A 115,343-nucleotide genomic window follows, 5' to 3' on the forward strand; every position below is an offset into this window, starting at 1 on the left:
CGTAGTTGGCCTGGAACGCCGCAAGATTGAGCCGTGCATCGCCGAAGTCCATCTTGGCGCCGACCTCGTAGCTTTCGACAGATTCCTCGTCGAACGGGACTGGCACGAAGCCCGGCGGCGGGGCGTTATAACGCGTGTTGAACCCGCCAGATTTGAAGCTCGTCGAATACGATGCGTAAGCGTTCAGCCAGTTGGTGAACTCGTAGCGCACGCTGGCCGAGCCCGTCAGGTGTGAGAAGGTGTTCTCAAACGGGCGGTTGTAGATGAACAGAGGTCCGCCCTCGGGAATGGCCAGCGTCGGCAGCGGGTCAGGATCCGGCCGTGTGGCTGGAAACAGGTTCATGACGGTACCCTGGTAGGTCTTTCGATCCTCGGTGTAACGGAGGCCTCCGGTCAGCTCGAGGCCGTCAGTCGGTTCGATTGAGATCTCGCCGAACGCCGCCAGCGAGCGGGTTTCCAAGTCGGACAACTGCAAGTCGCGCGAGCCCGGTCCGCCGGCGAGCAGCGAGGAGATAACCGGCGGCGAGGGCGGAAACGCGAGCGGGACGGTGGCGCGTTCGAAAGTGTCCTCGTCGTAATAGTATGCACCCAGGATGCCGCTGACGATGCCACGGTGATACTGCAACTGCAGTTCCTGGCTGAATTGCTTAGACTTCCCGCCCACATCGGTGGTGATCATCACGAACGGAGTGTTGTCGGCGTCGCGGATGCCGCGCGATTGGGTGGAGCGATAAGCCGTGATGCTCTTGAAGGTCAGGCTATCATCCACGTCATACCGTGCCGTACCCGAGACGCCCCAAATCTCCGACTGGCTGGTCACCGGGGCGGTGCCGCCGTTGACGAAATCTCCCCGTGCCTGGAAGTCATTGGCGCAGCGCGGATCGTCGATCAACGGTACCGAGGGGGCGCCGAAACGCGGATCGCCGGGCGCGATCGGAGCGAAGGGAATTTTGGCTCCGGGGCAGCCAGCTGCGACGCTGACGATTGCGGCAACCGGCGCGTTTTCATTGATCCCTGCGAAGGTGAAAGGAGCGCCGTTCTCGTCGCGGTCGGTGTAATCAGCCCTCAGTGAGAGTTCGAAATTCGACGTCGGCTCCCAGCGGAATGCACCGTTCAGGGTCACCAGGTCTTCGTTGCCGAGGTCGAGACCGTCGAAGGCGCGGATGACGTACCCGTCACGCTTGCGGAAGCCACCGGAAATGCGGGCGGCTGTGGTGTCGGTGATCGGAAGGTTGAACGCAGCAAATCCTTCTAGCAGACCATCGTCGCCACCCCTGACGCGTCCCCGACCGGAGAACTCGCCGAACTTGGGCTCGCGGGTGCGGACCAGAATGGCGCCGCCGATCGTATTGCGCCCGAACAGCGTGCCCTGAGGTCCGCGCAGCACCTCGACGCTGGCAATGTCGCCGAACTCGATCGTGCTGCCCACTGCGCGGCCGACGTAGACCTCGTCGATATAGACGCCGACCCCGGGATCGACGGCAGCCGTGGGATCAAGCTGGCCGATGCCACGGATGAAGGCCACCGACGCGGAGCTGTTGCCCGAGAGTTGCCCGGCCGGCTTGAATTGCAGGCTAGGCGTGATGCGCTCGAGGTCCTGGGTCTGGTGGATTTGCCGTTCCTGGAGGGTTTCGGCGCTGAACGCCGAGATGGCGATCGGCGTTTCCTGGAGCGACTCCTCCCGCCTTCGGGCGGTGACCATGATGGTGTTGCCCTGATCGGTCGATGCCTCGGACGCGGCAGCCGGTTGCTCTTCAGCTCCCTCTTGCGCGACCGCGGGCGAACCGACCCCCACCCAAAGCGCGCTCGCCAGTATCGTGCCGCTCACCAGCAACCTGCGATGACGCGCGCCGTGAGTCCTGTCGAACCTCATCACCAATCTCCCCCGAGTTCAGCTTTAATGTTTATTGGCGGCATCTGTTATCGACGATAACCATCATAGGCAATAACAGTTTGACTTGTGCGTTTGATCGGCAACGGGCATGTTCAACTTGAATGAGCGGCCTCACTGACCTCCCTGACAGCCTGACAGGTGTGCGCCATCGCGCCCCGACACTCCTCGGTTCCGAGGTTGATTATGGATTGCTGCCCGAGCTGACTGGCTTTTCGGTCAAGCTGGTTTGGATCCTCGGCCATAGCCTTCTGGCCCGCGAATTCGGTGAGACCGGCATCACGCCGCACCGCTATTCCATCCTTGAGGTAATCGGTCGCAATCCCGGCTTGCAGCAGACTCAGTTGGCTGCCGCGCTGGCGCTTACCCGTCCGGCGACGACTCTGGCGGTTGACTTCTGGGAAGAGCGGGGTTGCGTTGAACGGCGCAAGATTGTCGGCGATCGCCGCTCTTTCGGCGTCTACCCGACTGCGCATGGGGAGCAGGAACTGGATCGCCTCAGGGGGCTGGTTCGCAAGGCGGACGCTGCGCTTACCGCTGGTTTGAACGATGCCGAGACCCGGGAACTGGATCGGTTACTGAAGAAGATTCATCGCTAGCAACTGCCGCGCGGCGGTCGGGTCGACAACCGCTTTAGAACGATAAGGGGGAGCGGAATGGGAGGAACACTGGCGACGCGCCGCATTCGGACTGGGCTGCTTGGCTTGATGGCGGTCGCTCTCGCGAGCGGAACCAATGCACAACAGCCGCAGCAGACGGACGGCGAAGCGTTCAGAAGGACGCAGGAGGAATTCAACAAGGTTCCGAACACACCCGGCGACGGGCCCTATCCTGCGATCATCGAAACCGACCCCGCCTTTCCGCGCCACGTAATCTATCGACCTGCAGACCTGTCCCCTTTCGAGGGAGGCAAGCTACCGATCTTGGTCTGGGGCAATGGCGCTTGCGTGGACGACGGAACGGCACACCGGATGCACCTCGCGGAGATCGCCTCATACGGGTATCTGGTGATTGCTGCCGGAGGATGGCGCAGCGGACCCGGAGCCACCGAGCCGCGCGCTCCGCAGCCGGCTGCGAGGACGAGCGGTTTGCCTCCGGCGGCGACGAGTGCCGAAGACGTACGGGTTGGTATCGACTGGGCCATCGCTGAAAATACCCGGGACGGCAGCAAGCTGCGCGGCAAGGTGGCAACAGGTGCCGTCGCCGCAGCGGGGCATTCCTGCGGCGGCTTGCAGGCGATCGAGATCGCCTCTGACCCGCGGATCAGAACCGTGCTTGTGCACAACAGCGGGGTCTTCAATGACGGGGCCAGCCCGATCCCAGGGATCAAGGCGAGCAAGGACATGCTCGACCGGATCCACTCACCGGTGATCTACATTCTCGGAGGCCCAACCGACATCGCCTATCCCAACGGGACCGACGACTTTGCTCGTCTCAAGTCCGTTCCGGCGGTCCTGGCCAATCTCCCGGTCGGTCATGGGGGTACCTTTTCTGAACCGATGGGCGGGGCCGTGGCACACGTCGCGGTCGATTGGCTCGAGTGGCAACTCAAGGGCGACAAGAGCGCCGCACGTACCTTCGTGGGCGAGAACTGCCGGCTGTGCACGGGCACGGACTGGTCGATCGAGCGGAAGGGCCTGTAAGTGGAGAAGGGGGAAGTAGACGTGCGGACGTCCAATTCAATCGGCAGGATCTTGCGAGGTACCATCGCGATCGCGGCGGCGACCGTACTTGCGTTCGGACTGCCCGCGGGGGGACAGGCGCCAGTCGCATCCCAAGCCGAAGGACCACCGCGGTTTCCCATGCGGATGGACCCTGATCCGCGCGTGCAGCAGCGGACGTACCATTTCGCCGATACCAACGAAGATCTCCCCTATACCGTATTCGTCTCTTCGAAGGTCAAACCCGGCGTACCCGCGCCGCTTATCGTTGCCCTGCACGGCTACGGCGGTGATTCCAATTTCATCGTGCGCGGCCGGCTGGTCGATCTGGCCGAGGAGAACGGATACATCGTCGTCGGACCGATGGGCTACAACACGATGGGCTGGTACGGTTCGCCGGTTATTGTCATCGGCAAGGGACCGGTCGAGCCGCCGAACCTCACCGAGCTATCGGAGAAGGACGTCATGAACGTCCTCGACTTGGCTCGCCGTGAATTCAACGTCGATGCGAACCGGACATACCTGATGGGCCATTCGATGGGTGGTGCGGGCACGCTCTTCCTCGGCCAGAAGCATGCGAGCGAATGGGCCGCGATAGCGGCGATCGCTCCTGCGGCATTCATGATGCAACCGAACCAGAAGGCCATCCTCGCGCCGATCAAGGCAGCCGGACTGCCGCTCATGATCACCCAAGGCGACAAGGATCCTGTCGTGCCGGCGACCAATACGCGGACCTGGGCCGCCGCCATGGACGAACTGGGCATGACCCACGAGTACATCGAAATGCCGGACCGCGATCACGGGACCATCATCGCCGATGGAATGCCCGACGTGTTTCGCTTCTTCGCGCAGCACAAACGAGGAAAATAGGCACCGCCAGGCAGTGGCCGCTGAGATTGGGCTAGTGCGCGGAGGCGAGCATTCCGTGCATGCCTATCCAGCGCACGAAGGCGTCGAACCAGCCGGTGCTGGTGGTCTCCTTCGGGTACATGCCGAAGCCGTGGCCGCCTTGTTCGTAGTAGTGGAACTCGACCGGCCGTTTGGCTGTTCGCCAACTCTCGATCAGCCCGAAGCCCGCGTTGGGGAACAGCGGATCGTCGACAGCCAGCGCGATGAACAGCGGCGGTGCGTCGGCTGGTACATTTACGGCTCCGAGCGGGCCGTAGATATTGCCGATGAAGGCAGGCCGCGCGTCTTCACCGGCGAGGGCCGTCGTCAGCGTCAGCATCGCCCCGGCAGAAAAGCCGACCATGCCGATGCGGTCGGGATCCACGTTCCACTCAGCGCCGCGTGCACGAACGAGCGCGAAAGCCGCGCGCGCGTCGGCGATCTGGGGAGCCAGGCTCGCGGCCATCGCGTCGGGCGACATTTGCGGCGGGCGGCCTGAGACCAACTCACGCATCGAGCGGTCGAACTCTCCGATGTCGCGCGGAGTCTGGATCAGCCGGTACTTGAGCACGAAGGCAGAGACGCCGCGCTCAGCGAGGGCACGTGCGACCTCCGAGCCTTCGTTCTCCATCGACAGTGTGCGGAAGCCTCCCCCAGGAGCGACTATCACCGCAGCGCCGGTCGCCTTGGCCGGGTCGGCGAGGTATGGCGTCAGGGTCGCCACGGTGACGTTGCGCGCGAACTCGCTGCCATACTGGCGATGCCAGACCTCGGGTGCCGTGGCGTCGGGCAGTGGGCCGGTGCCGAGCACGATGGCGTCCGCCTGCGCCGGGGTTGCGATCGGCGTCATCGTATCGTCTTGCGCCAGGGCCGGCCCCGAAATCATGCATGATGCGGCGATAACGACTGCGGCAAGGCGGGTGAGGGTCTTCCTGTTTGTCATGTCGGATCTCCGGCTGGGACGTGCGACTACGAGGAGGGTGGCAGGGAAACGCCTGCGTCGGTTTGAACGACCGGCTTCATTGTCCCGTCGGCGTTGTATTCGAGGTGCTCGACGGTAACTGCGCGTCGGCCGATCGACCCATTCTGGTCACCGATAGTCAGCTCGGCATTGTGCAGGAACAAGTACCAGTTGCCCTTGTACTCCACGATGCCGGGATGGATCGTGAAGCTGTACTTGCCGGACCCGGTCAGCTCGCCGCGGTAGGTCCATGGGCCCCGGATTGAAGGGGCGGTTGAATAGGACACCTTCTCGTCGCGATGCTGCGAACGGTCGAGCGAGGCGTAAGTCAGATAGTAGAGGCCGCCGCGCTTGTGCAGCCACGGCCCTTCCTCAAAATGGGGCGGGGTGATTTCGGTAATCGGTCCGTCGAGTTCGATCATGTTGGGCTTGAGTCGGGCGATGTAGGCTTGGCGATTGCCCCAGGCGATCCAGGTCGTGCCGTCGTCGTCGGTGAACACCGTCGGGTCGATATCCTCCCAGCTGTGCGTGCCTTTCGGGGTCATCTCGTTGGTGATCAGCGCGGAGCCCTTCGCGTCGACGAACGGACCCGTGGGACTGTCCGATACAGCGACGGCTATAGCCTTCCCCGGGTGGGTGTCGTCATGCTCAACCGCGGCGTAGAACCAGAACCGGCCGTCCTTCTCGATCGCCTGCGAAGCCCAGGCATCCTGCTTGGCCCACTTGAAGTCGGTCACCCGCATGATTGGACCGTGATCGGTCCATGTCTTCATGTCGGTGGTCGAATAGACGAGCCATTCGCGCATGTTGAACATCTCGTCGCGCTGCGCCTCGTCGTGCCCGACATAGAGATAGAGACGGTCGCCGACGACGAGCGGGGCGGGGTCCGCGGTGAACTTGTCGCGGATGATCGGGTTCGATCCTGGGGCCGCATTCGTCCCAGTCTGGCCAATGGCAGCCCCAGTGCTTGCTAGGACCGCGAGCGCAATTGCGATGCCCCAACCCCTTGCTCTCATTACCCGGGACCTCCTTTTGCTTCTTTAGTCGGACAATACGGCATGGGCGGGCATCGCGGGAAGCTGCTCTCCGGTCGGCTTGGAACCCCACAGCGCGTAGAACAGCACGTAGAGCTCGCACGCTGCGGTGAGCAGGAACGAGAGTTGGAGACCGTAGCGGTCGGCAAGCCAACCCTGGACCACCACCAGAGCGCCGCCCGCAATCGCCATGATCAGCAAGCCCGAGCCCTCCTCGGTCAGCGGGCCGAGTCCCTTGATCGCGAGGGTGAAGATGGTCGGGAACATGATCGAGTGGAAGAACCCGACCGAGATCAGGGCCCACATCGCCGTGGGGCCTTGCGCAAACGTGGCTACCAGCATCACTCCAAAGGCGCCCATCGCGAATGCGGCGAGCACTCCCGCAGCGTCGGCCTTCTGCATCAGCAAGCTGCCAAGGAAGCGGCCGACCATCATCCCGCCCCACAGCAGGAACAGATAGTTCGACGCCTGTTGGTGGGTAAGGTTGCCGATGTGCGGCTGGCTGATGAAGTTGATGAACAGGTTGGAGACGCCGATCTCGGCGATCAGGTAGATGAAGATCGCAGGCACTCCGAGCACCAGGTTGCGGTGGCTCCACAGCGACAGGCCCTTGCGCGCCTCGCGGCTGGCGCGGCGGGTCGCTTGACCCATCGAAGGTAGGGGGAAGCGCGCGATAACGATCGCCAGTATCACGAGCACTACCGCCACGATGATGTAGGGCAGGACGACCGATTGCGCGTCGGCAAGGCGTTCAGCGGCCGTGAGGGTTACTCCCGCTTCGGACGTGCCTCCTTTGGAACGGCCAAGGATCAGATAGCCGCCAAACAGCGGAGCCAGCGTGGTGCCGAGCGAGTTGAACGCCTGAACGAAGTTGAGCCGCGAGGACGCGGTTTCGGGCGGCCCCACTACCGCGACGTAGGGGTTGGCGGCAACCTGGAGCAGGGTGATGCCGCTGGCGATCACGAACAGGGCGGCCAGCACCACTCCGTAGGATGGAATTCGCGCCGCCGGGACCATCATCAGCGCACCTGCGGCCATGGCCAGCAAGCCGACCACGATCGACCGTTTGTACCCGATCCGCTCGATCAGCTTGGCCGAGGGGATCGAAGCGACGAAATAGGCGATGAACCATACGCTCTCGATCAGCGTGGTCTGGGTGTAGTTCAGGTCGAACACACTGCGCAGGTGCGGCAACAGCGTGTTGTTGATGACCGTGATGAAGCCCCACATGAAGAACAGGCTGGCAAGCAGCGTCAGCGCGGACCGATAAGTTTGAGACGCCGAAACGTCGCCGGCCGGCACGGCTCCCCCAATCGGTGAAAGCGCCATTCATCCCCTCCATGTCGGCAAATCGCTTGCCCTTTTTTTGTCGGACTATATTTCTAACCCAACAACGTCAATCTTGAAGCGCGATCGGGGGAGCTAGTCATGAGGGCCATGTTGCTGGTGGCGGCGTTCGGTGTGCTGGCCACACCCGCCCAGGCCGCCGAGGCGGTACGCGAGCAGGCCGGGAAATTGGCCGACGGCACTGCTGTCGAAGCGGTTAGGCTCAGGAACTCGCGCGGCATCGAGGCGCGGGTGATCACTTACGGCGCCACGCTGCAGTCGCTGATCGCGCCAGGCCGCGACGGCACGCGCGCGGAGGTGACTCTCGGTTACGACACGGTCGCCGAATACGAGGCCAGGCCGAACTACTTTGGCGTCACCGTCGGCCGCTACGCCAACAGGATCGCGGGAGGGCGCTTCAGCCTCGACGGCCGTGCCTATCAATTGACCCAGAACGACAAGGCCAATTCGCTCCACGGTGGGACGGCGGGCTTCGACAAGCGGAACTGGCGGATCGTGTCGGTGTCGAGCGGGCCCACCGCGAAAGTAGTTCTAGGCCTGACCAGTCCGGACGGGGACCAGGGCTATCCGGGCAAACTCGATGTAACCGTCACCTATTCGCTCGACGACGCGGGCGACCTGACGATCTCGTACGACGCCAAGGCAGACAGGCCGACGATCGTGAACATGACCAACCACGCGCTGTTCACGATGGCCGGAGACGGCGCGCCCGAGGGGACCTCCCGGCAAGTCCTGACCATTCCCGCCACTGTCTACACCCCGGTCGACGACAAGCTGATTCCCACCGGGGAGTTAAGGCCAGTAGCTGGCACGGTGTTCGATTTCCGATCCCCCCGGCTCGTCGCTGCGGGCCTGCGCGATGGGCGCGATCCCCAGATCGTGGTCGGCCGCGGCTACGATCACAATTTCGCGCTCGACAAGGGACAAACTGCGCGCCCCGAACTAGCCGCACGGCTGGAAGACCCAGTATCCGGACGCGTACTCGAAGTTCTGAGTACGGAGGCCGGCCTGCAGTTCTACTCCGGCAATTTTCTCGACGGTACCATCGTCGGTCGGAGCGGGCGTGTTTACCGGATGGGTGACGGGATTGCGCTCGAACCGCAGAAGTTTCCCGACGCGCCCAACCGTCCGAACTTTGCTTCCGCGCGCGTGGATCCCGGAAAGCCGTACCGGCATGTCATGATCTACCGTCTGTCGGTTGCGCGCTGATCAATGACCGACCGCAAAGAGCTGCGCTCCCGCGCCTGGTTCGACAATCTCGACAACGTCGACATGACGGCGCTCTACCTCGAGCGCTATCTCAACTTCGGGCTGAGCCTTGAGGAGTTGCGCTCGGGCCGTCCGATCATCGGCATCGCGCAGACCGGATCCGACCTGAGTCCCTGCAACCGGCACCACCTGGTTCTGGCGGAGCGCGTGCGCGAGGGCATCCGCGAAGCTGGGGGGATTGCAATCGAGTTCCCGGTGCATCCGATCCAGGAGACCGGCAAGCGCCCGACCGCCGGCCTTGATCGCAACCTCGCCTACCTGGCGCTTGTCGAGGTGCTCTACGGCTACCCTATCGACGGTGTGGTGCTGACCATTGGATGCGACAAGACCACGCCAGCGTGCCTGATGGCGGCTGCGACAGTCAACATTCCCGCCATAGCGCTGTCGGTGGGGCCGATGCTCAACGGCTGGCATCGCGGCCAGCGAACAGGGTCGGGTACGATCGTGTGGCAAGCGCGCGAGCAACTCGCGGCCGGGGAAATCGACGCCGAGGAGTTCATCCGCCTCGTTGCCTCGTCCGCCCCGTCGACTGGCTATTGCAACACGATGGGCACGGCGACGACGATGAACAGCCTGACCGAAGCCCTTGGGATGTCGCTGCCCGGCTCCGCGGCCATCCCCGCGCCCTATCGCGACCGGCAGGAGGTCGCCTATCGCACTGGCAAGCGCATTGTCGAAATGGTCGACGAAGACCTCAAGCCGTCGGATCTGCTGACGCGCGAGGCTTTCCACAACGCGATCCGGGTCAACTCGGCGATCGGAGGGTCGACCAACGCCCCGATCCACCTGGCCGCGATCGCCCGGCACATCGGGGTCGACCTGCCCATCAGCGATTGGCAGGAGGTCGGCCACGACGTGCCACTGCTCGTCAATCTCCAGCCTGCCGGCGAATTCCTCGGCGAAGACTACTACCGGGCCGGCGGGGTGCCTGCCGTGGTCAATCAGCTCATGCGGCGCGACTTGATCCACGAGGGGGCGTTGACCGCCAACGGACACAGCATCGGCGACAACTGCCGCAACGCTGCGATCGAAGACGATCAGGTGATCCGCCCCATCGACAATCCGCTGAAGGAGGCCGCCGGTTTCCTGGTGCTGCGGGGGAACCTGTTCGACTCGGCAATCATGAAGACGAGTGTGATCTCGCCTGAATTCCGCGCTCGCTATCTCTCGAACCCTGACGACCCCGACGCCTTCGAAGGCCCGGTGGCAGTGTTCGACGGGCCCGAGGATTATCACACCCGCATCGACGATCCGGCGCTGGGGATCACGACCGAGACGCTACTGATCATGCGCGGGGCCGGACCCATCGGCTACCCCGGTTCAGCCGAGGTCGTGAACATGCGGCCGCCGAGCTATCTGCTCGCGCAGGGCGTGCACAGCCTGCCGTGCCTCGGCGATGGACGCCAATCGGGCACAAGTGGCAGCCCTTCGATCCTCAACGCCTCGCCAGAGGCGGCGGCGATGGGTGGGCTTGCGCTACTTCAGGATGGCGATCGGGTGCGCATCGATTTGAAGGCGGGGACCGCGAACATGCTGGTCTCCGATGAAGAGCTCGCGCGACGTCGGGCGGAACTCGAAGATGACGGCGGGTACGGCTTCCCGGCGGCGCAGACCCCCTGGCAGGAAATCCAGCGTGCGCTGGTGGGCCAGATGGAGGGCGGGGCGATCCTCGAAGGCAGCGAACAATATCAGCGGATCGCCCAGACGCGCGGCCTTCCGCGCGACAGCCACTGACCGGTTTGAGAAAGGGGAGAGTACAGTGAAGAAGAGGTTCCTGGCCGGCGCAGTCATAGCCCTGTCGATCCTGGGCACGCCAGCTGCGGCGCAACGCTCGGACAATGCCACAACGATTACGATCGACGCCGCGAAGCAAGGCGCGAAGATCGACCGCAACATCTTCGGCCAGTTCGCCGAACATCTCGGTACCGGGATCTACGGCGGTGTCTGGGTCGGTCCGGATTCGACGATCCCCAACGTGCGCGGAATTCGCAGCGACGTTGTCGCTGCACTGCGCGCAATCCACGTACCGAACGTGAGGTGGCCCGGCGGCTGCTTCGCCGACGAATACCATTGGCGAGACGGCATCGGCGATCCGGCAAAGCGCGGGGTCTCGGTGAACTGGAACTGGGGCGGCGCGACCGAGAACAACGCGTTCGGTACGCACGAGTTCTTCGATTTCGCCAACCAAATTGGCGCGGATGCCTACGTCTCGGTCAACGTCGGCTCAGGTACAATCAAGGAAGCGTCGGATTGGATCGCCTACATAACGGCCGATGACCGCACCACCGCTGGGCAAGAGCGCGCGGCAAACGGCCAGCGCGAGCCGTGGACGGTCAAGTTCCTCGGCATCGGCAACGAGAGCTGGGGCTGCGGCGGCAATATGCGCCCGCAGTACTACACCGATCAGCTGAAACCCTACGCCCGTTTCGTGCGCAGCTTCCACCCGAACCAACAAGCCGCTCCCAATACCATGCAGCGCATCGCCGTCGGTCCAAGCGATGGCGATCCGGCCTACACCGAGGGGGTGATGAAGGCCTGGAGCGAGAAGGACTGGAGCTGGGACATCGAAGGCCTCTCGCTCCATTCCTACACCGTGGTTCGATGGCCGCCGGCCTACGACAGCGTGAATTTCGGCGAACAGGAGTACGCGGAGCTGACCCAAGCGACCCTGCGGATGGAAGACCACCTCAAGACGCATTCGGCGATCATGGACAAGTACGATCCCGAGAAGAAAGTTGGGCTAATTGTCGACGAGTGGGGCGTGTGGCTGGCGAAGCTGCCGGGCACGCAGGAAGGCTTCCTGCAGCAGCAGAACTCGCTGCGCGACGCGATGATCGCGGCGCTCAACTTCAATATCTTCGCGCGCCATGCCGACCGGGTCCGCGGGGCAAACATCGCGCAGATGGTCAACGTGTTGCAGGCGATGATCCTGACCGATGGTGAGAAAATGCTGCTCACCCCCACCTATTACATCCACCAGATGTACCTGCCGTTCCAGGACGCCACTCTCCTGCCAGTGTCGTTCAACGCAGGTGAGTATCGCCAAGGCACGGTAGTGCTGCCGCATGTCGATGTGGTCGCGGTTCGGGCGAATGATGGAAAGCTGTGGTTGTCGCTGGTGAATCTCGATCCGAACCGGCAAGCGAGCATTGAGGTCGAAGTCCCGGGCGTCGCAGCTCGCGGTGCTTCGGGCACGGTGTTGACCGCGCCGCAAGTCAACTCGGTGAACACCTTTGCAGCGCCGAACACGGTGGTGCCGAGACCGTTCTCCGCGCGGGCGAACGGCGGCACATTGACGATCGAGCTTCCCGCGAAGTCGGTGGCGATGCTCGCGATCGAACAGTAACTGCGGAGCCGGGTGGCGTGGCGTTGGCGCGCCGCCCGCGCTTCTCTTAATCGAAGAAGGGATCGGTGCGGATCGTTCGCCCGCGCAGGAACGCGTCGGCGACGAGGCGGAGAGGATCGGTGTCGAACTCACTCTCACCGTTTCGAACCAAGTCCGAAAAGCGGGCGTAGAGCGCCGGATATTCCCCGTTCTTGCCTTGGTGCAACTCGGACGGAAGGCTCAGCTTCGCGCCGCCTTCGGACAGCTTGAGCGGGCCAGCGTCCGTGTCGATCCGGATGTCCCAAGTCTGCGGGCCGGTCTGCCGCCAGTCCAGGTCAACCGCAATCCCGGCTCCCGCAGCGTCCTGCAGCGATAGCCGGGCCGCGATGGGAGCGTCGCGGTTAGCGGGGAATTCTAGCTCCGCATCGGTCAAATCGAGCGGCTGCGGGAGGATGTGAGTGGCGATCGACAGTGCGTTGATCCCCGGATCGAATACGCCAAACCCACCCGCCCGCCAGATCCAGTCTTGCCCAGGGTGCCAAGTACGCACGTCTTCGCGCCAGACGATGGTGGCGCCCAAGACCTGGCGGTTCGCGAGCCAGGCGCGAGCGGTGGCGACACCTGCCGCGAAACGCGAATGCCAGCCAGCGAATACGGTGGCGCCTTTGCTTCGTGCCAGATCAGCAAGCCATTCAGCCTCCGAAAGGTTGACGGCTGGCGGCTTCTCCAGAAGGACGTACACCCCGTGATGAAGTGCGGTCGCCGCTAGCTTGCCGCGGATTTGCGGGGGGGTGCAAATCGCCACGGCGTCGAGGCCCATCTCGGAGGCGAGCAGCGCTTCGAGGTTATCGAACGCCGGAACGCCTACAACCGAAGCGCCGTCGGCACTGGCCGTGGCCACGAGAGCGAAGTCCCCATTTTTCATGATCGCCGGGAGATGCTGGTCACGAGCAATCTTGCCGAGGCCGACGATGGCCAGTCGAATGGGTTCCATCGTCACAGGCTCCGTACCGAAACGTCGGTCGGCCCCGCGATCGCAAGCGGATTGCGCAACGGCAGCGCGAAGGGCGCTGCCTCGATTTCGAACACATCGCCTGGCTGGGTCTGGATGCCCTCGCTGAACGAGAGCGTTGCGGTGCCGAAGAAATGGACGTGGATGTCTCCGGGCCGGCGGAACATCGGATACTTGAAGTGATGATGCTCAAGGTTGGCGATCGTGTGCGACATGTTCGCCTCGCCCGATAGGAACGGCTTCTCCCAGATCACCGCATCACCGCGCCGGATCCGGCTGGTACCGCGCACATCTGCCGGAAGCTCTCCTACCAGCAGCTCCGGGCCGAGCGCAGCCGGCCGAAGCTTTGAGTGGGCCAGCCAGAGATAGTTGTGGCGCTCTGTCAGATGGTCGCTGAACTCGTTGGCGATGCAGAACCCGAGGCGGAACGGCGTGCCGTCGGAGCCGATGAGGTAGATTCCGGCGAGCTCGGGTTCCTCGCCGCCGTCTCTGGCGAAGCTGGGCATCCTCAGAGGCGCGCCCGGCCCGACGACATGCGTACCGTTGCCTTTGTAGAACCACTCCGGCTGTTGGCCGACCTGGCCCGGAGCCGGCTTGCCGCCCTCCAGTCCCTCGAGAAACATCCGCATGGAGTCGGTGAGAGTCTCGCCGGCTGCGGCCGCGCGGTGCATCTTGTCGCGGCCCTCGGCGGATCCAAGATGGGTTAGGCCGGTTCCGGTAAGCAGCAGATGTGCCTCGTCGGCATGATCGATCGGTGCCATCAGGCGACCGGCAGCAAGCTCATCAGCCGGATCGACCGAGCCCTCGGTCCCTGCAGCGTCGACCATTTCCGCAAGGCCGATACCGCGCGCGATAGCCTCGGCAGCTAAGCTGCGCACATCGGCGAACCCTGCGACGAAGTGTGCTTCACCCTCTCGTGCGGCGATAACCCGGCGAACACTATCAGGCGCTCGATGCTGAAGCAGCGTGAGCATTCGAAACCTCCCCTAACCTATCTACCGATCGTGGAATTAGTCTGACATAATGCAAGGGAAATCAGCGCGGCGCTCGCGAATTTGCAAGGAGTACGCCGCGCGCCTAATCAGTCGGGCTGCAACCGTTGGGGGCGGACGTCGTTGGATACCGGGGAATTGCCAATCGAGCCTCAGGATCAGGATGAGCGCCGCTCGGAGCGTAGCACCGGCCGCCGGCTCCGTGGAGCTATCGCGCATTACCTTGGGACGGCCATTGTAAGCGGTGCCATCCGCCCCGGCGAACGACTGACCCCCGAAGTGGCCAATGCCGAAGCCCTGGACGTATCCCGCAGCGCCTATCGCGAGGCGGTTCAGGTGCTGACGGCCAAGGGGCTCGTCGAAAGCCGCACCAAGGCTGGAACGCGAGTGCTGCCACGCAACAGGTGGAACTTGCTTGATCCCGACGTGCTCGCGTGGGCCTTTTCAGGCGAGCCGGACGCGGCCTTCATCCGCGATCTGTTCGAATTGCGCGCGATCGTCGAACCGGCTGCGGCGCGCCTTGCCGCCGCGCGTCGCGAGAAGGACGACATCAAAGCGCTGCGCGACGCGCTCGCCGGCATGCGCCGCCACACACTCGCCACGGAGGCCGGAAGAGCGGCCGACCGCGACTTCCACGATGCGCTCCTCCGCGCGACGCACAACGATGCCTTGATCACGCTCAGTGCCAGCGTTGGCGCGGCCGTAAACTGGACCACCCAATTCAAGCAGCGAACCCGCGCCCTGCCGCGCGATCCGGTTCCCGACCACGCGCGCGTCAGCGATGCGATTGCAGCGGGCGATCCCGATGCCGCCGAAGCAGCCATGCGGACGCTCGTCGATCTGGCGCTTGAGGACACGCGCAACGCGATGGAGAATTAACCCAAGGGGGGGATCCAACGAATGAGGCGATCAAGGGGGTTCTTGCTCGCAACGGGGTTGGCGCTTTCGGCAAATGCCGTCGCCGTACCTGGTGCAAGTCCGTCGCTCGCTCGGGTTGAACCAGGAGCGAAGGAGAGGTGCGCGTCACTGGCGCGGCTGGCTCGCGCTGACTTGGTTTTCCAGAGTGCGGAGTGGGTTGAAGCCGGTCCTGTGCCCAACGCCAGTGACAGGATCCTGCCGGCGCATTGCCTCGTAAAGGCGACGATCGGTCCGCGCACTGGCGTAGGAGGGCGCGAGTTCGGGATTGGCTTCGAGCTTCGCCTGCCCCTGGATTGGTCGGGACGCTTCATGTTCCAAGGTGGCGCCGGGCTCGATGGCATTGTCAGCCCCGCCATTGGCACGGTGCCCAATTCTGCTGGCCCGCCGGCCTTGATGCGCGGATTTGCCGTCGTTTCCACGGATGCGGGGCACAAGGGTTCGCCGGTCGACGCAAGCTTCGGTCTCGATCAGCAGGCACGCATTGATTACGCGTACAACGGCCTCGCCCAAGTGACGCGCGAAGCGAAGGCTCTGCTCGCGGCGTTTTACGGTACACCGGCCACGAAGTCCTACTTCATCGGTTGCTCGAACGGAGGGCGGCAAGCGCTCATGGCCTCGCAGCGTCTGCCGAGGGAGTTCGACGGTATTGTGGCCGGTGATCCTGCGATGAGCTTTTCGCGACTGGCACTCGGCGAAGTCTGGAACATGCAGGTGATCGCGCGCATCGCCCCGCGGGACGATGCGGGCCGACCGATCTACGCCAAGGCATTCTCGCAATCCGACCTCGCGCTGGTCCGCCAGACGGTGCTCGACCAGTGCGACGGACTGGATGGCCTCAAGGACGGCATGATCAACGACTGGCAGCGTTGCGGCTTCCGGCCAATGGAGCTGACGTGCGCGGGGGGCAAGACAGACCAATGCCTGACGAGCGGTCAGGTCGGTGTGTTGGAAGAACTGATGGCGGGTCCTCGCGATGCCGCGGGACAGCATCTCTATGGCCCGTTCACTTACGACACCGGGATAGCGTCGACCGCGTGGCGCGGGATGCGTCTCGGCACATCGGAAACCGGTCAGCCGAACTCTGCGGATTCGATACTAGGGCTGGGCCAGTTCCGGAATCTGCAGCTCACTCCGCCTGACGCCGCATGGGATCCACTGGCGCCCTACGACATCGAGGATCTGTTGCGGAGGATCCGCTACCAGGGCGGGATCGGTGACGCGGACAGCCCGTTCCTGTCGACCTTCGCCCAGTCGGGCAAGATGATCGTGTACAACGGGATGTCAGACCAGGGCATTGCAACACCGCACATCGTGCGCTGGTATGAGGACATGGTTGCCGCGACCGGAGAGCCTGGCCGGGAAGCCGTTCGCTTCTTCGGCATTCCTGGAATGCTTCACTGCGGCGGGGGCGAGGCGAACGACAAGTTCGAAATGCTCGACGCGATCGTCGACTGGGTGGAGCAAGGACGTGCGCCTGACCGCATTGTGGCAGTCGGGGAGGCCTTTCCGGGCGTTTCGAGGCCCCTGTGCCCGCATCCGCTCGTCGCGCGCTACGAAGGCGGAGATCCCAACAGTGCCAACAGCTTCACCTGCCGCAAATAGATCGCGCTACAAGCAGACGACCGCGTCGCTGACCTCGAAAAAAGGCCCGGGCCTGGCCTTGGCTTATTTAGCCGGAATCTTGTCAAACTCGGCCTGAATCTTTGCCAGATTGGCGTCGTTCAGTTCCTCCGGCTCGTATTGCTGGATAGCCGCCAGTGTGAGGTCGCGACCAAGGGTCTGGAACATCTCGTTGGCGAAGGACTTGGGGATAAGGCGCTTGAGAATTTCTGCTGCTGCCGGATCATCGAGCAGCTTGCCGACCTTTGTCTCGGTCACCGAATAATGCGCAGCCGTGGCATCTTGGGCCATGGCGGTGGGCGCGACAACGGATGTCGCGAGACCTGCAGCAGCGAGTGACAATCCGTAGAAAACGTCACGCATTTCGTCTCTCCCCAAGTTCAGATCGCGGACGACCTCCGCAGTTATTCCCTCTCCTAGGAATTAATCGTCGCACTCGCAAGTGATTCAGCTTGCGCTCGCACGGTCGAAACCCTTGCCGCGACGATGAAGGCTGTTCCAATGAGCGGCGCTACCGCCATGGCCGCGATCCCATAGCGCAGGCTTTCCTCGCCCAGGGTGGGGTTGAGGTAGTCGCTGAGAACCCCGACGATGAATGGTCCGAGGGTGCTGCCGATGAGCCCAGCAGCTGCGAGCATCACTGTAGCGGTTAGCCCGCGATCGCCAGGGGCTGCGGCGTCGACTGCGAAGTTGATGCTTGGGATGATTGCACAGGCGAGCAGGAAGTTCATCAGAGCTGCGCTGGCCATTGCGAGGGACAGGGAAGGCAGGAAGGCAAAGCCGAGCACGCAAGGCACCGAGAGCGGCAGTGTGACGATGGGGAGCCACAGCGTCGCAGCGGCCGAACCCGTACGCCGACGGACCGCGTCGGCGAGGAACCCGGCAAAGAGCGTTCCCGTGATTCCCCCGATCCCGACTGCGGGACCGATAGCCACACCGACTTGTGCCAGCGGAACATCGTGCGAGCGTTGCAGGAAGGCGGGGCCCCAGGCTGCGAGGACCGAGGTCAGCATTCCGGCGATGCCGTAACCGACCACAAGGCGTGCGAGCCCTGGCGAGTGCCAAAGACGTTGCAGGCCTTGCGACAAGTCGGCGAAGGTCCCGGACGGAGCGGCTGGCTGTGCATCCTTCCCCCGCGCCGGCTCCGTTGCTGTGGCGAGCATGATAAGAGCAAGCACGACGCCAACGGCGCCTGCCCAGAAGAACATCGCCCGCCAGCCGATCGCAGCCGCGAGCACGCCCGCAGCGATCGCGCCTCCGACGATGCCGATGAAGGCGCTCGACTGGAATACCGCCACCGCACGCCCCCGCGCCTGGGCGCGGAACAGATCGGGGATCAAAGACATCGCGGCCGGGAAGGCCGTCGCCTCGCCGATACCGACCCCGATCCGGGCGATGGCGAGGGTCGCGAAGTCGGTCGCCAACCCGGTCGCGGCGGTGGCGATCGACCACCCCGCGATGCCGAAAGCGAGAATTCGCGTACGGTTGCCCCTGTCGATCAACCGCGCCAGAAACAGGCCACCGACGAGGTTGAACACTGTGAAGAACAACCCGTTGGCAAGCGATATTTGAGTGTCCGACAACGAGAGTTCGCCGCGAACCTGCTCGGTCACCAGGCCGAGCAACCCACGGTCGCCTGCATTGAGGATGTTGGCGAGGAACAGCAGGAAGAGCACCCAGACGGCGGTGCGCCGGGATACCGAGGGGGCGTCCTCGTTCATGGGATGATCGCCGCTGTATCTACGATCTGCGCCAACGGCTCGGCAAACGCGGCGTCGATCAGCACGAAGACCACCCTCGCTACTTCGCCGGACCGGTTTTCCCACGCGTGATCGGTCCCCCGCTGAACAACCACGTCGCCCTTGCGCAGGGTCGTCTCGCTGTCGCTGAGGATCAGCACGACCTCTCCCTCGAGTACGATGCCGTAGTCGATAGTGCGGGTCCTGTGCATCGGGCTGCGCACGCCGCCGGCTCTGGCGGGCTGGAAATCGATCACGCGAATGATGCTGCCACCGCGTCCGGCGGGTCCAATCGAAGTGTAGCCGGAGACAGGCTCGCCATTGGGGATGAGGTCGAGCGGTTCGGACGCTGCGGTCGTTGACCATACCTCGTCGAAGCGGGCGCCGGGAAGGTCCCTGACGAGCGGCACCGGCGCATCTGACACAATGACCGAACGCCCGTCAGGTGCGTGACCGGTAACGATGCGCCGGGTGCGGTTCATCGCAGGATCCTCTGCTCGCTGACGTCTGATCCGCCGGACGTCTTGAGGCGCACGGCCGGTCCGAAGTCGTGCAGCGGCAGCGCGGCCAGGACGTTCACGATCGGATATTGTGTCGGCATGTCTTCCCACCTCGCGCTGGCAAAGGAAAAGCGGCCTGAGCCCAGTTGGCAGGACCGGATCTCCGGCACTGGTGGGCCGGGTTCAACGGCGGTCATCTGGTCGATCTCCGCGGTGCCCCATTCGCCGGTTCGCGGGATGTATTTGCGGAAGATCATCGGAGCCGCGGCCGACGCCGGCGGTGCGATCGGCTCTAAGTTCTCGGCTCCGAACTGTAGAAATTCGAAGCCGCCCCATCGTGCCGAACCTGTCAGGCCTGAACCAGTGTCATAAGGCTGCGGGATATCGGCAAAGATCTTCGGCCATCCGAGCTCCTCGCGCCCCGTGAGGATCGGATCGGCCATGTTCTCCCAGACAACCGGCACGAAGTGGCCCGTGAGCTGCTGCTCGCCATTCCAGCGCGCGGGAATGCGGACCATGACGATGTTGTAGCCTCGCCCGGCGAGCCAGCCGATATCACTCAACACGGTCACGACGATTTCCAGCCTCGGTTCGCCGACCAGCGTCATCCGGTCAGGAAGGAGTGCGGCCAAGGGCTCGGCATCGGTGACGGCCGAAAGGACGAGCGAGGTTGCCTTCTTGTCGAAACGGCGGTGACGCTGCGAGGCTGGTAGGTTGCGCGGCCCGGGGGCCGGGCCAAACCCGACCGGCATTCGAAACATCGGGCCGAGCGGATCGCTCAATCCACGCGTTCCAGACCAAGCAGCCCCGCTGCATTTAGGCCCAAGATGCCCGCCTTGTCCTCTTCCGATAACCGGTCGTGAAATCCGACCGGGTCAGGTTCGGACATGTCGAAGGGGTAGTCGGTACCGAGGCACAGCCGGTCGGCGCCATGTGTACGCACGAGACTGTCGAGCTGGTCCTTGTCAAACACCAGCGTGTCGAGCCACAGCTTGCGCAGATAGCTCGAAGGTTCGTGCCGGCAGTGTTCGGAACAATCAGCGCGTGCGCGCCAGCCGTGGTCCATGCGACCCCAGTAGCCAGGCATGTAACCTCCGCCGTGGGCGACACAGATCTTCAGCCCGGGGTAGGCGTCGAGCACGCCGCCGAAGATTAGGTGGCCGATCGCGAGCGTGGATTCGAGCGGATTGCCGATGAGGTTGTTGAAGTAATACTCGCTCATCCGCGCCGCGTGGGTGAATCCCAACGGATGGATGAAGATCAGCACGCCGAGTTCCTCTGCGGCGGCCCAGAAGGGGCGCAGATCCTCGGCGTGGAAGTCCTTGCCGTTGACGTTGGAACTGATCTCGATTCCGCGCAGGTCGAGATCCTTCACGCACCGGCGCATCTCGGCCACTGCCATTTCGGCATTTTGCAGGGGCACGGAGCCCATGCCGATCAGGCGGTCGGGGTGCTGGGCGACAGCGGCGGCCATGCCGTCGTTCACGACGCGCGCGGCATCGCGTCCGGTCTCGGGGTCGGTGAAGTAGAAATACTGACCCGGGCTGGGTGAGATTGCCTGAACGTCGATCCCTAGCCGGTCCATGTCGGCGAGGCGCGTGTCGAGCGTGTTGAGCGTGCGGCCCATCTGGGCGAACTGCGCGCGGTTCACTTCCGAGGTCTTGGCACTTGTGAAATCGTTGATCCCCGGCGGCGGGCCTGGATACTTGGCTTGCACGATGGCGTCGGCGGCCGGAATGCCGAGATGGCAGTGGATGTCGACCACGAGGTGCTTGCCGCGCGCCTTGACCGGGATTGGCTTGCGGTCGCCGCAGGTGAAGACCTCGACGCTCACGCCGCGGTCCTCGCGGGAGCGATCGTCCCGGCGCAGGGGCCGAACCCAATGGGCACATACCCTTCTGCAACCGCCTTGGCCCGCAGAGTCAGGGTATCGCCGTCCTCGAGCATGACGCGCTCCGTGCCGTCGGGCAGAATCAGGCATTCCTTACCCAGCTTGGTGATCTCGACCAGGCAGGCGCGCGCCTCGTCGGCCGCGCCGGAGACGGTTCCGGTGGCAATTAAGTCGCCAACATCGAGCGGGGCGCCGCCCGAAGCCTGATGGGTGACCATTTGCGCGAGCGTCCAGAACAATTCGGCCACGTTGGTTTGCACGATCGTGTGCGGACCGTTGCCAGTATCGAGCTCGGCAGTGAGTTCGACGTTCAGCCCACCTGCCTGACGGTCGAAAGGATCGTTCAGATAAGCGGGCACGTCCGGCTCGTCCCCAGTGCGGCCACGACCGGCCACCCGGAACGGAGCGAGTGCCTCCATCGTCACCACCCACGGCGAGATCGTCGTCAGGAAGCTCTTGCCTAGGTGCGGGCCGAGCAACATCTCGTAGAACTGGATGGCGCGGGCCGACCAGTCGTTGACCAGGCAGCAGCCGAACAGAATCTCTTCGGCACGGGCCATGCCGACCGTTTCGGCCAGCGCGTTTACCGGCCCGCCTAGCCAGGCGCCGAACTCGAGTTCGAAGTCGAGCATCGGCTCGGCCGCCACGACCATCTCGCTAGTGCCGGGTGGCACAACCTGTCCGACAGGCCGCACTACAGGCGTGCCCGAAACGGCAACCGAACTGGCGCGGCCGTTGTATGCGACCGGAAGGGTGGCCCAGGCAGGCATCGGCGGGCGGCCGCCATTAGCAGCCATACGCAGGATGTGATCCGCCGAGGTGCAGAAGTCGGTGAACGCCGTCGGCTTGGCCGGCATCAGGAGTTTGGCGCCGCTCATCGGTACGAGCGCGGCCTCGGCGGCCCTTTGGTCGCCCGCTCCGCCCATCCTATAGACGTCGGACAGTGCCGCCCGCAGCGCCGAGACATCCTGACGCGCACAGGCGAACAGCGGAAGCAGGCTCTCGCCGCAGGCAGCTTCGGCGGCCGGTCCCGAGATCGTGTTTGCTCTGAGCAGCGCCGTCAGGTCGACGATCTGGTCGCCCAACGCCACGCCACCGCGCGCGCCCTTGCCGTCGTCGAACACTCCGAACGGCAGGTTCTGGATCGGAAAGTCGGTGCCCTCGGCGTTGGCGCTATCGACCCAGCTCCGGCGCGCGGGATCGTGCGTGGCATTGAGCTCAGTGGGCATGACCGCATCCGTGCTTGGCGTGATGCTCTTTCCGGTAGCGGTTCATCTCCGCGAACAGGACCGGCGGTGGGGCATGCGGCAGGTCCGGATCCCAGCCCTTGTAGAGCGAGAAGACATTGGCCACGACGCGTTCGCTATCGGTCCAGTGGGCATATTCCTTTATCGGGATGTCGCGCGCCGCTTCGCGCCAATCCATCCCGGCTTCGAACCGACCGCGTGCCTCGCGGCGCAAGTGCTCGAAATAGCCCTTCATCGTGCGCACGTTCTCGACATCGCAGATGGGCCCATGCCCCGGAACGACGACTTTGGGATCGAGTGCGATGATGTGATCGCAGGCAGCGATCCAGTTATCGAACGGTCCGGCCCATACGATCGGATGCCCCTCGTTGAACATCAGATCACCGGTAAAGACCGTGCGATCTTCGAGGACGTGGGCGATCGTATCGGATTCGGTGTGGGCCGGACCCAGATCGGTCAGCTCGACAGTCTTGTCTCCGACCTTGAGCGTCATCGCATTCTCGAACGTGCGTGTCGGCAGGGCCAGTTCGTCCACTCCGCTGAAATCGAAATAGCGGCCCATGGTCTCAAACAGGAATTCGCCCGCTTCGCCCATGTTCTCCCAGTTGGCCGACAGATTGGCGAGTGCTTGCGGGTTGAACCCTTCCATCTCGTGACGGGTCTTGGCGGTTGCGATGATCTCGGCCCCTTCGACCACGCCGTTGCCGAAGAAGTGATCGGGATTGGCATGGGTGTTCATGACCATGTCGATCCGCTCGCCGCCCGGAACCCGGGCAAACGCAGCAAGCATGTCGCGCGTCAGGGGAACACTCATCAAGGTATCGATCAACAGGGTCTGGCCCGCCGAGGTTACCAGGCCCGCATTCGACCATCCCCAGGTACCGTCGGGCTGGATGTAACCGTAAGTCCCGTCGGCGATCTCGTGCACGCCCTGCCGGAAAGGCCAATTTGCCATCTTGCGTTCTCTCCCTGGCGGTAACACTACTCACTTATTTCCGGTCGACAAGAATATTCTATCTCTCCGAAATGGTTGTAGCCGCGCTGCGCAGCGAGTAGCACCGCGCCGATGGGAAAAGGCCAGGGCCAGCCAGTAAAATCAGCGGCGAAGCTCGCCTCGCGGGGCAAGGGCCGTCCGACGGCGTCAGCGGCGGGCGTGGGGCGTGAGGCCTTGATCGACGCGGCGCGCGCGCTGTTGCAGGAGCTTCCCCCCGCTCAGGTGACAAGCACCGCCATAGCTCGCAAGGCGAACGCGGATCCTGCCTTGGTGCGCTACTACTTCGGCAACCGCGAGAACCTGCTGTTCGAGGTCGCCAAGCAGATCGGCGAGGAGTCCAACCGACCGCTACCGCCTGGCGACCCTCTCGTTCTACTCGAAGACATGATCCGCGGCACGTTCCGCTTCACGCGCTCGGCCAAGCACATGCAGCGGCTGATGATCGAGGAACTGGATTCCGCGTCCTCGCCCGAAGTTCGCGAAAAGATGCGCGAATGGAACAGGAACCCAGTCGCCAATTATGCCCGCATCCTCGAGTTCGACGATAAGGGCGAGCTGTGCGAGTTCGATCCGTTCTTCATGTACCTTGCGGTGGTCGGCATCAGCGACTTTTTCGTATCCGGCGCCCCGCTTATCGAGCTGCTCGTACCGCCGGGCACCAGCAAGGACGACCTCGCCAAGCGTTACGAGGATTTCGTCGTCCGCCTGGTCACGGATGGCGTGCGCAAGCGTTAGGGCTTTTCGGCCACGCACACGTTGCGCTGTGTCCCCAGACCCGAAATCGTCGCTTCCATCACGTCGCCCGGCTTGAGAAAGACGCCGAAGGCCGAACCGTTGCCATAGGGCGAGCCGGTGCAGATCAGGTCGCCGGGCTCAAGCACCACACGGCTCGAAAGGTAGGCAATCTGCCGTTCGATCGAGGCCATCATGTCGGCGGTCGTCTCGTCTTGATAGACCTTGCCGTTGACCGACAATTTCATCGCCAGATCATAAGGATCGGCGACGCAGTTTCTCGGCACGATCATCGGCCCAAATGGCAGAAAGGTCGGGAAGCTCTTGCCCGAGAGCCAGTCGGCTCCAATTGCCGATCCGTCGCGGCGGAAGATCAGTTCGCGCGCGGTAACGTCATTGACCACTGCGAAACCGGCGACGAACTCCATAGCCTCTGCCTCGCTCACGCGGTGAGCGCGGCGACCGATCACGACGCCCAGCTCAAGTTCCCAGTCGGGCTTTTCGACGTCGTACGGCAGGATCACCTCGTCACGTGGACCGATCACGCAGGCGGGGAGTTTCAGGAAGGCAAACGGCAGGGCTTTGGCGCGAGCGTCCATCATCGCCTCAACCCGTACCTTGAGTTCGGCGGGATCGACATCGTCGTGCTCGCTGGTCCGCATCGACGGATCGCCCATGATCAGGCCCACGACGTGCTTCTTGTAGTTCGCCCCGGTGCAGAAGACCTGCCCCGGCCGGTAGGGCATGCGGACGTCCGCCGCGGCGAGATCGCCGCCGGCGGCAAAAGCGCCGTCATCCGCGGCCCACGCACCGAGTTGCGCCGAGACCGCCTGCCAATCGCTTAGCAATGCCGGTAGATCGCGCTCTTCGCCCCAGCGCGACAGCGGTGCGAAGCGCTCGCCAGAAACGAGCACCACCTGCTCCGTGTCGTTCAAGGAAATAGTGGCAAGTCCGTAGGTCATGCGCCCTCTCAGTAAGGCTCGTGAAGCTTTTGCATCGTGCTGCCCAGCATGGCGTTAGCGTCGCGCTGGTCGCCGCCGGACATCTCGATCTCCCCGACGCGAACCGAATTCTCCACGACCATCCGCGCACGCTCGAAACGCCGCGCGGTGAAAGCGGTGAGCGCCGTCTCGAGATCGTCGTGACGCGCGATTTCCTCTGCCAGGACCAACCCATCCTCTACCGCCATGCCCGCTCCCGAAGCCATGTGAGGCGTCGTTGCGTGAACTGCGTCGCCGATCAGGACGACGCGGCCCCGATGCCACGGGGCGGGCAGCAGCAACCACTCCAGAGGGCGGTAATTGACCAGGGAATCCGATCCAAGGGCGGCGCGGACCTGTGGCACGTAGCCGCCGAACGGGGCCAGTAGGCCGGCTACGTGGTCCAATTGCTCTTCGGGCGCGAACCACGGGTTGTCGGGTACATGCTCGAGGATGAAAGCGTACATCCGGTCGTCGGAAATCGGATTGAAGCCCAGCTTGACCGGGCCGCCGAGAAACATTTCCGGACGATCGACTTCCGGCGGTCTTTGCGCGACGATCCGCCAGCAGCCCTGTCCGGTAAACTGCGGTGCGGACGCATCTGGGAACGTCTGCCGGCGTAGCTGCGAGAAGATGCCGTCGGCGGCGACCACCAAGTCGTAGCTTTCGCGCCTACCGTCGGGGAAGCCGACGTGCGCACCGGCCGCGTATTGTTCAACGGAGGTGATCTCGGCGCCAAGGGTCACGCGAATCCCTGCGTCGCGCACCTTGCGCGACATGATCTCGTGCAGGGCAGGGCGCATGATCCCGCCACTGCGCGCAATGGGTGGCGCGGTGTCGGGGATTGGTGGCGATTCCATGATGACGCTGCCATCGGCCGTGCGCAGTCGGATGCCACCACCGACGAAGCCTCTTCCCCGCACCTCTTCGAGAATCCCGAGATCGTCGAAGGCGCGCAGCGAAAGACCAGTCACGCTGATCCCGGCGCCATAGGCGCGCCAGTGCGGGTCGGCATCTACAAGCTCGACCTCCACGCCCTGCCGCGCGAGCGCGAGAGCCGCGCTCATTCCGCCGACGCCGCCGCCGACCACAAGGGCCTTGTCGATCATTGGTTCAGTCCTCTCACGCGCCGGCCGTCAGGCCGGGACCTGCCACAAGCCCTTGTCCGGAGTCATCTCCGCATGCGGCACGTTCCCCGTGATGATGCGGCCGGTGCCCCACTGGTCGATCGTGCTCGGTCCCGGCTGGTAGGTCTGTGGCTGCCAGGTGTCCTCGTCGACTTCCTCTAGGTCCGAGGTGTACTCGACCGCGTTGCCGTTGGGCGTGATGAAGTAACTGAAGGTGTTGTTCCCGGCGGTGTGCCGACCCGGCCCCCAACTCAGCTTGATCCCGTTCTCGTGCATGCGGGCGAGCCCGCGCATCAGTTCGTCGACCGAGCTCACGTCGAAGGCGATGTGGTTGAGTGCCGGCGGCCCTGGAAGGATCGCGACGCGGTGGTGCGCCGAGTTGCAGCGCAGGAAGACCATGAAGTCGCCGATCCAGTCGGACAGCCGGAAGCCGAGCGCCTTCTCGTAGAATTCGGCAAGGCCTCTGTGGTTCGGCGAATGAAACACCACGTGGCTGATCCCGATCGGGATCGCCTCACCCTTGTCGAGCTTGCGGAACGCGCGTGGCGTGGTGTCGCAGATCACCTCCATGGCGCGGCCGTCGGGGTCAAAGAAGCGGAAGGCAAAGCCGCCCGCGGGGCCCGTGGCCGGAGCGGGCTCGGAAATGATCTTCGCCCCGGCCGCCTTTACCTGCGCGAAAAGAGCCAGCACGTCGTCGCGTGAAGCGGCCGAGAAGCCGATCAGATCGGTCTTGCGCTCGGCATCCTCGCGCAGCACCAGCACGTAAGGATGCGGCATGCCTTCGGCCGCGAAGTAGGCGCTGCCATCCCGCTCAGCGACTTCGACCAGGCCCCACTTCTCGCCGAAGAACTCTCGCTCGGCGGCGAGATCGGGTACCGCGAGGGCGACGTATTGCAGGTCGGTTACGCTGACGGTCATTTGGTACTCACTCCTCTCGAAGATCTCATCAGAACTGGCCTCCGATCCTGACCCCGTAGGTACGCGGCTGCTCCGCAGAGGCCGCGATGAGGCCGGCCGGATTGGTTGTTCCGCCGATCAGACGCCGGTTGTCTTCGATATTGTTGATGTAGAAGGTGACGAAAAGGCTGTCATCCTCGCGCCCAAACGTCATCGAGGCGTAGCTGACGAAAGTCGCCTCGGACTTGAGGTATGGAAGGTAGTCCGCCGAGGAATAGCTCGACGAACGATAGCGCGTTCCCGCGACCAGCACGGCCTTGTAGTCATTGCCGATGGGAATGGTCTGCTGGCCATTGAGGTTGAACGACCACTTCGGAGAGTTGAAGGCGACATTGCCCGAGCAATCGATCTCGAACACGTTGATCGACCCGCCAGGCGTCGACTGGGTCGTTGGCGTGTAAGGGCAGGTCGTGTTTGGCGGCAGTCCCTGGTTCGGTGTGAAGTAGACGAAGCTGTCGTACTTGGTGTCGAGATATTGGACATTCGCCGACAGCTGCGTGTTCTCGGCCGGCATGTACTCGAGGTCGAGGTCCACACCCTTGATCGTGCTGTCGCCGATATTTCGCGTGAGGAACACGGTCGAAGGCGGATTGCCAAGGTCGTAGCCGAACTGGCTGAACTGCTGATTCTTGTACTTCCACAGGAACGCCTCGACGTTCACCTGGAGGCGGTTGTCGAGGAAGCGGTTCTTGCTTCCGAGCGTGAAGGCCTTGATCGTTTCCGGTTCATAGGTGGAAATGCCGCGGGCGAACGAGAAGCCGCCGGCGTGATACCCTGTCTCGAAGCTCGCATAGATCATATTGCGGCGGCTCAGGTCGTATTGCGCCGCCAGCCGGTACGTGAACTTGTCGTTCTTGAGGCTGTCGTTGATGACGATCGGCGAGAAGAGCACGAATGGCGCAGTTTGCGATCCGCCTGCCACGGGCGGCAGGACAAACAACGGCACCGGAGTGATCGGTACGCCGAGCGAAGTGTAGAACGCGCGGAACTCGGCTTCCGTTGAGACGAGCGGGGCGAACGGCAGTGTCGGACAGAAATCCTGCGGCGGTGCAGGGTTGCCGCAGAACAGGATGTAGACATTCGACACGCCATCGAAAGTCTTCTTGTCTGAGGTATAGCGGCCAGCCATCGTGAAACTGAGCGGCTCGATTGGCCGCCAAGTAAGCTTGCCGAACCCCGCAACGCTCTCGGTCCCGGTGGTAAATTCCTGAAACGGGACCAGCGTCTGCTGGTTGTACCGCGCGGTCGCGTCGATATCCTCGTCGAAGTATATGGCGCCCAGCAGGTAGTCGACAGAGTCGCTGATGTCGCCGGCCCAACGGGCCTCGACACTGACCTGCTTGTCCTTCTCCTTGGTGAAACCCTGACGGAACACGCCGTTGAAGGCGTATTCGATCGAGGCTTCGCGATAGGCCGGCTGGATGGTCAGGGTGCCGGCGTCCGTCTCGTAGTTGACCTCCGCCGTGGCACCCCAGTAGTTGTTGTCGTTGTAGGGCCGGCCGTCGACAACGGCTCCCGCGCGTCCAACTTGCGAAATGAAGCGTGATGCCATCAGCGCATTCGATGCCGGATCCAACAGACCCTGCTGAGTGGAAAACCCGGTCGGTACGAACTGGTAGCCGGCGAAGCCCGTCGGACCGAACGTCGGGTTGACCGCGCCGAGGTAGTAACCGCTGCTGCTCGCACCGCCCTGATGCGAGAAGTCCAGCGCAAGGCGCAGGTCCAGTTGGTCGTTAGGCTCAGCGTAGACCTGCAGGCGGCCTGCGTATTCGCGCTGGTTGCCTGTATCGTCGCTCTGAAGAGCATCGCGATGAGAGATGGAACCCGCAGCCCGTAGCGCGACATCCTGGCCCAGGGGAACGTTGACCGCAGCTTGCCCGGTGAGCCAGTCGTAGTTGCCGTAGCCGAGCATGAAATTGCCCGAGGTCTCGCCGAGTTCCGGGCGATTGGGGATCACATTGATGGCGCCGCCCGTAGCATTACGGCCATAGAGCGTGCCCTGCGGGCCTTTGAGAACCTCGACGCGCTGGAGATCGTAGAAGACGCCTGATGTCGAGGTCGGCCGTCCGATATAGACGCCATCATAGTTGAACGAGATCGCGGGATCGGAATACCCGTTGACCGTCGCATTGCCGACACCGCGCACGAAAAACACCGTGGTCGGCCCGCCGCCGCCATTCGCGGCGAGCGAGGGCGTGATGCGTGACAGGTCTTCGGCGCGGATGACGTTCTGCTGCACGAGTTGGGCCGGTTCGATGATGTCGACCGGGATCGGGATGCTCTGGCCGCTTTCCTCGACGCGCTGCGCGGTCACGATGATGTCGGAAATTCCGCCCTGGCTCGTATCCTGCGCCGGGTCGGTGGGCACTGGCTGAGTTTCCTGCGCGACAGCGGCGGACGAGGCGAAGAAGACGCAGAGCGCGCCGACCGACGCGCTCACAAGAAGTTTCGCGGACATAATGGCTCTCCCAAACCTTATATTCCGGACTATAGGAATTAAAATTCATTCCGCAAAGAATTTTTCGCGAGAGGCTGTGGACAGCGCGCGAGGAAGGGGCTGGAAATTTGATCTGAGCAGGCGACTTCCATCGCGGGAGACTGTCAGGGAGGGTTGGAAAAGGCCCGGTTTGCTACGCTTCCGGCGCGGCGTGGTTCTCCGAGCCCTTGTCGTGTTGCTTACGGTATTTGCTCGGGGTCATGCCCAGTTCGGCGGTGAACGCACGAGGCGCCGCCGCTCGATTACCCGATCTTCGCTCCGATCTCGGAGATCGAGTCGTCGCTGGCCGTGAGCATGGCGGCCGCCTTACGCATGCGCACTTCGCGCAAGTAGTCGAATGGAGTCCGGCGGATGATGTCGACGAATTCCTGGGCGAAGGATGATCGCGAGCGCCGGCCGACCCGCGCCAGGCTGGTCAGATTCCAGTGCAGCCCCGGTTGCGAGTGAGGCATCCCGACATCATGAACAAGGAGAGGTCGCCGCTGGCGATGGCCTGGTTGGAGCGAATGCGGTCGCGGCCGGGGGTGGTGATGGCCCTCGCTCTCCCCACCCATACCTCTTGATTGGCAGGCGTAATCGCAAGTGGAACAATTGTTGCCTTCGCGCACGCTCACCGCGAACTGAACGGCATAATTCCTGGTTACTCTTCACTCGCTCTCATGAAACTGCGGCGCTTTCGCCCAGTAGGGACATGAGGTCCTGCGCCAAAGCCTCGTCGTCAGCGGAGCAGACGCCCAGCGTTATCGCTTCCTCGCAACCCTCGGCCACCAGGTAGGCATGCCCCATCGAGGAATCGATGTAGATCAACTCGCCCTCCTTGATGACCACCGGGTCGTAGAACTCGGTGTGTACTTCGATGCTGCCGGTGATGACGTAGACCACCTCTTCACCCTTGTGCCGAACGAGCTCGCCAAACTCCTCAAGCGACTTGGCGCGGATCTTCGTGATGATCGGAATCATCCGCTTCCGCCGCAACTCGGTGTTGAGATAGTAATAATCGTAGTTCGGCGTCGTGACCCGCACCGCGTCCGATGTTCGGCCGATGCTCCTTCGCCCGGTCACTTGGGCCTCTCGCCCCTCGCTGGGCATGGCAAAAAGCTCTGACATCGGAATCTTCAGCCGTTGGCTAACCTGCTGAAGCTTGTCGTAGCTGAGCGTCAGGCGCCCGTTCTCGACCTTGGACAGCGTCGAGAAGGGAATTCCCGAGTGCTTGCTCATGTCCTTCAAGGTCCAACCGAACCGATCGCGCAAGGCACGCATGATTGTGCCGAGATTGGGAGGATTATCGTTCAAGTCGCTTCCTCAGCCCGCATTGACATTTTTCCAATCAGGATATCTAAATCCTGATGGGGAGATTCTTGGCCAGAATATCCGGCGTCGGCCTATGGCGCAATCGGCTTGGAGGGAAGCTTAGTGCGACAGTTGAAAAAATGGATCGTTCCGCTGCTGCTGCTGGTCGGTGCAGGCGGTGTTTTTGCCCAGGGGCTCGTGCCCGAAGCGATCGCGCCCGCGGTTGGCGATAAGGCGCCGGCGCAGGCTGCTCCAACGCAGGCGGGCGGCGCCGCGCTGACCAAGACCGACGTCGACGCGTGGCTCGATGGGTTCTTGCCCTATGCCCTTGAAAGCGGCGATATCGCCGGTGCCGTGGTGGTCGTAGTGAAGGACGGGCAAGTCCTCACGCAACGCGGGTTCGGCTACGCGGATATCGACAAGCGCATCCCGGTATCCCCCGAAACGACTCTGTTCCGAACTGGCTCAGTGTCGAAGCTGACCACTTGGACGGCGATCATGCAGCTCGTCGAGCAAGGCAAGCTCGACCTCGACACCGACGTCAACAAGTACCTCGATTTCACCATCCCCGCCTACGAAGGCAAGCCGATCACCCTGCGCAACATCATGACGCACACGGCCGGTTTCCAGGAAACCGTCCGTCGGCTGATCAGCGACAACCCGGAGGACATGGTTTCGCTTGGCGAATACGTGAAGAACGACATTCCGGCGCGCATCTTTCCGCCGGGTGAAGTGCCTGCCTATTCGAACTACGCCACCGCGCTTGCGGGCCGAATTATCGAGCGTGTGTCGGGTCAATCCTACGACGAATATGTCGAGCAGCACATCTTCAAGCCGCTGGGCATGACCTATGCGACGTTCCGGCAGCCGGTCCCGGCAAACCTCGCTCCTCACCTGAGCCAGGGCTATGGGCCGGGGCTCAACAAGCCCGAGAAGTTTGAATATGTCGTGCCAGCACCTGCGGGCAGCCAAGCCGCGAGCGGGGCCGACATGGCGAAGTTCATGATCGCCCATCTCAACGACGGCGCGGGCCTGATGAAGCCCGAAACCGCCAAAATGATGCACGAATTCGAGTTGAATTCGCTGCCCCCGCTGCACGCCATGGCGCTCGGTTTCTACCGCGATGACGTCAATGGCCACCGCGTCCTCGCGCACGGCGGCGACACTGTCTTCATGCACTCCAACCTCGACTTGTTCGTCGATGACAACGTCGGACTGTTCATTTCGATGAACAGCGATGGGCAGAACGGATCGCCCCGCTGGCTGCGCGAGGCGCTGCTCGCGCAATTCGCTGACCGGTACTTCCCGCAGGAACTGGCGGGCAAGCCGATCGACGAGAAGACGGCGCGTGAGCACGCCCAGATGCTGGCGGGCACTTACGCCAGCTCGCGCGGGTTCGAGACCAACTTCATGAGCATGCTTGACCTGGTCGGGCAGGAAAAAGTCGGGGTCGACGAAAAGGGCGGCATCCTCGTTGGCAGCGCTGCCAATGCAGCGGGCCAGCCGCGCAAATGGATCGAAGTCGAGCCGTTCGTCTGGCGCGACCGCGATAGCGGCATGAAGCTCGCGGCCAAGGTGGAGGACGGCAAAGTCACCGAGTGGCGCTTCGATACGATTAGCGCAATCATGAGCTTCCGACGCGTCCCGTGGTACAAGGACACGGCGTGGTTCTTCCCGGTGCTGCTGGGGGCGATCGGTGTGGTGTTCCTCTCGGCGGTTGCGTGGCCGGCGGGCGCCATCGCCCGGCGGCGTTACAAGGCCGCCAGCCGCTACGAAGGTCGCAGGTTGCGTTCTCAACGTATCCTGCACGGAGCGCAGTGGCTGGTTTTGGCCGTCCTGACCGGCTGGGTGACCTGGTTCTACCTGGGCCTGAGCAACCTCTCGATGCTTAGTGGTCCGCTCGATCCGCTTCTCTACGCCCTGCAGATCCTAAGCCCGATCGCCCTGTTCGGCTTGCTCATCGGTAGCGGCTGGAACCTGTGGACGGCCCGCAAGGAAAAGCGCGGGTGGTTCGCGCTGCTCTGGGCTGTGCTGCTTGTCCTTTCCGCGGTGGTCCTGCTGTGGATGGCCTTTGCCTTCCACATGTTCAGCTTCGGAACGAACTACTGAGACATGCGGCGCCGGCTGACGTTGCGTGAGGAACGGTTCGCCTTTCGCGAACCGTTCCACATCTCTGGTCACAAGTTCACTGAAACAAAGGTGCTGGTCGCAGAGATCGCGGCTGGAGACAGTGTCGGGCTCGGAGAGGGGGCGGGGGTATACTATCTCGGTGACGATCTCGCGCACATGCGCGATCAGGCCGAGAGCGCCCGCGTCGAGCTCGAAGCGGGCGCCGATCGGGCGGAGCTACAGTCCCTGCTTCCACCCGGCGGCGCCCGCAATGCGCTCGATTGCGCCCTATGGGATCTCGAGGCTCGGACGGTCGGAGTGCCGGTGTGGCAGTTGGCGGGCCTCGGCAAGTTCGATCCGCTGCCCACGACCATGACAATCAGCGCGGATGCCCCGGTGAAAATGGCGGAAGTTGCGGCCGGCCGCTTCGGCGACTGGCCAATGCTCAAGCTCAAGTTGACAGGCGATGTCGGGCTCGATGCCGATCGGGTACGCTCCGTGCGCCGGGCGCGCCCGGATGCGTGGCTCGGTGTGGATGCCAACCAAGGCTACACCGCCGACAACCTCGGACGACTGGTCGAGATCCTCCTCGAAGCGAAGGTCGAACTGCTGGAGCAACCGCTCGCCCGAGGTGCCGAACAGGACTTGGACGACCTATCCCGGCCCCTGCCTTTCGCGGCCGACGAAAGTGTCTGCACGTTGACCGAAGTCGAGCAGGCGACGGGACGGTTCGACGCAGTGAATATCAAGCTCGACAAGTGTGGAGGTCTCACCGAAGCGCTGGCCATTGCCCGCCGCTGTCGCGAACTCGGCCTTCAGGTGATGGTCGGGAACATGATGGGTAGCAGCCTGTCGATGGCGCCCTCGCTGGTTGTGGGTCAGCTCTGCGATATCGTCGACCTGGATGGTCCGACGTTCCTGGCCTCGGACCGTCCAGGGTCAATCCGCTACTTCGATGGGAAGGTCGATGCCGGAACGGCCGACTGGGGCCTCCTGGCAACACTCCCAAGATGATTTCCTAAACGGATTGACATACTCCAATCAGAAAATACGATCCTGTTTGGGATCAAAGTAGCTGTATCGGGAAGACTGTTCGATGGCGCGTTAGGGAGCGTGTCCGCCGAGCCTCAGGGAGGTCACAAATGAAGAAATCTGTTCTTCGCATCGGTAGCGCCGTGCTGGCGCTAGCAACCGGCCTCGCGGCCACTCACGCTTCTGCTCAGGATGCGCAAAGCGCGACGAACGAAGGCGAGACCATTCTGGTCACCGCGCAGAAGCGGTCGCAGGAACTGATCGAGGTGCCGCAATCGGTCACCGTCGTATCGGGCTCAACGCTTGAGGAGCAGCACGCGGACAGCTTCTCCGACTACCTGAAATTGGTCCCGGGCCTTCAGCTCGACCAGAGCCGCCCTGGGCAGGGCCGCCTGATCCTCCGCGGCGTCAACACCGAGGGCGTCGCCTCGACGATCGGCATCTACATGGACGAAACGCCGTTCGGTTCGAGCAGCGGTCTCGTCAACGGCGCCGTTCTCGCCGCCGACTTCGACACTTTCGATCTCGACCGTATCGAGGTGCTGCGTGGGCCGCAGGGCACCTTCTACGGCGCGAGTTCGCTAAGCGGCGTGCTGAAGTTCGTGACCACCGAGCCTTCGACCAGCGAAACCGTTGTTCGCGCACGGGCGGGCGTTGAACTGACCAAAGGTGGCGCGGCAAGCGGGTACGGTAATCTCGTCGTCAACGTGCCGATCTCCAGTATTGCGGCCTTCCGGGCCTCGGGCAGCTATCGCAGCATTGGAGGGTTCATCGATTCAGTCGGGGCCGGTGGCTCGGACGTTGAAAAGAACATCGACGACAGCAAGTCTTTTGGCGGACGAGCCTCGCTTCTGGTCATGCCGAGCGACGCTATCGACCTGCGCTTCACCGCAGTGCTCCAGAATATCGACGCCGATGCGCCCTCGCTTGCGGAGAGCGACCCTGAGACGCTCGAAATGCTGCATGGCGGCTATACGCAGTCGCAGTTTATTCCCGGGTTCAGCGACCTTCGCTACCGGGTCTACAATGCCACCGGCAACTTCGACCTCGGCTTCGGCACGCTCACCTCGTCAACCAGCTACGGCACACAAAAGCAGAGTCTGCGGACTGACTACAGCTTCGCTCTCTCCCCACTGATCGAGGCGATCACCACGGAGCCCAACGAGTTCTTCCAGGATCAATCGACGGACTCGGAGAAGTTCACCCAGGAGCTGCGTCTTGCGGGTGAATCGACGCTCGTCGACTGGCTGGCGGGCCTCTACTACACCGATGAAGACGGTCTGATCGAACAGGACTTCATCGCTTCAACTCCGGGCACAACGACGCCGATCGCCGGGTTGCCGACGCTGGGCTACGCCCTGGTCGAGTCGAGCTATCGCGAGGCTGCCGCCTTCGCCAACCTCACCTGGCATGTGTCCGACCGTTTCGACATCGACGTTGGCGGGCGGTACAGCGACAACAAGCAGACAGCGCACCAGGTCACCGATGGCCTCCTGGTCGGCGGCTTCCTGGATCTTCCGGTGTTTGAATCGAAGGAGAACGTGTTCACCTACTCGGTCGCGCCGCGTTTCGAGCTCAGCGACAACGCGTCCATCTATGCGCGTGTCGCCAGCGGCTTCCGTCCGGGCGGCCCCAACGTCCTGGCGCCGAACCAGCCCATCGATCAAGCGACATACGATTCAGACTCGCTGACCAACTACGAGTTGGGGCTGAAGGCGCAGACGCCGGATCGCAAGTATGGGATCGAAGTCGCCATCTTCCATATCGACTGGAATGATATCCAGCTTCTGGCGGAAAGGGACGGCTTCAACTTCAACGCGAATGGTGGCGGCGCCAAGATCGATGGCCTCGAGTTGACCGCCTCCGCAGCGCCGGCTGCCAACTTCAACCTCTCGCTCAACACCGCCTACACGAACGCCCGCCTTTCCACCGATACGCTGATCGGTGGTCTCGAAGGCGACCGGCTTCCATTCACGCCGAAATTCTCGGCGTCGCTCAACGGCGACTACACCGTCATGGTGGGCAACGACGTGGAGGCCTACTTCGGCGGCTCGTTGCGTTACCTCTCCGACCAATCGGCGAGCTTTGACGCCGACTATCGTGCGGCGCACGGCGAACAGCGGACGATCGACGCCTATGCCGTGATCGACCTCAACGCCGGGATCACGGTCGATCAGTTCGACATCCAGCTCTACGTCAAGAACCTGACCAGCAGTGCGGGCCGTACGTCTACGACCGGGACCGATGTGTTCGGCGGCTTCCCGCTCTTCCCGGATGGCGCGATCGGCACCGGCGTGATCCGTCCGAGAACTGTTGGCCTGTCAGTAAGGGCAGAGTTTTGACCCCTAACCCGAAGATAAACCAAGCACAGGGAAGCACGGAGCCAGTCGGCCTCGCGCTTCCCGCGCCATACTTGCTGTTCCTGGGCGACGTCACGACGGCCGCCTATGCAAAGACTGCCTTCGGGTTGCGCGACTGGGCAGGTGACAAGTGCATCGGCGAGTTCGCCTTGCCGGGGGCCACCGTAACTGCGGGGCTGCCGGCAATGACGCCCGCCGATGCACTTAAGGCCGGGGCAAAATCGCTCGTGATCGGCATCGCCAATGAAGGGGGCAAGATTCCGCCTTCGTGGATTCCGGCGCTTGTCGAAGCGATTGAAACCGGCCTCGACATCGTGAGCGGCATGCATGTGCGGCTGGCGAGCGTGCCGGCCGTGCGCGAAGCGGCGCAACGTTGCGGCCGCGCCCTGATCGACGTGCGCACGCCACCACCGGGAATTCAGATCGGCTCCGGGCGCAAACGCAGCGGCAAGCGACTGCTGACGGTCGGGACCGACTGCGCGCTAGGCAAGAAATACACTGCACTCGCTATTGCACGGGCTCTTCAGGATCGAGGGGTTCCGGCGGATTTTCGCGCTACGGGGCAGACCGGCATCATGATCGCCGGCAGCGGCATGCCGATGGACGCGGTGGTTTCCGACTTTCTGTCGGGCGCTGCGGAAATGATCAGTCCCGCTGCGCCGGCGGACCACTGGGACATAATCGAGGGACAGGGTTCGCTTTACCACCCGGGCTTTGCCGGAGTTTCGCTGGGCCTCCTCCATGGTAGCCAGCCCGACGTGTTCATCGTTTGTCATGATCCGACCCGTACGGAAATCGTTGGCCTTCCGGGCCTTCCCTTGCCCACGCTCGAGGAGCTCATCGAACTAACCCTGACTTTGGGGTACCGGGTCAATCCGGCGATCCGCTGCGGGGGAATTTCGCTGAACACGTCGGCGCTGACGGAAGCAGAGGCAGCGGACGCGATCGCAGAAACAAGCGCGGCTATCGGGCTGCCCGCCGCCGATCCGCTGCGCGGCGGGCCCGAGTTCGACCGCTTGGTCTATTCCTGCCTCGCCTGACATGACCGGCGAAGCCCGAATCGAGGGTCCGAGCTGGTTTCAGCGCTACCTGCTACCTGGGCTGGCGTTCAAGGCGCTGGTGATCGGCGGCGGGTACGCCACCGGGCGCGAAGTCGCCGAGTTCTTTCTTCCGAGCGGCCCCTGGGGCGGCCTCGCCGCGATCGGCCTTGCGACCCTGCTGTTCAGTGCCGGCTGCGCGCTCACGTTCCTGTTCGCGCTGGCGACGCGCAGCCTCGAGTACCAGAGCTTCTTCAAGGCGCTGCTGGGGCGCGGGTGGGTCGCGTGGGAGATCACCTACGTCCTGTTCGTGATCCTGATCCTCGCCGTGTACGGTGCGGCGGCAGGCGAGATCGGTGTGGCGCTGTTCGCCTTGCCGAACCTGGTGGGCACGTTCCTGCTGATGGCCGGCATCGTTCTGGCCGTGATGTACGGCAACAAATCCGTCGAGCGCCTGTTCGAGTGGGTCTCCTACCTCCTTTATGGCGTCTATGCCCTGTTCTTCATCCTGGCCTTTTCCTCGTTCGGCGGCCGCATCGTCGATGCCTTCAGCGCGCCTTTCCACTCAGGCGGGTGGGCGCTCAGCGGTGCGACCTATTTCAGCTACAACATCATCGGCGCGATCGTGGTGCTGCCGGTGGTGCGGCACCTTACCAGCCGGCGCGATGCGATCATCGCGGGCGCGATCTGCGGGCCGCTGGCGATGCTGCCAGCGCTGCTGTTCTTCACGGCTGCGGTCGCCTTCTATCCAGAGATAATGGATGCGACGCTGCCGTCAGACTTCCTGTTGCAGCGGCTCGGCTCGCCGCTATTCCACTACCTGTTCCAGCTGATGGTCTTTTCGGCGCTGCTGGAAAGCGGGGCGAGCGCCGTCCACGCTTTCAACGAGCGTGTCGATCAAACCTGGAAGCGCCGCCATGGCGCACCGCTTGGGCCAGCACGGCGCACGGTCCTCACGCTCGTCCTGCTGGTGCTGTGCATGTTCCTCGCCAGCGCTGTCGGCCTGGTGGACCTGATAGGCAGCGGTTATCGCGGCTTGGCTTTCATCCTGCTCGCGATCTACGTCGTGCCCCTCGCTACGATCGGGCTAGTTCGCATCCTCAAGAAACCCAGCCTCGGAGACGACGATGATCTGCAAGCGTCCTGACGTGCTGCGTCTGGCGATACCGCTCTTGCTGGCGCTGGTTCCCGGCTTTGCGCTGGCTGATCCGCCCAAGGGCTTTGCCGAGCATGTCGAACAGCTGCGGCAGGACTCGGGCGCGCCCGGCATCGCGATCGCCATCGTCGAGCACGGCCAGACCACACTGTCGCAGGGGTGGGGCGTACGCCAGCAAGCCGAGTCCGCGAGGGTCGACGAGCGCACGATCTTTCCGACGGGCTCGACCGGCAAGGCCTTCACCGTTGCCGCAATCGCCACACTGGTCGATCAGGGCAAGCTCGGCTGGGACGACAAGGTGATCGACCATATCCCGTGGTTCCAGATGTACGACCCCTGGGTCACGCGTGAGATCACGATCCGCGACCTGATGGTCCATCGCAGCGGCCTCGGGCTCGGCGCGGGCGACCTCATGTTCGTGCCGCGCACTTATCTGAGCCGCAAGGAAACGGTCGAGCGCCTGCGCTACATCAAGCCCGCAACGAGCTTCCGTTCGGCCTATGCCTACGACAACGTGCTTTACGTGGTGCTTGGCCAACTGATCGAGGAAGTCACGGGTAAGACCTGGGAAGAGTACATGGCGTCCGAGGTACTTGCGCGGGGCGGCATGACCGACTCCACCGCGACCTACGACGCGCGCTACGCCACCGCCAACCGCGCGCTGCCGCACGGACGAGTCGGCGACGTCATCCGCGGGCTTGGCCCCAATAGCGTGCTCGACGAGCGCAACGAACTTGGCCGCAATGCGATGCCGGCGGGCGGGCTGGCGATGAGCGCCAACGACCTTGCGCAATGGCTCAAGATTCAGCTCGGGCACGGCGCGTTGCCGAGCGGCGGGCGTCTGTTCAGTGAGGATGCGGCTCGCGAGATGTGGACGCCGGTGACGATCCAGCCGATCGACGCCTGGCCAGACGATCTCGCCCCGGCGACCCCCCAGTCCAGCGCCTACGCGCTCGGCTGGGACGTCGAGACCTATCGCGGTGCGCGGATGATCTGGCACAGCGGCGGCGTATTCGGCGCGATCGCGGTGGTCGTGCTCCTGCCCGATCAGGATGTCGGCTTCGCGATAGTCATCAACTCGGAGGAAGCGGCGCTGCGCCGTGGGCTGATGTACGAACTGATCGACCACTACCTCGGGCTGCCGGACAATGATTGGTACGCCAAGTGGGACAAGTTCGTCGATGCTCGGCTCGAAGGCGGAAAGGCGGCCCTGGCGCAGATGCAGGACAAGCCGGCGCAAGTCGGCCCGAGCCTTCCACTCGGGTCCTACGCCGGAACCTACCGCGATCCCTGGTACGGCGACGTCGTGGTCAGCGAGCGCGACGGTGGGCTCTGGATCAACTTCGCCAGCACGCCGCGGATGGAGGGTCGACTGGTTCACTATCAGTACGACACCTTCAAGACCGAGCTGACCGACAAGGCGGTCGAGAATGCGCTGGTGACGTTCCAGCTAGACGCCCACGGCAAAGTCGAGCGGGCCAAGATGGTCGCCGCCTCGCCGCTTGCCGATTTCAGTTACGACTACCAAGACCTCGACCTCACGCCCGTGAAAGACAAACCATGAGTGCCTACAAGTTTCTCGCCGTCGCTTCCCTGTTGGCGCTGGCGGCCTGCTCCCGCTCGGAAGAGGCCCCTGCCGATGATCCGGCGGCAGTGCACAAAGGCCTGCTGGTGCTCGATACTCACCTGGACACGCCGCTCAACTTCGACCGGCCGGGCTGGAGCTTTGCTGACCGGCACACGCTGGCGAATGACCTGGTCCAGCTGGACTTGCCACGTATGGCGGATGGCAACCTCGATGGCGGCTTCTTCTCGATCTACACGGCGCAGGGTCCATTGACGCCCAAAGGCTACGCCGACGCGCTCACCTTCGCGCGCAAGCGCTCGGATTCGATCGATCGCGTGATCTCAGAGAATTCTGGCGTGATCTCTCCGGCAACGACGGCCGACGATGGCGAGCGGCTGGCAGCGGATGGCAAGCTCATCGCCTTCAAGAGCATGGAAAACAGCTATCCTCTCGGCGAAGACCTGTCGCTCCTCAAGGAGTTCTACGACCGTGGTGTCCGACTGGCTGGCCCGGTGCATTCCCTGAACAACCAGTTCGCTGATTCCTCGGGAGACAAACCCCGTTGGAACGGCCTTAGCCCGCTCGGCAGGGAGTGGGTGGCAGAGATGAACCGGCTAGGCATCGTGATCGACGGCAGCCATTCCTCGGACGCGGCGTTCGACCAGATGCTGGAACTGTCGAAGACCCCGCTGATCCTGTCCCACACCTCGCCGCGCTGGGCGTTCGATCATCCCCGCAATCTCGATGATGAACGCATCAAGAAGCTCGCGGCGAAGGGCGGGGCGATCTGCATGTCGACCATCTACCTGTCACCGATGAACCTTACGCCGGCGCGCGCCAAGCTGTTCGACCAGTACGAGCACATCGCCGACCTCGACCCCAAGGCCCAGGCCGAACTCGTGCGGCAGTGGCGCGAGCTCGACAAGACCGAGGGTATGTGGTCGACGACCTTCGAGCAGTACATGACCGCCTTGCTGCACGTGATCGAAGTCGCCGGTGTCGATCATGTCTGCTTCGGTGCGGATTGGGATGGCGGCGGCGGCATCAAGGGCATGGAGGACATCACAGCCCTTCCAGTCGTGACCCATCGGCTGCTGAAGGCGGGCTACACGCGCGAGGACATCGACAAGATGACCGGCGGCAATGTCCTCCGGATTTTGCGCGCCGCGCAGGTGGCGGCCGAGAGATAGGATCGGACAGTTGACTTGGCAGAGCTGCTAGATCGTTACGAGAAGCGTATCCTGGCTCTGCTCCAGGAGGACGCTTCGCTGTCGACGGCCGCGATTGCCGAGAAGGTTGGGCTTTCCTCCTCGCCGTGCTGGCGCAGGATCGACAGGCTCGAGCGTGAAGGCTTCATCCGCCGTAAGGTCGCCTTGGTCGATCGGAAGAAGATAGGGCTCAATGCTCAGATCTTCGCGCAGATCAAACTCAACGCCCACGGCCGCGCCAACCTCGACGAGTTCACGGCCGCGATCCGGGCCTTTCCGGAAGTCCTTGAATGCTACGTGCTGATGGGGCCGGTCGACTTCCTGATCCGCGTCGTCGCTACCGACATTGAGGCCTATGAGAAGTTCTTCTTCGACCGGCTCTCGCAACTACCCGGAGTGCAGGAGGTCAACTCGACCGTTGCGCTCTCGGAGATCAAGGCGACGACCGAACTGCCCATTCCCTGATAGCTCGCATGGGTCTGGCGAATGATTTGACCCGAGATTGCTGTAATCGCGGCAGGATTTTGCGAAAATTGCAGTCTTGCGCGGCTAGATAGGTCAGCACTGCCGCTGAGAATTACGCAAAAGCTCTTCAGATCAGGGAGCGCTTGCGAATGTTTAAGTTTGTGTCCGCCGCACCGCCGGAGAGTGTGCACGTGCTGCGCGATCCGTCGAGCGGTCTCGATGGCGTGATTGTGCTTCATTCGACCCGAAGAGGCCCCGCCGCAGGCGGTTGCCGCCTATGGTCCTACTCCAGCAGCACCGAAGCCGCCAAGGATGCGGCGCGCCTTGCCGAGGGAATGGCCTATAAGAATGCGCTGGCAGACCTGCCACTCGGTGGCGGCAAGGCCGTGCTCCGCCTTCCACCCGGACCTTTCGATCGCCGTTCTCTGTTCCAGGCGTTCGGGCGGGAAGTCGCCAAGCTTCAGGGCAGCTACGTTACGGCCGAGGATGTCGGCACCACCGTGTCGGACATGCAGATAGCCAGCGGGACCTGTCGCCATGTTGCTGGCTTGACCGCAGTTCAAGGACGGCCGGGCGGCGATCCGTCGCCCTGGACGGCCCTTGGCGTGTTCATTTCGATGCAGGAGGCAGTCCGTCGCAAATTCGGAGCTGACCTCAAGGGCATGACGGTGGCTGTGCAGGGGCTTGGTAGCGTCGGTTCTCATCTATGCGGCTTGCTGCACGGAGCCGGCGTTAAGTTGGTCGTTGCCGAGCCGCGTTCGGACGTCGTTGCAAGAGTTGCCTGTCGATACGAAGCGACCATTGTGGGGCTGGACGCGATCCTGGACACCAAGTGCGAGATTTTCGCGCCCTGCGCCCTCGGCGCTGTAATCGACGAGCATGCCGTCAAGCGCTTGCGCGCCAGGATTGTGTGCGGAGGGGCCAACAATGTGCTTGCGACCGACGAAGACGGCTATCGGCTGGCAGATCGAGGCGTGCTCTATGCGCCCGACTACGTGGTGAATGCGGGCGGCATCATTAACGTCGCGGCCGAGTATTTGGGGTGGAACACCGAAGAAGCAGAAATGCGAGTGAGGCAGACCGGCCAGCGCCTCACCGACGTGCTGGACTTTGCCGACCGGAAGGGCCTGGCATCCCACCATGCGGCAAACGACTTGGCGCGCCAGAGGATCACAGCATCGCAGCCTGGTTGGAAGATGGAGGTCGTGTGATCGAGCTCGTCAATTTTCGCGTGACGGCGCATTCGAGTTCTGGCCTGCTTTGCAAGATTCTGGGCCTGTTCGCTCAGTTGGGTCTTCCGGCTCCGATCTTGCAGGTTAGCCTTGTCGGCGTGTCCATGCGCATCGAACTAAGTCTTGCCAATTTTGGTGATGCGCGCGCTCAGATCGTTGCTCGGAAGATTTCAGGCTTCGTCGGAGTGGAATCGGTGACGGTTATCTGATCCGCGCGAGCCGTCAGACGATATGCATGCTTAAGTGTCCGCAATGAGTGAAAAGCGGTACCGACTCTTTCATGGATTTTTCATGGGCGGCCGCGCGATGCGGCTTAAGCCTTTGAAGTCATGGTGGGCGCGGCAGGGATTGAACCTGCGACCCCACCCGTGTGAAGGGTGTGCTCTACCACTGAGCTACGCGCCCGCTCGACGGGATATGACCCGGCGGCAGGCGCGCGCCTTTGCCACGCGCGCCCGCCGCTGGCAAGACGTCAGTCGAGCAAATGCCGGGCGAGCCAGTTGTAGGCGGATTGCGTCCCGGCATCGAGCGTTACCCGCCTGAGCGGCGCCGCGGGAGCCGGGCATTCGAGGCACCGGGCCTGAGCGCCACGAACCTCAAGCAAGCCTTGCAGGTCGGAGATGATCCGCGCCCCTAGCTGGCGATCGTTGCGAGCGAAGAAGGCGAACATGTCGTTGCTCTGGGCTTCGCGGCCTTCGACTTGCAGGATCCGCTCCAGCACCGAAGCGAAGGGATCGACATCCCGGCCAAGATAGTCGGCGTGCCAGTTGCCCTTCTTGAGCTGAGCTTGCTTTGCCGCCCATTCGATCGCGGCATCAAGATCGCCGAACTGGTCGACCAGGCCAAGCTGTCGGGCTGAACCGCCGTCCCACACGCGGCCCTGACCAAGTTCGTCGGCCCGTTCGCGGGTGATGCCGCGGGACTCTGCCACCAGCGAGATGAAGCGCTCGTAACCCGATTCGACGGTCGCCTGGAGCACGGCCTCGGCCTCGGGCGTCAGGCCGGCGAACAAGTCCGGCTGGCCGGACAGCGGGGTGGTCTTTACGCCGTCGGTCGTCACGCCGAATTGGGCGAGCGCGTCCTCGAACGTTGGCAGCACGCCGAAGATGCCGATCGAGCCGGTGATTGTCTCGGGCTCGGCAAAGATACGGTCCGCCGGAGTGGAGACCCAGTAGCCACCGCTTGCGGCGACATTGCCCATCGACACCACGACCGGGATGTTCCGCGCCTTGTGGCGCAGGATCGCGCGCCGGATGGCTTCGGAGCCGGTGACCGTGCCGCCGGGCGAATCGACGCGCACGACCAGCGCCTTGAGATCGTCGTCGAGCGCTTCGTCGAGCAGTTCGACGATCCGCTGGGCGCCGGCCTCTCCCGGACCGGCCATCCCGTCGCTGATCTCTCCGGCGATGGTGATGACTCCGATCTTGGCGCCGGGCGTCTCACGGTCGATCGAGGCGTGCCACGCTTCGAAATCGGTGTTGGCAAAGGCGCCGGGCGTATCGTCCCAATCGTCTTCACCCACGATTTGCGCCACGCGCTCGCCCCACTCGGTACGAGTACCCGTGCGATCCACCAGGCCCGCCGCTACGGCCGCCGCGGCGAGATCGCCCTTGCTCGCCGTGAGCCAGGCGGGAATGTCGGTGGTGGCCATGGAGATGTTGGCCTGCGGCCGGGCCTGGCGGACGTTGGCCTGCCATTCCTGCCACAGCGAGCCGTAGAGCTGTTCGTAGTTCTCACGGGCCTCGGGCGACATGCCGCCGAGCAGATAGGGTTCGACCGCGCTCTTGTAGGTGCCGACCCGGAACACATGGGCGTTCACCTTCAGCCGTTCGAGCAGGCCGGCATAGTAAAGCCGCTCGCCACCCGGCCCGGTGATCGCCGCGCCGCCCATCGGATCGACCCAGACCTCGCTGGCATGGGCCGCGAGCATCATCGAATCGTCGCTATAGGCCACGGCGTAAGCGAGCACCGGCTTCTTGGTGGTCCGGAAGCGGTCGAGCGCTTCGCCGATTTCCTGCATGTGGACATGGCCACCGCCGAGGAAAGTCGAGAGATCGAGCGCGATGGCCTTGATCCGCTTGTCCTTGGCGGCCTCATCGATCGCACGCACGACATCGCGCGCGGCGAATTCCTGTGTCGGCACTGCGGAGGAGAGCAACCAGGTCAGCGGATCGACCGGCGACACTTCCTCGACCACCGCACCGTCGAGGTCGAGCAGCAGCGCCCCTTCGCGCACCACGCCGGGGCTCGGGCGCGAATTGAGGATCGCGAAGACCCCCGCGAAGAACAGCAGCAGGAACAGCAGGGCGAGCGCGTCCTTGATGCCGACGAGCAACCGCCAGACTTTGCCTGCAAAACTCATCCTATGCCCCTGTTTCCGCAAATCTTCCAACACATGACAATCTAGAGGGCCGGGGTCATCGGTGCCAGTCGAAACGGCATTGTCCCCAGGAGGCAGCTTGCCAGCCCCCGGGGCAGGCCCTATGGGCTCGGCTTTAATGACATCGGCGAACACCCCTCCTGTCGCAGGCCGCTATCCGGCCGGTGCGCTAGCCTTTCCGCATCGCAGCTTGCTGGGCATTGGCCAGCTCGAAACCCACCAGATACATTATCTGCTCGACGAGGCGGAACAGTGGGTCGAGCTCAACCGGCAGCCGAAGAAGCATACCGACAGGCTGGCCGGGCTCACCATCATCAACGCCTTCTTCGAAAACTCCACGCGCACGCTGCTCAGCTTCGAGATCGCCGGCAAGCGCCTGGGCGCCGACGTGGTCAACATGCATGCCGCGCAGTCGAGCGTGAAGAAGGGCGAGACGCTGATCGACACCGCGATGACGCTCAACGCCATGCGCGTCGATGCGATCGTGATCCGCCATGGCAGTTCGGGCGCGGTCCAGCTTATCGCCGAGCAAGTCGATTGCCCGGTGCTCAACGCCGGCGACGGACAGCACGAGCACCCGACCCAGGCCTTGCTTGACGCCTTGGCCTTGCGCCACGCCCTGCGCGCGCGGGGGCGGCACGAATTCAACGGCCTGGTGGTGACGATCTGCGGCGACATCCTCCACAGCCGCGTGGCCCGTTCCAACATCCTGTGCCTGCAGGCGCTCGGCGCGGTGGTGCGGGTTTGCGCGCCTCCAGCGCTGATGCCTGCCGGGATCGAGGCGATGGGCGTGACGCCGTTCTCCGATTTCAACGCCGCGCTCGATGGCGCCGAGGTAGTGATGATGCTGCGCCTGCAGAACGAGCGGATGGAGGGCCAGTTCATCCCCAGCCCGCGCGAGTATCGCCACCTCTACGGCCTCACCACCGAGCGGCTGGCCCGCGCGGCGCCCGATGCCATCGTGATGCATCCCGGGCCGATGAACCGCGGGGTGGAGATCGATAGCACCGTGGCCGATCTGGCCGGCCGCTCGATCATCACCGACCAGGTGGAGATGGGCGTCGCCATCCGCATGGCCTGCCTCGACGTGCTGACCCGACGAGCGCGCGGCGTGGAGGGCTGGGCATGAAGCAGCTGCGCCCGCTCACGATCACCGGCGGCTTGCTGGTCACGCCCTCAGGCGTGAAAGGCGGCTCGATCCGCTGCGTCCAGAGCATGATCGAAGCCGTCGGCGAGGTTCGGCCGCAGGACGGCGACGAAGTTGTCGATGCCGGCGGACGGCTAATCGCCCCCGGCCTGGTCGACTTCGGCGTATTCGCGATCGACAAGCCGGCGTTCCATTTCGGCGGCATTACCCGCGCCGCGCTGATGCCCGACCAGTCCCCGCCGCTCGACCATCCGGCTCGCGTGCGGTTCGCTGCTGCGAGCGGCAAGCCCGACTTCTGGGTCCATCCGCTCGCCGCCGCCACGGTGGGGCTCGAAGGTGCGCAATTGGCCGAACTGGCGCTGATGCGCGATGCCGGAGCCCGCGCCGTGGCCACGGGCCGCGCCTGGATCGGCGACAGCGGCGTCATGCTGCGCCTGCTGCAATATGCCGCCATGCTCGGCCTGGTCGTCGTTACCCATGCCGAGGACGGCGGCATCGCCGGCCAAGCGGCGGCGACGGCGGGTGAAATGGCCACTCGCCTCGGCCTGCCCAGCGCTCCGGCCGAAGCCGAGGCCCTGGCGGTTGCGCGCGACATCGCCCTGGCAGAAATGACCGGCGCACGCCTGCACTTGCGCCAGGTGACGACACGGGCCGCGCTCGGCCTTGTCCGGGCGGCAAAGGGCCGGGGTGTAGCGGTGACGGCGGGCGTCACGCCGGCGCATTTCATGCTCTCGGACCTGGCGCTGCAAGGCTTCCGCACCTTCGCCCGCCTGTCTCCGCCGCTGCGCGAAGAGGCGGACCGGCAAGCGGTGATCGACGCCATCGGCGATGGCACGATCGACGTCATCGCGTCGGGCCACGATCCACGCGGACCGGAGGACAAGCGCCTGCCGTTCGCCGATGCCACGCCGGGCATGGCCGGGGCCGAAACGCTGCTCGCCCTGGTGCTGACGCTGGTGCGCGATCGGGTGATCCCGATGGAACGCGCTTTCGATCTCGTCTCTCGCAACCCCGCTTTGCTGCTTGGGGTTCAGGCCGGCGAGTTGCGTGCCGGGGCCGAGGCGGACGTTGCCTTGATCGATCCGGCAAAGCCCTGGATCGTCGACTCTACCAAGATGGCGGCCACCGCCGGGAACACCCCGTTTGACCGTCAGCCGGTCCAGGGTCGTGTCACTGGTCTGTGGAAGGGTGGGGTGGAAGTCGGTTAGCCTAATCAGGCCCTTTTTGCTTGACTTTGTGAACCATATCGGTTAGATGACCCGCCGTCAGTTGACACCTGACAAGCGACGGGTGCGGGAGCGGTAGCGCTTCGTTCTCACTCTCCCGCAGCTAAGGCCGGCGCCCTTCGACATCGTCAGAGGGTGTAGCGAGTTTTGGTCGCAGCCCTCGCCGCCGTTCGCATTCCATGCTCGCGCAAGGCAATCCTGTGACGCCCAGGACGCGCCGGCCTTTGCCCGTCCGCGTTTTCTCCTGGCGTTAGGCCCGCATTCGCCAGCGGGTGTTCTTGCTTGTCTGAAGCTCACACGCACACCCGTCATCCTGAACTTGTTTCAGGATCCGTTCTTCCGCCCGCACGGAGCCGTCGGGTGAACACCCCACCTTGCGGCAAGCTGGCGCCCAGCCGCTACGCTTCAGGGAGTGACGAGAAATGGGTCCTGAAACAAGTTCAGGATGACGGAAGAGCATGAGTGAGTGGGTACGCACAGGCACCCCCTCCTCGCGCCTTCGCGTGACCCAAAAAGCAAAACCCCTCCCGGTTAGGGGAGGGGTCCTGGGTACTCGAACTAATCGAGTGAAAGTTCAACGGCGCGCCAATTGCACGCCGGTGTCGACCGCGCCCGGAAGCGGGCGGCTCTGGTCGTAAGCGAAGCAGGTGTTGCCCGAAGCCTTCACCCGGCCGCACATTGCGGTGGACGAGGACTTGGCAAAGCCGGCGGCCGAAACGCGCCAGTAGTGCTTGCCGCGAACCACGGCCTCCGAAATCACCATCTGGTGCCCGGACAACTCGGGATACTTGCGAGCGTAGATGTTCCAGGCGCGGCGAGCGCTCGCTTCGCTGAGGAAGCTGCCGAGCTGCACCCGGTGCGTCCCGTTAGCCTGCTGAGCCGAAGCAGCGACGGCGCGAGCCGGGGCGCGACGGGCAGAAGGTTGCGGAGCGGCGCGCGGGGCGACCTGCGCAACCTGGACAACCGGAGCGACCGCGGGAGCAGCGCTGACCGGCTGAAGGGTGGGACGCTCGATGCGCTCGATCCCTGCGCTGGGATCGATCGAAGCGAGGGCCGGAAGCTCTCCCGACGGCTCGGCGAACTCGGTGAAGGCCGGCTCGGCCGTCGGAACGGCGGCTTCGGCGAAAAGCTGTTCGATAGCCGGATTGTTGGCCAGGGCCAGCTGGGCCGGCTGGCCGGTGTCGCGCACGCCTGCCGGTACGTCCAGCAGAGTGGCAACGCGTTGCTGCCAGGCTTCGGGCTGGGCCATCATGGCCCACTCGGCCATGCGGTCGCCAACCTTGTCGGCCGGCACGTCCTGCTGCGCCATCAGGCGCGCTTCGCGCCACTGGCCGCCGAGGGCGTAGGAATAGGCCAGGTTCTGCCGCATCTTGGCGGTGTTCTCGCCGCGGCGGATGGCGTTCGACATCAGCATGATGCCGCGCTGCTGCTGCCCGGAGATGGCGAGGGCCAGGCCGAGGTCGGCCGTGGCGATATCGCCTTCGTGCTTGTTGAGCAGTTCGGCGGCTTCGGCATGCTTGCCGGCACCGGCGAGTGCCAGGGCGCGCCCAAGCACCACGCGGGGCGAGCCGTTGCCGAGCTCCATCGCGTCACTGAAAGTGGCGGCAGCGGAATCGAACCGGCCCGCGTCGAGATAGGCCGAAGCCAGAGTCGCGCGGAATTCGGCGTTGCGGGGCTCTGCCAGAACGGCCGCCTCGGCGTGCGTGATCGCCTTGTCCTGCTTGCCCTGGGCAAGCGCTTCCTGCGCCAGGCCGGCCGAAATGGCCGCGGACGGTGGCGTGCCCGTCGCACAACTTGCCAGGAGAGTCCCGGCCAGGGTCGTGGTCAGGGCGATGTGGATCCCACGCTTGTTGGCGATGGTGCGGTTCATGGTCATTGGCCTCTATATCCGTTGATGTAAGTCACGCTCCACCTGCACAGCGAGTACCTCGACCTCCGGAATCTCTGACAGGAACTTGTCTAACGCCGCTGTCACCAGCTGCTGCGCGCTACGGTTCATGACCGTGCTGGCAAGGCGCAGCTTCAGGTGACGCTTGCCATCGAGACGCAGCGTGAAAGCTGCACGACGGCCCGCCTCGGGGGCACTGCGGCGTTGTGGCTCGCGGCGCTGCGGCTGGACGGTAACTGCCGTTTCGACAGCCCGCCGTTGGCGCAGTACCTCGGGTTCGGGCGCGACGAAGCTGGGAATGCCAGCTTCTTCCGCGGGGGTGACGAGGCTGGGATAGTCTTCCTCGTCATCGAATTCTTCTTCTTCGCCGAGCTCTTCGTCGCTGAACGAACCGGACGATGCGGCCGGGGTCAGCGAGTAGATTTCGGCTTTGTGCACCGGCGCCGGGAGTTCATCCTCCTGACCCATGTCGTTCCACCCGAGATCCTCGAGATCCTGGGCAAGAGCCTGAGCCGTCTGCGCGCCGCCGAGCGACGCCATCTGTGGGCGCATCGCCGGTTTCGCGCCGCCCTTGCGGGCCAGAAGCGAGGGGCCGAGCGAAGCGAAATTCTTGGGTTCGCTCATGGTTACGTCTCCCTCTTACTGGGCGACGCGGCGGCCGAAGCCGCCTTGCGGGCGATAATTGCCGGGCGTTTGAACCGCGGTGCCGGGAGCGGCGAAGACCGTCCGGCGGAAGTTCTTTTCGAGGCGGTCGGCGATGTAGTGCCACAGCGCCACGACTTCCTGGGCGCTGCGTCCTTCGGGCTCGACTTCCATGACCGTCCGGCCGTCGATCATCGAGGCGGCGTAGTCGGTGCGATGGTGCAGGGTGATCGGGGCGACCGTGCCGTGCTGCGACAGCGCGACGGCGGCTTCCGAGGTGATCTTGGCCTTGGGGGTGGCAGCGTTGACCACGAAGATCAGCGGCTTGCCGGCGCGTTCGCACAGATCGACCGTAGCGCCGACGGCGCGCAAGTCATGCGGCGAAGGGCGCGTCGGCACCACGATCAGTTCAGCCACCGAGATGACCGACTGGATCGCCATGGTAATGGCCGGAGGCGTGTCGATTACCGCGAGCTTGAAACCTTGCTGGCGGAGGATGGCCAGATCGTTCGCGAGCCGCGCGACAGTGGTTTGGGCAAAGGCCGGGTAATCGGCTTCGCGTTCGTTCCACCAATCGGCGAGAGAGCCTTGAGGATCGATGTCGATCAGGACCACAGGGCCGGCGCCCGCGCGCTGCGCCTGGACCGCCAGGTGACCCGAGAGCGTGGTCTTGCCCGACCCGCCTTTCTGCGAAGCCAATGCCAATACGCGCAAGACCAATTCCCCCTGATTCGACGCCGGAGACAACGCATTTCCGGCCCATTCGACATTGGAGATCGCAGAACACCCTAAATTTTGGGTTAACTCGGCCACCCTTTCCGAAAATGCGGGCGGTAATCGGAGTTCTTGTCCGCTTTTGGGAAAAAACGAGCGGCATAAAGCATTTGCTAATGGCTCATTTACTATCCTGCGGTTTCGAACTGACTAACGGAGCCGGGGCAAGCCGCGCCATGCTATCTGATCTGAACAAGCCGGTCCGCGCCGCCATTCTCGCGCTCGCCGTGCTGGGCGCCGCGCCCGCGATGGCGGACGTCAAGGCGGGCGTCGACGCTTGGAGCCGGGGCGATTTCGCCGTGGCCGTGCGCGAATGGGAAGCGCCCGCCGCCAACGGCGATGCCGATGCCATGTTCAATCTCGCCCAGGCCTATCGGTTGGGACGGGGGGTGCCGATCGATGCGGGCCGCGCTGAGGATCTCTACGCCCGCGCCGCGGCGGCCGGTCACATCCGGGCCGCCGATACCTATGGACTGATGCTGTTCCAGGATGGCCGTCGCGAAGCCGCGCTACCTTATGTGCAAGCAGCCGCCCGGCGGGGTGATCCGCGCGCGCAGTATCTGCTCGGCGTGGCCCACTTCAACGGAGACCTGCTGGAGCGCGACTGGGCGCGTGCCTATGCCTTGCTGACCTTGGCGAACGGGCAGGGGCTGCCACAAGCGGCTGCCGCCCTTTCCGAGATGGACCAGGCCATCCCGCTCGAGCAACGCCAGCAAGGCGCCGGTCTGGCGACGCAGCTGCGTGAAGAGGCGCAGCTCGCTCGGGCAACCGAACTTACGGCGGCCGAACTTGAACCTTCGCTCGTCAGCGCCGACCCGCAGCCGGTCACTCCCGCAACGCCGCGAGTTGTCGCAGCGCGGTCGGCTCTCGACGATGCCGTCCGGGCGACGGGCATGGAAAATCCTGCCGATGCTGGAGTGAGCTTCGCGCTGGGTAGGGCCAGTGGGCCGGTGAGTGAACCCGTTGTCGCCGAGGTGCGGGAGGCGAAGCCGGTCGTCGTCTCGGTGATCGAGACTCCTGCACCAATGGCAAGGCCAGCACCGGCGCCAGAACGGACGACTGCCCCGACACCGGCACGCGCGCCCGCTCAAGTCGCCACGGGCCCCTGGCGGGTACAGCTCGGTGCGTTCTCGGTTGCGGGCAACGCCGAGAAATTGTGGAGCAAGCTTAGCGGCCGGGCTGAGCTCAAGGGCAGGGAGCGGCTGATGATCCCCTCTGGCCGGGTGACCAAGCTGCAAGCGGGTGGCTTCCCCACTCGCGCCGCCGCCGATGAGGCGTGCCGGTCGCTTCAGCATTCGGGTCAGGATTGCCTTGTGACCCGCAGCTGAAGCGCCCTATGGCCTTCCCCTTAGGCTGGGGAAGTGCATGAGCGAGGTCGAAGTCCAGAGTGCCGCACCCAGCCAGCCGGTCAGCGCGGCAGAGCGTATCGTGGCGCTCGACTTCATTCGCGGCATTGCGGTGCTCGGCATCCTGTTCCCCAACATCGTCGCCTACGGGCATCCGATGCTGGCCTACTACTGGCCCGAAGGCCTGCCGGGCGGATCGACCGCGTTCGACCGGTTCGTGTGGCTGTTCCAGTTCGTCCTGATCGATGGAAAGCTGCGCGGGATTTTCACATTGCTGTTCGGGGCCGGACTGATCCTGTTCCTCGATCGCGTCGACGCGCGCGGTGGCAGGCCCGACCTGCAAATCCGGCGGCTCGCGTGGCTGGGTGTCTTCGGGGCCGCCCACACATTCCTGATTTGGACGGGCGACATCCTCTTGCTCTACGCCGTCGCTGGGTTTGGCGCGCTGCTCATGACCGGCTGGGACGCGCGGGCACAGCTGCGGATTGGGGTGGCCTGGTTCCTCGCCGGAGCCCTGGTTTTCTCGGCCGCCTTTGGATCGTCGTTGGCCGCGGAGGGCTTCCCCCCGATCCCCGACCCGACGCCGCTCTCGCACGAGCAGGCTCAAGCAGGCGCCGCCGATTTGGTGAAGGAGGCGAACGAGGAAACCGAGGTGACGCAAGTCGGGGACTGGCCCAAGCTTGTGGCCTGGCGCGTGACCCAGGAAGGGCCTGAACTGCCGTTTGAGCTCCTGTTCTTCACCCTGGTAGAGACGATACCGCTGATGCTCATCGGCATGGCCCTCTATCGCCTGGGACTGTTCGAGGGCCGGCTGGATCGCGCGAAGATGCGGCGCTGGGGCTGGATCGGGTTCGCCGGCGGAGCCGCGCTGACCTTGCCGATCGGCTTGTGGGTCATGTCGGCGGGCTTTCCGGTGTTGCTGACCCAGTTTGCGTTCAACGGCCTGTCCGCGTTCCTTCACCTGCCGATGGTTCTCGGCCTCACCGCCCTGTTGTCGCTATGGGCTCCGAGAGCCGCGCAAGGCTGGCTCGGTAGCCGCGTGGTCGCGGCTGGACGAATGGCATTCAGCAACTACCTGGGCGGCTCGATCCTGATGATGTTCGTCTTCCAGGGATGGGCGGGCGGTCAGTTCGGCCAGTTGCACCGACTCGGGCTACTGCCGTTCGTGCTTCTGGCGTGGGTTTTGATGCTGGCCTGGTCGAAGCCCTGGCTCGCACACTTCCGCTACGGCCCGCTCGAATGGCTGTGGCGCTGCCTGACGTACTGGCAATTGATGCCCATTCGCAAATAAGGCTTGATACTGCGATCCATTCGCATTAGTTCGAAGGGGTCATGTACATCTGCGTCTGCAATGCCGTTCGGGAATGCGAACTCCGCCGCGCTGCTCAGCGTAGCTGCGGAAATGCTGAACGCGTCTACGAAACTCTCGGCAAACGGCCCCAATGCGGGCAGTGCCTGGAAGAGGCTGACGAGATCATTTTCGAAGAGCGCCTGTGCGGTTCGCAACTCGCACTCGCAGCTGCCTGACACGATCCTGACAATCATTCGCAAACCCCAGGATTTCTGGGGTTTTTTGCCAGTTTAGGGTTGCCTCCGAGGGTGCCGCTGGCCGATAATGCGCGCATGCAGGAGAATGCGCGATGAAGGGTGATCCGCAGGTAATCGAATACCTGAACAAGGCGCTCACGAACGAGCTGACGGCGATCAACCAGTACTGGCTGCATTACCGCGTGCTCAATCACTGGGGCGTGAAGAAGCTCGCCGAGTACGAGCGTCACGAATCGATCGACGAGATGAAGCACGCCGACACGCTGTCGGAGCGGATTCTGTTCCTCGATGGACTCCCCAACTTCCAGGCCTTGCACAAGCTCAAGGTGGGCGAGACGGTAGAGGAAATCCTCAAGGCCGATCTCGCGCTGGAATATGAGGCCGTCCCGCTGCTCAAAGACGCGATCGCTTACGCCGAAAGCGTGCGCGACTACGTCAGCCGCGAGATTTTCGAACGCATCCTCGAAAGCGAGGAAGAGCACATCGACTTCCTCGAAACCCAGTTCGACATGATCGAACGGATGGGGCTGCAGAACTACGTGCAGCTCAATTCAGAGGCGCCGGAAGCGGACTGAGGCCGCGACAGGAAACCTGTTGCCACAAGGGCACATTTGTCACCGTCATAGTCCTGCAATCGAACCGTCCGCAAAGCGTCACTAGCCGCCCCTAGAGGCCCCTTCGTCACATGGACGGAGGACAGTAATGAGACTTTGGGGGCACCTTTCGAATGGTGCAGCATTCACCGCGATCGCACTAGCGTTTACGCTGCCTGCACAGGCGCAAGTCGCTGATAGCGCTGACGAGGGCTCGAGCGAAGCCGCGCAGCCGCAAACCAGCAACCAGATCGTGGTCCAGGCCGACATCGGTTTCCGCAACCGTAGCGAGGGCGCCGAACCCGTTCTGGTCTATGACGAAGACTACTTCCAGCGCTTCGAGCCGCTGACTGCCGGCGACGCGCTCAAGCGCGTTCCTTCGGTCACGTTCCTCTCGGACGTCATCGAAAGCGATGGCCCGCGCCTGCGTGGCCTCGATCCGGGCTACACCCAGATCCTGATCAACGGCGAGCGAGTGCCGGGTCCCAACCCCGACCGCTCGTTCTTCCTCGACCGTATCCCTGCAGAGCTCATTGAGCAGGTCGAGATCGTTCGTTCCTCCTCGGCACGCCGCACGGGCGATGCGGTGGCTGGCACGATCAACATCAAGCTGCGCGACGCGCTCGCCCTCGACGGTGGATACATCAAGGGCGGTGGGATCCTGTTCGATGACGGCGAACTGAAGCCTACTCTCGGCCTCTATTACGGCGGGGCTCTCGGGCCGGGCCGGGTGCTTGTCGGCGCCAACCTGCAAGGCCGTTACAATCCGAAGGAGAAGCTGAGCCTCCGTTACAGCGACTCACCGGAGAACAATCCGAACTTCGCCACCGACGACTTCGAAAATCGCGAAGACCAGAGCGATATCCGCGACGGTACGGACTATGCGTTCAACGGTAGCTACATTCTCGAGTCCGACACGACCACGGTCGAGTTCAGCGGCAACTATGTCCGCACGGACCGCACCGAGACCGAGCGCAGCTTCGAATACAACGTCGTCTCGGGCACCCCTGGACCGGTCGAATTCGAAGATGACGACAATCTGGGCCTCCTGACCGACGCGCACCAGCTTGAAGATATCGACCAGGAAAATTGGACCTTCGGTGCCAAGCTCGCCCACGAATGGTCGTTCGGCAAGACCACGTTCAAGGCTAACCTCGCGCGCTTCAACGACAACGTCGATTCGACCGAGACCGAAGTCGCGTTCGATACCGACGAAGGCGACGATCCCGAGTGGGAAAGCAAGCTCACGGCTCAGCACAACGATGACCAGGAGCTGTCATTCGCTCTCGATCACCAAGTCCCGGTGTCGATGGACATCAACTTCGTGGTGGGCGGCTTCCTGCAGGACAAGGATCGCGACACAAACATCGGCGAGGCCGAGCAGGACGGCGGACTCGACGACCGCAACTGGGATCAGTTCACGAACTCTCCCGCCGATCTGATCGGTGCGTTCGACGATCCGGAAGCCGTGGACCTCAGCACCATCAGTGAAAGGCGCCGCGACCTCTATGCGTTGTTCGAAGGCGATCATGGCGTGGTTAGCTGGGAAGCCGGCGTCCGCTGGGAGAGCACCCGGACCCGCATCACCGACCTGATCGAGGAAGTAGCGGTCGACAACGACTATAACTATTTCCTGCCGTCCGCGTCGCTCAAGTACGACATCGGCATGGGTCGGTTCACGCTTTCGGGTGCGCGCACTGTGCGTAGGCCGCAGTTCGACTATCTGACGCCGGCAACGCTGGAAGAAGAGATCGGCGACAACGACTTCCAGGGCAATCCGCTGCTGATGCCGGAGAAGGCCTGGGGCGCCGATTTCGGCTACGAGCATCACCTTGGCCGTACCGGCGTGATCGGGGTCAACGTGTTCTATCGCAAGATCGACGATCTGGTTGAGCTGGCGACGGTGTTCGATGATAACGGCGATCCCATTCCCAGCGACAACGGCGACGGCATCGTCCTTCAGCCGCAGAACGTTGGCGACGGCGAGGTCTATGGTGTCGAATTCGACCTTTCGGCTGACCTGGGCTTCATCGGCCTCCCCAACACCGGTGTGTTCGGCAACCTTTCGGTGCTCGACAGCTCGGTCGAGGATGCGTTCGGGGAACGTCGCTTCAACGATCAGTCGGACCTGGTGTACAACTTCGGCGTGATCCAGAACCTGCCGAAATACGGCGTTGCGTTGGGCGCCACCTACCGCAAGCAGGGCTCGGCGTTCGGTCGCGTCCTCACTGAGGAAGTGACCACCACTTACGGCGCGGATCTCGAGATCTTCATCGAGAAGCGTGTCGGTGACAGCTTCACCATCCGTGCGGTCGGTTCGAACTTGCTCGACGGCAAGAAGAAGGAAGCGTTCAACAAGTTCGACTCGATCGAGGATCAGGTGGATCGCGACTTCGACGAATATGAACTCGAGAGCGAACGGGCTGGACCGGTGTTCCAACTGGTCGGACGGTACGCCTTCTGATGCGCACTCTGGCAATAACCCTGGCGACGGCGAGCTTTGCGCTCGCCGGATGCGCCTCCAACCCCGTGGGCCTGCCGGCCGTCGAGGTCACTGCGGTGGCCGAGACGGACCCGGTCGGCACCGCGAACGAGGATGCCGCCGACGACCCGGCGATCTGGCGCAACGCTGCTGACCCGGCCGCGAGCCTGATCGTCGCGACCGACAAGAAGTCTGGCCTGCTGGTCTACGACTTGTCGGGCAAGACGCGGTTCACCGACAACTCGGGCCTGCTCAACAACGTCGACCTGGCGACAATGCCCGACGGACGCGTGATCGTGGTGGCGAGCGACCGCAACGATCCGGCCAATGCCAAGCTGCGCCTGTGGCGGCTCGACACCGCCAAGGCTCGCCTCGAACCGCTCGGCGCGGTCTCGGGCGGGACGGGCGAGGCTTACGGCGTTTGCCTTTGGCGCAACGGCGACAGCCTGATCGCCTATTCAGTGCTCAAGGAAGGGGTGACCCACGAAGTGCGGATCAAACTCAACGGAACGCCCACGGGCGAGCCGTTGCGCACGATGAAGCTCTCCACCCAGACCGAAGGGTGCGTGGTCGATCCGTCTGACGGGACGCTCTATGTCGGCGAAGAAGACGTCGGCATCTGGAAGTTTGCTCCGGGCGCGACCGAGGGCAAGCTGGTGGCGCCGGTTGATAACCAGCACCTCGTAGCTGACGTCGAAGGCCTGGCGTTGTTGCGCACTGGTGACCGGGCGGTGCTCGTCGCCTCCAGCCAGGGCGACAACGCCTATGCCGTGTTCGCCTTGCCGGACATGACTCCGCTCGGCCGCTTCAGGATCGTGGCTGGCAAGTTTGGCTCGACTGAGGAAACCGACGGCATAGAGCTCGCCGGCGGCAGCTTCGGCGCTGACTACCCGGACGGGCTGTTCATCGCGCAGGACGGCCATAACCAGCCTGCGGCGCAGAACTTCAAGCTGGTGTCCTGGGCCGCGGTAAAGGCGGCGTTGGGGCTGAATTGAGAAAAGCCCTCTCCCCGTGGGAGAGGGAGGAGCGCCTTAAGGCGCGGAGGGTGAGGGTCATGGAACAGATTATGCCTACTCTCACCCAACCCTCTCTCAAGAGGAGAGGGATACATGATCGAGAATGGGGGGACGGGGGCAGCTTCCACAGCTGCCCCCGACTTTTTGCCCAGCCGCTCCCGTTGCCTCGCCCGCACATCCGCATCCTCGTCGGCAAGGCGGGCTAACCCCCACGCCCACTGGAGCCGCCGCCAATCCGTGCTAGTCTCGCCCCAAACATATCGGGAGGGACGGGATGATAGCGAAGCGCATGGCCGCAAGGGCGGCCGTGGGAGTGGCCTTGGCGTCATTGGCATTCGCCCAAGCCGTCGGTCAGTCCGGGGCTTCGTTCGAGCCGGTCACCGACGCCATGATCCAACAGCCCGACCCCAAGGACTGGCTGAGCTGGCGGCGCACACTCGATTCCTGGGGCTACAGCCCGTTGGCCGAGATCGACCGTGCAAACGTCAACCAGCTCCGCCTCGTTTGGGCACGCCCGCTCAACGCCGGATCGCAAGAGGGCACCCCACTGGTCCACAACGGCGTGCTCTACTTCCCCGAACCGGGTGACGTGATCGCCGCGATCGACGCCAAGTCAGGTGACGTGCTGTGGGAGCATCGCCGGGCGGTGCCCGAGGACGTCCGCCAGTTCCTCACTGTACCGGACACCAAGCGCAACATCGCCATTTACGGCAACCTGATCATCGCCAGCAGCTCCGACGATTTCATCTACGCGCTCGACGCCCGCACCGGCGAGCAGGTGTGGGAGACGAAGATCCTCGACTACAAGCTCGGAGCCAAGCAATCGTCCGGCCCGATCATTGCCGATGGCCTGGCGATCACCGGCCGAAGCTGCGAGCCAGAAGGCGGACCCGACGCCTGCGTCATCACCGCCCACGACGCGCTGACCGGACGCGAGGTCTGGCGGACCAGCACCATCGCGCGTGGCAGTGATCCGAACAGCGCCACCTGGGGCAGCGTACCCGAAGAGAAGCGCCAGCAGGTCGGCGCCTGGATGATCGCCAGCTACGATCCGCAGCTCAAGCTGGTCTACATGGGCACTTCGGTCAGCGCCCCGGCACCAAAGATCTCGCTCGCGGGCAACGACCTCGATTACCTCTACCATAACTCGACCCTGGCGCTCGATGTGAAGACCGGGAAGATCGTCTGGCACTACCAGCACATCGTCGACCACTGGGACCTCGACCACCCGTTCCCGCGCATGCTGATGGACGAGGAAGTGGCGCCAGATCCGGCCGAGGTTGCCTGGATCAATCCGAAGATCAAGCGCGGCAAGACCTACAAGGTCCTCACCGGCGTGCCGGGCAAGACCGGGGTGGTCTACACACTCGACCGAGAGACCGGCGAGTTCCTTTGGGCGCGGCCAACGGTCTACCAGAACGTGGTCCAATCGATCGATGGCAAGACCGGCCGCGTGACGGTCAATCCCGCCACCGTGTTCACCGAGTACGGCAAGGCGGCATTTGTCTGTCCCTCGGCCACTGGCGGGGCAAACTACCAGGCCCCCGCCTACAGCCCGCTGACCGAGACGATGTATTTCCCGGCGCAGAACACTTGCGCCATGGTCTCCGCTGTCGCCCCGAGCCCCGACGGGCCAGGCGTCTACGGCATGGCCACACGACAGCAGCTCGCGCCGGGGGCCGAAAGCAATGTCGGCGTGATCCACGCGGTCAACGCCGTCACCGGGCGAACTGAGTGGAAGTACGCCCAGCGCGCGGGAATGCAGTCGCTGATGACGACCGGCGGTGGGCTTGTCTTCGCGGGTGACGCCGGTGGGCGCTTGCGTGCCATGGACGATCGAACCGGCGCGATCCTGTGGGAGGTCAACCTCGGTTCTTCCGTCACGGGATATCCGGCGACGTTCGAAGTCGACGGGCACCAATACCTTGCGGTCTCCACTGGCCGCTGGCTCAGCGACGTGTTCACGCCCGAACTCATCCACGGTGGCCAGAACACGCTCTACGTCTTCGCTTTGCCCGAGGCGGGGATTGGTCATCTTGGCCCGGTCAAGGCGCCGATCGATCCGGCGGCAAGGGTAACCACCAACGACCCCGCGCTCGACGCCGCTCCCTCTCGCAAGGTGAGCGACGGCGTGTTCAGCCTCGCCCAGGCGACTGCAGGCAAGGCAGTTTACGACACCCGCTGCGCCGCCTGCCATGGCGCCACCTTCACGCCAGGACCCGGCGTGCCGCCGGTGCAGGGCGCAGCTTTCCTCGCCAACTGGCGCGGGCGAACCATGGCCGACTTCGTCACGCTCGTGCGGACGACAATGCCGCCAGGTGCGGGCGGATCGCTGCCTGAGGCGGACTACCTCGCGGTGGTGGCGTACTTGCTGCAGGCCAATGGTTTTCGGGACGGGCAGCCGCTTGTTGCCGACGAGGCAACGCTGCGAGGGATCGGGTTTGGCGGTTAGCTGGTTTGGCAGGGTGTAGCGCCCGCCCGACTAAGCAATATCCCTGAGATACAGGCGCTAACTTCCCCCGCATATTGGACGGAACCATCAAGTCGACGGACCGCCCAATGATCCACTCCATTGCTCTTCCGACCGATTTCTCCGACGCGGGTTCTACCGCGTTCGAACATGCGCTGCGGCTGGCGCTGCTCAATCGCAGCCGGCTCGACCTACTCCATGTCCGCCACCCGCAGGTCTCTCCCCAATGGCAGGCGTTTCCGCGCGTTCGAGAGGTGCTGCACCGGTGGAACTACCTCGACGAGGATGCGCAGGTTGAGGACATCCTCGCACGGACCGGCGTAGAGGTGCGCAAGGTCGATATCCGTGACGACGACGCGGGCGACGGCCTGTCCAACTATCTGCAGGAGCATCGGCCCGATCTGCTCGTGATGGCCAGCCGGGGGCATGCTGGCCTCGAGCGGCTGCTCAAGGGATCGGTCACCGCCGAAGTGGTGAGGGAAACGCTGGTGCCGACGCTGGTCCTGGGGCCGGAGGCACGGCCTTTTGTCGCCGCGGACACCGGTGCGATGCAGCTCGAAACCGTGTTGGTGCCGGTCGACCATAATCCTTCGCCCAACGGGGTGATCGCCCAATTGCAGTCGTTGACGGGTGCGCTCGAAGTGACGTTCGACTTCGTGCACGTGGGTGGCGATGCACCGCTGATCGAGGATGGTCGCGGCGGGGCACTGCCGGTTCGCACCGTCAACGGGCCGGTGGTCGAGACCCTGTTGCAGGAGGCAGAGGGGGTGAACATGGTCGCCATGCCCACTGCGGGGCGCGACGGCTTCCTCGACGCCATCCGGGGCAGCACGACCGAGCGTCTAGTCAGCGAGGTTAGTTGCCCGGTGTTGGTCCTGCCGGCCTTGTCCTAAGCTGAGCCTCCCCGGACACGCGAACCCAGTCGACGTCGACCCAGCCACCGGGAACACCGCGGGTGAAGCTGAACAGGGCGGGGCGTGAGCCTTTCCACCAGGAGAAGCGAGACAGGGGGATTGCCTCTCCGAAGGGGAGGAAAGAACCGCCACCGTCGAGACTGTAGGAGTAGGTCACGGTCTGGTCAGCAGCCACGACCGCCCGCAGTTCAATCGTCTGGCCCATGAGCTCTTGTCCTGCCGTCTCGTCGCCTTCGATCGACAGGGTTACTCGCGACCGGCCTTCTTCGCGAACGACGCCGATCCACGCCGGGCGGACGCCGAACAAGGTGAGCCCGGCCCGTTGGCCATCGTGCATGCCTGACACGTCGATGCGCGCGGTGATCTCGCTCGATGGCCCCTGAAGTATCTGGGTCAGGGTGTTGCGCGCGGTCACGAGTTGTTCGGCCGGTAGGGCGGTCAGGCGGAGGAACCCCGGCCGCGCCGCGAGGCTCCACGCGCTGTCCTGGGGGTTGTGGTTCCACGACCACTGCAAGCCAAGTTGCGGGGAAGAGAACTCGTCGGAAGCCTGCAGCCGATCGCTCGATGGCGGGCTGCCCGTGTCGGGCATGCGAAAACTGAGAACAGGTTGTCCTGCGTGACCGCTCGGAAGCGGTTCGCCGATGATTGGCCAACTGTCGCGCCACTCGACCGGCTCCAGGTAATCGATCCGGCCGAAGGCGCCGGTCGAATTGAAGTGGATGAACCATCCCTCTCCGGACGGCGTTTCGACATAGCCGCCCTGGTGCGGTCCCTGGACCTGGGTCGTGCCCGGCACCAGCACCGTACGCCACTCGTACGGGCCGCGAATGTCTCGGGACCGGCCGACCGCCTGCGGACCATTCTCCACGCCGCCGATCGGCGCGAAGATGTAGTACCAACCCTCGCGCTTGTAGAGCTTCGGTCCCTCGAGAACTGGCAGCTTGTCCTTGTCCTCGGCGACGACAACCCCGTCGTCGAGCACCCGCGACCCGTCGCCGGTCATCCGGTGCAGGATGAGGGGACCTGCGCCCACTTTGCCATGGATCAGCCAGGCCGTTCCATCCTCGTCCCAGAAGGGGGCCGGATCCTCCAGTCCAGCGGCCGCAATGACGTTGATCGGCGCGGTCCACGGCCCTTCGGGATCGCTCGCGGTGGACATGAACACGCCTTCGTCAGGCGTCGCCCAGTAGACGTAGAACAAACCATTGCGATGACGGATCGAAGGCGCCCAGACGCCGCTCGCATATTTGGTGCCGCCGATCGGCTTGGAGAGCTTGTCGGTGAGCGTGTGTGGCCCCGGCATGTCGTAGAGCGGCCCGAACGGCAGCTTTGGCAGGACGTGGCCGACAATCGTCCAATGGACCAGGTCGCTCGACCTGAGCACCGGAATGCCGGGCGAAAAATGGAAGCTGGAGGCGACCATGTAATAGTCGCGATCGACACGGATTACGTCCGGGTCGGAGTAGTCAGCGAAAAGGATCGGGTTACTGTAGAATTGGGCCGAGGTCGGTACGGCAGCGGCGAGCGCAGCAGCAAGAAATGCAAGCCGAACGGTCCGCATATAAGGTGAATTGCTACTGGTCATGAAGCCGTTATACTACTCGCACCAAAGGCGAAATCGTCGTCAACGGAGTTGGGGTAGGCGATGAAGAGCGTATTCACAACTGCGATCGCGCTTGCGATCATGAGCACCCCGGTAGTGGCGCAGGAGGCGGCCGAAGCCCCACCGGCCGACCGTGCAAAGCAGGAAAAGAAGATCTGCCGCACCGAAAAGGCGACAGGCTCGCTCACTCGCCGATCCAGAATTTGCATGACGGCCGCCGAGTGGCGGGACTTCGGCGCCAGAAACAAGCGGGGGCTCGACGAAATGAACCGGAACGCCTCAGGGGGGAAGATGTGTGTTCCCAACCCCGCCGACCCCTTCCAGGGCTGTACCTGAGGCAACCGAAACTCTCGGCATTTGGCCTCTCCGTGGCCATTGTCTGGCCACGGAGAGGCGCGGGGGGGCTCTAGAAACCGATCCTCAGCGTACCGAGCAGTGACAGGGCCGTGTTGCCGTTGCGATCTTCCACGCCGACTTCGCCGTCCATCTCGAAGCGGTCGGTGCCGCCCATGATCCTGGCGCGGGTGAACCAGCCGCTGTCATACTGTTCGGGCTCGAGCGTGAAGGCGGTACCGCCGTCGAAGTGCGCGGTGGTGGCGCCCAGGGTACCACCGGCGATTTCGCGCCAGCCGCCTTCAGCCTCGACGCGGAACCAGCGATTGTCACGGCTGGGCGCGCGCCACAGTCCGCCGCCGCCACGACCCACGAAGTCGAGGCCGACTGCCAGGCCACCGTTCACCGCGAGCTGATCACTGTCGCGATCGTTGACGATGAGATCGAGGCCCTTGCCGCCGCCGGTTTCGGTGTAGCCGTCTTCGGCGAGCTTGACGTAGTCGGCCGTGACCGACGGCCGGAAGAAGAACTTCCCGGCGTGGCCTTCGTAAGACGCGCCGCCGCTCAGCGTGAAGACTGTGCCGTCCCACTCACCCTTGGAGGTCTTGGTGACGGCTTCGCCATTGGCGGTGCCGCTGAAGGTGCGGGTGCTGTTGAAGTTGGCCAGGCCGATCGAAGCGCGGGAGAAAGCAGCGAAGCCGCCCCAGTTTCCACGCCAGTAGCCTGCCAGCTCCCAATTGCGCGACTCCACTTCCCGCAGGTCGCCATCGTCATGGACGTTCCAGAACCAGGCGGCCGAAGCACCGAAGCTGCCGACGCCTGTGTCGATCTCGCCTGCCGCGGAGAAGCCCATGCCGCCGACGTCGTAGGCAGCGGTCACGCCGATGTCCTTGCTGCTGCTCCAGCCGGCCGTGTTCAGGATGATGTCGAGCCCGCCCAGTGAATAGACCGGGCTGGTCGGCTGGGCCACCTGGCGACCCAGGGTGCGCGAGCCCAGGCTGATGCCCTCGAACGCGCCGCCGGCATGATCGGGCAGCATCTGGCCAAGGGTGGCGCGGAACTGCTCACCGGTCGTTATGCCGAGGAACACGTCCTCGATCTTGTCGTCGTTGTTGAGAGCGGCGAAGACCGCGTTGTACGCCGCGGACTGGGACTGATTGAGACCCAACTCCTGCGCCGACCGCTTGACGATATCGACGGCGATCGCGTTCGGACCGGAGTTGGTCGCCAACGTCGCCTTGAACAGGAAAGGGACGAGGTCGGTGTTGAACTTTACGTCGCTCAAACCGGTGATCGAACCCGACTGCAGCACCAGATAGTGGCCCTCGGCATTGTCGACGTCCGCGATCTTCACCGCCAAGGAGGCGCCTTTGGCGAAGCTGGTGGTACCCGCGACGGTGTAGAGCGCGCCGTTGCCGATACTCTTGTCCAGGGTGGCAACCAGTACGCCCTCGGCACCGACGGCCAGCGAGCCGATCGAAGAGGGCTTAGTGACGTTCAGCGTACCGCCTGTCACATTGACCGCCAAGTTGCCCGCATTGATCAGGCTACCGATAAAGGCGCCCTTGCCAGACAATGTCAGCGTGTCCGCCCCGCCGCCGAAATCGACCGTGCCATCGAACTGCGAGGTGCCACTGACGCTCATCGCGTCGACGCCCGCTCCGAAGATGACCTTGCCGGTCTGCACTGCGTCACCGGACAGTTTCAAGGCGTTGGTGCCGGCGCCGAAGTAGGTGGTTCCCTTCACCGTGCCGTCGGCCACGTCGAACGTGTCATTGCCGCTGCCGAAGCGGATGTCCCCGGCGATGGAAGGCGCCGCGATGCCGGTGGCCACTTGTGTCTGCTTGATCGTTGCACCGCTGGTATTCGCGGACAAGTCGATGGCGATGTTGCGGGTGGAATCGGTCGCCGCGCCGGTGGCCAGGATGGCCCCGCTGTTCTCGACCAGGGTCAGGCCGCCGCTTCGGTCGAGGATTGCGGTTGCCGAGCCGGTGGTTCCGCCGGCGGTAGCCTTGATGGATCCGCTATTGCGGATGACCGGTACAGAGGCTCCTTGGTCGATCTGGATGGCAGTGGCCTGGGCGCTCGCGGTATTGCCGCCCACGGCATCGACAGTGCCGGAGACCCGCACTTCGGGCACGGAGGCGCCATTGCCGAATTGCAGGGCCGTCGCGTTGGCTCCGTTCGATCGCGCCGAGACGGTGCCGGCAATGCTCATGCCGTTGGCGATGCTGACGGCCCCGCCGCGTCCACCGATCTGAAGGCCCGTGCCGTTCACGCCGGCGTAGACGCCATTGCCGATGATGGTGCCATCGACGATCAGGCCGAACTGCGTCGCGGTTCCGGCCACCGACCCAATGACGATGTCACGATTGGTCGCCCCGATTACCATGGCCGGAGCAGCGCCATAGGAGGCGACAATGGCCGAGCCTTCCTTGGCATCTTCGATCCCGTCATCGTCCTCGTCAGTGTCGTTCTTGTCGTTGTCCTTCGGCGCGACGGCCAGGACTATACCGCCCGAGACGTTACCCTCGATCCGCAGGGCGGGCCCACCCTGGAGCAAGTCGTCGGCGTCGAGATTGGCAGTGCTGGCTGGGGCCGTCGTGTAGCGATAGCCGCTCGCGCTGATGTTGCCCTGCACGACCATGGCACCGGTTACGTCGCCGGCAAAGTGGGCCCCGATCGCGCCCTCTCCCTGGACGCCGACCGTGCCGGCCAGCCTGACATTCCCGGTGATCGCTTCGGCATGAACCCCGACGCTGCGGTCGCCGATAACGACCGTGGAACCATTATGGGTAAAGGCGCCGGTCAGCGGTCCGCCGAGCCAGATCCCGGCGGAATCGTTGCCTTCGATCTTGATCGTGCCGTTGTTGGTGACCTTGCCGGAATGCGCCCCGGCAGTGCGGATACCGAACCGGTTGGAGCCGAGCGCGAAGGGCCCGTCGAGGTCGCCGTCGTTATTGGCATCGGTCGGTGTGTAGGGCTCGTCGATCGCGATCCCCCCCGAGTTCTCGATATCGCCGGTGGTTCCAGCGGTGGTCAGGATGCCGATTGCGCCGTTGGCATTGCTGATGGCGATGGTGCCTTGGTTGGTCACCGTGTGATTGCTGTCCATCGTCACCGCCGTGCCCGACGCTGGCTTGACCGAGCCGGCCGTGGCGATCGTGATCGAATCCGGCGAGCCGTTCTTCACCGTCGAGGTACGTACGGGCTGGGTGACGGCAGTAGAGATCGTTTCAGCAGCGGCGGGCGCGGCAAGCGCAAGAACAGCAGTGCTGGCTAGCAGGTAGCGATGCATGGGGTCCCCTCAGGTCGGTTGTCGAACTGAGAGACGGAGACGGTCGGGGCGAACCTTGTCGCGACCGCAAAAAAGTTCAGAAGTCGGCGTCGACCCCGACGCGGATCGTGCGCGGACGAAGCGGAGTGATCTGGTCACGGCCTACCGCAAAGGGCGTTCCTAGGGCGAACCGGTTGCCTTCCTCGTCGGTGAGGTTGGTCAGCCCGATCGAAACGCCGAGATCCTCGCGCCCCAGCCGCAGGGTGAGGCCGGTATCGAGGTAATCACCCTGCGTCTCGCCAAGCTCGGGGCCCACGCCAAGGCGCGATTGCCCGACATAGTTCGCCCATCCTTGCGCCGCGAGTTCGAGGTCTGACCCGATTGGCCGCCGGTAGTCGAACCCGATCCGTCCCGAAAACCGGGCCACGTTTGGAATTTCGGTAATGTTGTCCAGCACCGCGGTGGGCAAATCGTCGAGACGGCCCGAGAAGTTGGGGATGCTGAGAAGCGGCGCGACACGCGCAAACAGCGCCGCTGAGGGCTCGTCGATGCGGCCGTCGTTGTAGGTGAGGCCGGCGTCGATCCTGAGCTCGGGGGTTACGGCTACGCCGGCGACGACGGTCGCCGACCAAATCCTGCCGTCGCCGATGTTGGCGGTGCTCGGCAATCCAGCGCTGTCGATGAAATCCGCCTGAATGTCCTGCCAGCGAGTATAGGCGACGTTTGCGGCGAGATCGAATGGACCGCTGCCCGGGCGGCCGTGACGCGCGCCAAGTTCGAACGTGGCGATGCTGTCGTTGCGGAAGCGGCTGACGAAATCGCCGGCGATTGCCAGTCCGCCGGGCCGAAAGCCCTCCTGATAGCGCAAGTAGAGCGTGGTGTCGGGCATCACGCTGGCAACCAACGATGCAGAGGGCAAGAACACGTTCTCGGTGCGCGACGAGGTAACTGCGGCCATCGACGCGGCCAGCGCAGCTGCGACGTCTTCGCCTTCACCGTTCAGGCGCGAACTGGTGAAGCGCCCTCCGGCGGTCGCGGTCAGGCCATCCAGGAGGCGAGCGCTTCCTTCGCCGTAGCCGGTGAATTCATCGATGACGTTGGTTACGCCGGTGACGGCGCCCTGGGTATTCGGGGCGCCAAGGGTGCGGGTAAGCCGAGTGCGGTTGTGAGTGTAGCTGGCCCCTAGAAGCCATCCGAAGCGATCCTCGATCGGCTGCCACAGGCGCGTCTCGTTGGCGATCATCTCGGTGTCGTTGCGCTGGACGAACAGGCGCGGATCCTCGCCCGGCGCAGTCGCGTCGTAGCGCTCTTCGAGGTTCTGCCCGGTGATTCCGGTCGAAGACTTGAACTGGACGTCGCCCAGTCGCCCCGTCAGCACCAGCTGACCTTGGGCAAAATCGGTATCAAAACCCTCTGCCACAGCTGCTGAGCGGCTCAGCGGCGGGCCATCGCGGTCGGCATATTGGCTATCCCGACCGTTGGTCTGCTGCGCGACCCCGAGCAGGTCGACAGTCCAGTCACCGCCGAGCGCCAGGCGGACCATGGCTCGGCCGCTGTAGATATTCGTGCGGTTGACGTTCTCTTCGCCGAGGAGCGGCTTGTCGATGTAGCCGCCCTGCGTCTCCAGGTTGACGGTGAAGCGTAGTGCCGCACGATCACTGGCCAGCGGCAGGTTCGCTGTGGCGCTGGCATCGGCACCGATCGCCCCGTGCTGTGTCGCGCTGCCGCCGATCATCGCCGATCCGCTTGCCACGCCCATTTCCGGATCGTTCGGCACCAGGCGAATGATGCCGCCGAGCGAGCCCGCGCCGTAAAGCGTGCCCTGAGGTCCTTCGAGAACCTCGACCCGCTTGAGGTCCGACAGCCGCAAGTCCGGATCGGGCGCATTGTAGCTGAGGCGCAAGTCGCCGAGATACTGGCCCACGGTCGACTGGGTCGGCCCGGTGAAGCTCGAATCCGCGATGCCACGCACGAACAGCTTGTTTCGGCCACTGCCGAGGTAGGTCGAAGCGACTGTCGGTACGCGCTGAGTGATCTTCTCCGTTCCGCCGATGCCGCCGAACTCGAGGTCCTCGCCATCGAGCAACTCCACCTGGCCTGGGTAGTTAGCCAGCGTCACTTCGCGCTTGCTGCCAATGACCACAATCTCGGTGGCGTCAGGGGGTGACGGTGGGCTCGCGATCGGCGCCGGGCGTGGACTGGGGGCGGGAGCAGGCCGCGGCGCGACAGTCTGGACCGCAACCAACCGCCAGCCGCTCGATCCAGCCGGCACTGCACGGGCACCGGCTGCGCGCGCGAGCCGGGCGACCGCTTCCTGTGCTGAGAAGCGCCCGCGGATCGCCGAGACTGAGCGCTTAGCGATCGCGCTGTCGGTGATGATGATGCTGGTTCCGGTCTGCCGCGCGATGACGATCGCGGCCTGTCCGGCCTGTCCGGCAGGAGCGCTGACGGCGACATCTTCGGCATAAGCCGGTGCGCTGACCACGCAGGCCGCAAGGCAGATCCACCTCCCCGCACGCATGATTAGTTCGCTTCGATCTCCCAGACCTTGCCGTCACGGCGGACGGCCAGTCCGAGCAGCGGACCGAGCGTTTGCGGATCGGTGCGAATCGGCTCCACCAGGATGCTACCCGACACGCGGTGGGCTGCGGAACTCGGCGCGACCTCAAAGGTCAGCCCCGTAGCGCGGGAGAGGTCCGTGGCGACATCTGCCAGCACCGCGTCGTGATAGGTCAGTCGCCCCTCACGCCATTCGCCAACTTCTTCGGTGACGATCTCGCCAAGGCGATAACGACCGGAAGCGGTGTCGAGCGTCAGCATCTGTCCACGTGCGACGTGCGCGTTCTGACCTTCGGGATTGAGCACGACGGCGCCTTCCGACACGGCCACCGACAGCGCGCCCTTAGCGCGCTTCACGTCGAAGATCGTGCCAACATCCACTAGCGTATCGTCCCCAACGGTCACCCTGAACGGTGCCGAGACATCATGAATGACGGTGAACAGAGCCTGACCTTGCTCGAGCGAGGCCACGCGAGGATCGTTCCGGTCGAGCACAAGGCGCGAGCCGCCGGCCACGGCGATCTGGCTGCCATCGTCGAGTTTGACCAGTTGTACCTCACCGGGCGCAGTTTCCACCGTGTAGCTGCCGCCCCGGAACTGCCAGGCACCGAAAGCGGCCACCACGGCCAAAGTCAGAGCCGCTGCGCCTCCGATCCACCGGCGTCGCGTAGGCCCTTCAGCCGGCATGTCGTCATTTTCCGCCTTAGGCGTGGGCGGCACGGCTTCCACCGCTTCGCCAACGGCGGCCACGACCTTGTCGTACGCATTCGAGTGCGCCGGATCGGCCTCCAGCCAACGGGTGAACCCGTCCCAGTCGTCGAACGCCGGGTCGCCTGTCCTTACCGCCCAGGCGATTGCTTGGTCGCGCATCGGTTCGTTACCCGTCATTCGCCGTGTCTCCTGCAGGCAAGGACGGAGTCGTTGGGCTCAAGCCTCATCGATCCGCTCCTTCAGCTGCGCCAGCACCGCATAAGCTCGGCGGAGGTCACTCTCGACCGTGCTGAGGCTCACGCCGAATTCGTCCGCGATCTGGCGCTGGGGAATTTCGTCCACGCGGTGCCGGCGAAATATCGCCGAGGGCCGATCGCCGAGGGTCGCGAGCGCCTCTGTAACCAAGCGCGCCTGCTGATGACCGATCAGGTGCCGCTCCACCGAAGGAGCGTCGGACACACCGCGCACCGCTCCATCCTGGATTTCACTCCAAGCGTGGTCCCGGCGGCTTGCCTGGCTTGCCGCGCGATAGCGATCGATCATCAGCGTGTCTGCCATGCGGAACAGGTAGGAGAGCGGTGAAGCGACCGGACCCGAAGTCCCTTTCGCCACTTTCAGCCAAACCTCCTGCAGCAGATCCTCGGCAGCCTCTTCCGCCCCGCGTGCGACAAGAAAGCGCAGCAGGCGATCTCGATGCTCGAGGTAGGCAGCCTCGAGGCCGGCACTAGAACGATCGGCGGACAATCCCAAGAATCCTCGGCCCAACAACCTTCGGTTGGTGCGCCGAAGTAGTAGGGCTCAACGATATTGAAAAGGGCAAGCGATCGCGGCGAGCCCCGTCAAGCGAACGCGGCGGCCACCTGTTCTTTGCCGACGATCAGGCCAAATACCGCCACGCCCATCGCCGCCGACACCACGCTCGTCGCGCTCGTGGCGAGCTGCGTGATCACGATGCCGATCGGATCTGCCGGATCGAACAGCATTGCGCAGGCGATCAAGACGGCAAGCAGCGGAAGCAGCAGCGCCAACCAGGCGCCGATAATCGCGAACTCGGAACCCCTGGTCCGCTCCCAACTCTCGCCGAGCGCTTGCCGCACGCCGTAACCTCGGCCGATCAGCAAGGGCTGGGCGATCATCCAGCGAGCCATGATCACGAGCCCTGGGATGACAATGGCGATGAAGCCCGCCACGACGCCGAGAGTGATGAGGATCGATAGCCCGATGAAGGGCAGGAACATGTCCCCTTCGGTGCGCGAAACAAGATCGGTTTTGCGCAGCAAGGCGTCGAGGAACAAGTATCCCGCGACGACACCCACGACGAACTTGCCAAGCCCGATGACCAACTGATCCATCGGCGCGGTCATGCCCACCGTGAAGTATCCGATCGCGGCGTTGATCACCGTCAGGCCGACGATGTAGATCAACGTAGGCTTCAATGCGTGTTCGACGACGCCGAGCGTCTTGTCGATGATGGTACCGACTTTCAGGCTTCGCGATGCCAGCATTACCATGTTGTCTCTCCCCCCGGCGACTCCTCGATACCCTCGTACGATCGGCGCAGTAGTCAAGCGACAAGTGCGCTTGGGCTCATCCCCGCGGCGAGGCAGTCTAGGGCCGCCAATACGGTGAATGGCGTATTCAGGCGGAAAGGGCGCTCTCCTAGCTTTTCTCTCACAAAAGCAATGGAGAATGGGTCGTGCAAAGAATGACGGTGATTGATCGCTCGGTGGTGCAGCGGATGGAAACGATGGTCAATTGCCACAAGGCCGACGTGATCCAGCACCATTTCGGCATCAGCCTCAACACCTGGGCCAAGCTGCGCAAGGGCATGGCGATCCGCAATTCTGTCGCCGAGCGCCTGGTCAGTCGGCTCACGCAGGTGGCCCACTAAGCGGGCCACTGTGGCGGAATCCACACCCCGGCCAGTTTAGCGTTGTGCGGCGCAACAGATACTTGCCTAAGCTAAGTTTGCGTTGCAGCATGAGTGTCGGCGCTTCGGAATAGCTGCCCGCGCCGATGAGGGTCGCATAGTGAAAGATGAAAACTGCCCGGGGGGGTGGGCATTTGTCGATCGAGGTCTCCACCCTGGGGGAGGCCCGATCGCGCCGCATCTATCGGGGCTGTCTGCCGATTCGGTGTCGCAGCTCAAGCGCTGGGCACCGGCTTCGGTCTTGCGTCTGGCGGTTGCAGCGATGGCGGCGTTAATCGCCTTCGATCTGAGCGATGGTGAGGCTGAGCAACTGCCGGCGCTGGCTCTGGCCATCACTGGCTGGTGCACTGCAGCAGGGCTCGGACTCCTCGCCAGCCATCGGGGACGGGTGGCCGAGGCCGCTACGTCGGAGGCCGACGCTCTCTCGCACCGAAGTCTCGCGGCCGAGACGGCCAATGCCGCCAAGAGCCGCTACCTGGCAAACGTCAGCCACGAGATCCGCTCGCCGCTCAACGCCATCTACGGTTACGCGCAGCTTATTGAGCGCAGCGAGCATCAAAACGCCCGCGAAGCCGCGCGCGTCATCAGGCGCAGCGCCGAGCATCTGACAACCTTGGTGGAGGGTCTGCTCGACATCTCGCTCCTCGAAAACGGGATGATGCGTATCAGGAGCGATCAGGTCAGCCTACGCGAGTTCATCGACCAGACCTGCTGGATGATGCGCCCTGATGCCCAGGCAAAGGACCTCGATTTCCGCGTCGAGCTTTCGGGGCGGATTCCCGAACTGGTCCGAACCGATCAAAGCCGCCTCCGCCAGGTGCTGATCAACCTGCTGTCGAATGCGATCAAATTCACCGATCACGGCTCGGTCACGCTGAAGGTCCGGTACTTGAACCAGATCGCGGTGTTCGAAGTCATCGATACCGGGCCGGGTATTCCGACCGCCGATCGCGAGCGGATATTCGTTCCCTTCGAGCGCGGCGAGACGGAAGACCAGCAGCGGCGGCCAGGCGTGGGCCTCGGGCTGCCGATCACCAAGGCCATCGTCGAGATCCTCGGCGGGCAGATCGAAGTCGAAAGCGAACCCGGCGCCGGCACCTGCTTCCGGGTGACCCTGATGCTCGGTGAGGTGGCGGGTGCCTTCGCCAACTCGGCGTTGCGCAAGCCCGCTGTCACGGTGTCGACGCTGGCGCTCGACGGCAGGGGTCGCTCGATCCTGCTCGTGGATGACGACCCGCAGCAGTTGTCGTTCATGAAGACCTTGTTCACGTCACAGGGCTTTGCAGTGACGGCGGTGCCGGATGGAGAGACCGCCGTCACCCTGTGTCGCCGGACTTCGTTCGACCTTGCGGTTCTCGACATCAACCTGCCCGGCATCTCCGGCTGGGAGGCCGGGCACCGGGTTCGCGAATTGCTGGGCCGGGACGTTCGCATCCTGATGCTCTCGGGCAATTCGCAGGAGGCGCCGCAAGACGCGGTCGAAGACCCGATGCACGATAAGTTCCTGGCCAAGCCGGTCGAGTTCAACGCCTTGCTCGAAGCGGTAGGTGGACTGCTGGATCTCACCTGCCGGCCAACGCCGTCGTCAGGCAAGCCCGAGGCGGGAATCCCGCAAGCGCTTCCGCACATCGCCCGAATTCGCGAGTTCCTTGGCATCGGCCACTACCGCGGTGTCGAAAGCGCGCTGGGAGAGTTGGCAGAGGAAGTGCCGGAGGCCGCGGACCTGGTCGCCTACCTCCTCGAAAAGCTCGACCGGTTCGATCTTGCCGCGATGGCGCGGAAGCTGGAGGCTTACTGAAGTGGGCGCATTGCATGCCGATACCGTGCTCGTGGTCGACGACGATCCGGACTCGTTGCGAACAGTGGCCAGTATGCTGGAATCTGCCCAGATCACTGCGCTCGTGGCCAACTCGGGCCGCGCGGGCCTCGATATCCTGAGCCGGACGGTCCCGGACCTCGTCGTGGTCGACGCGATCATGCCGGGGCTCGACGGGTTCGAAACGACGCTCAAGATCAAACAGGATCCTGCGCTGGCGCATGTCCCCGTGATCTTCATGACCGGTCTGACTGAGAGCGAACATGTGATCGAAGCGTTCGAGGTCGGCGGCGTGGATTACGTCCGCAAGCCGGTCGACCTGGATGAGCTGCTGGCCCGCGTCCGGCTGCACATGGCCAACGGCAGGGCCGTGCACGCCAGCACGGCCAGTCTCGACGCGACGGGCCGAATGATGATGGCTACCGACACCTCGGGTGAGCTCTTGTGGTGCACGCCAAAGGCCGAGCGCTTGATTGCTCGCACTTTGCCAGGCTGGGACCGGAGCGAGACGAACCTGCCGGCGGAAATCCGCAGCGTGGTCGAGCGGCTGCTATCTCGCTCGGGCACCAAGGGCGGAAGCGCGCGGGTCGAGCGTCCGAACTGTTCGCTCGAGCTGGCGATAATCGAGCACTACCGTAGCAATGAAGTGCTCATCCGGCTTACCGAGCTCAACCCGCAACGCGATGCGCAGAAGCTACAGCTGCAACTGGGCCTGACCCAACGTGAAGCCGAAGTCATGCTCTGGATCAGCTACGGCAAGTCCAACTCCGACATCAGCGAAGTCCTCACCATCAGCCCGCGCACGGTGCAAAAGCACCTCGAGCGGATCTACGAAAAGCTTGGTGTAGAGACTCGCTCGGCGGCGGCTGCGATGGCGATCAAGGTGATCGGCCAGTAAGCTAGTTAGCCGGCGCCTTGGCCGCGATCGCCTCGATCTCGATCAGGAAATGCGGGCCAACGAGGGCCGCCACCTGGAAGGTAGACCGCGCCACGGTGTTGGGATTCTCGGCGGTCTTGAAGAACTCGCGGAAACCTTCGTTCACGCCGGCGAAGTCCATCTTGCCGAGGCGCGGGTCGGCCGCCACGAACAGCGAGAGCTTGATCAAGTCGCTCATCGCATAGCCACGCGCTTCGAGGATCGCCTTGATCTTGGACAGCGTGCTGATCGTCTGGGCTTTGGTGTCGCCCATCTCTTCGAGCGAGGTCACCGCGCTCATTGGCTTCGCGGCGTCGATCGGCGAAGGCAGCTGGCCCGAGAGGTAGATCATATCGGTTCCGGCACTGACCTCGGCGGCGTCGAGGATCAGCGCCTGCGGATTGCTCTGGATTCGCGTGACTTGCGCCGAAGCGGCAGCGGGAAGGGCAAGCGCGGCGGTCGCAGCTGCGGCGGCCACCAGGTAACGGTTCAGCATCATGTTCTCCTTGCCCCAGCGGCCCGAGCCGCCGGTCGATTCCGGAGACGCATGGTAAGGACATCGCCCCGGCTCGACGTACGCATATCGGCGTATGGGCAAGGTCCCGCTTTTCGTTTGTCATGGCGGTGACGGGTGGTTGGGGATCTCACTGACAAGCCAACCCAACTACCTGAAACAAAACATAAGACCTGAACGGGTCGCATGAACGATAAGGGCCAAACGGCTGGAAATCGCGAGTGTGCACCCGGTCAACCCCGGGGGAGGTCCGCAACTAGTTTGGGGGCTATCCAATGTCGCGCGTTTCACGGACTTTCATTTCCCTTCTCCTGGCCTCGAGCACGCTTTCCGCTGCCCATGCCCAGACCACCGATGCCGAGCCCACGCTCGACGAAACCGCCCCGGCCGACGAGAACGTCATCATGGTCACCGGCACCCGTGCCACAGGCCAGCAGGCAGCCGACAGCGCCTCGCCGATCCGGTTGCTGGGCGCAGAGGAGCTGAGCCGCGTAGGCCAGCCCAACCTCAACCAGGCGCTGACGCAGCTGGTGCCGTCGTTCTCGGCGCAGACGCAGGGCACCGACATGTCGAACTTCTCGCTCAGCGCGAGATTGCGCGGCCTTAACCCGAACCACACCCTGGTGCTGGTAAACGGCAAGCGCCGCCACGGCTCGGCGATCCTGCAAGTCATCGCCGGTCCGTTCCAGGGCTCGGCGGCCCCAAGCATCGACCTGATCCCACCGGACGCTGTCCAGCGCATCGAGGTGTTCCAGGAAGGCGCCGCGGCGGTCTACGGCTCGGACGCCATCGCCGGGGTGGTCAACATCATCCTCAAGAGCAACGACCAGGGCGGCACCGCCAAAGTCACCGGCGGTCAGTACTACGACAGCGAGGGTGAGACCCTTAGCGTCAGCGGCAACCTCGGCTTCGCGATCGGCGAGAGCGGGTTCCTCAACCTGACCCTGTTCCACCGCCGCAACGGCCACACCTTCCAGGGCGATGGCCAGACCTCAGTCCGCGACATCAACGGCAATCTCGCCACCAACATCCCCGCCGCCTTCGTGCCGATCTACGACGCGCTCGACCTCAAGGACATCAACGGCGGCCAGGCTAAGTCCGACCTCAATGTCGCGTTCTACAACGCCGGCTACGACTTCGGCGACTTCGAGTTCTACTCGTTCGGTAACGTCGCCCGGCGCGAAGGCGAGGCTTACCAGGGCTACCGCGTCCCGAACCGCATCTGCACCAGCTCGTCCAACCCGGCGACCTGCTTCGCCGACACTGGCACCACCGGCATGGTGCCGCTGCAGAAGGTGGTCCAGGACCAGTACTCGATCACAGGCGGCCTGCGCGGCGACATCGGCGGCTGGGAATGGGACCTGTCGAGCACTTACGGTTCGGACGGGAACGACATCTTCACCATCGAGTCCGCCAACCGCTCTTTGTTCATCGACACCGGGTTCACGCCGACCGACTTCTACAACGGCTCGTTCTCGCTAACCCAGTGGACCAATACCCTCGACATCCAGCATGACGTCGAGATCGGCCTCGCTGAACCGCTGACCATCGCCTTCGGCGCCGAATACCGCGAGGAAACCTACGGCATCAGCCCGGGCGATTACGGTTCGCGCTACAAGGAGGGCGGGCAGTCGTTCCCCGGCTACTCACTGACCGACGCCGGCGACTACAGCCGAGATTCGAAGTCGGCCTACCTCAACTTCATCACCAATCCGGTCGAAGGCTGGGTGGTCGATATCGCCGGCCGCTACGAGGACTACAGCGACTTCGGCGACACGGTGATCGGCAAGCTGACCACCCGCTACGACTTCACCGACGAGATCGCGCTACGCGGCACGGTCAGCACCGGCTTCCGCGCTCCAACCATGGGCGAGTCCTACTACTCGGCCACCAACGTCGCCCCGACCAGCGCCAGCGTGCAGTTGCCGCCGAACTCGGCTGCTGCGGCCTTGCTCGGCTTCTCGCCGCTCAAGCCGGAGAAGTCGAAGAACTACTCGGCCGGTGTCGTGCTGCGCCCCGCCGACAGGCTCGTCGTCTCGCTCGATGGCTACTACATCACGATCAAGGACCGCATCGCCGGCACCTCCGCCATCCGCGGCCTCGTCAACAACGTACCGCAGACCAACCTCATCAACGGCATTCCGGCCTACGATGCGGTCATGGCGGCGATCGCGGCCCGCGGCACGGTGATCGACAACGTGCCGACGGTGAGCGTGCAGACCTTCACCAACGGCATCGACACGCGGACCTGGGGCCTCGACTTCTCCGCCCGCTATCCGGTCGACCTGACCTTCGGTGAACTCGATCTCTCGCTGAATGCCAACTACAACGAGACCAAGGTTACCGAGAACCGCCTCGGCAGTGCCTTGTTCACGCCGCAGGCTGAAAGCTACCTCGAAACCGCGCAGCCCAAGTACAAGGCGACGCTCGGCATCCTGTTCACCAAGGACGCCTTCAGCATCAACTTGCGCCAGTCGTACCAGGGCAGCTCCACCGTCCTCGTGTTCCCCGCCATCAGCGGATACGGACCTTACGAGGGCGTGGTCAAGGCAACGCCGCTGACCGACCTCGAGCTCGGCTACGAGTTCACCGACTGGATGAAGTTCTCCCTCGGCGCGACCAACCTGTTCAACAAGAAGCCCGAGATCCCCGAACTGCTGCCGGTCGCAGTGGCCTCTGGAACCTCGCCCTACGTCAACGGCACGACCACGATCAACTCGCGGTACGGCCACGGCTCCTACGGCAGCAATGGCGGGTACTACTACGCCCGCCTCGACTTCAACTTCTGACCTTCCGGCCGGGCGCCGGAAGGCGCTCGGCCCCACTCCCGACGAAATACGGAGAGCCGATACAATGACCCTCAGAATGCTGCCCGCACTGTTCCTCGCGATCGGTGCAGCCGCGTTGCCGACAGTGCCCGCCCAGGCCCAGGTGACGCGGACCAAGAACAACCCGGAATCGCCCATCGCCAGCACTGCGACCGTGCCTCCGGGGACGACGCTCCACTTCATCTCCGGCACCACGCCTTCGCCGCTCGATCCCGCCAAGCCGGAAGACCTCGGCGACACCCGCGCGCAGACCCTCAGCGTGCTCACCAAGATCAAGGCTCAGCTCGAAACCCTGGGTCTCGGCATGGGCGACGTGGTCAAGATGACGGTGTTCCTCGTCGGTGTGCCCGAGAAGGATGGCAAGATGGACTCTGCGGCGATGAACGAGGTGTTCCGCACCTTCTTCGGCACCGCTGAGCAACCCAACTCGCCGACCCGCTCGACCATCCAGGTCGCCGCGCTTGGCCGGCCCACGATGTACGTCGAGATCGAGGCGATCGCTGCCAAGTGAGCCTCACCACCCCGAAAAGTCGCAATCGGGAGTCACCCCAATGAAATCCACAATATCGCTCGGAGCGATGGGCGTGGCCGGCCTAGCGCTAGTCACTGCCTTCGTAGCCCAGGCCCAGGACGCGCCTGGCGGCGCGACCTCGGTCGAAGTCTCCCAGGAAGGCCGGGAAGTCTACGAACAGATTTGTCAGGCCTGCCACATGGCCGACGGCAAGGGCGGGGGCGAGGCCGGTGCCGCGATCCCCGCGCTGGCCGGGAATCCGAACCTGGCCGATCCGGCCTTCGGCGTCGGAATCCTCGTCAAGGGGCGGGGCGCCATGCCCTGGTTCACCGACATCCTCACTCCCGGGCAGATGGCGGCCGTGCTGACTTACGTCCGCAGCGATCTCAACGACTACCCCGAACCGATCACCGAAGCCGACGTGAAGCGCGCCATCGCCGCCTCCGAAGCGCCCACTCCCGATTGCTCCAGCTGCCGCTGACTGCCCAGCCAGAAAGGACTGCCCATGAATTTCACTCCACAGAGCCGCCGCGATCTCCTGGCGATGATCGGCAGAGTCGGGGGCGGCCTGGCGATGTACCAGGCGATGACCGCGCTCGGACACGCTGCCGAAACCCAGTTCACCGGACCGCCCACGCTGTCGGGCGCGCGGCCGGGCTCCAAAGTGCTGGTGCTCGGCGCGGGCCTGGCGGGCTTGCTCGCGGCTTACGAGCTGACGCGGGTCGGCTACTCGGTGCAGGTCCTCGAATACCAGGACCGGCCCGGCGGGCGGAACTACTCGGTACGCGGCGGTGACAAGATCGTCGAGGTTGGCGGCGCCACGCAAACGGTCGGCTTCGCGCCGGGCAACTACCTCAACCCCGGCCCGTGGCGCATCCCGCACCACCACCGCACGCTGCTGCACTACTGCAAGCAGTTCGGGGTTGAAATGGAGCCCTTCATCCAGCTCAACCACAACGCTTTCGTGCACCGCTCCGACGCCTTCGGCGGCAAGCCGCAGCGCTACAAGGAAGTCGCGGTCGACTTCAAAGGCCACGTCTCCGAACTGCTCGGCAAGGCGCTCAACGCCGGTTCGCTCGACGATACGGTCACCGCGGAGGACAAGGAAAAGCTGCTCGTCGCCATGCGCGAGTGGGGCGCACTCGACGCCAACGGCAAGTACTCTTCATCGCTGCGCGTCTCTGGCCAGCGCGGCTTCGACAAGGCTCCGGGCGGCGGTGTCGATGGTGCGCCGACCATGTCTCAGGTCAACGGCCTCGGCGATGTCCTCTCGTCGCACGTGTGGTCGCAGATGGGCTTCTACTTCGGCAATGTGATGCAGACGACGATGTTCCAGCCCAAGGGCGGGATGGACATGATCGGCAAGGGCTTTGCCGCCCAGCTCGGCAATATCATCCGCTACGACACCAAGGTCACCAAGATCGCCCAGGGCGATGCCGGCGTGACCGTCAGCTGGGAAGACACCAAGTCCGGCCGCACCGGCGATGCCCAGGCCGACTACTGCGTCTGCACCCTGCCGGCCTCGATCCTGGCGCAGATGGACATCCAGGTCAGCGACGCGAAGAAGGCCGCGATCAAGGCCCTGCCGTACTCCGGGCAGGTCAAGATCGGCCTCGAAATGGCCAGCCGCTTCTGGGAGGACAAGTACTCGATCTACGGCGGACACAGCTTCACCGACCAGGCGATCGGACTGATCTCCTATCCGAACAACAACATGTTCAAGGACGGCCCGGCGGTGCTGCTCGGGGCCTTCGCCAGCGGGGCAGGCGGCTACCAGTTCGCCGGCATGACGCCCGAGGCGCGGATCGAGGCGGCGCTGGCGCAAGGCTCGGTGTTCCACCCCGACGAGTACCGCCGCGAATTCCGCAACGGCGCCTCGGTGGCCTGGAGCCGCATGCCGTGGATCCTCGGCTGCTGCGCCACCTGGACCGACCAGACGCGCGAGGCCCACTACCAGGATCTCGTCTCGCTCGACGGCCGTATCGTGCTCGCGGGCGAACATGCCTCCTACTACGGGTGCTGGATGGAAGGCGCCCTGTTGTCCTCGCTCGACGCGGTCACGCGTCTGCACCAGCGCGCACTGGCAGCTTGAGCCTGGGGTGAGCGAGGAGGTGGCCGGGTGTGGGTGCACCCGGCCACCGTCTCTCAATGATCGATCAGTTGTACGCGATCGCCTGGCGCGAGGCGTTGATCAGGGCCGGCTCTGCGCTGGCGGCCATTTCGCGGCGGCACTGAAAGTCCGGCGCAAGGTCTGCATCGAGGCGATCGCCAGGATTGCAGGCAGCAGCGATGGCACGAGTGACCCGCTTGCGGAGCTTCGCGGCGCCATCGACGGTAGCAAGATCGAGCCCGTCGGTAGACACTTGCAGCGAGACCTGCTCGCGGCCGCCTTCGGCCGGACGTGTCACTGAAACGGACATCTGGTCGTCACGTACATTGGCGATGGCTGCGGTAGAGACAAGCAGACCAGCAGCCGCAATCGCGGCTCCAACAATCTTCATAGCATCTTCTCCTGCGCGGGACGCTCTTGGCGCCCGTTCTTTTGTTTTTGCACCTCTTGCGCCGTGCGCGCCGGGTGCTTTGGTTCGCGCCACTTGGGCGCACTCCCTGAAATACGTGCCCGCAGCGGCCTAGACAAGGCGGGTTGGCGCGGTTTTCGCACCGATGTCGCGACTGCCTAGGTGGCTTGGCACATAGTCCGAGCCAGATTTGATGACTGGGCCGGTTCTGCTCAGAGCGCCCGGAACATCACAAGCGCGTCCACGAACCCCGCTTGCGGATGACGGAACGCCCCTGGCAGCCGGCCCACGATCTCAAATCCCAGCGACTTCCACAAACGCACCGCCCGCTCGTTGGTGCTCACCACAAAGTTGAACTGCATCGCCCGATAGCCGCTGGCTTTAGCCTGATTGAGCGAGTGTTCGCACATTCGCCGGGCGACGCCACGCCCCGTCGCCGCAGCGCTGGTCACATAGCCGCAATTGCACACGTGGGCTCCGCCGCCGGCCTGGTTGGGGCGCAGGTAGTAAGTGCCCACGACGGTGCCGTCATCGACGGCCACGAACGTCTCTTTCTCGGTCGACATCCAGTAATCCAGCGCCTGAGCGCCCGTCATTTCGGAGGCGAGCGCGTAAGTGGCGCCTTCCCTGATCGTTGGGAGAATGATCCCGAGGATGGCCTCGGCGTCGTCCGGGGTGGCTTTCCTGATATGCATGGCCGTTACCTAGCACCTCGTTCACTCGGTCTCACGCCGTGTCGGCAATCAGAGAGCAGTCGACGGAAATAGCCGCATCCTCTCGGGAGTTTCCCCGATCCCCGCCCTGTTCGAGACGTGATTGGTTAGCAGCAGCGGTGCCTCGAGCTTTGCCGCGCTGGAAACCCAATGACCCATAAATCCAGGATTTTCGACTTCCGCGACGAGAGCAAAGTTCTCCGAGCCTCGATCGCCGCCACCCTGACCGTCGCGGTAGTCGGCATCATCTTGGGCCTCGCCTCGGGCTCCTTCTCGATCATGTTCGAGGGCATCTATGCAATTGTCGACGCGGGGATGAGCTTGTTGTCCCTCGTCGTGGTCAACCTCATTACCGCCTACGCCCAGTCGACCGACCTTCCGCCGCGTTTGCGCGAGCGGTTCACGATGGGGTTCTGGCATCTCGAACCGATCGTGCTGGCGATGAATGGGCTGATGCTGATCGGGGTCGCCACATATGCCTTGTTCAACGCGATAAGCAGCTTGCTGGAAGGTGGGCGCGAACTGCAGTTCGGACTTGCCATACTCTACGCGGGGATCACGCTTGCGATTTGCGCGACGGTCGCGGCTATCGAGACGCGAGCCAACCGGCTCATCGGTTCCGATTTCATCCGGCTCGATGTCAGGTCCTGGGTCATGTCGGGTTGCATCGCAGCGGCCCTGCTGGTCGCTTTCGGGCTCGGTATCGCGGTGCAGGGAACGCAGTTCCAGTGGGTTTCGCCCTACATCGACCCGGCTGCACTGGCGCTGATCTGCCTCGTGGTCATTCCTTTGCCGATCACCAGCGTGCGTAGGGCGCTATCGGACATCCTGCTCGTCACCCCTGCGGATCTCAAGCAGCGGGTCGATGAGGTTTGTGCTCGCTTCGTGGCGGAACAGGATTTCCTCACTTACCGCGCCTACGTAGCGAAGGTCGGGCGTTCGCATAACATCGAGGTCTACTTCATCCTCAAACCGGGCGGGCCACCCCGCGCCATGGCCAAATGGGATGCGCTCAGAGACGAGATCGGTGAAGCGATCGGCGGCGACGGCCCCCACCAGTGGCTGACGATCGTGTTCACTGAAGATCTGGAATGGGCGTGAGCCTGCAAATCTCTTGATCTGGTCCTCAGGCCGAAGAAGCGCGGCCAAATCTACGGACGATTCAATGCGCACTGACATACCTGGTGATGGGACAGGCATTCCGGCATTGTACGTAGGCCGGACCATGCGGCGCCGCTGAAAATACGGATCATGACAAACGGGTTATTAACCTAAACTACGTAGAACCCCTTGCGTGATACCACGTAGAAGATCGGTTTAGGGGACCAAACGCATGATCATTCAGTTCCATAAGGCGCGCGCCGGTAAGCATCTCATGGTGCTGGGTGCATTTGCCTCGACTTTCCTGGGTTCGGGGGCCTCGGCCGCCACTCAGGGCACTCTCGGCGCCACCTCCACGGGCACCGTCGCAATCAATGCCAGCGTGGCGAACCGGGCTCGCATCACCGGGCTTGTCGACGTGAACTTCAATGCCGTGGATCCGTCGACCAATGCCTCGGCCGTCCAGAATGTCTGCGTGTGGAGCAACACCGCGACCGGGCGCTACACGATTACGGCGAGCGGCGGCGGCAGCCCAAGCGCGTTTACGCTCACGGGTGGCATTCCGTATGCGGTCGAATGGGCGGCTTCCGGCGGACAGTCCTCCGGCACCGCGCTCACTTCGGGCACGGCTTCGGCTTCGCTGACTTCCGCCGCGACCAATCAGTCCTGTTCGACCTTGTCGACCCTTAGTGCCAGCCTGATTGTGAGAATTGCGAGCACCGACTTGCTCACGATGACCGCGGGCACTGGTTACGCAGGCACGTTGACGCTTCTCGTCACGCCACTTTAATCGTTCAATACCAATTTCTTGGCCCGCTCCGAACACTCATGGTTCGGGGCGGGCTTTTCTTATCCGGTAACCGAAAATTTACCATGTTTCTCCATATCGTTAACCATGGTCTTGGGGAAATCCCTTAGTGCGGGAGCGTTTGCAGGCGCCCTGATCGCCTTACTGGCGGAAGCGCCGGCGCATGCGGATGCCCGGATCAGCATGCTTACCGATGTGAACTTCGGAAGCCTCAGTACCGCGACCGACCAGACTATCAGGCAGAACGTCTGCGCCTACAGCAGGCAGGGCTTTACCGCGCTAAGCTACGGGGTCCGCGCCACCGGCAACGGGACGGGAGGTGCGTTCACCCTCGCCAATGGCACAAGGCGGCTCGCTTACGAGGTGCAGTGGGCCGACGCGGTGAATCAGACCACCGGCACGCAACTCACGGCCAACGTGCTTTCGCCGGGCTACGATAACAGCGCGTTCTTCCAGAACTGCAATTTTCAAACCACCGGCACCGCCACACTTATCGTGATCATCCGCGCAACCCAGGCTGCCGCCGCTACCGCCGGCAATTACACGGGCACGCTGCAAATCACGATCGTGCCGGAGTGAGTTGGCGCTAACCGTGGCCAGCTTCCACCCGACCGGCGCCCGCGCTTCGCTTCGAAGCCTGGTCTTGGGTTGTACGATCCTTTCGGCGGGAGGGTGGGTTCAGCCCGTCCAAGCGAAGGACGCTGGCATTCCAGTGATCCTGGTCGGGGAGCCTGAGGGGTTCTCGGACCTGACCGAAAGCCAGGTCCTGCTGGTGGACGTCTACTTTGGCGGCGTGCGCAAGGGTGAGGCAAAGATCAGCGCCGTTCCGGGCGCGGTGAGCTTTCTTGAGCCGGCGGCGACACTGGCGCTGCTTCCCGAGCTGACGGACCGCGCCGCGGTCGAGGCGGCCCTTGCCGCTGGAGACTTGCCCGCCAACGCGGCCCTCGCCTGTTCGAACTCGACCGATCCGGCTATTTGCGGGGATCTCGATCCTGACGTTGTCGGTGTGATCTTCGACCGCAATCACTTCCGCCTCGATATCTTTCTGAACCCCCGCTTCATCGCCGTGAACGAGTTGGTCGCGGACGCCTATCTGCCGGAGCCTGAAGGTGGCGTGGCGATGATCAATTCGATCGGGGCAGTGCTGTCCGGGCGTTTGGGCGAAGGGTCGAGCTACTACAACTTCCAGGACAACATCATCGTCGGCAACGGGGAACGGCGCCTGCGCGCGGACCTTTCTTATGCCAGCGAACTCGGTTTCGGAGCCGAACGGATCGCGCTTGAATGGGATCGACCCGGCCTGCGCTACTCTGCCGGCGCCTTGTGGGCACCGGGCAATGACCTTTTCGGCCGGCGCAAGCTGGTCGGGGCGGGCATCGAAACGCAGATCGACACCCGGCTCGACAAGGACGTGCTGTCCGGTAGCCCAGTAGTGGTCTACCTGCAGCAGCGCGCTCGCGTCGACATCGTGCGCGACGGGCGGGTGCTCAGTTCTGCCATCTACGAGGCGGGCAACCAGCAGCTCGACACCTCCATGCTGCCCGATGGCGCTTACGACATCATCTTGCGGATCGAAGAACCGGGACAACCGGCGCGTGAAGAACGGCGCTTCTTCAACAAGAACCGCCGCGTGCCGTCAGAAGGGCGGACCGACTTCTTCGCATTTGGCGGTATGCTCGTCGATGCCTCCGAAAGCCATTCGCTGGACGTATCAAATCGTCCCTACCTTCAGGGCGGCGTGGCTCACAGGCTGAGCAAGAGCTGGGTCGTCGAGGGCGGCGTCGAGGCGACCGACGAGACGGCCACCGCCGAGGTTGCAGCGGTCTTTCTGAGCGACATCGTGCAGTTGCGGGCAGCCGCAGTTGCCAACCTTTCCGGGACTTATGGTGGCGTGCTGCAAATCATGTCCGGGGGCTATTCGCGCTTGAATTTCAACTTCGATCTCCGCCGGATCGAAGCAGACGAGTTTGATGGCGGGCCGATTGTCCCTCCGGGCTCGCCGGGTTCTCCTTCGGGCCTGCCGGGCTCGTTCTGGCAGGGTGGAAGCTATTCTCAGATCGGCGGTGTCGTCTCATTCAGCCTGGCCAGCATCCGCTTCCTGGGGACCTTTTTCTACCGCGACGACCCAACGCAGGAGGCCCGCTACAGCATCGGTCCGGCGCTTGAATGGGATGTGCTGCAAAAGGGGCCGTTCACACTGACCATGCGCGGTGACGCGACAGCCACCGACCGCGGAAGGTCTGGTTTTGCCGGTATTTCCCTGCGCTTCCTCGGCGCCAGATCATCGCTGACCGGGCTCGGCGGCACGAGGGCATCGACCATCACCGGCGATGACCTGGGTGAAGGCCCGGCGGGCGCCGTCTCCGCATCCTGGAGTCCGTCGCTCGGCGCTGGCGAGTTGGCCTTGGGGGCCGGACTCGAGCACCAGCCCAATCGCGACAATATCGTCGGGTCGACCGAGTTCCGCCATCGCCTCGGCACGCTCGCCGGCGATCTGGTCCACAGTGAAGGTCAGGGCTCCTCGGCTACGCAGTACAGCCTCGGCCTACAGACCACGCTCATTGCCGGGGCAGGGTCATTGCAGGTCGCTGGCAGGACAACCACTGAAAGCATGATCGTCGCGCACGTGAAGGGTGCGAGCAAGGATGATCGCTTCGATGTCTATGTCGACGAGCAGGTGGCCGGCTCCATCACCGGTGCAGAGCCGTTCACGCTCTCCTTGCCTCCTTACCGGGCTTACGACGTGCGTATCCGTCCGACCGGAGAAGGGCTGCTCGCCTACGACAGCGCGTCGCGCAAGGTTAGTCTCTATCCCGGAACCGTCTCCAATCTCGATTGGGTCGTTTCGCGGATTACGATCAAGTTCGGCCGGCTTACGGCTCCCGATGGCTCCCCCCTTCGGGGTGCCTCGATCACCGGCAAGGGGGTGTGGAGCGAGACCGACGACAATGGATACTTCCAGATCGAAGCATCCGACAACGCCGATCTCGAAGTGACCCTCAACGATGGCCGGACTTACGCGATGACGCTTCCAACCGGTGAAGTCCGCTCCGGCATCGCTCGCCTCGGTGCGATCGTTTGCTGCACCGAAACCGAAATCCAGCTCGGCTCACTGGGTGAGCTGCCCAGCCCTGCTAACGGAGGATCAAAGTGAAATTCACAACGCTCATGTGGACGCTGGCTGCCGGTGCGGCCTTGTGTGCAGGTCCGGCCGCGCAGGCCGAGATGGTGCTGAGCCAGGTGATCGTCGACTTGTTGCCCGGCAAACCTCCACGCGAAGACATTGAGGTCTGGAACGACGGCGACGAGCGGATGTACGTCTTGGCCGAACCCTTCGAAATCCGTGGGGCGGGGACCGCTGCCGAGGAACGCGTTCCGGCCGGAGTTCCCGAAGAGTCGGGTATCCTCGTCTCGCCGCAACGCCTGGTCCTGGAGCCGGGCGAGAGGCGCACAATCCGGGTTGCTTCCATCGGCGATCGGGCCACGTCCGACCGCGTCTTTCGCGTGGCAATCAAGCCGGTAGGCGGTCCGATCACGGCCGATGTCAACGCGCTCAAGGTATTTGTCGGTTATGACACTCTGGTGATCTTCCGGCCGGAAGAGTTCACTGGCGATGTAGAGGGACAGCGCGCCGGGCGCGAGCTGCGGCTGGTGAACAGCGGCAACACCGCGCAGGAGTTATTCGACGGCAAGCAATGCGATGCCAGTGGGAGCAATTGCCAGGAGCTGCCGGCCAAGCGGCTTTATCCCGGCGTCGTTTGGGAACAGACACTGCCCTTCGAAACTGAGGTCACTTACAAAGCAGCGGTCGGCCCAACAATTCGCGACCGGCACTTCTGAGCAGCGTTACCGGTCAACCTTCCACGTAGCGGCGAACCAGCGTGGCCAGTTGAAGCGGATCGAACGGCTTGGCGATGACGCCCGCCGCGCCGAGCGCCATCAGGCGCACCGCGTCGTTATCGTCTGCGCGGGCGGTAATGAAAACGACCGGCGGGCCGCCTCCGGGCGACTCACGGATTTTTTCGAGTGTCGCCGGACCGTCCATCTCCGGCATCATCACGTCGAGCAGCACGAGATGCGGTTGCCATTCGGGCAAGGCCGCGATCGCGTCTGCACCCGACGGGCTGCACCGCACCTCAAGCTCCGGATCGAGCTCCAGGCTGATTTGCGCGACTTCGCGCAGGTCGGGCTCATCGTCGACGTAGAGTATCCGCCAACTCATTCGTGACCTTTCAAAGTTACGTCTGACCCGGCTTCTGCGAGCGGCAGCTCGACGTGAAACGTCGCTCCGACGGTCACCCGCGTGTCCAGACAGATATCGCCGCCCAGCTGCTCCACGATGCTCTTGCAGATCGAGAGGCCAAGCCCGGTGCCTTGCTGCACTCTGGTTGTAGAGGAATCGTACTGGGCAAACCGATTGAACAGGCGATCGCGGAATGAGGCCGGCACACCCGCACCCTGGTCGATCACGCTCAACCGGGCGCACTGTTTGTTGGTTCGGAGTTTTACCGTAACCGTTTCGCCCGCCGGCGAGAATTTGACGGCATTCGAGATCAGGTTTGCGAGGACCTGGAGCAGCCGATGCCGGTCCGCCAGGATGATGACGGGTTGCCCGGTCAGATCGGCCTTCAGCTCGATCCCGCCGCGCTCTGCGAATGGCGCGTTCTGTTCGACGCTCAATCCCACCAGCTCGGCAAAGTCGAACTTCTCGAGCTGGAACTCCATCCGTCCAGAGCGCAACTTGTCGACGTCGAGCAGATCGTTGACGAGCGCGATGAGCCGCTCGCTATTGCGCTGGGCAATAGCGATCAGCCGTTCGGCCTTCGCTGAAAGTTCACCCGCCGCACCCGCGCTGACGATGCCGAGCGCACCGGAGATCGCGGTGAGTGGGGTCCGCAACTCGTGGCTCACGGTCGTCACCAGCTCATCCTTGAGGCGAGCCACCGTTCGCGCTTCGGTGATGTCCTGCGACACGAGAAGATACCGTCCCCCGCTGACGGCGCGGCGGTACAGGCTCAGGACCGTGCCGTCCTGCCGCATAACTTCCAGGCGACCGCTCTCTGTATGTTGGATGGTCTGGATCAGCATGTCGACGATCGCTTCCGGATCGCCTTCCCCGAGGTCGCCTCTGCGAGCGGTGATGAGCATCAGGTCGCGCGCGTTCATGCCGGAGACGATGTCCTCGGGCAGGTAGCCGAAGTGAACGCCAAACTGCTGGTTCCACAACACCAGCGTGAAGTCGTGCTCGACCAACGCGACCCCCTCGGTGACGTTATCCATCGTCAGGGCAAGCACTTCTCTATCCTCTTTCGTCTCCTCGACCGAACTCAGGAATTCGGTAACGTCGTTGGAGATGCAAAGGACGCCGACGATGGTGTCCGAAGACTCGTCGATGTCCGGGATCGGAGTGTAGCTGAAATCGAAGTGGCGGGTCTTTTCGCCGTCCGCCCCACGAATGGGAAAGTTGGTCAGGATGAACGAGTGACCTTCGAAAACTCGCTCGACGTCGCCGCGCAGCTCCTCCCAGATCTTGCCGGCGACTTCATCGATCGGCCGACCGAGCGTATTGAGCGACGGTATCTGCCAGATGGCCTGGTACGGCGCGTTGTAGATGAAAGCGCGCTCGGGACCCCACAGCATGAACATCGGCTGCTCCGACCCCAGGATCAGGTTGCACATGTAGTGCAACTGCTTGGGCCAGACAGCGCAAGGTCCGACCGGTGTGTTTTCCCAGTCGTGACCGCCGAACTCGTTGCGATCGAGCGTCTTGAGTGGGGTCATCGGCATCGTGATCAGCGAGGCATCTCGGCCATCACGGCCTCAAGCCTGGACTCAACCTCGTCCTGAGAAGCCGGTTGGACCAAGGCGTCTTCGAGTTCGCGAGCGCGAGCGCTGAGGTCTGGCCAACCGAACAGGCCCGCGTTCCCGGCGAGGCTATGGGCGATCTTTCGCATGGCCGGCTCGTCATGTTGGCGATGGGCCTCGCGGAGCGCGGCGATCTCCGTGCGGGCGCGAGTGATGAAGCGGGTCCGAAGCGCGTCCATCCTCTCATCAAATGGCTTCATCGAGTGCTCGCACCTGGAAATCGCACCGGGAACATGTCGCTTGATCGTGGGTACCTAGGGGGACAACCGCGAAAGGAGGGATCGGGTCCGCGGTATGACGAAAGTTCTGGTTGCGGATGATGATCCCCTGACTGCCGCGGGCATCGAAGTGTTGCTCGCCGGGTCCAGGTTCGAGGTCGTCGCCAGCGTAAGATCGGGATCCGAAGTGCTGGAAAACCTCGCCGGCGCGCGCCCGGATATTCTCGTCCTCGACATCAGAATGCCCGAGCGCAGCGGGCTCGATGTCTTGCGGACGCTGCGGGGGCGGGGGGACACCCGGCCAATTATCCTCCTTACCGGCGGCATCAGGGACCAGGACGCGAAAGAGGCGATGACGTTGGGCGTCAACGGGCTGGTGATCAAGGCCACTGCGCCCCGCGACCTGCTGGCTTGTCTCGATGCCGTGGCCAGCGGGCGGCGGTGGTTCGACCAGGAAGTGATGCAGCGGGCGATGGACTTCGTATCTTCGCCCGAAGCCGAGCGCGATCCGCTGGGGCCGCTCTCCCCGCGTGAGCGCGGGATCGCGTCGCTGGTGCAGCGCGGGCTGCGAAACAAGGAAATCGCCGACGAACTCGGCCTCACCGAGGGCACGGTAAAGGTCCATCTTCACAAGATATTCGAGAAACTTCGGTTGCAGAGCCGGACCGAACTGATCCTTCTCGCCGCCGCCCGTGAAGAATGATCGCTATGGCGAAGGATATAGCCCGCCCCGCCAAGGGATAAGGCGTTTCTCGCCTGTCGATGAATATTCGCAAGCCCCGCAAATCGCCAGAAGCCACCGTTAATTGGCGGGCCTGTGCCCGTCGCAGGCACACGGTACATGGCATCCTTCAAGGTTCTTGTTGTTCCCGTTCTGGCGTTGCTGGCAGGTGCGATCTCCGCACCGGCTGCCGCGCATGGGAGCACCACGGCCTATGCCGCGGGCCAGGGCTCGGTGAACCGCATCGAAGTGGGCATCGACGTGCACGCCTCCGTCAGTGACCGCTGCGGCTTTGCGACCGACGGCGCTCCCTCGGGAACGGTCAGCCAGACCGAATTCGATCGCACCGGCTTCAGCAAGGACTTCGCGATCCGCCTCAACTGCACCAGCGCCTCGCGCATTGCGGTAAGCTCGCTCAACGGCGGGCTGGCCCAGGGCGAGACGGTGACCGGCTATGCCTCCAGCGCGCCCTACAATGTCGAGCTCAAGATGATCGCCGACAACGGGACCAACGCCAGCGCGACTTGCGCCGCCGCCCTCCTCAAGTCCGGAGCAGGCTGCACTTTCTCCGGCAGCGCCAGCACGAGCAATGGCCTAAAGCTCGGCGCGGCGTCGACCAAGGCGAACGGTTCTTATCTGCGGGTGTCGGCTCAGCCTTACACGGACAGCAAGCCGCTGCTCGCCGGAAGTTATTCCGATACGCTCACAATTACGATTAGTATCGCACCCTGATGGTGGGAACCTGTTTACCAGCGGAGCCGTAGACCATGTGGCATGAGAAACGGACTCCCTTGGCTTGTGCTTTACGGCGAAGCATGTTGCGCCTCCGCCCTGGTGGTATCTTTCGCGATACCCGCGGCTCAGGCGACGGCTCAGGCGAGCCAGCGAGTCACGGTCTCCGGGTTCGTTTCGCCTCGTTGCTGGGCGGTTTCCGCCGCGGTCCCGCCCGAGGCATCACCATCGACGGAGCGCAATCCCGTAAGGTGCTCCAACAGTTCGAGCTCGGTTCGGGTCGAGCAGCCGGACGAATCGGCCAATCGCCGGGATGGCGCTCAGCCGCGAGTCCGGGTCACGGTATCGCCCAAGTCCTGACCTGGCGCCTGGCCGCTGCCGGTGCAGCGGTGCTTGCCGTTATCGCCCTGCCGAACGCGGCCTCGGCCCAGGTCCAGTATTCGCCGGTCTGCGGTGTCACGGGCTATGCGACCGCGCCGACCACCATCACTTACGATCCGTTCTCACCGGGCGGCCTCTCGCAGGCCACGATCCCGCTGATCCTCCAGCGCAACCGCACCACGCAGGGCGGCCGGACCTCCGAAGTGAGCCTGGTGCTGGTCGCACCGGCGGGCACACCTTCGCTGCAGGTGACTTACCAGGGGCAAAACGTCCTCTACCAGGAAGGCAGCACGGCAGGCCGGCCGCGCGCGCTCAATTCAAAGGACGGCGGGGCAGGGGCTGCGGGCGAGATTCGCTATACCTTCGGCGGCAGCTCGGCCACCGACCTGTCGACGGCGCTCAACTTGCGCGTCACGGTCCCGGCGGGGACCGACCTTTCGGCGGGCGAGCCGATCTACTTCGACATCCTCTACATCTGCTCGGGCGCCGGAGGGATGCAGAGCGTGTCTTCCCCCACGCGCGAAAGCCGGGCCGTTCGCATCAACGTCAACACGGTGAGCGCGCTGCAGGCCTACTACGCGGGCTCGACCCTGGACTTCGGGGAGATCGGGGACGTCACCACTGCCCAGGTCCTCGCGAACCCCACGGCCTTTACGACCTCGGCCACGAACTCGCTGCGCGTGCGCAGTTCGGGACCGTTCGAGGTTCGCCTTCGGTCGGACAACGATTTTCGCCTGACCTTTCCCGGCGGCAACCTGACCAGTTCCTCCGACACGATCCGGTATAGCGTGCGTTTCCTGGGGGTGGACACCGCCTCCAACGCCACCTTCGGCACCAAGACTTGCACCCGGGCAGGCGTGGCCGGCACGTCAGGCGTGCTGCCTATCCGCGCAAAGCTGACCGAAGGCGGGGCGGGGAAGACGCCGTCCTCCAACTATGCCGACACGGTCACCATCACCTTCACGCCGATCATCATGGCGTCCGGCGCGCAGTCTTGCGCTGGGTTGTGAACGACCTCGCCAGACAGCCGCCATTCCTTGATTGAATCGTCATTGCGAGGGCCGAAGGCCCGCGGCAATCCAGGGCGGTTCGCACGTTCGCCCTGGATTGCTTCGCTACGCTCGCAATGACGAAGTGTTTTTGTCGGCAGTCAGGCGATTGCCCGCACAGGTTCGGCGCCGTGGCGACAGCAGCCTATATCGGCGGATATAGCGTTTGCCGCCGCCGGTTAGCGCTGAATTCGCTGGCGGCTAGATAGTGGGTCCCCGGCCCTCCGCGTAATACCGGATCACCAAGAGCAGACCCGCAGGGGGTCATTGGAGATCCGTAATGAAGAAGTCTGTTGCTACCCTTATTTTTGCTGCTGCCGCGATCGTCGGCACCCCGGCCATGGCCCAGTCGGCCAGCGGCACCGTGGTCGTCAACGGCACCGTTGCCGCCAAGTGCAGCGCGACCGATCCGATCAGCGGCACGATCAACCTGGGCGAACTCGCCAAGGCTGACGGCACCGTCGACAAGGCCCTTTCTGGTGCCACCAACGGCCTGAGCCGCAACTTCACCGTGCGCTGCAACGGCACCAACCCGAACCTTTCGGTTGAAGCGCGTTCGCTGGTGAACACCGCCGCGACCAACTCGCCGAACGGCTACACCAACACTGTCGACTATTCGGCCAAGCTGGCTGCCAAGGGCGCCAAGGGCACGACCACGTCGATCACCGACCTGTCGCTCAACAGCGGCGCCACCACCGGCCGCATCGGCGACCGCCTGGCTGCCGAAGCGAACAACGTCACGCTGACGATCCTCGACGGTATCACCTCGAACTCGACCGCGATCCTCGAAGCCGGCAGCTATACCGGTAGCGTCGACATCATCATCACGGCCGCCCCGTAAGGATTGCCGACCGATGACCCCGCACATGCTCTTGCAGCTCGCCGCGGAACTCCGCGAGCGTGCTGCGGGGGCAGACCTCCCGGAACGAGCGGACCTTCTGTACCTCGCAGAGGAATACGAAGCGTCTGCCCGTTCCGGGAACGCGGATAAAACGCGCGGCTTCTCCGTTAAGTTGCCAAAGTAAGGGCACAAGCCGCAGACTACGGCATTCTTAGGGTCAGGCCCCATAACCAGCGCCTTCGAGGTTTGAAGCAAAATGGCTCAGTGCCAGGAAGGAAGGCGCCGGAATATGTCGATATTTCAAGTCTTCCTGACGCAGCAATGGGCCATTTTGATCAAATCCCGAAGGGACGGCAGAATGGCTTCCATCTCGAACGGAAACGGCCTTGGAAAGGCAACAAGCCTTCCCGGCGACCGCTTCCGTCCGATATGTTCGCCATTCTGCCGCCTCGAAGGCGCTGGTTATGGGGCCTGACCCTAAGCCGTGGGCCGGCGGTGAACTGGAGGGAAGCCATGCGCGCACTCACTGGTAAAATGCGTTCCCTGGCGCTCGGGCTTGCCGCCACGGCGAGCTTCCTTGCTCCCATCACGGCTGAGGCGATGACCGTCCAACCCGTGGTGATCGACCTTGCGACAGCTGGTCGCGGCATGAGCGAAGTCATCATCGTCGAGAACACGTTCGACAGGCCGTTGGCCGTCGAACTGACCATGCAATCGCTCGAACTCACCGAAGACGGCGTCCACGCCACCGGGCAGGACACGCAGGAGCTGGCGGTATTCCCGCCGCAAGCGGTGATTCAGCCGGGCGAACGGCAGAACTTCCGCGTGCAGTACGTCGGCGATCCCGTGCTGGCAAAGAGCAAGCACTTCTACGTCACCGTCTCGCAACTGCCCGTGCAGACCGACGAAGGCGGCGCCAATATCCAGCTGCTCTACAACTTCCAGGTCCTGGTCAGCGTCGCCCCCGGCGATGCCAAGCCTTCCATCACCATCTCCTCCGCCGAGATCGGCCGCAACGCCGAAGGGCAGCCTGTGCCCGTGATCGTCGCGAGCAATTCCTCCGCCGCGCATGGCTACCTCTCCCGCGGCCGCCTCGAAATCGTGCAGCGCAGCTCGGGCGGGCAGGAACTGTTCCGCAAGGAACTGAGCGGCCCCCAGATCCAGCAGTCGCTCGGCTACGGGCTGATCGGCGGAATGCAGAGCCGGCGCGTCGTGCTGCCCGAGCCTCTTCCCTCTGCCGACGGGACAGTCACGGTCCGGTACACCCCAGACTCCTGACGCCGTGCGGGGGCTTCGGTTCTGGACGGGCGGGCTACTTGTCCTAGCCGGCACCTTTGCCGGCGACGCCGCGCGAGCGCAGGATAGCGCTCCAGCTTCCGGCGAAAGCGTGATCCTGATCGCGCCCGAACTCCCGGCCAACCTGGTCAATCCCGCCGGACGAGCCGTGGTGCTCACCGCGCCGATCATGGATGGCGAGGCCTACCTCGGCGACGCCACTCTCACCCTCGGCGCCGACGGCAGCGCCAGCTTTTCCGCCGCGCGCCTTCTCGCCTTGCTCGACCCGCGCCTGAACAGCCAGGCGAGCGACGTGCTGCACAGCCGGCTCGCCGCCAACGGCCGCCTGACCAACACCGACCTGACCGGGGCGGGGATCACCATCCGCTACAACCCGCAGACCCTGCAGGTGGAAATGGACATCGCCGCCTCGAGCCGCGCCGCCAGCGTGATCGCCCTCGGCAGCGCCCTTGGCCGGACGGTGAACTACATGGAACCGGCCAATTTCAGCGCCTACCTCAACGTCCGCGGCTCGCTCGACTGGGTCCAGCAGGGACAGGACGACGCGGACGAGGGCCTCTCCGCCCCGGTCATGTTCATCGACGGAGCGGCGCGCTGGAAAGGCGTCGTGCTCGAAGGCGAGCTCAACCTCCAGCCCGACGCACCCGGCGCCGACTACCAACGCCGCGGCACCCGCCTGGTCTACGACGACCGCGACCGCCTGGTCCGCTGGTCCGCCGGCGACCAACAGACCGTCGCCTACGGCTTCCAGTCCGCGCCCGAGATCGCCGGGCTCGGAGTCAGCCGCCGCTACTCGATCCTCGACCCGCAGACCGTCATCCGCCCCCGCGGTAGCCGCAGCTTCCAGCTCGACCGCCGCTCTATGGTCGAGGTGCGGATCAACGGCCAGCTGGTCCGCCGCATCGAACTCGATCCCGGCGTCTTCGACCTGCAGGACTTCCCCTTCGCCCAGGGCGCCAACGACGTCGAGCTAACCATCACCGACGACACCGGCCGCACCGAGCGGGCCAACTTCAACATCTTCCTCGACCAGGCCCAGCTGGCCGAAGGTCTCAGCGAATTCGCCTTCTACGCCGGCGCCCTCGCACCGCTCGGCTTCCATGGCCCAGTCTACAGCGACACCCCCGCGTTCAGCGGCTTCTACCGCCGAGGGATCAGCGATCGCCTGACGCTCGGCGCCAACCTCCAGGCCGACACCCACGGCTGGATGGGCGGCGGCGAGATCGTGCTGGCGACGCCGATCGGCTCGCTCGCCGGCCTCGCCTCGGCCTCGCACGTCGAGGACGTCGGCGGCGGCTGGGCCGGCCTGCTCAACTTCCAGCGCACTTTCGCGAGCGGCGGCATCTCGGCCGACACCCTGACGCTCTCGGTCGAGGCGCGCAGCAAGGACTTCGCCCCGATCGGCAACCGCCTGCCCGAAAATCCCTACTCGCTGATCGTCGGCGCAAGCTATGGCCGCTCGCTTACTTACGATCTCTACGCCGGCATCGACGCCCGCTACTCCCGCGGCCGCGGCGACGAGGTCGACGTGCAGAGCCTGCGCGGCATGGTCAGCTGGAACATCGCCCCCAACCTCAGCTTCACCGGCGACGTGACTTACGAGAAGGACATCCGCGGCACCAACCTCGGCACCTTGCTCTCGCTGACCTATCGCCTGGGCCGCCGCTCGAGCCTGCGCGGCGACTACGACAGCCGCTACGACCGCGCGCGGGTTTCCTATCAGACCTTCGGCGGCACGGGCCTGGGCTCCTACACCCTCAACGCCGACGTCGAACACAGCGACATCGGCACTGGAGCCAGCGTCAACGCCAACTACTACGGCAACCGCGCGGAACTGGGCTTCAGCCACTTCGGCATCTTCGAACGCGACCTCGGCGCCTCGACCGGCCAGCGCAGCTCGCTGCGCTTCGGCACCTCGCTGGCGATGGCCGACGGCGCGGCCACCGTGGGCCGCCCGATCTACGACGCCTTCGCCCTCGTCAAAGCCCACCGCGCGATCCGCGACAACGAGATCCTCGTCGACCCCACCGGCGACTCCGCCTCCGCCAGCACCGGAGCCCTCGGCACCGCGCTGCAACCCTCGCTCAGCAGCTACAGCGACCGCTCGCTGATCATCTCGGCGCCCGAGGCCGCGATCAACCTCGACCTCGGGCAGGGCGCCTTCCGCCTGTTCCCACCCTACCGCGCCGGCTACCTGCTGACGGTCGGCTCCGACTACAACGTCAGCGCCACGGGCCGCCTGCTCGATGCGGCGGGCCAGCCGGTCTCGCTCGTCTCCGGCACCGCCCACGAGCTCGCCCACCCCGACCGCGAGCCCCTCGCCCTGTTCACTAACCGCGACGGCCGCTTCGGCCTCATCGGCCTCGCGCCCGGCCGCTGGCGCATCGAGTTGGTCGGAGCAGAGGGCGCGGTTTACGAGATCGAGATTCCCGCCGATCAGGACATCATCCAGTTGGGCGAGGTGCGGCCAGGGAGCTAGCGCCGCAACCGCAGGATAGGTTGCATCTTGGCCACAGGTCTTGGTGAAACGTCAATTGAACCAGTCACTTGCTGTCTATGAATCCCCTCGATAGACCCGTCGACGCGTCCCAGCTCTGCGGACTCTACGTATTGTTTCGTAGGATACTAACGGCCTTTTGGACCTGTGATGGCGGACGGACTGCGCCGCCGAAAACAGGGACTGAGTACCATGAGGTCATTGCATTCTTTTCTCGCGAGCACGGCGGTTCTGGGCCTGGCCGCGCTGGTGTCGCAACCGGCGTTCGGGCAGGAAATTGATCTGAGCCAGGGCGAAGGCGAGAGTGAGGTTAGTGAGGTTATCCTTGTGACCGGTTCGCGTATTGCGCGCCCGAATATTGACGCGCCGGTGCCCGTTACATCGATAACCGGGGAGGAGCTTTTTCAACAAGGCCAAACCAATATTGGCGAAACTCTGAACCAACTTCCGCAATTACGTTCGACCGTTGCCCAGCAAAACCCTGGGTTGGGGATCGGCGTTGCCGGCCTTAACCTGCTTGATCTGCGGGGTCTTGGTACCGAGCGCACCCTCGTGCTTGTGAATGGCCGCCGCCACATTGGCGGTGACGTCAGCAGCAATGCTGTGTCGCCGGACGTCAACACGATTCCAAACGATCTGATTGAGCGCGTCGATATCGTGACGGGAGCCAATTCGGCCATTTACGGCTCCGACGCTATCGCCGGCGTCGTGAACTTCATCCTGAAGAAGGATTTTGAAGGCTTTCAGGTGCGGGGTAATGCCGGTATTTCTCAGGGTGGCTATGGAGAAAACCAGTACATCTCCGCGATGTATGGCAAGAACTTCGCTGGCGGCCGTGGCAACATCACCCTTCATGGCGAGTTCGCCAATCAGGAGCGCATCTTCGCGTCGGATATTTCGTTCCTCCGCCAGCAAGATGGCTTGTTTGTAACCGATGCGGACGCGCCGGCATGCACCAGTTTCAATCCTGCGAGGCCGACGGGGTGCTCACCCAACACCGTAAACGGGGGTGACGGAATTCCCGACCGCGTCTTTATTCGTGACGTTCGCAGTGCCACTATCAATCGCTTCGGCTTGGTTCCGATCGTCCAACCCGAAGGCGCAAACGCGTTGTGCGGCACCGGTATCAGTAACGGCATTACGCCCGGTGTGCCTTACAATTGCACCTACATTTTTACGCCTGAGGGACAACTTGTGCCTCAGACGGGCGCTCGTTTTGGCGCGGGGGCGTTTGGCGGCGTGACCGGAGGCAACGGTCAGACTGGTCGTGAGGGACATCTCCTTTCGGTGCTTCCCGAAATGCAACGCTACAACGCGAATTTGCTCGCGCGGTATGAATTTAGTGAGGCCGCCGAGGCCTTTCTGGAAGCCAAGTTTGTCCGGATCGATGCGATAGGTTCGAACTCTGGGCCAACTTTCATTCAGGGCACCATGAGCCAATTCGATAGTCGAGAGCGGGTCCGGTTGGACAACCCGTTCCTCAATCTCGAGGCTCGCTCGACCTTGGCTAATGCGATCTTAGCGTCGGGTTTCAACTCGAGCCTGAACACGCGAGTCGCGCTTTCGGCCACTGATCGCGCTGCGATTGCCGATGGCAGCTATCGCTTTGTTGTTGCGCGGAATTTGGCCGATTCCGGAATTCGAGATCAGGATTTTCAGCGCGACACGTACCGGATTGTCGGTGGACTTCGCGGAACCTTCAACGATGATTGGTCCTACGAAATCTCCGGAAACTACGGCAAGATGAAGGAGGCAACGACAAATTACGGCTTCGTGGACCGGCAGCGCTTCGTGCTCGCGATGGATGCGGGGCTGAATCCTGTTACCGGAGCAATTGAATGTCGCGCCAAGTTTGATCCTGCGTCGGCCGTTGCTTTCACCCAGGGTCTCAGTGCAGATTCGGCGAGGGCGAACCAAGAGCGTTTGGCGGCCGATGTCGCGGCGTGTGTTCCCTACAATCCATTTGGAGGAGCTGATAACAGCGCCTCCGCAAACTACTTCGTCTACACTGGGTCGGTGAACTCTTGGATGGATCAACTCGTTTTCAACGGGTTCGTATCCGGGGATTCGAGCGAATTCCTTATGTTGCCCGGAGGTCCCGTGAGTTTTGCGCTGGGCGCAGAGTATCGTCGAGAAAGGGTTTTTCAGGAACAGGACGCTTTCACACAGGCAGGCTTCACCAACAACGTTGCGATCCCGACATTCGAGCCGTCTCCGTTTGAGGTGAAGGAAGCTTTTGCCGAACTGCGGGTGCCAATCCTCTCCGATCTGCCTTTCGTCGAAGAATTGACTATCAATGGAGCCGGCCGTGTTTCCGACTACAAGGGCGGTGTCGGTACCGTGTGGGCATACAATGCCGGCCTCGAATGGGCTCCTGTCAGAGATATTCGCTTCCGTGCCAATTTCGGTCGTGCGGTCCGTGCTCCGAACTTGACCGAAATCTCAGATCCGCTTGTCGAGAATTTCGCCACTGGTTTTCAGGACCCCTGTCTTCCAACCAATATTGGTCGAGGAACCCAGTTCCGAGGGGCGAATTGCGAGGCGGCGCTCGGCTCGATCCTGGCCGATCCGAACTTTCAATCGATCGCGGGAAGCTATTCGTTGGCGGTTGTAAGTGGAAGCAATCCTGACCTTCACGAAGAAACGTCTGACTCGTGGACGATCGGCGCCGCGGTACAACCGCGTTTCGCTCCCGGTTTATCGCTTTCGGTGGACTACTACGATATTACAGTGAATGGAGTAATTGTTTCTCTGGCGGCGCAAACGATTGCGAATAGCTGTTATGATCAGCCGGATTTGAATAATCCGTTTTGCCCGCTGTTCAAACGCAATGGCGCCGGTGTCGGGCCAAATGGGGAGGCGCCGGGTGAGATTATCGACAATAGCCTCATTCAGAGCCCGCTCAATTTCGCGAAACGGCAAAGGCGCGGTATCGACTTTGATGTGAGATATAAGACTGCGCTAGGCACGGATGTGTCTCTGGATACGCGCCTTGTTTATACGCATCAGTTGAAGAGCAGTAACTATCAGGACCCTGCAAGGCCTGAATTCGAGAATCGTCTCCTCGGCGAATTGGGTGATCCACAGGATGAATTCCGATGGGACGTTGCGCTCAATAAGGGGCCGTTCACGTTGGGCTATCAAATGAGCTACATCGGTCCCATGTGGGTTAACGCCTACGAGGATTTTAATGCGCTGCAGGACCGTGCTCCGCAGGACATCGACTATGCGGATACTCGCAAGTATCCGGCGGTCTTCTATCATGACATCCGCTTTAACTGGCAGGTGGCAAGCGAGTCGAACGGTCGGGAACTCGACTTCTTCGTTGGCGTCGATAACGTCCTAAACACCCGACCACCGCTTGGTTCGACTGCAACGGGCGCGGGTAGTGCGATATACAATATTCGTGGCCGCAATTTCTATACAGGGTTCAAAGCAGGCTTCTAAGATGCAATGAAATTGGGGGCGAGTGGTATATCTCGCCCCTAAATTTCTAATATTATGGGAATAGCCACGTTGGCCGTTACGTCCGGCAGATGGAAGTCTGGTGCAGCGTTCGATATTTTCTGTGCCGTACGCACAGCGTCATTGCGCCTAAAACACATTCCGCGCACAGAGCACGTCCGCAACCACAGACTGCCCGCCGACGTTATCGAGCGCCTGACTGCGAGCCACGATCCATCCGACCGAACGGCAGAACTGGTTGGCTTGCGTTCGGGCGCAGCTCGCGTTCTGGCACGGAATCCGCTGGCCATTGCGCAAGGGGGCAGGGAAGAACTCCGCCGTCGCGCCGCGCAGCGAGTTGCCGACGCCAGTGCCGAAGCCGCCGGTTGGCCGGATAGACTGGATCGTCCGGAAATTGTTGGGCAGGGTCGGCAGGTCGCGGTCGATCGTCCGGCAGGTTCCGGTGTAGTTCCGGCCCGTGCAAATCTGCCATTCACCGCTGCGTATGCGGATCGAGCGGGGATCCCAGTTCAGCCGCAGGTCTGGCGTGGCCTGGCGCACCGAATGGAACTGGCCGCCGAAGAAGGTGTCACGGTGCAGGATGGCTTCGAGCCCGCCCTGCGATGGGTTTCGCATGGCTTCCGGCGTCTGCAGCGGTTCCGCCTGCTCCTGGGCGCTCGCGGCCGGTAGCAAGACCAACATCGCCAGCAGGGTTCCAACAACGACGCGCATAGCCCGCTCCTTCCCGTATCCGGTGCGGCGAAGTCCGCACAAACACTCGGCTTTCCCGAGTTATTCCACGCGGAAATAGGGCACCCGAAAGGCGACGCTGTCTATCGGGGTTTCCCCGGTCTTTGGCGTAAGTGAGAGGACCGGCGCGCTCGCAGCCAGCGCGCCATGCCTCAGCCGCCGGGGCTTAGCCCGAGCGCTTCCTTATGCTCCTCGTTGTCCTTGTCGCGGAAGGCAAAGGCGCCAAGGAACGCGCTGTCCGCGATCAGTTCCAGCCCCAGCACCACGCCCAGGAACCCATCCGAAACCGCGGCCCAGTTGAACAGCACGACCAAGCCCATCACGATCGAGAGCACGCCCGAGCCCAGGAAGGCCGGGAAGTAGCGCGACTTGCGCACCTCCGCGATGGAGGCCAGCTTGGCGATGCCGCCGCCGACCAACAGCAGCGAGAGAATGAACGACACGTCGACCGGCCCGATCGTGCGCGGATCGCCCAGCTTCATGCTGAGCCCCGCATATACCAGGAACGCGCCTACGAGCCCCGGCAGGATCATCGTGATCGGGCGCCGCCGCTTTCGAAAGATCACGCCCAGCAGGTAGATCGCGCCCGCTCCCAGCAGCAGCCAGGGAACGACACCGAACACCAGGCCGGTCACGGTCACAGGGTTGAACAGCACATAAAGCCCAAGTGCGGCCATGACGCCGGCCAGCACCGTTTGCACCTTCCAGTTCATGCGGCGCATCCTCTTGCTGTAGTTCGCAATGGTGCCGTGGATCGGCCCTTCATGCAAGCAATGAGCGACTCGGCGCGATGGGCTCGCAAGTGAGAACCGACTCAGGGCCACCCCAAAAAATTGCGAAGTCAAACTAAAGCGGGACCTAATCAACAGTTAAGTTTGCGCTCAAATCGTACTTCTTAAGTGTATCTACCTAATGATTTTTGCGGTTTCGAAATTATTAACCAACTTATGAACAGCGAAGACAGATACTCATTCAATCCGGAAATTCACAAGCTCCTCTATTCGAGGAAGCGCACGTTCGGTCAGAATTGGGTCATAGTAAAACGGGAACCGAGTTTCGTACGCAACGAGACAAATCGCGGTTCCAACTCGAAGAGCGCAAGCGCCAGTTTCTTCGTGGGCCGTCGCGTTGGCGCCCGCGCCAACTAATTACTTCCTCAGGCGATCAATAGTTAGGGGCCAGCCGGCAAGCGCCGGCCTTGGTAGTCCCGGCTGCGTCTGGCAGCACCTCCTGAGCGGATAAGCCCTCACGATTGCTTGTCGCCACGAAGCCGGCAAGTCTATGTCAGGTTCGATGGCTGAACGCTCGATCCTGATCGTGGGCGGCGGAACCGCGGGGTGGCTGACGGCAGCCTATCTCGCGCGGTTCTTCGACGTCGCCCGCAATCCGCGTATCCGGATCACGGTGCTGGAATCGCCCGAGATCGGCATCATCGGCGTGGGCGAGGGCACGTTCCCGACGATCCGCAATACCCTGCGCTACATCGGGATCGACGAATCCCGTTTCGTCCGCGCGACTTCGGCCACCTTCAAGCAGGGCATTCGCTTCGATAACTGGGTGCAGACCCCAGCCGAAGGGCGCGAGGAGCACTTCCTCCACCCGTTCGAAGCGCCGTTCCACGCCGAAGGCTACAGCCTGGTTTCCTATTGGCTGCTCCAGGACGAACGGACGCGCCCGCCGTTTGCCGAAGCGATGTCGATCCAGAACCGCGTCGCGGAAGCGGGGCGCGCGCCCAAGCGTGCGGACGAGGGCGATTTCGCCGGACCGCTCAACTATGCCTACCACTTCGATGCCGCGCGGGTGGCCGAAGTGCTGTCGGACCACGCCCGGGCTTTGGGCGTGCATCACCTTCAGGGGTTGATGACGGGTGTCGAACTCGATCCCGTGACCGGTGCGATCGACCATGTCGTGACTCGCGAGCATGGCGACCTGAAGGCCGATCTCTATGTCGATTGTTCCGGCTTCCGGGCCGAGCTTATCGACGGAGCGCTGGGCGTGCCGTTCAAGGAGGTCGGCGATGTCCTGTTCACCGACCGGGCGCTAGCCTGCAAGCTGCCTTACGACGAGGAAGGCTCGCCCTTACGCAGCTACACCGTGGCCTCCGCCCACCAAGCCGGATGGATCTGGGATATCGGCTTGTCGGGAGCGCACGGCGTGGGGTGCGTCTATTCCAGCGCCCACATGTCGGACGACGAGGCTGCGCAGGCGCTGGAGCGTTACACCGGTGGCCGCAGCCTCGACGTGACCCCGCGAAAGATCCCGTTCCGCGCCGGCTACCGCACTCGCCCATGGGAGAAGAACTGCGTGGCCGTCGGGTTGGCCGGGGGGTTTCTCGAACCGCTTGAATCGACCGGCGTGGTGATGATCGAGGCGGCGGCGGCGATGATCGCCGAACTGTTCCCGCACTACGGCCCCGCCGATGGCCCGGCCCGGCGCTTCAACGAACTGATGACCGCCCGCTACGAGAGCATCATCAAGTTCCTCAAGCTCCACTACTGCCTGAGCCGGCGGGTGGAACCGTTCTGGCGGGACAATGCCGCAGCGTCGTCGATCCCGGACCAGCTGCAGGACCTGCTCGAACAGTGGAGCTATCGCCCGCCGAGCCGGTTCGACTTCGTGCTCGACCACGAGAGCTTCGCGTTCTTCAACTACCAGTACATCCTCTACGGCATGGGCTTCCGTACCGACCTTTCGCCGGTGCGGGACGAATTCCCGCACACCGACGAAGCGCAGAAGATTTTCGAACGCATCCGCCACTTCGGCGATCAGGCGGCGCGGGATCTCCCAGCGCACCGCGCGCTGATCGAGCGGATGGCCGCGGCCGAAGGCTCTTAAGCCTTCCGTTCGTCCAGAGCTTGTCGAAGGACTTGAGTGCAGCGCAGCGGTGGTTCGACAGGCTCACCACGAACGGGGGTGGGTGTGGGGTGACTCCTCACCTCCTTGTGACGGGTTACACCGCCCATTCCAGCGTCAGCAGCAGCTTGTCCGTGTCGGTGGCAAAGGTCTCCGCCCGATAGCCGGCGTAGCGGATAGAGGCGCCCAGCGGCCCGTGGCGGGCGCTAAGCACCAGGTCGAGTTCGTCGCCGTATTTCCGCCCTAGGCGGTCGCTGTCGAACTGGTGCCAGGTGGCCGCGAGATTGATGTTCTGGAACGGCCCGACCTTCTTCAAGGTATAGCCGAACGTGCCGTAGAGATCGTGCAGTCCATCGGGCGGGATGGTGCCGAATTTGCCGGCCCAACCGTTCCACCTAAAGAACGAGGCCAGCGGGGTCTGCACGCTGGTGAGCGGAACGCCGCCGTCGGCGCCGAGAACTTCATAGCCGAGCGCGGCATTGAACCCGCTGAACGCGACCGTCGCCTCGCCAAACAGGTAGTCCGCCGAATAGTCGTTCGGATTGCGGTGGTAGTCGCTCTGCCTGGCCCAGCTGGCCGTGTAACCGAGCTTGGCGCCCGGCGTGATGTCGAGGCCGCCGTTGAAGCGCAGGCCGTACGTCTGGTTCGAGAGCCTGAAGTTCTGCACCGCCGCTTCGTCCTGATCGACGAGGTAGGCTAAGCCGGTCAGCGTGCCGATGTCGGTTCGGTAACCGAGCAGGGCAAAGACATTGTCGCCGTCGATGGCGCTCGGTCGCGCTCCGGTTCCCCGAGAGCCGTTCACCGTGCGGACGCTCGCGGCGTAAGTCAGGTCGGCGCTGAGGCGGCCTTTGGTCCATTGCACGCGCAGCGCGTCGAAAGTCTGCTCGTTCTGGCGGAACGCGGCGGGGCCGACGAAGCGTTGGTCGGCGAGTTCGATCCGCTGGCGCCCGGCTGTCGCTGTCAGCCCGTTCGAGCCGGTGTAGCGGATCTGCGCGCGGTTGATTTCGAGGTTGCTCGGGTCGGCGACGAGCGGGAACTGAGTCTTGCCATTGAGGCCATCGTTATATCCGGTCGAAAGCGCCACGGTCGCTTCGGCCTCGATCAAGGCCGACCATTCGCCGGTCTTCGCCGTTACGCCCGGGCGCACCCTCAGCGTGAAGGCGTCGGCGTCCCGCGGCAGTCCGTCCTGTTCGACGTTTTCGTACCGTAGCCGGGCATCGACCGACGGCGTCAATTTCACCTCTTCGGCGTGCGCGAGCGAGCTGCACAGCGCGGCCGCCGGCACCAAGGGCCAGAGTTTCATGGAGGGTCCCCCAAAAAGAGGCCCCGCTCCCAAGGGCGTGAGGGAGCGGGGCCTTCTCGGACTTAGGCGGCGCTTGGCGCTGCCTCGCCTTGAATGGCGTCGAGTTCGCCGCTTTCGCGGGCCTTCTTGCCGTAGACGGCCTCGAACAGGGGGCCGGCCATCATCGTGGTGACGATCGCCATCAGCACCATCATCGAGAACAGCGCCGGACCGATTACGCCCTGCTGCAAGCCGATGTTGATGATGATGAGCTCCATCAATCCGCGCGAGTTCATCAGCGCACCGATGCCGAGTGCGGTGCGGTTGTCCTCGCCCGAAAGCCGCGCCGCCGCCCAGCAGGCGCCGAACTTGGCGAGGATCGACACCACCAGGATGACGAGCGCAATCGCCAGCAGCTCGACCGAATTGACCATGTCCATGCGGGTGTTGAGGCCGGAGTAAGTGAAGAACATTGGCAGCAACACGACGACCGCGAACGGCTCGACCTTGCGCCGAAGCTCATCGACGAACTTGCCGCGCGGCATGCAAGCGCCGAGCAGGAAGCCGCCGAACACCGCGTGCAGGCCGGCCGCGTCCATCAGGAAGGCGGAGAGGCAGAACAGGCACAAGGTTATGCCGAGCACTGTGTTGCTCATCTCGCCGCTCTTCTCGACCGCGCGGCCGAGGGGGGCGAGCAGGCGTTTGCCGAAGAAGAACAGGAACGCGGCGTAAGCCAGGCCGCTGACGATCGCGAGCAACGCAACCCCGGCGCCGGCGCCAAAGGTGGCCAGCACAATCGCGAGGACGCACCAGGACATGGCGTCGTCGAATGCCCCTGCCGTAAGTGACAAGGTGCCGAGCGAGGTGTTTGCCAATCCCCGCTCGTTGATGATGCGGGCCAGCATCGGGAAGGCGGTCAGTGCGATGCAGGCGCCCATGAACAGGGTCGCGTTGAAGCGGCTGATGCCCTCGGCGAACAGGCCGGGAATATCGAGCAGGAATGGCGTGATCAGGAACGCCATCAGGAACGGCGTGGCGATCCCGGCAATCGAGACGCCAACGGCGCTCTTGGCTTTGGTCTGGAAGTGATCGAGCCGCAGCGTTGCGCCGACCAGGAACATGTACAATCCCACACCGAACTGGGCGCCGGCGTAGAGGACGCTCTTGGTCTCCTTGGGGAAGATGGCCGCTTGAAGGTCCGGAAACAGCAACCCGAGCAGCGACGGTCCCAAGACGACGCCGGCGATCATCTCGCCGACCACTTGCGGCTGCGCCAGCAGCTTCTGCCCCAGCCAGCCGACGACGCGGCACGTGGCGATGATGATCGCCAACTGCAGGAAGAAGCGGATCGAAAAGTCTGTCGGCGAAAGGCTCGCCTCGGCTTGAATGGCTGGTCCGTGTGCGTTGAACACATCGACCGCTGCCGCAAAAAACTGACTCACCAAGTCGGAAGCCATGATTTTCTCCCCCAGTCCCATTCCCCGTCTGTGCAGGGTGAAGCCAGAGCATCGAATCTGCGGGGCGGCTGCAACTGAAAATCGATCAGCCGATTGTCGATTTTCGGCCATCCGGCCCGACTTGTTGCCAAGGCGCTACATTGTAGTAATGTACCTACATGGGAGCGGTACCATTTTGACGTCGTAGGCTCAAAAATCGGGGGCCTTTATGAAGATTGTTACGGCACGCGAATTCAATCAGGACGTCGGCAAAGCGAAGCGACTCGCGGCAAGTGAACCCGTATTCGTGACCGACAGGGGACGCCCGACTCACGTGCTCTTGAGCATCGGCGCTTACCGGCAGCTGAGCGGCGACCGGCAGACGATCCTCGATCTGATAGGAGCCGGACCTGATAGCGCTCCCTTGAGGGGGCTAGATCCGCCAACAAATTTGGGCGCCAGGACAACGCGCTAGTGTACCTTCTCGACACCGGAATGCTTCTCGACCTGCGCGAGGCTCGGCGCGCCGGGAGCGAACAGGCGTTGGCGGCCTGGGCGGAACGCACTTCGGCCCAGCAGATGTTCTTGTCCGCGCTCACTCTACTGGAGCTGGAGAACGCCGCGGCGGTTGCCGCGAGGCGCGGTAAAGACGCTGGTCTTGCCTGGCGGGACTGGTTGGATCGGCAAGTCTCTCCTGCCTTCGACGGAAGGATCCTGCCTGTCGACGCGGCCGTCGTTCGCCGTCGCGCGCAGATACCCTATGCGGATGATCGCGAGGGCATTCTCGCCGCCACCGCGCTGGTCAACAACCTGACGCTGGTGACCAGCGAGCCACGCACTTATCGCGCCGGCCGGGTAAAGGTCCTCGACCCCGCCCGGTTCGAGCCGGACAGCGACTCCGACGCCGATTGGCGCGAGGCCACGCGGTCGGGCGCGGCGTGGCTGCGCAATCTGCTGATCCGCTAGCCACGCATTCCTGCCCAGTTCGCCGTGGCTGGTGCCACGCGGGGCAGGAGCCGCTCTACAACGGCCACCAGAGCCAGCGTGAGGCCGAACAGGGGCATCAGGAGGGCCAAGCCTACCGTGGCGCCTACAAGCGCCCAGCTGTGCTTTAAAGGGGCGCTGGCAGGCGGTGCGCCGAGCTTGCCTTCGGGACGACGGCGCCACCACAGCACGACACTTGAGGTCGCCAGCGTCACGAGCCCGAGCAGCACCGCGAGGTTGAGCAACTGGTTGGCGAGGCCAAGCCACGCTCCTTCGTGCACGGCGACCCCGTAGCCCACAGCGCGATCGATCCAGTGCCGTTGATCGAAAGACTGGCGACCGATCAGCACACCGTCATTGTCTAGCTCTGCCTCGCCACGCAGGGGCCGATTGGCGGCTTGCGATTGTGCCAGCCAGTAACCTTGCGGCGCCGTAGGCGGGCTGATCTCCACGGGAGCGGCAAGGCCGAGTTCCGCCGCCTGCGGTATCACGCGGTTGAGCGCCCGGTCGGTCGGCTTTTCGTGCACCATGGTCATGCCGTGATGTCCCGCGTGCTCATCCAGCATCGCGCGGGCGCCCTGGTCGAGCTTGGCGCGGGCGGCGGCATCGGCTTCCGAACCACCCGACCAGTCCTGCTTGACTGACGAGGTGCCGGTCACCGCTCGGACCTCGCGCAGATAGGCGCCCCAGTTGGTCGCCCAGGGCAGGCCCGACGCGATCAGGAACACCGCCCCGATCGAGACCCACAGCCCGGTCACCGCGTGGAGATCGCGCCAGAACACACGCTTGCCCCGGCGCAGCCGCGGCCAGAGCACGCCCGCAAGGCCTGCGCCTCCGCGCGGCCACCACAGGAACAGGCCGGTCAGCAGCATCACGATCGTCCAGCAAGCGGCGATCTCGACCAAGGCCGAGCCCCACTTGCCGGCGAGCAATTCGCCGTGCAGCCGGAACACGACGCGCATCAAGCGGTCCTCTTCCGGCACCTGGTAGAGCACCTCTCCGCTCTGCGGATGGACCCAGACGCGGGACTCTTGCGCTCCGGTCCCGACGAGCAGCTGCACAGCGTCGGCAGGGTCTTCGGGCAGGACATACTTGTGCAGCACCGATCCGGGGACCGCTGCCGTACCGGCCTCGACAATCCGGGCCGGCGTGAGCAGCGGACCGCTCTCCGCCACCACGCCGCGATAGGGCGCGTAGAGCAGGCCTTCGATCTGCGGCTTGAACAGGTAGATCCCGCCGGTGACCGAAAGCCACAGGACGAAGGGCACACAGAACAAGCCGGCGTAGAAATGCCAGCGCCAGACTGCGCGATACCAGCGTTCGTAGCGGGGGACGGTGCTCACAGCGTCCACCCCGCTTCGATCATGAAGCTCCGCTGCGGGTAGGGGTGATAGACCCAGGCCTTGTTGTTGGTGATGTTGTCGACCCCGGCGCTGAAGCGGAAGTTCTCGGTCGCCCGCCAGTTCACTCGTGCATCGAGCGCGAACAGCTCTGAAGTGTAGCCGAATGTGTCACCGCGCTGGAGCCCGAACAGGTCGGTGTTGGGGCGCGAGGCATAGCGCAGGCCTACTGACGCCAGGACGGCGGGCGTGATCGCATAGCGGGCGTTGGCGTTGACCCGCCAGCGTGGGATGCGCGGGAACTGCACGCCCTCTGCCGCAGGGGCGCTGTCGTTGCGCAGCGTTTCGGAATCGATCCACGCCGCGTTGGCGTCGATGTCGAGGCCCTCGAGCCCGACATCGCGAGCTTCGGCGATCAGTTCGGCGCCGTATTGCCGGGTGAGGTCGATGTTCTTGTAGGCAGCGGTAGTCACTCCGTTCTGGTTGAAGCCGACGAAGCTGAAGATCGTGTCCTCGACACGCTGCCAGAACAGCGAACCCGTGAACTTGATCGTGCCGAAGTCGTGAGCGAGCAGCAGGTTGGCATCGTGCGATCGCTCGGGCCTCAGGTTCGGGTCGAAGCTGTCGGGATTGAAGCTGCCGTCGCCATTGAGGCTGCCTTGGAATAGCTCGCCTACGGTCGGGAAGCGGGTGGCTTCCGCCAAGCTGAGCTGAGCGCTGGTGGCCCCGCTGCGCCATTCGACCGAGAGCTTGGGATCGAGGGCTTTCTCGCCGCGCGTTTCGTATGCGTTGAAGACGCGCTGCCCTGCCTGAGCTCCGGTGCCAAGCCTGCCGAGCCCGCCGTCGAATGCGCGCCAGTCTTCGTAGCGGGCGCCGAGGGTGAAGGTCCATTCGTTGGCGAAGTAACGACCCTCCGCCCAGCCGGACAGGAGCCGGGTCTTGCCAAAGGTCTGTGTGGAGAACGCGGCTCCTGCATCGCTGCGCCAGCTCGGCACGGCGTAATTGGTCAGGTCGGTGCGGTAGAGGTTACCGCTGGTCCCTGCGGCCAGCTCGAAATCGCCCCAGCGGCCTTCCAGGGCGAGCTCTCCGGTGTACCAGTTCGAGGGCCCTTGGCGTGCCAGGGTGCCGGGCCCGTCGTTCTCCCCAGCGGCGTAGCTGGCGGAGGTGAAGCCATCCGATCGGGCGATCTGGTAGGTCGAGACGTTGAGCGTGGCCGTCACCGCGTCGCTCAGGGGCGCTGCAAGCTTCAGGCCGGCGAGGTACTCGTCGCGCACTGTGCGAGACCAGCGCGCGCCGCTGGCGTTCCAGGTAGCGCCGAGGGTGGTCACCCGGCCGTCACACACCGGCTGGCCGGCATCGTCCTGCAAGTAGCAGTCGGGGGCGTATTGCCTGTCGAGGTTGTGCCAATAGGCGAACAGGGCCTCGCCGGTGACGACGCTACCGTCGTAGCCGATGCGCAGCTTGCCCTGGTCCTGAGTGATCGCCGCGGGTGACTGCGCCGCGAATATGGGATTGCTCGCCGTACCAGGAGCATTGGGGATGGCTTGTCCGGCGTCGATGACCGCGCCAGTCACCGGAATGCCCGGAGCAGTACCGGTCGCCGGAGAGAGGCCGTACCAGCTCATCGGCTGGCCCTCGTTCTGGAAGTGCCGCCCGGAAAGCCGCATTGACCAAGGCCCGTCCTGTTGGCGCCAACCGAGCCCGGCCTCTCCCGACCAACCTAGGTATGTCTCGCCGGTGCCGTATTGCTCGTAGGGCTGGGCGAAACCCTGGACCGTGGCGAACGCCTCAGTGCGCTCGGGCGAGCGCGTGGTGATGTTGACGATGCCGCCCATCGAGTTGCCCGAATAGCGCGACGAGTAAGGGCCATAGACGATGTCGAACTGCTCAACCTCGCCCGAGCCGACCACGCCCCACTTCGGCGCGAAGCCGAACGAGTTGCCGAGGAAGTTCGACACGACGAAGCCATCGACCATCACCAGAGCGCGGGAACTCTGGCTGGAGTGCGTGCCGCGGAAGCCGGGCACGCCGTTGGAGTCTCCGGCATAGCGCTTGCGCACGAAGAAATCGGGCGCGTACTTCATCAGGTCTTCGACGTTCTGGGCGTTTACGCCGGCGAACTGCTCGTCGCCGAGGCTGACCGAGAGGCCCCGCGGTTCGATGGAGATCGGCGCGTCGACCTGGCCGACGACGAGGATGACCTTGCCCTCGTCGTCTTCGGCATGGGCAGGGATTGCGGCAATGAGAAGCGCTGCAGCGAGCGCGATGCGGGATACGGACACGGGGATCTACCTGGACACCGCGCCAAGTTCTGGCGCGCGATGAAGGGATGCCGCGGCATGCGTGCCGTGGCGGCCATCGAAGGGTCAGGCTGTGCGGGGAGGGCCCCTGGAGGGCGGCCGCAGTCCGGCGGGTTGGCTCAGCAGAGCCGCGTGGCAGGGTGCGAACCCCAGTGCGATGAGAAAGGCAAGCGCGGTCGCGAGCAGGACCGGGTCCGCACCGCCGAGCATGCCCTGGCTGAGAGTGCCGAAGGAACAAGGCGCGGTATCGCCCGTCTTCTTGTCCTGCTTGCCGATCGGAATCTCGACCGTCTTGGCCGAGTGGCCAGTCGGCGAACAGATCGACACCGTCAGCGTCTCACTAGCATCGACCATGTAGCCCTGCGGGATCGCCCAGCGCGGCGCGAGCGCCGCTGCCAGGAGCAGCAGCACGAGGCACCAGCGTGAACGCAGGAGGAGACGCAGCGAATGCACGGGCGCGCCTTTATGCGTCCTGCGAAGCAAAGCCAGTGAAAAAAGGATGGCGCCACATCCGGCCGTCTTGGGGGAGGCAGACCGGACGTGGCGCCAGGTATGGAAGAACACACGCCGAGGAGTTGACGGCGTGACAGCTCAACCCGCGCTTGCTGTTGTAGGCATCCCCCGTCGAGAGGGGAGTTAATTACGGTAAATTCCTCGTTACACCCCGTTACATTGTAGACGTGAGCCTCGGATGGCCACCAAGATCCTCCCCGAAACGGGGAGGGGGACCGCCGACGTAGTCGGGGGTGGAGGGGCACGTGCGAGTATGAGTTACCTGGCGAGGTCGGTCTAACCGAGGGTGCCCCTCCACCATGCTTTGCATGGTTCCCCTCCCCGTGCCGGGGAGGATCTCAGTTTACTCGTGCCGCAGCGCCTCGATCGGATCGAGCTTCGATGCTCTTCGTGCCGGGAAATAGCCGAAGATGATTCCGATCAGCGCGGAGATCACGAAGCTGAGGATGTTGATGAACGGATCGAACACGTAAGCAATGCCCAGCGCGGTCGAGAGGCCGAACGAGAGGCCGAATCCGAGCAGGATTCCGATAATCCCGCCCAGGCAACAGAGCACCACGGCTTCGGTGAGGAATTGCAGCTGCACCTCGCGCGCCAGCGCGCCGATGGCGAGGCGGATGCCGATCTCGCGGGTTCGCTCCGTCACAGAGACGAGCATGATGTTCATGATGCCGACGCCGCCAACGATCAGGCTGATCGCGGCGATCGCGGCGACCATGACGGTCATCGTGCCGACCGTGGCGGCGACGGTTTCGTTGATCTGCGCCGTGTCGACGATGTCGAAGTCGTTCGGCTGCCCTTCGAGCAGGACCCGCCGCTCGCGCATCAGGTCAATAATGGCCCTGGTCATGGTCTTGCTGTCGTACGTGGCATCGTAGGCGACGACCATGTAGCCGATGTTGTCGTCGCCGGTGAAACGGCGCTGCACGTTGGTCAGCGGCATGAAGATCGAGTTGTCGTCATCCCCGCCGCCGCCGACGCTGCCGCGCGTGGCAAAGACGCCGATCACTTGGCAGGAGACGTCGTTAAGCCGCATGCGCTCGCCGACCGGGCTTTGGTTGGCGAGGAAGATCTCATCGCGCACGGTCGGGCCGATGATGCAGACGTTGGCGCCCGCGGTCTGTTCGGCAGCGGTGAACCGGCGGCCTTCCTCGATCTCGATTCCGCGTGCGTCGAGGAACTCGTTGCCGACACCTTCGACTTTGGTCTGCCAATCCTGGCCGTTGTGGATCGCAGAGACGTTGCGTTCGACCTGGCCGGCGACGAAGTTCACCCCTGCGACCTGTTCGCGCACGGCCTGGACGTCGCGCTCGTCGAAGGGGCGGATCTGGTCGCGGTCGCTCTGGATCGGGAACACGAAGAACACGTTCGAGCCGAGCGAGCTGATCTGCTCTTCGATGTCGGCGGTGACGCCCTTGCCGAGGGTCACCATGGTGATGACCGCACCGACGCCGATGATGATGCCGAGCGTCGTCAGGAAGCTGCGCAGGATGTGCCGGCGGATTTCGCGGAAGGCGAGCAGGAGCGTGGTGCCGAACATCAGTTAGCCTCCACCGGGGCACCCTGGCGGTGGCCGCTCTCGATCCGCTCGACCAAGCCGTCCTTGAAGTGGACGACGGTCTTTGCGTAGCGAGCCATCTCTGCCTCGTGGGTGACCATCAGGATGGTGATGCCCGTGGCGTTGAGTTCGGTGAGGAACTCCATGATTTCGATCGAGCGTTCGGAATCGAGGTTGCCGGTCGGTTCGTCTGCCAGCAGCACTTCGGGATCGGTCACCAAGGCGCGAGCGATGGCGACGCGCTGTTGCTGGCCGCCGGAAAGCTCGGCCGGAGTGTGGTCGGCCCACGGTGCCAGGCCCACACGGTCGAGCGCGCGCATGGCGATCTCGCGTCGCGCTTCCTTGCGCTCGCCCCGATAGATCAGCGGCAGTTCGACGTTCTCGACCGCGCTGGTGCGGGCGAGCAGGTTGAAGCCCTGGAACACGAAGCCGAGGTACTTGCGGCGCAAGAGCGAGCGCTGGTCGCGGGTCAGCGACTGCACCTCGGTGCCCAGGAACTTGAACACCCCGGCCGTGGGTACGTCCAGACAGCCGAGGATATTCATCGTGGTGGACTTGCCCGAGCCCGAGGGTCCCATGACCGCGACGAAATCGCCGCGCTCGATGGTCAGGTCGACCCCCTTCAGGGCCTGGAAGGCAGCGATCCCCTGGCCGAAGGTCTTGGTTATCCCGTTCAGCTCGATAATCGCTTCTCTGCTCACTTCTTGGCTGCCTTGAGCGAGGTGACGACACTCATGCCGGGCTTCAGGTCTTTCGAAGTGACGACCGTGAAGCGTCCGTCGCTTTGGCCAGTGACGACCTCGATCGGCTTGAGCGTGCCATCGGCCTCCAGGACATGGACGGTCTGGCGGCTTCCGCGGCCGATCGTGGCCCGTTCTTCCTCGCGCTCAAGGCCGAACTCTTCGCCGTTGTTGAGCTGGACGCCGCCGGTAGTCTCTTCCTTGGGAGGTTCGAAACGCAGCGCGCCGTTAGGCACCAGCATTCGGTTGCCGGTGCGTTGCGTGGCGATGTTGGCGGTGGCCGTCATGCCTGGGCGCAGGAGGCCGTTGGCATTGTCGACGGTCAGCCGGGCTTCATAGCTGATGACTGCGTTGCCCTGCTGGCCCTGCTGTTGCTGCTGGGTCGACTGGGCGGTGTTGTTCGAAGCGAGGTTCACCCGCTCCACCGCCGCCGGGAATTGGCGGCCGGGATAGGCGTCCACGGTGAAGGTCGCCCTCTGACCCTGCTTCACTTCGCCCACGTCGGCTTCGTCCACGGAGACGCGGAGTTGCATCTGTGACAGGTCTTCGGCGAGGACGAACAGGGTCGGGGTGTTGAAGCTGGCTGCAACGGTCTGGCCGGGTTCGACCTGGCGGGCCAGCACCACGCCCGAAACAGGGGAGCGGATCAAGGCACGGTCGCGGTTGGTCAGGCTCGACGACAGCTGGGCCTGGGACGCGGTGACGTTGGCCTGGGCCGAATTGAGCGCCGCCTTGCTGCGCGCGACATTGGCCTCGGCAGCTTCCATCTCGGTCTTGGAGGGAACCTTGCCATCCGACAGGCGATAGACGTCTTGCAGGCGTGCGAGTTGGGCACTTTCGACGTCGAGCGTCGCGCGGGCCTGGGCAACTTGGGCGCGAGAGGCCTGGAGGTTGGCCTGGCCCTGCTTGATCTGGTCTTCGATCACGTCGGTGTTGATCT

At 63.8% G+C, this 115,343-nt stretch carries 97 protein-coding genes and 1 tRNA gene (2 of these 98 only partly in view); 52 read left to right on the top strand and 46 right to left on the bottom strand.

Going from position 1 to position 115,343, the window contains the following annotated elements; genetic code table 11:
• A protein-coding gene (locus ASD76_RS00540; RefSeq protein WP_082553531.1) for a TonB-dependent receptor crosses the window boundary here: on the bottom strand, nucleotides 1-1,873 show its 5' portion. Its footprint begins 545 nt before the window's first position; only the first 1,873 of its 2,418 coding nucleotides appear in the window; its start codon is at nucleotides 1,871-1,873; its stop codon lies beyond the left edge, outside the window.
• 122 nt (nucleotides 1,874-1,995) lie between these two features.
• On the opposite strand from ASD76_RS00540, the gene ASD76_RS00545 reads away from it, so the two are divergent.
• The 3 genes from ASD76_RS00545 to ASD76_RS00555 all read left to right on the top strand — a co-directional run bounded on the left by ASD76_RS00545 (nucleotide 1,996) and on the right by ASD76_RS00555 (nucleotide 4,422).
• Nucleotides 1,996-2,490: a MarR family winged helix-turn-helix transcriptional regulator gene (locus tag ASD76_RS00545; RefSeq protein WP_055916967.1), complete on the top strand. Its 495-nt coding sequence runs from the start codon at nucleotides 1,996-1,998 to the stop codon at nucleotides 2,488-2,490.
• Between the two features lie 108 nt (nucleotides 2,491-2,598).
• A complete protein-coding gene (locus ASD76_RS00550; RefSeq protein WP_235506438.1) occupies nucleotides 2,599-3,534 on the top strand; it encodes a hypothetical protein in 936 nt (311 codons plus the stop codon).
• Nucleotides 3,535-3,693: 159 nt separating this feature from the next.
• Nucleotides 3,694-4,422 (top strand): prolyl oligopeptidase family serine peptidase, encoded by a 729-nt coding sequence (locus ASD76_RS00555; protein ID WP_055916970.1) that lies wholly within the window; start codon nucleotides 3,694-3,696, stop codon nucleotides 4,420-4,422.
• Between the two features lie 31 nt (nucleotides 4,423-4,453).
• Here ASD76_RS00555 and ASD76_RS00560 read toward each other — a convergent pair whose 3' ends face one another.
• The 3 genes from ASD76_RS00560 to ASD76_RS00570 are packed head-to-tail and all read right to left on the bottom strand — an operon-like array spanning nucleotide 4,454 to nucleotide 7,764.
• Nucleotides 4,454-5,383, bottom strand: a complete 930-nt coding sequence (locus tag ASD76_RS00560) for an alpha/beta hydrolase (protein ID WP_055916973.1) — start codon at nucleotides 5,381-5,383, stop codon at nucleotides 4,454-4,456.
• Nucleotides 5,384-5,409: 26 nt separating this feature from the next.
• Nucleotides 5,410-6,417, bottom strand: coding sequence for a glycoside hydrolase family 43 protein (locus ASD76_RS00565; RefSeq protein ID WP_055916974.1), 1,008 nt, complete (start codon nucleotides 6,415-6,417; stop codon nucleotides 5,410-5,412).
• A gap of 24 nt (nucleotides 6,418-6,441) precedes the next feature.
• Nucleotides 6,442-7,764, bottom strand: a complete 1,323-nt coding sequence (locus ASD76_RS00570) for a sugar MFS transporter (RefSeq protein ID WP_082553533.1) — start codon at nucleotides 7,762-7,764, stop codon at nucleotides 6,442-6,444.
• Nucleotides 7,765-7,863: 99 nt separating this feature from the next.
• Between ASD76_RS00570 and ASD76_RS00575 the strand changes: the two genes are divergently transcribed.
• From ASD76_RS00575 to ASD76_RS00585, 3 genes are read left to right on the top strand one after another with little or no spacing between them, the layout of a single operon-like run.
• Nucleotides 7,864-8,991: an aldose epimerase family protein gene (locus ASD76_RS00575; RefSeq protein WP_055916977.1), complete on the top strand. Its 1,128-nt coding sequence runs from the start codon at nucleotides 7,864-7,866 to the stop codon at nucleotides 8,989-8,991.
• Nucleotides 8,992-8,994: 3 nt separating this feature from the next.
• On the top strand, nucleotides 8,995-10,785 hold the full coding sequence (locus ASD76_RS00580) for an IlvD/Edd family dehydratase (protein WP_055916980.1): 1,791 nt from the start codon (nucleotides 8,995-8,997) through the stop codon (nucleotides 10,783-10,785).
• Nucleotides 10,786-10,810: 25 nt separating this feature from the next.
• Nucleotides 10,811-12,397 carry an alpha-N-arabinofuranosidase gene (locus tag ASD76_RS00585; protein WP_055916983.1) on the top strand — a complete coding sequence of 529 codons (1,587 nt, stop codon included), beginning with the start codon at nucleotides 10,811-10,813 and terminating at the stop codon, nucleotides 12,395-12,397.
• A gap of 46 nt (nucleotides 12,398-12,443) precedes the next feature.
• On the opposite strand, the gene ASD76_RS00590 is transcribed toward ASD76_RS00585, so the two are convergent.
• Both ASD76_RS00590 and araD1 read right to left on the bottom strand, forming a co-directional pair.
• On the bottom strand, nucleotides 12,444-13,370 hold the full coding sequence (locus tag ASD76_RS00590) for a Gfo/Idh/MocA family protein (protein ID WP_055916986.1): 927 nt from the start codon (nucleotides 13,368-13,370) through the stop codon (nucleotides 12,444-12,446).
• Between the two features lie 2 nt (nucleotides 13,371-13,372).
• Complete coding sequence (gene araD1 / locus ASD76_RS00595; RefSeq protein WP_055916988.1) at nucleotides 13,373-14,362, bottom strand: AraD1 family protein; 990 nt, start codon at nucleotides 14,360-14,362, stop codon at nucleotides 13,373-13,375.
• A 156-nt stretch (nucleotides 14,363-14,518) separates the two neighbouring features.
• Between araD1 and ASD76_RS00600 the strand changes: the two genes are divergently transcribed.
• Nucleotides 14,519-15,259, top strand: coding sequence for a FadR/GntR family transcriptional regulator (locus tag ASD76_RS00600; protein ID WP_055922739.1), 741 nt, complete (start codon nucleotides 14,519-14,521; stop codon nucleotides 15,257-15,259).
• Between the two features lie 210 nt (nucleotides 15,260-15,469).
• Nucleotides 15,470-16,900, top strand: a complete 1,431-nt coding sequence (locus tag ASD76_RS00605; protein ID WP_055916991.1) for a tannase/feruloyl esterase family alpha/beta hydrolase — start codon at nucleotides 15,470-15,472, stop codon at nucleotides 16,898-16,900.
• A 63-nt stretch (nucleotides 16,901-16,963) separates the two neighbouring features.
• On the opposite strand, the gene ASD76_RS00610 is transcribed toward ASD76_RS00605, so the two are convergent.
• From ASD76_RS00610 to ASD76_RS00640, 7 genes are read right to left on the bottom strand one after another with little or no spacing between them, the layout of a single operon-like run.
• Complete coding sequence (locus ASD76_RS00610) at nucleotides 16,964-17,281, bottom strand: hypothetical protein (RefSeq protein ID WP_156457490.1); 318 nt, start codon at nucleotides 17,279-17,281, stop codon at nucleotides 16,964-16,966.
• Between the two features lie 53 nt (nucleotides 17,282-17,334).
• A complete protein-coding gene (locus tag ASD76_RS00615; protein WP_055916997.1) occupies nucleotides 17,335-18,639 on the bottom strand; it encodes an MFS transporter in 1,305 nt (434 codons plus the stop codon).
• Entirely contained in the window at nucleotides 18,636-19,139 is a 504-nt protein-coding gene (locus ASD76_RS00620; protein ID WP_055917000.1) for a cupin domain-containing protein, read from the bottom strand. Before ASD76_RS00620 ends, ASD76_RS00615 begins: the two co-directional genes overlap by 4 nt.
• Nucleotides 19,136-19,939, bottom strand: coding sequence for an acetoacetate decarboxylase family protein (locus tag ASD76_RS00625; RefSeq protein WP_055917003.1), 804 nt, complete (start codon nucleotides 19,937-19,939; stop codon nucleotides 19,136-19,138). The genes ASD76_RS00620 and ASD76_RS00625 overlap by 4 nt, the downstream gene beginning before the upstream one ends.
• Complete coding sequence (locus ASD76_RS00630; RefSeq protein ID WP_082553536.1) at nucleotides 19,936-20,991, bottom strand: amidohydrolase family protein; 1,056 nt, start codon at nucleotides 20,989-20,991, stop codon at nucleotides 19,936-19,938. The genes ASD76_RS00625 and ASD76_RS00630 overlap by 4 nt, the downstream gene beginning before the upstream one ends.
• Nucleotides 20,988-22,277, bottom strand: a complete 1,290-nt coding sequence (locus ASD76_RS00635) for a fumarylacetoacetate hydrolase family protein (protein ID WP_055917007.1) — start codon at nucleotides 22,275-22,277, stop codon at nucleotides 20,988-20,990. The genes ASD76_RS00630 and ASD76_RS00635 overlap by 4 nt, the downstream gene beginning before the upstream one ends.
• Nucleotides 22,267-23,250 carry an MBL fold metallo-hydrolase gene (locus ASD76_RS00640; RefSeq protein ID WP_055917010.1) on the bottom strand — a complete coding sequence of 328 codons (984 nt, stop codon included), beginning with the start codon at nucleotides 23,248-23,250 and terminating at the stop codon, nucleotides 22,267-22,269. The genes ASD76_RS00635 and ASD76_RS00640 overlap by 11 nt, the downstream gene beginning before the upstream one ends.
• A 111-nt stretch (nucleotides 23,251-23,361) precedes the next feature.
• On the opposite strand from ASD76_RS00640, the gene ASD76_RS00645 reads away from it, so the two are divergent.
• Complete coding sequence (locus ASD76_RS00645; protein WP_055917012.1) at nucleotides 23,362-24,024, top strand: TetR/AcrR family transcriptional regulator; 663 nt, start codon at nucleotides 23,362-23,364, stop codon at nucleotides 24,022-24,024.
• Here the strand turns inward: ASD76_RS00645 and ASD76_RS00650 are convergent.
• The 6 genes from ASD76_RS00650 to ASD76_RS00675 all read right to left on the bottom strand — a co-directional run bounded on the left by ASD76_RS00650 (nucleotide 24,021) and on the right by ASD76_RS00675 (nucleotide 30,875).
• Complete coding sequence (locus tag ASD76_RS00650) at nucleotides 24,021-24,983, bottom strand: fumarylacetoacetate hydrolase family protein (RefSeq protein WP_055917015.1); 963 nt, start codon at nucleotides 24,981-24,983, stop codon at nucleotides 24,021-24,023. The genes ASD76_RS00645 and ASD76_RS00650 overlap by 4 nt on opposite strands.
• Before the next feature lie 8 nt (nucleotides 24,984-24,991).
• Nucleotides 24,992-26,110, bottom strand: coding sequence for an FAD-dependent oxidoreductase (locus tag ASD76_RS00655; RefSeq protein ID WP_055917018.1), 1,119 nt, complete (start codon nucleotides 26,108-26,110; stop codon nucleotides 24,992-24,994).
• 27 nt (nucleotides 26,111-26,137) lie between these two features.
• Nucleotides 26,138-27,046 (bottom strand): VOC family protein, encoded by a 909-nt coding sequence (locus ASD76_RS00660; protein ID WP_055917021.1) that lies wholly within the window; start codon nucleotides 27,044-27,046, stop codon nucleotides 26,138-26,140.
• Between the two features lie 28 nt (nucleotides 27,047-27,074).
• Nucleotides 27,075-29,543 carry a TonB-dependent receptor gene (locus ASD76_RS00665; protein WP_055917024.1) on the bottom strand — a complete coding sequence of 823 codons (2,469 nt, stop codon included), beginning with the start codon at nucleotides 29,541-29,543 and terminating at the stop codon, nucleotides 27,075-27,077.
• A gap of 281 nt (nucleotides 29,544-29,824) precedes the next feature.
• Nucleotides 29,825-30,034, bottom strand: a complete 210-nt coding sequence (locus ASD76_RS00670) for a helix-turn-helix domain-containing protein (RefSeq protein ID WP_055917027.1) — start codon at nucleotides 30,032-30,034, stop codon at nucleotides 29,825-29,827.
• 205 nt (nucleotides 30,035-30,239) lie between these two features.
• The gene (locus tag ASD76_RS00675) at nucleotides 30,240-30,875 is read right to left on the bottom strand and encodes a helix-turn-helix domain-containing protein (protein WP_414826684.1); all 636 of its coding nucleotides are present in this window, start codon (nucleotides 30,873-30,875) and stop codon (nucleotides 30,240-30,242) included.
• 120 nt (nucleotides 30,876-30,995) lie between these two features.
• Here ASD76_RS00675 and ASD76_RS00680 point away from each other — a divergent pair, with 120 nt between their 5' ends.
• From ASD76_RS00680 to ASD76_RS00725, 10 genes are all read left to right on the top strand, one after another.
• Complete coding sequence (locus tag ASD76_RS00680; protein ID WP_055917031.1) at nucleotides 30,996-32,981, top strand: serine hydrolase domain-containing protein; 1,986 nt, start codon at nucleotides 30,996-30,998, stop codon at nucleotides 32,979-32,981.
• 3 nt (nucleotides 32,982-32,984) lie between these two features.
• Nucleotides 32,985-33,995, top strand: a complete 1,011-nt coding sequence (locus tag ASD76_RS00685) for a dipeptide epimerase (protein ID WP_055917035.1) — start codon at nucleotides 32,985-32,987, stop codon at nucleotides 33,993-33,995.
• A 128-nt stretch (nucleotides 33,996-34,123) separates the two neighbouring features.
• Nucleotides 34,124-36,355, top strand: coding sequence for a TonB-dependent receptor (locus tag ASD76_RS00690; protein ID WP_055917039.1), 2,232 nt, complete (start codon nucleotides 34,124-34,126; stop codon nucleotides 36,353-36,355).
• Nucleotides 36,356-36,426: 71 nt separating this feature from the next.
• Nucleotides 36,427-37,413: a DUF1611 domain-containing protein gene (locus ASD76_RS00695; RefSeq protein WP_235506440.1), complete on the top strand. Its 987-nt coding sequence runs from the start codon at nucleotides 36,427-36,429 to the stop codon at nucleotides 37,411-37,413.
• Between the two features lies 1 nt (nucleotide 37,414).
• Nucleotides 37,415-38,557, top strand: a complete 1,143-nt coding sequence (locus ASD76_RS00700) for a hypothetical protein (protein WP_055917042.1) — start codon at nucleotides 37,415-37,417, stop codon at nucleotides 38,555-38,557.
• Nucleotides 38,538-40,130, top strand: coding sequence for a serine hydrolase (locus tag ASD76_RS00705; protein ID WP_055917044.1), 1,593 nt, complete (start codon nucleotides 38,538-38,540; stop codon nucleotides 40,128-40,130). The genes ASD76_RS00700 and ASD76_RS00705 overlap by 20 nt, the downstream gene beginning before the upstream one ends.
• Complete coding sequence (locus ASD76_RS00710; protein ID WP_055917048.1) at nucleotides 40,127-41,323, top strand: dipeptidase; 1,197 nt, start codon at nucleotides 40,127-40,129, stop codon at nucleotides 41,321-41,323. Before ASD76_RS00705 ends, ASD76_RS00710 begins: the two co-directional genes overlap by 4 nt.
• Nucleotides 41,324-41,338: 15 nt before the next feature.
• Nucleotides 41,339-41,806: an Lrp/AsnC family transcriptional regulator gene (locus ASD76_RS00715; protein ID WP_055917051.1), complete on the top strand. Its 468-nt coding sequence runs from the start codon at nucleotides 41,339-41,341 to the stop codon at nucleotides 41,804-41,806.
• Between the two features lie 149 nt (nucleotides 41,807-41,955).
• Nucleotides 41,956-43,017, top strand: coding sequence for a Glu/Leu/Phe/Val family dehydrogenase (locus ASD76_RS00720; protein ID WP_055917054.1), 1,062 nt, complete (start codon nucleotides 41,956-41,958; stop codon nucleotides 43,015-43,017).
• Entirely contained in the window at nucleotides 43,014-43,247 is a 234-nt protein-coding gene (locus tag ASD76_RS00725) for a hypothetical protein (protein WP_055917057.1), read from the top strand. The genes ASD76_RS00720 and ASD76_RS00725 overlap by 4 nt, the downstream gene beginning before the upstream one ends.
• 121 nt (nucleotides 43,248-43,368) lie before the next feature.
• On the opposite strand, the gene ASD76_RS00730 is transcribed toward ASD76_RS00725, so the two are convergent.
• A tRNA-Val gene (locus ASD76_RS00730) sits at nucleotides 43,369-43,443 on the bottom strand.
• A 67-nt stretch (nucleotides 43,444-43,510) separates the two neighbouring features.
• Entirely contained in the window at nucleotides 43,511-45,400 is a 1,890-nt protein-coding gene (gene sppA, locus ASD76_RS00735; RefSeq protein WP_055917060.1) for a signal peptide peptidase SppA, read from the bottom strand.
• Nucleotides 45,401-45,536: 136 nt separating this feature from the next.
• On the opposite strand from sppA, the gene ASD76_RS00740 reads away from it, so the two are divergent.
• Together ASD76_RS00740 and ASD76_RS00745 are read left to right on the top strand one after the other, a co-directional pair.
• Complete coding sequence (locus ASD76_RS00740; protein WP_156457491.1) at nucleotides 45,537-46,547, top strand: aspartate carbamoyltransferase catalytic subunit; 1,011 nt, start codon at nucleotides 45,537-45,539, stop codon at nucleotides 46,545-46,547.
• Nucleotides 46,544-47,773, top strand: coding sequence for a dihydroorotase (locus ASD76_RS00745; RefSeq protein WP_055917064.1), 1,230 nt, complete (start codon nucleotides 46,544-46,546; stop codon nucleotides 47,771-47,773). Before ASD76_RS00740 ends, ASD76_RS00745 begins: the two co-directional genes overlap by 4 nt.
• 592 nt (nucleotides 47,774-48,365) lie before the next feature.
• On the opposite strand, the gene ASD76_RS00750 is transcribed toward ASD76_RS00745, so the two are convergent.
• From ASD76_RS00750 to ASD76_RS00760, 3 genes are read right to left on the bottom strand one after another with little or no spacing between them, the layout of a single operon-like run.
• Complete coding sequence (locus ASD76_RS00750) at nucleotides 48,366-49,667, bottom strand: SPOR domain-containing protein (RefSeq protein WP_082553537.1); 1,302 nt, start codon at nucleotides 49,665-49,667, stop codon at nucleotides 48,366-48,368.
• Nucleotides 49,668-49,673: 6 nt separating this feature from the next.
• Nucleotides 49,674-50,303 (bottom strand): hypothetical protein, encoded by a 630-nt coding sequence (locus ASD76_RS00755; protein WP_055917070.1) that lies wholly within the window; start codon nucleotides 50,301-50,303, stop codon nucleotides 49,674-49,676.
• Between the two features lie 15 nt (nucleotides 50,304-50,318).
• A complete protein-coding gene (locus tag ASD76_RS00760; RefSeq protein WP_055917073.1) occupies nucleotides 50,319-51,035 on the bottom strand; it encodes a ParA family protein in 717 nt (238 codons plus the stop codon).
• A 236-nt stretch (nucleotides 51,036-51,271) separates the two neighbouring features.
• Between ASD76_RS00760 and ASD76_RS00765 the strand changes: the two genes are divergently transcribed.
• The 8 genes from ASD76_RS00765 to ASD76_RS00800 all read left to right on the top strand — a co-directional run bounded on the left by ASD76_RS00765 (nucleotide 51,272) and on the right by ASD76_RS00800 (nucleotide 61,443).
• A complete protein-coding gene (locus ASD76_RS00765; RefSeq protein WP_055917076.1) occupies nucleotides 51,272-52,423 on the top strand; it encodes an SPOR domain-containing protein in 1,152 nt (383 codons plus the stop codon).
• A gap of 37 nt (nucleotides 52,424-52,460) precedes the next feature.
• Nucleotides 52,461-53,732, top strand: a complete 1,272-nt coding sequence (locus tag ASD76_RS00770; protein WP_055917081.1) for a DUF418 domain-containing protein — start codon at nucleotides 52,461-52,463, stop codon at nucleotides 53,730-53,732.
• A 41-nt stretch (nucleotides 53,733-53,773) separates the two neighbouring features.
• Complete coding sequence (locus tag ASD76_RS00775; protein ID WP_055917082.1) at nucleotides 53,774-53,968, top strand: bacterioferritin-associated ferredoxin; 195 nt, start codon at nucleotides 53,774-53,776, stop codon at nucleotides 53,966-53,968.
• 113 nt (nucleotides 53,969-54,081) lie between these two features.
• Nucleotides 54,082-54,564: a bacterioferritin gene (gene bfr, locus ASD76_RS00780; protein WP_055917085.1), complete on the top strand. Its 483-nt coding sequence runs from the start codon at nucleotides 54,082-54,084 to the stop codon at nucleotides 54,562-54,564.
• 127 nt (nucleotides 54,565-54,691) lie between these two features.
• A complete protein-coding gene (locus ASD76_RS00785) occupies nucleotides 54,692-57,046 on the top strand; it encodes a TonB-dependent receptor plug domain-containing protein (protein ID WP_055917089.1) in 2,355 nt (784 codons plus the stop codon).
• The gene (locus ASD76_RS00790) at nucleotides 57,046-58,059 is read left to right on the top strand and encodes a phytase (protein WP_055917092.1); all 1,014 of its coding nucleotides are present in this window, start codon (nucleotides 57,046-57,048) and stop codon (nucleotides 58,057-58,059) included. Before ASD76_RS00785 ends, ASD76_RS00790 begins: the two co-directional genes overlap by 1 nt.
• A 295-nt stretch (nucleotides 58,060-58,354) precedes the next feature.
• A complete protein-coding gene (locus tag ASD76_RS00795) occupies nucleotides 58,355-60,532 on the top strand; it encodes a PQQ-binding-like beta-propeller repeat protein (RefSeq protein ID WP_082553538.1) in 2,178 nt (725 codons plus the stop codon).
• 107 nt (nucleotides 60,533-60,639) lie between these two features.
• Nucleotides 60,640-61,443 (top strand): universal stress protein, encoded by an 804-nt coding sequence (locus ASD76_RS00800; protein ID WP_055917098.1) that lies wholly within the window; start codon nucleotides 60,640-60,642, stop codon nucleotides 61,441-61,443.
• Here the strand turns inward: ASD76_RS00800 and ASD76_RS00805 are convergent.
• A complete protein-coding gene (locus ASD76_RS00805; RefSeq protein ID WP_082553539.1) occupies nucleotides 61,406-63,049 on the bottom strand; it encodes a glycoside hydrolase 43 family protein in 1,644 nt (547 codons plus the stop codon). The two genes, ASD76_RS00800 and ASD76_RS00805, sit on opposite strands and share 38 nt — an antisense overlap.
• Before the next feature lie 60 nt (nucleotides 63,050-63,109).
• On the opposite strand from ASD76_RS00805, the gene ASD76_RS00810 reads away from it, so the two are divergent.
• Nucleotides 63,110-63,403 (top strand): hypothetical protein, encoded by a 294-nt coding sequence (locus tag ASD76_RS00810; protein ID WP_055917101.1) that lies wholly within the window; start codon nucleotides 63,110-63,112, stop codon nucleotides 63,401-63,403.
• A 70-nt stretch (nucleotides 63,404-63,473) separates the two neighbouring features.
• On the opposite strand, the gene ASD76_RS00815 is transcribed toward ASD76_RS00810, so the two are convergent.
• The 5 genes from ASD76_RS00815 to ASD76_RS00835 all read right to left on the bottom strand — a co-directional run bounded on the left by ASD76_RS00815 (nucleotide 63,474) and on the right by ASD76_RS00835 (nucleotide 71,458).
• The gene (locus tag ASD76_RS00815; protein WP_055917104.1) at nucleotides 63,474-66,698 is read right to left on the bottom strand and encodes an autotransporter outer membrane beta-barrel domain-containing protein; all 3,225 of its coding nucleotides are present in this window, start codon (nucleotides 66,696-66,698) and stop codon (nucleotides 63,474-63,476) included.
• A 76-nt stretch (nucleotides 66,699-66,774) separates the two neighbouring features.
• On the bottom strand, nucleotides 66,775-69,198 hold the full coding sequence (locus ASD76_RS00820; RefSeq protein WP_055917107.1) for a TonB-dependent receptor: 2,424 nt from the start codon (nucleotides 69,196-69,198) through the stop codon (nucleotides 66,775-66,777).
• Nucleotides 69,199-69,200: 2 nt separating this feature from the next.
• The gene (locus ASD76_RS00825; protein ID WP_055917110.1) at nucleotides 69,201-70,124 is read right to left on the bottom strand and encodes a FecR family protein; all 924 of its coding nucleotides are present in this window, start codon (nucleotides 70,122-70,124) and stop codon (nucleotides 69,201-69,203) included.
• A gap of 39 nt (nucleotides 70,125-70,163) precedes the next feature.
• Nucleotides 70,164-70,691, bottom strand: a complete 528-nt coding sequence (locus tag ASD76_RS00830) for an RNA polymerase sigma factor (RefSeq protein ID WP_055917113.1) — start codon at nucleotides 70,689-70,691, stop codon at nucleotides 70,164-70,166.
• Nucleotides 70,692-70,786: 95 nt separating this feature from the next.
• A complete protein-coding gene (locus ASD76_RS00835; protein ID WP_156457492.1) occupies nucleotides 70,787-71,458 on the bottom strand; it encodes a hypothetical protein in 672 nt (223 codons plus the stop codon).
• A 194-nt stretch (nucleotides 71,459-71,652) separates the two neighbouring features.
• Between ASD76_RS00835 and ASD76_RS00840 the strand changes: the two genes are divergently transcribed.
• The 3 genes from ASD76_RS00840 to ASD76_RS00850 all read left to right on the top strand — a co-directional run bounded on the left by ASD76_RS00840 (nucleotide 71,653) and on the right by ASD76_RS00850 (nucleotide 74,591).
• Nucleotides 71,653-71,838, top strand: a complete 186-nt coding sequence (locus tag ASD76_RS00840) for a hypothetical protein (protein ID WP_055917118.1) — start codon at nucleotides 71,653-71,655, stop codon at nucleotides 71,836-71,838.
• Between the two features lie 244 nt (nucleotides 71,839-72,082).
• On the top strand, nucleotides 72,083-73,675 hold the full coding sequence (locus ASD76_RS00845; RefSeq protein ID WP_055917121.1) for a hybrid sensor histidine kinase/response regulator: 1,593 nt from the start codon (nucleotides 72,083-72,085) through the stop codon (nucleotides 73,673-73,675).
• Nucleotide 73,676: 1 nt separating this feature from the next.
• Entirely contained in the window at nucleotides 73,677-74,591 is a 915-nt protein-coding gene (locus ASD76_RS00850; protein ID WP_156457493.1) for a DNA-binding response regulator, read from the top strand.
• A 1-nt stretch (nucleotide 74,592) separates the two neighbouring features.
• On the opposite strand, the gene ASD76_RS00855 is transcribed toward ASD76_RS00850, so the two are convergent.
• Nucleotides 74,593-75,105: a Rid family hydrolase gene (locus ASD76_RS00855; protein WP_156457494.1), complete on the bottom strand. Its 513-nt coding sequence runs from the start codon at nucleotides 75,103-75,105 to the stop codon at nucleotides 74,593-74,595.
• A 293-nt stretch (nucleotides 75,106-75,398) separates the two neighbouring features.
• Between ASD76_RS00855 and ASD76_RS00860 the strand changes: the two genes are divergently transcribed.
• From ASD76_RS00860 to ASD76_RS00875, 4 genes are all read left to right on the top strand, one after another.
• Nucleotides 75,399-77,912 (top strand): TonB-dependent receptor plug domain-containing protein, encoded by a 2,514-nt coding sequence (locus tag ASD76_RS00860; protein ID WP_055917129.1) that lies wholly within the window; start codon nucleotides 75,399-75,401, stop codon nucleotides 77,910-77,912.
• Nucleotides 77,913-77,976: 64 nt separating this feature from the next.
• On the top strand, nucleotides 77,977-78,462 hold the full coding sequence (locus ASD76_RS00865) for a RidA family protein (protein WP_055917132.1): 486 nt from the start codon (nucleotides 77,977-77,979) through the stop codon (nucleotides 78,460-78,462).
• 40 nt (nucleotides 78,463-78,502) lie between these two features.
• A complete protein-coding gene (locus tag ASD76_RS00870) occupies nucleotides 78,503-78,943 on the top strand; it encodes a c-type cytochrome (protein ID WP_055917135.1) in 441 nt (146 codons plus the stop codon).
• Between the two features lie 24 nt (nucleotides 78,944-78,967).
• Nucleotides 78,968-80,554, top strand: coding sequence for a flavin monoamine oxidase family protein (locus ASD76_RS00875; protein ID WP_055917138.1), 1,587 nt, complete (start codon nucleotides 78,968-78,970; stop codon nucleotides 80,552-80,554).
• A 64-nt stretch (nucleotides 80,555-80,618) separates the two neighbouring features.
• Here ASD76_RS00875 and ASD76_RS00880 read toward each other — a convergent pair whose 3' ends face one another.
• Both ASD76_RS00880 and ASD76_RS00885 read right to left on the bottom strand, forming a co-directional pair.
• Nucleotides 80,619-80,963 carry a UrcA family protein gene (locus ASD76_RS00880; protein WP_055917142.1) on the bottom strand — a complete coding sequence of 115 codons (345 nt, stop codon included), beginning with the start codon at nucleotides 80,961-80,963 and terminating at the stop codon, nucleotides 80,619-80,621.
• A 230-nt stretch (nucleotides 80,964-81,193) separates the two neighbouring features.
• On the bottom strand, nucleotides 81,194-81,676 hold the full coding sequence (locus tag ASD76_RS00885) for a GNAT family N-acetyltransferase (protein ID WP_055917145.1): 483 nt from the start codon (nucleotides 81,674-81,676) through the stop codon (nucleotides 81,194-81,196).
• A gap of 168 nt (nucleotides 81,677-81,844) precedes the next feature.
• On the opposite strand from ASD76_RS00885, the gene ASD76_RS00890 reads away from it, so the two are divergent.
• The 5 genes from ASD76_RS00890 to ASD76_RS00910 all read left to right on the top strand — a co-directional run bounded on the left by ASD76_RS00890 (nucleotide 81,845) and on the right by ASD76_RS00910 (nucleotide 87,443).
• Complete coding sequence (locus ASD76_RS00890) at nucleotides 81,845-82,795, top strand: cation diffusion facilitator family transporter (RefSeq protein WP_055917146.1); 951 nt, start codon at nucleotides 81,845-81,847, stop codon at nucleotides 82,793-82,795.
• 232 nt (nucleotides 82,796-83,027) lie between these two features.
• Nucleotides 83,028-83,585, top strand: coding sequence for a hypothetical protein (locus ASD76_RS00895; protein WP_055917149.1), 558 nt, complete (start codon nucleotides 83,028-83,030; stop codon nucleotides 83,583-83,585).
• Between the two features lie 201 nt (nucleotides 83,586-83,786).
• Nucleotides 83,787-84,182 carry a hypothetical protein gene (locus ASD76_RS00900; protein ID WP_156457495.1) on the top strand — a complete coding sequence of 132 codons (396 nt, stop codon included), beginning with the start codon at nucleotides 83,787-83,789 and terminating at the stop codon, nucleotides 84,180-84,182.
• A 13-nt stretch (nucleotides 84,183-84,195) separates the two neighbouring features.
• Nucleotides 84,196-86,757 carry a CS1-pili formation C-terminal domain-containing protein gene (locus tag ASD76_RS00905; protein WP_156457496.1) on the top strand — a complete coding sequence of 854 codons (2,562 nt, stop codon included), beginning with the start codon at nucleotides 84,196-84,198 and terminating at the stop codon, nucleotides 86,755-86,757.
• The gene (locus ASD76_RS00910; RefSeq protein ID WP_156457497.1) at nucleotides 86,754-87,443 is read left to right on the top strand and encodes a hypothetical protein; all 690 of its coding nucleotides are present in this window, start codon (nucleotides 86,754-86,756) and stop codon (nucleotides 87,441-87,443) included. The genes ASD76_RS00905 and ASD76_RS00910 overlap by 4 nt, the downstream gene beginning before the upstream one ends.
• Nucleotides 87,444-87,456: 13 nt before the next feature.
• Here ASD76_RS00910 and ASD76_RS00915 read toward each other — a convergent pair whose 3' ends face one another.
• From ASD76_RS00915 to ASD76_RS00925, 3 genes are read right to left on the bottom strand one after another with little or no spacing between them, the layout of a single operon-like run.
• A complete protein-coding gene (locus tag ASD76_RS00915; protein WP_055917160.1) occupies nucleotides 87,457-87,825 on the bottom strand; it encodes a response regulator in 369 nt (122 codons plus the stop codon).
• A complete protein-coding gene (locus ASD76_RS00920) occupies nucleotides 87,822-89,390 on the bottom strand; it encodes a PAS domain-containing sensor histidine kinase (protein ID WP_055917163.1) in 1,569 nt (522 codons plus the stop codon). Before ASD76_RS00920 ends, ASD76_RS00915 begins: the two co-directional genes overlap by 4 nt.
• Nucleotides 89,391-89,395: 5 nt before the next feature.
• Nucleotides 89,396-89,647 carry an Hpt domain-containing protein gene (locus tag ASD76_RS00925; protein WP_162249623.1) on the bottom strand — a complete coding sequence of 84 codons (252 nt, stop codon included), beginning with the start codon at nucleotides 89,645-89,647 and terminating at the stop codon, nucleotides 89,396-89,398.
• 115 nt (nucleotides 89,648-89,762) lie between these two features.
• On the opposite strand from ASD76_RS00925, the gene ASD76_RS00930 reads away from it, so the two are divergent.
• The 7 genes from ASD76_RS00930 (at nucleotide 89,763) to ASD76_RS00960 (ending at nucleotide 100,650) form a co-directional block, all read left to right on the top strand.
• Entirely contained in the window at nucleotides 89,763-90,389 is a 627-nt protein-coding gene (locus ASD76_RS00930) for a response regulator transcription factor (RefSeq protein WP_055917169.1), read from the top strand.
• Nucleotides 90,390-90,527: 138 nt separating this feature from the next.
• Entirely contained in the window at nucleotides 90,528-91,139 is a 612-nt protein-coding gene (locus ASD76_RS00935; RefSeq protein WP_055917172.1) for a hypothetical protein, read from the top strand.
• Between the two features lie 83 nt (nucleotides 91,140-91,222).
• Nucleotides 91,223-92,530, top strand: coding sequence for a hypothetical protein (locus ASD76_RS00940; protein ID WP_055917175.1), 1,308 nt, complete (start codon nucleotides 91,223-91,225; stop codon nucleotides 92,528-92,530).
• Between the two features lie 319 nt (nucleotides 92,531-92,849).
• On the top strand, nucleotides 92,850-93,410 hold the full coding sequence (locus tag ASD76_RS00945) for a hypothetical protein (protein WP_055917178.1): 561 nt from the start codon (nucleotides 92,850-92,852) through the stop codon (nucleotides 93,408-93,410).
• 513 nt (nucleotides 93,411-93,923) lie between these two features.
• Nucleotides 93,924-94,688 carry a fimbria/pilus periplasmic chaperone gene (locus tag ASD76_RS00950; protein WP_055922757.1) on the top strand — a complete coding sequence of 255 codons (765 nt, stop codon included), beginning with the start codon at nucleotides 93,924-93,926 and terminating at the stop codon, nucleotides 94,686-94,688.
• Between the two features lie 4 nt (nucleotides 94,689-94,692).
• Nucleotides 94,693-97,185 (top strand): fimbrial biogenesis outer membrane usher protein, encoded by a 2,493-nt coding sequence (locus ASD76_RS00955; protein WP_156457498.1) that lies wholly within the window; start codon nucleotides 94,693-94,695, stop codon nucleotides 97,183-97,185.
• A gap of 168 nt (nucleotides 97,186-97,353) precedes the next feature.
• On the top strand, nucleotides 97,354-100,650 hold the full coding sequence (locus ASD76_RS00960; protein WP_055917184.1) for a TonB-dependent receptor domain-containing protein: 3,297 nt from the start codon (nucleotides 97,354-97,356) through the stop codon (nucleotides 100,648-100,650).
• 147 nt (nucleotides 100,651-100,797) lie between these two features.
• On the opposite strand, the gene ASD76_RS00965 is transcribed toward ASD76_RS00960, so the two are convergent.
• Entirely contained in the window at nucleotides 100,798-101,379 is a 582-nt protein-coding gene (locus ASD76_RS00965) for a beta/gamma crystallin-related protein (protein ID WP_055917187.1), read from the bottom strand.
• Nucleotides 101,380-101,549: 170 nt separating this feature from the next.
• Nucleotides 101,550-102,110 (bottom strand): DUF308 domain-containing protein, encoded by a 561-nt coding sequence (locus ASD76_RS00970; protein WP_162249624.1) that lies wholly within the window; start codon nucleotides 102,108-102,110, stop codon nucleotides 101,550-101,552.
• Nucleotides 102,111-102,690: 580 nt separating this feature from the next.
• On the opposite strand from ASD76_RS00970, the gene ASD76_RS00980 reads away from it, so the two are divergent.
• On the top strand, nucleotides 102,691-104,232 hold the full coding sequence (locus tag ASD76_RS00980) for a tryptophan halogenase family protein (protein WP_200943028.1): 1,542 nt from the start codon (nucleotides 102,691-102,693) through the stop codon (nucleotides 104,230-104,232).
• Nucleotides 104,233-104,347: 115 nt separating this feature from the next.
• Here the strand turns inward: ASD76_RS00980 and ASD76_RS00985 are convergent, their stop codons facing one another.
• Together ASD76_RS00985 and ASD76_RS00990 are read right to left on the bottom strand one after the other, a co-directional pair.
• Nucleotides 104,348-105,553: an alginate export family protein gene (locus ASD76_RS00985; protein WP_055917199.1), complete on the bottom strand. Its 1,206-nt coding sequence runs from the start codon at nucleotides 105,551-105,553 to the stop codon at nucleotides 104,348-104,350.
• A gap of 62 nt (nucleotides 105,554-105,615) precedes the next feature.
• Nucleotides 105,616-106,989 carry a cation:proton antiporter gene (locus tag ASD76_RS00990; protein ID WP_055922760.1) on the bottom strand — a complete coding sequence of 458 codons (1,374 nt, stop codon included), beginning with the start codon at nucleotides 106,987-106,989 and terminating at the stop codon, nucleotides 105,616-105,618.
• A gap of 208 nt (nucleotides 106,990-107,197) precedes the next feature.
• Here ASD76_RS00990 and ASD76_RS00995 point away from each other — a divergent pair, with 208 nt between their 5' ends.
• Complete coding sequence (locus tag ASD76_RS00995) at nucleotides 107,198-107,443, top strand: type II toxin-antitoxin system Phd/YefM family antitoxin (protein ID WP_055917202.1); 246 nt, start codon at nucleotides 107,198-107,200, stop codon at nucleotides 107,441-107,443.
• Nucleotides 107,443-107,934, top strand: a complete 492-nt coding sequence (locus ASD76_RS01000; RefSeq protein WP_055917205.1) for a PIN domain-containing protein — start codon at nucleotides 107,443-107,445, stop codon at nucleotides 107,932-107,934. Before ASD76_RS00995 ends, ASD76_RS01000 begins: the two co-directional genes overlap by 1 nt.
• Here ASD76_RS01000 and ASD76_RS01005 read toward each other — a convergent pair.
• The 6 genes from ASD76_RS01005 to ASD76_RS01030 form a co-directional block, all read right to left on the bottom strand.
• Nucleotides 107,931-109,295 (bottom strand): PepSY-associated TM helix domain-containing protein, encoded by a 1,365-nt coding sequence (locus ASD76_RS01005; RefSeq protein WP_055922763.1) that lies wholly within the window; start codon nucleotides 109,293-109,295, stop codon nucleotides 107,931-107,933. The genes ASD76_RS01000 and ASD76_RS01005 overlap by 4 nt on opposite strands.
• Entirely contained in the window at nucleotides 109,292-111,574 is a 2,283-nt protein-coding gene (locus ASD76_RS01010; protein ID WP_055917208.1) for a TonB-dependent receptor, read from the bottom strand. Before ASD76_RS01010 ends, ASD76_RS01005 begins: the two co-directional genes overlap by 4 nt.
• Nucleotides 111,575-111,658: 84 nt before the next feature.
• Nucleotides 111,659-112,045 (bottom strand): DUF2946 family protein, encoded by a 387-nt coding sequence (locus ASD76_RS01015; RefSeq protein ID WP_055917212.1) that lies wholly within the window; start codon nucleotides 112,043-112,045, stop codon nucleotides 111,659-111,661.
• 403 nt (nucleotides 112,046-112,448) lie between these two features.
• Nucleotides 112,449-113,645, bottom strand: coding sequence for an ABC transporter permease (locus tag ASD76_RS01020; RefSeq protein WP_055917215.1), 1,197 nt, complete (start codon nucleotides 113,643-113,645; stop codon nucleotides 112,449-112,451).
• Nucleotides 113,645-114,364, bottom strand: coding sequence for an ABC transporter ATP-binding protein (locus ASD76_RS01025; RefSeq protein WP_055917218.1), 720 nt, complete (start codon nucleotides 114,362-114,364; stop codon nucleotides 113,645-113,647). The genes ASD76_RS01020 and ASD76_RS01025 overlap by 1 nt, the downstream gene beginning before the upstream one ends.
• Nucleotides 114,361-115,343: the 3' portion of an efflux RND transporter periplasmic adaptor subunit gene (locus ASD76_RS01030; protein WP_235506443.1), read on the bottom strand. It continues 337 nt past the right edge of the window; the window shows 983 of its 1,320 coding nt (coding positions 338-1,320); the start codon falls outside the window, past its right edge; its stop codon occupies nucleotides 114,361-114,363. Before ASD76_RS01030 ends, ASD76_RS01025 begins: the two co-directional genes overlap by 4 nt.

Source organism: Altererythrobacter sp. Root672, from assembly GCF_001427865.1.
Classification (GTDB): Bacteria; Pseudomonadota; Alphaproteobacteria; order Sphingomonadales; family Sphingomonadaceae; genus Croceibacterium_A.

What these genes read in the sequence shown, in the direction of transcription:
- ASD76_RS00870 (WP_055917135.1), top strand. Translation starts at nt 78,503, where the DNA reads ATGAAATCCACAATATCGCTCGGAGCGATGGGCGTGGCCGGCCTAGCG.
- sppA (WP_055917060.1), bottom strand. Translation starts at nt 45,400, where the DNA reads ATGAGTTTTGCAGGCAAAGTCTGGCGGTTGCTCGTCGGCATCAAGGAC.
- ASD76_RS00560 (WP_055916973.1), bottom strand. Translation starts at nt 5,383, where the DNA reads ATGACAAACAGGAAGACCCTCACCCGCCTTGCCGCAGTCGTTATCGCC.
- ASD76_RS00920 (WP_055917163.1), bottom strand. Translation starts at nt 89,390, where the DNA reads ATGCCGATGACCCCACTCAAGACGCTCGATCGCAACGAGTTCGGCGGT.
- ASD76_RS00915 (WP_055917160.1), bottom strand. Translation starts at nt 87,825, where the DNA reads ATGAGTTGGCGGATACTCTACGTCGACGATGAGCCCGACCTGCGCGAA.
- ASD76_RS00950 (WP_055922757.1), top strand. Translation starts at nt 93,924, where the DNA reads ATGCGCGCACTCACTGGTAAAATGCGTTCCCTGGCGCTCGGGCTTGCC.
- ASD76_RS00825 (WP_055917110.1), bottom strand. Translation starts at nt 70,124, where the DNA reads ATGACGGGTAACGAACCGATGCGCGACCAAGCAATCGCCTGGGCGGTA.
- ASD76_RS00805 (WP_082553539.1), bottom strand. Translation starts at nt 63,049, where the DNA reads ATGACCAGTAGCAATTCACCTTATATGCGGACCGTTCGGCTTGCATTT.
- ASD76_RS00545 (WP_055916967.1), top strand. Translation starts at nt 1,996, where the DNA reads ATGAGCGGCCTCACTGACCTCCCTGACAGCCTGACAGGTGTGCGCCAT.
- ASD76_RS00815 (WP_055917104.1), bottom strand. Translation starts at nt 66,698, where the DNA reads ATGCATCGCTACCTGCTAGCCAGCACTGCTGTTCTTGCGCTTGCCGCG.
- ASD76_RS00640 (WP_055917010.1), bottom strand. Translation starts at nt 23,250, where the DNA reads ATGGCAAATTGGCCTTTCCGGCAGGGCGTGCACGAGATCGCCGACGGG.
- ASD76_RS00885 (WP_055917145.1), bottom strand. Translation starts at nt 81,676, where the DNA reads ATGCATATCAGGAAAGCCACCCCGGACGACGCCGAGGCCATCCTCGGG.
- ASD76_RS00610 (WP_156457490.1), bottom strand. Translation starts at nt 17,281, where the DNA reads ATGCGTGACGTTTTCTACGGATTGTCACTCGCTGCTGCAGGTCTCGCG.
- ASD76_RS00790 (WP_055917092.1), top strand. Translation starts at nt 57,046, where the DNA reads ATGCGCACTCTGGCAATAACCCTGGCGACGGCGAGCTTTGCGCTCGCC.
- ASD76_RS00770 (WP_055917081.1), top strand. Translation starts at nt 52,461, where the DNA reads ATGAGCGAGGTCGAAGTCCAGAGTGCCGCACCCAGCCAGCCGGTCAGC.
- ASD76_RS00800 (WP_055917098.1), top strand. Translation starts at nt 60,640, where the DNA reads ATGATCCACTCCATTGCTCTTCCGACCGATTTCTCCGACGCGGGTTCT.
- ASD76_RS00650 (WP_055917015.1), bottom strand. Translation starts at nt 24,983, where the DNA reads ATGACCTACGGACTTGCCACTATTTCCTTGAACGACACGGAGCAGGTG.
- ASD76_RS00570 (WP_082553533.1), bottom strand. Translation starts at nt 7,764, where the DNA reads ATGGCGCTTTCACCGATTGGGGGAGCCGTGCCGGCCGGCGACGTTTCG.
- ASD76_RS00555 (WP_055916970.1), top strand. Translation starts at nt 3,694, where the DNA reads ATGCGGATGGACCCTGATCCGCGCGTGCAGCAGCGGACGTACCATTTC.
- ASD76_RS00705 (WP_055917044.1), top strand. Translation starts at nt 38,538, where the DNA reads ATGATCTGCAAGCGTCCTGACGTGCTGCGTCTGGCGATACCGCTCTTG.
- ASD76_RS00660 (WP_055917021.1), bottom strand. Translation starts at nt 27,046, where the DNA reads ATGACCGTCAGCGTAACCGACCTGCAATACGTCGCCCTCGCGGTACCC.
- ASD76_RS00855 (WP_156457494.1), bottom strand. Translation starts at nt 75,105, where the DNA reads ATGCTGAACCGTTACCTGGTGGCCGCCGCAGCTGCGACCGCCGCGCTT.
- ASD76_RS00620 (WP_055917000.1), bottom strand. Translation starts at nt 19,139, where the DNA reads ATGAACCGCACCCGGCGCATCGTTACCGGTCACGCACCTGACGGGCGT.
- ASD76_RS00835 (WP_156457492.1), bottom strand. Translation starts at nt 71,458, where the DNA reads ATGGTAATGCTGGCATCGCGAAGCCTGAAAGTCGGTACCATCATCGAC.
- ASD76_RS00900 (WP_156457495.1), top strand. Translation starts at nt 83,787, where the DNA reads ATGCTTACCGATGTGAACTTCGGAAGCCTCAGTACCGCGACCGACCAG.
- ASD76_RS00935 (WP_055917172.1), top strand. Translation starts at nt 90,528, where the DNA reads ATGGCATCCTTCAAGGTTCTTGTTGTTCCCGTTCTGGCGTTGCTGGCA.
- ASD76_RS00925 (WP_162249623.1), bottom strand. Translation starts at nt 89,647, where the DNA reads ATGGACGCGCTTCGGACCCGCTTCATCACTCGCGCCCGCACGGAGATC.
- ASD76_RS00750 (WP_082553537.1), bottom strand. Translation starts at nt 49,667, where the DNA reads ATGACCATGAACCGCACCATCGCCAACAAGCGTGGGATCCACATCGCC.
- ASD76_RS00890 (WP_055917146.1), top strand. Translation starts at nt 81,845, where the DNA reads ATGACCCATAAATCCAGGATTTTCGACTTCCGCGACGAGAGCAAAGTT.
- ASD76_RS00670 (WP_055917027.1), bottom strand. Translation starts at nt 30,034, where the DNA reads ATGCCTCACTCGCAACCGGGGCTGCACTGGAATCTGACCAGCCTGGCG.
- ASD76_RS00860 (WP_055917129.1), top strand. Translation starts at nt 75,399, where the DNA reads ATGTCGCGCGTTTCACGGACTTTCATTTCCCTTCTCCTGGCCTCGAGC.
- ASD76_RS00980 (WP_200943028.1), top strand. Translation starts at nt 102,691, where the DNA reads ATGGCTGAACGCTCGATCCTGATCGTGGGCGGCGGAACCGCGGGGTGG.
- ASD76_RS00930 (WP_055917169.1), top strand. Translation starts at nt 89,763, where the DNA reads ATGACGAAAGTTCTGGTTGCGGATGATGATCCCCTGACTGCCGCGGGC.
- ASD76_RS00565 (WP_055916974.1), bottom strand. Translation starts at nt 6,417, where the DNA reads ATGAGAGCAAGGGGTTGGGGCATCGCAATTGCGCTCGCGGTCCTAGCA.
- ASD76_RS00840 (WP_055917118.1), top strand. Translation starts at nt 71,653, where the DNA reads ATGACGGTGATTGATCGCTCGGTGGTGCAGCGGATGGAAACGATGGTC.
- ASD76_RS00755 (WP_055917070.1), bottom strand. Translation starts at nt 50,303, where the DNA reads ATGAGCGAACCCAAGAATTTCGCTTCGCTCGGCCCCTCGCTTCTGGCC.
- ASD76_RS00875 (WP_055917138.1), top strand. Translation starts at nt 78,968, where the DNA reads ATGAATTTCACTCCACAGAGCCGCCGCGATCTCCTGGCGATGATCGGC.
- ASD76_RS00880 (WP_055917142.1), bottom strand. Translation starts at nt 80,963, where the DNA reads ATGAAGATTGTTGGAGCCGCGATTGCGGCTGCTGGTCTGCTTGTCTCT.
- ASD76_RS00775 (WP_055917082.1), top strand. Translation starts at nt 53,774, where the DNA reads ATGTACATCTGCGTCTGCAATGCCGTTCGGGAATGCGAACTCCGCCGC.
- ASD76_RS00865 (WP_055917132.1), top strand. Translation starts at nt 77,977, where the DNA reads ATGACCCTCAGAATGCTGCCCGCACTGTTCCTCGCGATCGGTGCAGCC.
- ASD76_RS00820 (WP_055917107.1), bottom strand. Translation starts at nt 69,198, where the DNA reads ATGCGTGCGGGGAGGTGGATCTGCCTTGCGGCCTGCGTGGTCAGCGCA.
- ASD76_RS00710 (WP_055917048.1), top strand. Translation starts at nt 40,127, where the DNA reads ATGAGTGCCTACAAGTTTCTCGCCGTCGCTTCCCTGTTGGCGCTGGCG.
- ASD76_RS00635 (WP_055917007.1), bottom strand. Translation starts at nt 22,277, where the DNA reads ATGCCCACTGAGCTCAATGCCACGCACGATCCCGCGCGCCGGAGCTGG.
- ASD76_RS00580 (WP_055916980.1), top strand. Translation starts at nt 8,995, where the DNA reads ATGACCGACCGCAAAGAGCTGCGCTCCCGCGCCTGGTTCGACAATCTC.
- ASD76_RS00990 (WP_055922760.1), bottom strand. Translation starts at nt 106,989, where the DNA reads ATGGCTTCCGACTTGGTGAGTCAGTTTTTTGCGGCAGCGGTCGATGTG.
- ASD76_RS00745 (WP_055917064.1), top strand. Translation starts at nt 46,544, where the DNA reads ATGAAGCAGCTGCGCCCGCTCACGATCACCGGCGGCTTGCTGGTCACG.
- ASD76_RS00940 (WP_055917175.1), top strand. Translation starts at nt 91,223, where the DNA reads ATGTTGCGCCTCCGCCCTGGTGGTATCTTTCGCGATACCCGCGGCTCA.
- ASD76_RS00895 (WP_055917149.1), top strand. Translation starts at nt 83,028, where the DNA reads ATGATCATTCAGTTCCATAAGGCGCGCGCCGGTAAGCATCTCATGGTG.
- ASD76_RS00965 (WP_055917187.1), bottom strand. Translation starts at nt 101,379, where the DNA reads ATGCGCGTCGTTGTTGGAACCCTGCTGGCGATGTTGGTCTTGCTACCG.
- ASD76_RS00550 (WP_235506438.1), top strand. Translation starts at nt 2,599, where the DNA reads ATGGCGGTCGCTCTCGCGAGCGGAACCAATGCACAACAGCCGCAGCAG.
- ASD76_RS00795 (WP_082553538.1), top strand. Translation starts at nt 58,355, where the DNA reads ATGATAGCGAAGCGCATGGCCGCAAGGGCGGCCGTGGGAGTGGCCTTG.
- ASD76_RS00720 (WP_055917054.1), top strand. Translation starts at nt 41,956, where the DNA reads ATGTTTAAGTTTGTGTCCGCCGCACCGCCGGAGAGTGTGCACGTGCTG.
- araD1 (WP_055916988.1), bottom strand. Translation starts at nt 14,362, where the DNA reads ATGCTCACGCTGCTTCAGCATCGAGCGCCTGATAGTGTTCGCCGGGTT.
- ASD76_RS00590 (WP_055916986.1), bottom strand. Translation starts at nt 13,370, where the DNA reads ATGGAACCCATTCGACTGGCCATCGTCGGCCTCGGCAAGATTGCTCGT.
- ASD76_RS00740 (WP_156457491.1), top strand. Translation starts at nt 45,537, where the DNA reads ATGACATCGGCGAACACCCCTCCTGTCGCAGGCCGCTATCCGGCCGGT.
- ASD76_RS00765 (WP_055917076.1), top strand. Translation starts at nt 51,272, where the DNA reads ATGCTATCTGATCTGAACAAGCCGGTCCGCGCCGCCATTCTCGCGCTC.
- ASD76_RS01020 (WP_055917215.1), bottom strand. Translation starts at nt 113,645, where the DNA reads ATGTTCGGCACCACGCTCCTGCTCGCCTTCCGCGAAATCCGCCGGCAC.
- ASD76_RS00700 (WP_055917042.1), top strand. Translation starts at nt 37,415, where the DNA reads ATGACCGGCGAAGCCCGAATCGAGGGTCCGAGCTGGTTTCAGCGCTAC.
- ASD76_RS00970 (WP_162249624.1), bottom strand. Translation starts at nt 102,110, where the DNA reads ATGAACTGGAAGGTGCAAACGGTGCTGGCCGGCGTCATGGCCGCACTT.
- ASD76_RS00665 (WP_055917024.1), bottom strand. Translation starts at nt 29,543, where the DNA reads ATGTCCGCGAAACTTCTTGTGAGCGCGTCGGTCGGCGCGCTCTGCGTC.
- ASD76_RS00985 (WP_055917199.1), bottom strand. Translation starts at nt 105,553, where the DNA reads ATGAAACTCTGGCCCTTGGTGCCGGCGGCCGCGCTGTGCAGCTCGCTC.
- ASD76_RS00575 (WP_055916977.1), top strand. Translation starts at nt 7,864, where the DNA reads ATGAGGGCCATGTTGCTGGTGGCGGCGTTCGGTGTGCTGGCCACACCC.
- ASD76_RS00645 (WP_055917012.1), top strand. Translation starts at nt 23,362, where the DNA reads ATGGGAAAAGGCCAGGGCCAGCCAGTAAAATCAGCGGCGAAGCTCGCC.
- ASD76_RS00690 (WP_055917039.1), top strand. Translation starts at nt 34,124, where the DNA reads ATGAAGAAATCTGTTCTTCGCATCGGTAGCGCCGTGCTGGCGCTAGCA.
- ASD76_RS00810 (WP_055917101.1), top strand. Translation starts at nt 63,110, where the DNA reads ATGAAGAGCGTATTCACAACTGCGATCGCGCTTGCGATCATGAGCACC.
- ASD76_RS00945 (WP_055917178.1), top strand. Translation starts at nt 92,850, where the DNA reads ATGAAGAAGTCTGTTGCTACCCTTATTTTTGCTGCTGCCGCGATCGTC.
- ASD76_RS00960 (WP_055917184.1), top strand. Translation starts at nt 97,354, where the DNA reads ATGGCGGACGGACTGCGCCGCCGAAAACAGGGACTGAGTACCATGAGG.
- ASD76_RS00655 (WP_055917018.1), bottom strand. Translation starts at nt 26,110, where the DNA reads ATGATCGACAAGGCCCTTGTGGTCGGCGGCGGCGTCGGCGGAATGAGC.
- ASD76_RS00995 (WP_055917202.1), top strand. Translation starts at nt 107,198, where the DNA reads ATGAAGATTGTTACGGCACGCGAATTCAATCAGGACGTCGGCAAAGCG.
- bfr (WP_055917085.1), top strand. Translation starts at nt 54,082, where the DNA reads ATGAAGGGTGATCCGCAGGTAATCGAATACCTGAACAAGGCGCTCACG.
- ASD76_RS00615 (WP_055916997.1), bottom strand. Translation starts at nt 18,639, where the DNA reads ATGAACGAGGACGCCCCCTCGGTATCCCGGCGCACCGCCGTCTGGGTG.
- ASD76_RS00685 (WP_055917035.1), top strand. Translation starts at nt 32,985, where the DNA reads ATGCGGCGCCGGCTGACGTTGCGTGAGGAACGGTTCGCCTTTCGCGAA.
- ASD76_RS00785 (WP_055917089.1), top strand. Translation starts at nt 54,692, where the DNA reads ATGAGACTTTGGGGGCACCTTTCGAATGGTGCAGCATTCACCGCGATC.